This is a genomic window from Hydrogenophaga sp. GW456-12-10-14-TSB4, assembly GCF_059424305.1.
In genome coordinates this window covers 42,953-142,388 of sequence record NZ_JBWKZH010000007.1, presented here as the reverse complement: position 1 = coordinate 142,388, position 99,436 = coordinate 42,953, and the positions used below count along the sequence as shown (strand labels likewise).

General features: G+C 68.1%; 92 protein-coding genes and 2 riboswitches. Of the genes, 50 read left to right on the top strand and 42 right to left on the bottom strand.

The annotated features are described in order from the left end of the window. Positions 1-4 precede the first annotated feature (4 nt). Positions 5-571 (top strand): oligoribonuclease, encoded by a 567-nt coding sequence (gene orn, locus AC07ZS_RS06155; RefSeq protein ID WP_494797701.1) that lies wholly within the window; start codon positions 5-7, stop codon positions 569-571. A gap of 93 nt (positions 572-664) precedes the next feature. After that, positions 665-2,257: an inorganic phosphate transporter gene (locus tag AC07ZS_RS06150; protein WP_494797698.1), complete on the top strand. Its 1,593-nt coding sequence runs from the start codon at positions 665-667 to the stop codon at positions 2,255-2,257. Here the strand turns inward: AC07ZS_RS06150 and AC07ZS_RS06145 are convergent. Genes AC07ZS_RS06145 through AC07ZS_RS06115 form a run of 7 tightly spaced genes read right to left on the bottom strand, consistent with a single transcriptional unit; the run spans position 2,230 to position 8,402 of the window. Further along, positions 2,230-3,579 carry a four-carbon acid sugar kinase family protein gene (locus tag AC07ZS_RS06145; RefSeq protein ID WP_494797697.1) on the bottom strand — a complete coding sequence of 450 codons (1,350 nt, stop codon included), beginning with the start codon at positions 3,577-3,579 and terminating at the stop codon, positions 2,230-2,232. The two genes, AC07ZS_RS06150 and AC07ZS_RS06145, sit on opposite strands and share 28 nt — an antisense overlap. Further along, on the bottom strand, positions 3,576-4,853 hold the full coding sequence (locus tag AC07ZS_RS06140; RefSeq protein WP_494797696.1) for a ribulose-bisphosphate carboxylase large subunit family protein: 1,278 nt from the start codon (positions 4,851-4,853) through the stop codon (positions 3,576-3,578). Before AC07ZS_RS06140 ends, AC07ZS_RS06145 begins: the two co-directional genes overlap by 4 nt. 8 nt (positions 4,854-4,861) lie before the next feature. Beyond that, the gene (locus AC07ZS_RS06135; RefSeq protein ID WP_494797695.1) at positions 4,862-5,404 is read right to left on the bottom strand and encodes a VOC family protein; all 543 of its coding nucleotides are present in this window, start codon (positions 5,402-5,404) and stop codon (positions 4,862-4,864) included. Between the two features lie 47 nt (positions 5,405-5,451). Next, a complete protein-coding gene (locus AC07ZS_RS06130) occupies positions 5,452-6,246 on the bottom strand; it encodes a transporter substrate-binding domain-containing protein (protein WP_494797694.1) in 795 nt (264 codons plus the stop codon). 52 nt (positions 6,247-6,298) lie between these two features. After that, a complete protein-coding gene (locus tag AC07ZS_RS06125; RefSeq protein ID WP_494797693.1) occupies positions 6,299-7,027 on the bottom strand; it encodes an amino acid ABC transporter ATP-binding protein in 729 nt (242 codons plus the stop codon). A gap of 14 nt (positions 7,028-7,041) precedes the next feature. Then, positions 7,042-7,713, bottom strand: a complete 672-nt coding sequence (locus tag AC07ZS_RS06120) for an amino acid ABC transporter permease (RefSeq protein ID WP_494797692.1) — start codon at positions 7,711-7,713, stop codon at positions 7,042-7,044. Continuing rightward, on the bottom strand, positions 7,710-8,402 hold the full coding sequence (locus AC07ZS_RS06115; RefSeq protein ID WP_494797691.1) for an amino acid ABC transporter permease: 693 nt from the start codon (positions 8,400-8,402) through the stop codon (positions 7,710-7,712). The genes AC07ZS_RS06120 and AC07ZS_RS06115 overlap by 4 nt, the downstream gene beginning before the upstream one ends. 123 nt (positions 8,403-8,525) lie before the next feature. On the opposite strand from AC07ZS_RS06115, the gene AC07ZS_RS06110 reads away from it, so the two are divergent. Together AC07ZS_RS06110 and AC07ZS_RS06105 are read left to right on the top strand one after the other, a co-directional pair. Then, positions 8,526-9,554, top strand: coding sequence for a LacI family DNA-binding transcriptional regulator (locus tag AC07ZS_RS06110; protein WP_494797690.1), 1,029 nt, complete (start codon positions 8,526-8,528; stop codon positions 9,552-9,554). 292 nt (positions 9,555-9,846) lie between these two features. Beyond that, entirely contained in the window at positions 9,847-11,814 is a 1,968-nt protein-coding gene (locus AC07ZS_RS06105; protein WP_494797689.1) for a DEAD/DEAH box helicase, read from the top strand. Positions 11,815-11,862: 48 nt separating this feature from the next. Here the strand turns inward: AC07ZS_RS06105 and AC07ZS_RS06100 are convergent, their stop codons facing one another. From AC07ZS_RS06100 to AC07ZS_RS06055, 10 genes are all read right to left on the bottom strand, one after another. Further along, a complete protein-coding gene (locus tag AC07ZS_RS06100) occupies positions 11,863-12,840 on the bottom strand; it encodes a hypothetical protein (protein WP_494797688.1) in 978 nt (325 codons plus the stop codon). 99 nt (positions 12,841-12,939) lie between these two features. After that, positions 12,940-14,781 (bottom strand): allophanate hydrolase, encoded by a 1,842-nt coding sequence (atzF, locus tag AC07ZS_RS06095; RefSeq protein ID WP_494797687.1) that lies wholly within the window; start codon positions 14,779-14,781, stop codon positions 12,940-12,942. Between the two features lie 32 nt (positions 14,782-14,813). Continuing rightward, positions 14,814-18,341: a 5-oxoprolinase/urea amidolyase family protein gene (locus AC07ZS_RS06090; protein ID WP_494797686.1), complete on the bottom strand. Its 3,528-nt coding sequence runs from the start codon at positions 18,339-18,341 to the stop codon at positions 14,814-14,816. A gap of 85 nt (positions 18,342-18,426) precedes the next feature. After that, positions 18,427-19,092, bottom strand: coding sequence for an urea amidolyase associated protein UAAP2 (locus AC07ZS_RS06085; protein ID WP_494797685.1), 666 nt, complete (start codon positions 19,090-19,092; stop codon positions 18,427-18,429). 14 nt (positions 19,093-19,106) lie between these two features. Next, a complete protein-coding gene (locus AC07ZS_RS06080) occupies positions 19,107-19,901 on the bottom strand; it encodes an urea amidolyase associated protein UAAP1 (RefSeq protein WP_494797684.1) in 795 nt (264 codons plus the stop codon). 19 nt (positions 19,902-19,920) lie between these two features. Further along, positions 19,921-20,775: an ABC transporter ATP-binding protein gene (locus AC07ZS_RS06075; protein WP_494797683.1), complete on the bottom strand. Its 855-nt coding sequence runs from the start codon at positions 20,773-20,775 to the stop codon at positions 19,921-19,923. Positions 20,776-20,779: 4 nt separating this feature from the next. After that, positions 20,780-21,628 (bottom strand): ABC transporter permease, encoded by an 849-nt coding sequence (locus AC07ZS_RS06070; protein WP_494797682.1) that lies wholly within the window; start codon positions 21,626-21,628, stop codon positions 20,780-20,782. A 67-nt stretch (positions 21,629-21,695) separates the two neighbouring features. Further along, positions 21,696-21,828, bottom strand: a riboswitch (guanidine-I (ykkC/yxkD leader). A gap of 131 nt (positions 21,829-21,959) precedes the next feature. Further along, complete coding sequence (locus tag AC07ZS_RS06065; RefSeq protein ID WP_494797681.1) at positions 21,960-23,402, bottom strand: ankyrin repeat domain-containing protein; 1,443 nt, start codon at positions 23,400-23,402, stop codon at positions 21,960-21,962. Positions 23,403-23,478: 76 nt separating this feature from the next. After that, the gene (locus tag AC07ZS_RS06060; protein WP_494797680.1) at positions 23,479-26,067 is read right to left on the bottom strand and encodes a hypothetical protein; all 2,589 of its coding nucleotides are present in this window, start codon (positions 26,065-26,067) and stop codon (positions 23,479-23,481) included. A 110-nt stretch (positions 26,068-26,177) separates the two neighbouring features. Then, entirely contained in the window at positions 26,178-26,537 is a 360-nt protein-coding gene (locus AC07ZS_RS06055) for a hypothetical protein (protein WP_494797679.1), read from the bottom strand. A 309-nt stretch (positions 26,538-26,846) separates the two neighbouring features. Between AC07ZS_RS06055 and AC07ZS_RS06050 the strand changes: the two genes are divergently transcribed. Next, positions 26,847-27,275: an ankyrin repeat domain-containing protein gene (locus AC07ZS_RS06050; protein ID WP_494797678.1), complete on the top strand. Its 429-nt coding sequence runs from the start codon at positions 26,847-26,849 to the stop codon at positions 27,273-27,275. Between the two features lie 16 nt (positions 27,276-27,291). Here AC07ZS_RS06050 and AC07ZS_RS06045 read toward each other — a convergent pair whose 3' ends face one another. The 4 genes from AC07ZS_RS06045 to AC07ZS_RS06030 are packed head-to-tail and all read right to left on the bottom strand — an operon-like array spanning position 27,292 to position 31,780. Beyond that, positions 27,292-28,740, bottom strand: coding sequence for an NAD-dependent succinate-semialdehyde dehydrogenase (locus AC07ZS_RS06045; protein WP_494797677.1), 1,449 nt, complete (start codon positions 28,738-28,740; stop codon positions 27,292-27,294). A 23-nt stretch (positions 28,741-28,763) separates the two neighbouring features. After that, positions 28,764-29,792 carry a dihydrodipicolinate synthase family protein gene (locus AC07ZS_RS06040; RefSeq protein ID WP_494797676.1) on the bottom strand — a complete coding sequence of 343 codons (1,029 nt, stop codon included), beginning with the start codon at positions 29,790-29,792 and terminating at the stop codon, positions 28,764-28,766. A 24-nt stretch (positions 29,793-29,816) separates the two neighbouring features. After that, positions 29,817-30,797 carry an ornithine cyclodeaminase family protein gene (locus tag AC07ZS_RS06035; protein ID WP_494797675.1) on the bottom strand — a complete coding sequence of 327 codons (981 nt, stop codon included), beginning with the start codon at positions 30,795-30,797 and terminating at the stop codon, positions 29,817-29,819. Next, positions 30,794-31,780, bottom strand: coding sequence for a tripartite tricarboxylate transporter substrate binding protein (locus tag AC07ZS_RS06030; RefSeq protein ID WP_494797674.1), 987 nt, complete (start codon positions 31,778-31,780; stop codon positions 30,794-30,796). Before AC07ZS_RS06030 ends, AC07ZS_RS06035 begins: the two co-directional genes overlap by 4 nt. 174 nt (positions 31,781-31,954) lie before the next feature. Here AC07ZS_RS06030 and AC07ZS_RS06025 point away from each other — a divergent pair, with 174 nt between their 5' ends. Beyond that, positions 31,955-32,659 carry a FadR/GntR family transcriptional regulator gene (locus tag AC07ZS_RS06025; protein WP_291120630.1) on the top strand — a complete coding sequence of 235 codons (705 nt, stop codon included), beginning with the start codon at positions 31,955-31,957 and terminating at the stop codon, positions 32,657-32,659. An 18-nt stretch (positions 32,660-32,677) separates the two neighbouring features. On the opposite strand, the gene AC07ZS_RS06020 is transcribed toward AC07ZS_RS06025, so the two are convergent. Then, entirely contained in the window at positions 32,678-33,958 is a 1,281-nt protein-coding gene (locus tag AC07ZS_RS06020; protein WP_494797673.1) for a hypothetical protein, read from the bottom strand. 123 nt (positions 33,959-34,081) lie between these two features. Between AC07ZS_RS06020 and AC07ZS_RS06015 the strand changes: the two genes are divergently transcribed. Beyond that, the gene (locus tag AC07ZS_RS06015) at positions 34,082-35,338 is read left to right on the top strand and encodes an Hsp70 family protein (RefSeq protein ID WP_494797672.1); all 1,257 of its coding nucleotides are present in this window, start codon (positions 34,082-34,084) and stop codon (positions 35,336-35,338) included. On the opposite strand, the gene AC07ZS_RS06010 is transcribed toward AC07ZS_RS06015, so the two are convergent. The 13 genes from AC07ZS_RS06010 to AC07ZS_RS05950 form a co-directional block, all read right to left on the bottom strand. Further along, positions 35,339-36,121, bottom strand: coding sequence for an amino acid ABC transporter ATP-binding protein (locus AC07ZS_RS06010; RefSeq protein WP_494797671.1), 783 nt, complete (start codon positions 36,119-36,121; stop codon positions 35,339-35,341). A gap of 20 nt (positions 36,122-36,141) precedes the next feature. Then, the gene (locus tag AC07ZS_RS06005) at positions 36,142-36,798 is read right to left on the bottom strand and encodes an amino acid ABC transporter permease (RefSeq protein ID WP_494797670.1); all 657 of its coding nucleotides are present in this window, start codon (positions 36,796-36,798) and stop codon (positions 36,142-36,144) included. Next, on the bottom strand, positions 36,795-37,442 hold the full coding sequence (locus AC07ZS_RS06000; RefSeq protein WP_494797669.1) for an amino acid ABC transporter permease: 648 nt from the start codon (positions 37,440-37,442) through the stop codon (positions 36,795-36,797). Before AC07ZS_RS06000 ends, AC07ZS_RS06005 begins: the two co-directional genes overlap by 4 nt. 9 nt (positions 37,443-37,451) lie before the next feature. Next, a complete protein-coding gene (locus AC07ZS_RS05995; RefSeq protein WP_494797668.1) occupies positions 37,452-38,288 on the bottom strand; it encodes a transporter substrate-binding domain-containing protein in 837 nt (278 codons plus the stop codon). Positions 38,289-38,381: 93 nt separating this feature from the next. Further along, positions 38,382-39,131 carry a hypothetical protein gene (locus tag AC07ZS_RS05990; RefSeq protein ID WP_494797667.1) on the bottom strand — a complete coding sequence of 250 codons (750 nt, stop codon included), beginning with the start codon at positions 39,129-39,131 and terminating at the stop codon, positions 38,382-38,384. Between the two features lie 7 nt (positions 39,132-39,138). Beyond that, positions 39,139-39,762, bottom strand: coding sequence for a cysteine hydrolase family protein (locus AC07ZS_RS05985; protein ID WP_494797666.1), 624 nt, complete (start codon positions 39,760-39,762; stop codon positions 39,139-39,141). Further along, positions 39,759-40,538: a creatininase gene (locus AC07ZS_RS05980; RefSeq protein ID WP_494797665.1), complete on the bottom strand. Its 780-nt coding sequence runs from the start codon at positions 40,536-40,538 to the stop codon at positions 39,759-39,761. Before AC07ZS_RS05980 ends, AC07ZS_RS05985 begins: the two co-directional genes overlap by 4 nt. A 4-nt stretch (positions 40,539-40,542) precedes the next feature. Continuing rightward, positions 40,543-41,445 carry a DMT family transporter gene (locus tag AC07ZS_RS05975; protein ID WP_494797664.1) on the bottom strand — a complete coding sequence of 301 codons (903 nt, stop codon included), beginning with the start codon at positions 41,443-41,445 and terminating at the stop codon, positions 40,543-40,545. Next, entirely contained in the window at positions 41,442-42,191 is a 750-nt protein-coding gene (locus tag AC07ZS_RS05970; protein WP_494797663.1) for an SDR family NAD(P)-dependent oxidoreductase, read from the bottom strand. Before AC07ZS_RS05970 ends, AC07ZS_RS05975 begins: the two co-directional genes overlap by 4 nt. Beyond that, complete coding sequence (locus tag AC07ZS_RS05965) at positions 42,188-42,967, bottom strand: SDR family NAD(P)-dependent oxidoreductase (RefSeq protein WP_494797662.1); 780 nt, start codon at positions 42,965-42,967, stop codon at positions 42,188-42,190. Before AC07ZS_RS05965 ends, AC07ZS_RS05970 begins: the two co-directional genes overlap by 4 nt. Before the next feature lies 1 nt (position 42,968). Further along, positions 42,969-43,979, bottom strand: coding sequence for a fatty acid desaturase family protein (locus AC07ZS_RS05960; RefSeq protein WP_494797661.1), 1,011 nt, complete (start codon positions 43,977-43,979; stop codon positions 42,969-42,971). A 6-nt stretch (positions 43,980-43,985) separates the two neighbouring features. Then, positions 43,986-45,011: an ABC transporter substrate-binding protein gene (locus tag AC07ZS_RS05955; protein ID WP_494797660.1), complete on the bottom strand. Its 1,026-nt coding sequence runs from the start codon at positions 45,009-45,011 to the stop codon at positions 43,986-43,988. A 52-nt stretch (positions 45,012-45,063) separates the two neighbouring features. After that, positions 45,064-45,167: riboswitch (guanidine-I (ykkC/yxkD leader) on the bottom strand. Positions 45,168-45,340: 173 nt separating this feature from the next. Beyond that, complete coding sequence (locus tag AC07ZS_RS05950; protein WP_494797659.1) at positions 45,341-46,888, bottom strand: hypothetical protein; 1,548 nt, start codon at positions 46,886-46,888, stop codon at positions 45,341-45,343. A 144-nt stretch (positions 46,889-47,032) separates the two neighbouring features. On the opposite strand from AC07ZS_RS05950, the gene AC07ZS_RS05945 reads away from it, so the two are divergent. The 7 genes from AC07ZS_RS05945 to aqpZ all read left to right on the top strand — a co-directional run bounded on the left by AC07ZS_RS05945 (position 47,033) and on the right by aqpZ (position 57,076). Then, on the top strand, positions 47,033-47,752 hold the full coding sequence (locus AC07ZS_RS05945) for an endonuclease/exonuclease/phosphatase family protein (protein WP_494797658.1): 720 nt from the start codon (positions 47,033-47,035) through the stop codon (positions 47,750-47,752). After that, positions 47,749-48,957, top strand: a complete 1,209-nt coding sequence (gene clsB / locus AC07ZS_RS05940) for a cardiolipin synthase ClsB (RefSeq protein WP_494797657.1) — start codon at positions 47,749-47,751, stop codon at positions 48,955-48,957. The genes AC07ZS_RS05945 and clsB overlap by 4 nt, the downstream gene beginning before the upstream one ends. Beyond that, complete coding sequence (locus AC07ZS_RS05935) at positions 48,954-49,955, top strand: lysylphosphatidylglycerol synthase domain-containing protein (protein WP_494797656.1); 1,002 nt, start codon at positions 48,954-48,956, stop codon at positions 49,953-49,955. Before clsB ends, AC07ZS_RS05935 begins: the two co-directional genes overlap by 4 nt. Before the next feature lie 241 nt (positions 49,956-50,196). After that, complete coding sequence (locus AC07ZS_RS05930) at positions 50,197-51,534, top strand: efflux RND transporter periplasmic adaptor subunit (RefSeq protein WP_494797655.1); 1,338 nt, start codon at positions 50,197-50,199, stop codon at positions 51,532-51,534. A gap of 77 nt (positions 51,535-51,611) precedes the next feature. Then, complete coding sequence (locus AC07ZS_RS05925; RefSeq protein WP_494797654.1) at positions 51,612-54,794, top strand: efflux RND transporter permease subunit; 3,183 nt, start codon at positions 51,612-51,614, stop codon at positions 54,792-54,794. After that, complete coding sequence (locus AC07ZS_RS05920) at positions 54,794-56,242, top strand: efflux transporter outer membrane subunit (protein ID WP_494797653.1); 1,449 nt, start codon at positions 54,794-54,796, stop codon at positions 56,240-56,242. Before AC07ZS_RS05925 ends, AC07ZS_RS05920 begins: the two co-directional genes overlap by 1 nt. 126 nt (positions 56,243-56,368) lie before the next feature. After that, positions 56,369-57,076, top strand: coding sequence for an aquaporin Z (gene aqpZ, locus AC07ZS_RS05915; protein WP_494797652.1), 708 nt, complete (start codon positions 56,369-56,371; stop codon positions 57,074-57,076). Between the two features lie 13 nt (positions 57,077-57,089). On the opposite strand, the gene AC07ZS_RS05910 is transcribed toward aqpZ, so the two are convergent. Further along, positions 57,090-57,845: an SDR family oxidoreductase gene (locus tag AC07ZS_RS05910; RefSeq protein ID WP_494797651.1), complete on the bottom strand. Its 756-nt coding sequence runs from the start codon at positions 57,843-57,845 to the stop codon at positions 57,090-57,092. Between the two features lie 63 nt (positions 57,846-57,908). Beyond that, positions 57,909-59,123 carry an MFS transporter gene (locus tag AC07ZS_RS05905; RefSeq protein ID WP_494797650.1) on the bottom strand — a complete coding sequence of 405 codons (1,215 nt, stop codon included), beginning with the start codon at positions 59,121-59,123 and terminating at the stop codon, positions 57,909-57,911. A 70-nt stretch (positions 59,124-59,193) separates the two neighbouring features. On the opposite strand from AC07ZS_RS05905, the gene AC07ZS_RS05900 reads away from it, so the two are divergent. The 6 genes from AC07ZS_RS05900 (at position 59,194) to AC07ZS_RS05875 (ending at position 64,567) form a co-directional block, all read left to right on the top strand. Further along, entirely contained in the window at positions 59,194-60,009 is an 816-nt protein-coding gene (locus AC07ZS_RS05900; RefSeq protein WP_494797700.1) for an AraC family transcriptional regulator, read from the top strand. 269 nt (positions 60,010-60,278) lie between these two features. Then, complete coding sequence (locus AC07ZS_RS05895) at positions 60,279-60,743, top strand: NYN domain-containing protein (RefSeq protein WP_494797649.1); 465 nt, start codon at positions 60,279-60,281, stop codon at positions 60,741-60,743. A gap of 288 nt (positions 60,744-61,031) precedes the next feature. After that, positions 61,032-61,604 carry a hypothetical protein gene (locus tag AC07ZS_RS05890; protein ID WP_494797648.1) on the top strand — a complete coding sequence of 191 codons (573 nt, stop codon included), beginning with the start codon at positions 61,032-61,034 and terminating at the stop codon, positions 61,602-61,604. A 7-nt stretch (positions 61,605-61,611) separates the two neighbouring features. Further along, positions 61,612-62,838 carry a S1 family peptidase gene (locus tag AC07ZS_RS05885; RefSeq protein WP_494797647.1) on the top strand — a complete coding sequence of 409 codons (1,227 nt, stop codon included), beginning with the start codon at positions 61,612-61,614 and terminating at the stop codon, positions 62,836-62,838. Positions 62,839-62,923: 85 nt separating this feature from the next. Beyond that, complete coding sequence (locus AC07ZS_RS05880) at positions 62,924-63,682, top strand: NAD(P)H-dependent oxidoreductase (protein WP_494797646.1); 759 nt, start codon at positions 62,924-62,926, stop codon at positions 63,680-63,682. A 3-nt stretch (positions 63,683-63,685) separates the two neighbouring features. Beyond that, positions 63,686-64,567 (top strand): acyl-CoA thioesterase, encoded by an 882-nt coding sequence (locus tag AC07ZS_RS05875; RefSeq protein ID WP_494797645.1) that lies wholly within the window; start codon positions 63,686-63,688, stop codon positions 64,565-64,567. Positions 64,568-64,583: 16 nt separating this feature from the next. Here AC07ZS_RS05875 and AC07ZS_RS05870 read toward each other — a convergent pair whose 3' ends face one another. The 3 genes from AC07ZS_RS05870 to AC07ZS_RS05860 all read right to left on the bottom strand — a co-directional run bounded on the left by AC07ZS_RS05870 (position 64,584) and on the right by AC07ZS_RS05860 (position 65,646). Continuing rightward, positions 64,584-64,844 carry a BrnA antitoxin family protein gene (locus AC07ZS_RS05870; RefSeq protein ID WP_494797644.1) on the bottom strand — a complete coding sequence of 87 codons (261 nt, stop codon included), beginning with the start codon at positions 64,842-64,844 and terminating at the stop codon, positions 64,584-64,586. Then, positions 64,834-65,109 (bottom strand): BrnT family toxin, encoded by a 276-nt coding sequence (locus tag AC07ZS_RS05865; protein WP_494797643.1) that lies wholly within the window; start codon positions 65,107-65,109, stop codon positions 64,834-64,836. Before AC07ZS_RS05865 ends, AC07ZS_RS05870 begins: the two co-directional genes overlap by 11 nt. Before the next feature lie 216 nt (positions 65,110-65,325). Next, positions 65,326-65,646 carry a 2Fe-2S iron-sulfur cluster-binding protein gene (locus AC07ZS_RS05860; RefSeq protein ID WP_494797642.1) on the bottom strand — a complete coding sequence of 107 codons (321 nt, stop codon included), beginning with the start codon at positions 65,644-65,646 and terminating at the stop codon, positions 65,326-65,328. 128 nt (positions 65,647-65,774) lie between these two features. Here AC07ZS_RS05860 and AC07ZS_RS05855 point away from each other — a divergent pair, with 128 nt between their 5' ends. From AC07ZS_RS05855 to AC07ZS_RS05780, 16 genes are read left to right on the top strand one after another with little or no spacing between them, the layout of a single operon-like run. Further along, positions 65,775-67,067: an aromatic ring-hydroxylating oxygenase subunit alpha gene (locus tag AC07ZS_RS05855; RefSeq protein ID WP_494797641.1), complete on the top strand. Its 1,293-nt coding sequence runs from the start codon at positions 65,775-65,777 to the stop codon at positions 67,065-67,067. Next, on the top strand, positions 67,064-67,558 hold the full coding sequence (locus tag AC07ZS_RS05850; protein WP_494797640.1) for an aromatic-ring-hydroxylating dioxygenase subunit beta: 495 nt from the start codon (positions 67,064-67,066) through the stop codon (positions 67,556-67,558). The genes AC07ZS_RS05855 and AC07ZS_RS05850 overlap by 4 nt, the downstream gene beginning before the upstream one ends. Positions 67,559-67,580: 22 nt before the next feature. Beyond that, the gene (locus AC07ZS_RS05845) at positions 67,581-68,417 is read left to right on the top strand and encodes an enoyl-CoA hydratase/isomerase family protein (protein ID WP_494797639.1); all 837 of its coding nucleotides are present in this window, start codon (positions 67,581-67,583) and stop codon (positions 68,415-68,417) included. 2 nt (positions 68,418-68,419) lie between these two features. Next, a complete protein-coding gene (locus AC07ZS_RS05840) occupies positions 68,420-69,169 on the top strand; it encodes an SDR family NAD(P)-dependent oxidoreductase (protein WP_494797638.1) in 750 nt (249 codons plus the stop codon). Beyond that, positions 69,166-70,068: an alpha/beta hydrolase gene (locus AC07ZS_RS05835; RefSeq protein WP_494797637.1), complete on the top strand. Its 903-nt coding sequence runs from the start codon at positions 69,166-69,168 to the stop codon at positions 70,066-70,068. The genes AC07ZS_RS05840 and AC07ZS_RS05835 overlap by 4 nt, the downstream gene beginning before the upstream one ends. Further along, positions 70,065-71,543, top strand: coding sequence for a hydroxymethylglutaryl-CoA synthase family protein (locus tag AC07ZS_RS05830; protein WP_494797636.1), 1,479 nt, complete (start codon positions 70,065-70,067; stop codon positions 71,541-71,543). The genes AC07ZS_RS05835 and AC07ZS_RS05830 overlap by 4 nt, the downstream gene beginning before the upstream one ends. 3 nt (positions 71,544-71,546) lie before the next feature. Then, the gene (locus tag AC07ZS_RS05825) at positions 71,547-72,749 is read left to right on the top strand and encodes an acetyl-CoA acetyltransferase (RefSeq protein WP_494797635.1); all 1,203 of its coding nucleotides are present in this window, start codon (positions 71,547-71,549) and stop codon (positions 72,747-72,749) included. Positions 72,750-72,760: 11 nt separating this feature from the next. Beyond that, positions 72,761-73,540 (top strand): enoyl-CoA hydratase/isomerase family protein, encoded by a 780-nt coding sequence (locus tag AC07ZS_RS05820; RefSeq protein WP_494797634.1) that lies wholly within the window; start codon positions 72,761-72,763, stop codon positions 73,538-73,540. Beyond that, the gene (locus AC07ZS_RS05815) at positions 73,537-74,313 is read left to right on the top strand and encodes an enoyl-CoA hydratase-related protein (RefSeq protein WP_494797633.1); all 777 of its coding nucleotides are present in this window, start codon (positions 73,537-73,539) and stop codon (positions 74,311-74,313) included. The genes AC07ZS_RS05820 and AC07ZS_RS05815 overlap by 4 nt, the downstream gene beginning before the upstream one ends. 4 nt (positions 74,314-74,317) lie before the next feature. Beyond that, a complete protein-coding gene (locus tag AC07ZS_RS05810; protein WP_494797632.1) occupies positions 74,318-75,844 on the top strand; it encodes a 3-hydroxyacyl-CoA dehydrogenase in 1,527 nt (508 codons plus the stop codon). Next, positions 75,841-76,686: an HTD2 family dehydratase gene (locus AC07ZS_RS05805; protein ID WP_494797631.1), complete on the top strand. Its 846-nt coding sequence runs from the start codon at positions 75,841-75,843 to the stop codon at positions 76,684-76,686. The genes AC07ZS_RS05810 and AC07ZS_RS05805 overlap by 4 nt, the downstream gene beginning before the upstream one ends. 8 nt (positions 76,687-76,694) lie before the next feature. Then, positions 76,695-77,597, top strand: a complete 903-nt coding sequence (locus AC07ZS_RS05800) for an HpcH/HpaI aldolase/citrate lyase family protein (RefSeq protein ID WP_494797630.1) — start codon at positions 76,695-76,697, stop codon at positions 77,595-77,597. Then, positions 77,594-78,916, top strand: a complete 1,323-nt coding sequence (locus AC07ZS_RS05795) for a phytoene desaturase family protein (RefSeq protein WP_494797629.1) — start codon at positions 77,594-77,596, stop codon at positions 78,914-78,916. Before AC07ZS_RS05800 ends, AC07ZS_RS05795 begins: the two co-directional genes overlap by 4 nt. Next, on the top strand, positions 78,916-80,586 hold the full coding sequence (locus tag AC07ZS_RS05790; protein ID WP_494797628.1) for an acyl-CoA dehydrogenase family protein: 1,671 nt from the start codon (positions 78,916-78,918) through the stop codon (positions 80,584-80,586). The genes AC07ZS_RS05795 and AC07ZS_RS05790 overlap by 1 nt, the downstream gene beginning before the upstream one ends. After that, a complete protein-coding gene (locus AC07ZS_RS05785) occupies positions 80,583-81,794 on the top strand; it encodes a CoA transferase (RefSeq protein WP_494797627.1) in 1,212 nt (403 codons plus the stop codon). The genes AC07ZS_RS05790 and AC07ZS_RS05785 overlap by 4 nt, the downstream gene beginning before the upstream one ends. Before the next feature lie 54 nt (positions 81,795-81,848). After that, complete coding sequence (locus tag AC07ZS_RS05780; RefSeq protein ID WP_494797626.1) at positions 81,849-82,463, top strand: TetR/AcrR family transcriptional regulator; 615 nt, start codon at positions 81,849-81,851, stop codon at positions 82,461-82,463. On the opposite strand, the gene AC07ZS_RS05775 is transcribed toward AC07ZS_RS05780, so the two are convergent. Next, positions 82,420-83,364, bottom strand: a complete 945-nt coding sequence (locus tag AC07ZS_RS05775) for a DMT family transporter (RefSeq protein WP_494797625.1) — start codon at positions 83,362-83,364, stop codon at positions 82,420-82,422. The two genes, AC07ZS_RS05780 and AC07ZS_RS05775, sit on opposite strands and share 44 nt — an antisense overlap. 190 nt (positions 83,365-83,554) lie before the next feature. Here AC07ZS_RS05775 and AC07ZS_RS05770 point away from each other — a divergent pair, with 190 nt between their 5' ends. Genes AC07ZS_RS05770 through AC07ZS_RS05740 form a run of 7 tightly spaced genes read left to right on the top strand, consistent with a single transcriptional unit; the run spans position 83,555 to position 90,659 of the window. Continuing rightward, a complete protein-coding gene (locus tag AC07ZS_RS05770; RefSeq protein ID WP_494797624.1) occupies positions 83,555-84,589 on the top strand; it encodes a TRAP transporter substrate-binding protein in 1,035 nt (344 codons plus the stop codon). Between the two features lie 6 nt (positions 84,590-84,595). After that, positions 84,596-85,102 (top strand): TRAP transporter small permease, encoded by a 507-nt coding sequence (locus AC07ZS_RS05765; RefSeq protein WP_494797623.1) that lies wholly within the window; start codon positions 84,596-84,598, stop codon positions 85,100-85,102. After that, positions 85,102-86,406, top strand: a complete 1,305-nt coding sequence (locus AC07ZS_RS05760) for a TRAP transporter large permease (RefSeq protein ID WP_494797622.1) — start codon at positions 85,102-85,104, stop codon at positions 86,404-86,406. The genes AC07ZS_RS05765 and AC07ZS_RS05760 overlap by 1 nt, the downstream gene beginning before the upstream one ends. Positions 86,407-86,410: 4 nt before the next feature. Continuing rightward, the gene (locus AC07ZS_RS05755) at positions 86,411-87,448 is read left to right on the top strand and encodes a phosphotransferase family protein (protein ID WP_494797621.1); all 1,038 of its coding nucleotides are present in this window, start codon (positions 86,411-86,413) and stop codon (positions 87,446-87,448) included. Continuing rightward, positions 87,445-87,945 (top strand): hypothetical protein, encoded by a 501-nt coding sequence (locus AC07ZS_RS05750; RefSeq protein ID WP_494797620.1) that lies wholly within the window; start codon positions 87,445-87,447, stop codon positions 87,943-87,945. Before AC07ZS_RS05755 ends, AC07ZS_RS05750 begins: the two co-directional genes overlap by 4 nt. Further along, positions 87,942-89,072 carry an Rv3169 family protein gene (locus tag AC07ZS_RS05745; RefSeq protein WP_494797619.1) on the top strand — a complete coding sequence of 377 codons (1,131 nt, stop codon included), beginning with the start codon at positions 87,942-87,944 and terminating at the stop codon, positions 89,070-89,072. The genes AC07ZS_RS05750 and AC07ZS_RS05745 overlap by 4 nt, the downstream gene beginning before the upstream one ends. A gap of 33 nt (positions 89,073-89,105) precedes the next feature. After that, complete coding sequence (locus tag AC07ZS_RS05740; RefSeq protein ID WP_494797618.1) at positions 89,106-90,659, top strand: acyl-CoA synthetase; 1,554 nt, start codon at positions 89,106-89,108, stop codon at positions 90,657-90,659. Between the two features lie 15 nt (positions 90,660-90,674). Here AC07ZS_RS05740 and AC07ZS_RS05735 read toward each other — a convergent pair whose 3' ends face one another. Continuing rightward, a complete protein-coding gene (locus AC07ZS_RS05735) occupies positions 90,675-91,271 on the bottom strand; it encodes a TetR/AcrR family transcriptional regulator (protein ID WP_494797617.1) in 597 nt (198 codons plus the stop codon). A 115-nt stretch (positions 91,272-91,386) separates the two neighbouring features. Between AC07ZS_RS05735 and AC07ZS_RS05730 the strand changes: the two genes are divergently transcribed. The 7 genes from AC07ZS_RS05730 to AC07ZS_RS05700 all read left to right on the top strand — a co-directional run bounded on the left by AC07ZS_RS05730 (position 91,387) and on the right by AC07ZS_RS05700 (position 99,343). Next, the gene (locus AC07ZS_RS05730; RefSeq protein WP_494797616.1) at positions 91,387-92,640 is read left to right on the top strand and encodes an NAD(P)/FAD-dependent oxidoreductase; all 1,254 of its coding nucleotides are present in this window, start codon (positions 91,387-91,389) and stop codon (positions 92,638-92,640) included. A 116-nt stretch (positions 92,641-92,756) separates the two neighbouring features. Then, complete coding sequence (locus AC07ZS_RS05725) at positions 92,757-93,608, top strand: ABC transporter ATP-binding protein (RefSeq protein WP_494797615.1); 852 nt, start codon at positions 92,757-92,759, stop codon at positions 93,606-93,608. Then, complete coding sequence (locus AC07ZS_RS05720) at positions 93,605-94,384, top strand: ABC transporter ATP-binding protein (protein WP_494797614.1); 780 nt, start codon at positions 93,605-93,607, stop codon at positions 94,382-94,384. Before AC07ZS_RS05725 ends, AC07ZS_RS05720 begins: the two co-directional genes overlap by 4 nt. Further along, positions 94,377-96,239 (top strand): AMP-dependent synthetase/ligase, encoded by a 1,863-nt coding sequence (locus AC07ZS_RS05715; protein ID WP_494797613.1) that lies wholly within the window; start codon positions 94,377-94,379, stop codon positions 96,237-96,239. Before AC07ZS_RS05720 ends, AC07ZS_RS05715 begins: the two co-directional genes overlap by 8 nt. Then, positions 96,236-97,108, top strand: coding sequence for a branched-chain amino acid ABC transporter permease (locus AC07ZS_RS05710; RefSeq protein ID WP_494797612.1), 873 nt, complete (start codon positions 96,236-96,238; stop codon positions 97,106-97,108). The genes AC07ZS_RS05715 and AC07ZS_RS05710 overlap by 4 nt, the downstream gene beginning before the upstream one ends. Continuing rightward, entirely contained in the window at positions 97,108-98,154 is a 1,047-nt protein-coding gene (locus AC07ZS_RS05705) for a branched-chain amino acid ABC transporter permease (RefSeq protein WP_494797611.1), read from the top strand. Before AC07ZS_RS05710 ends, AC07ZS_RS05705 begins: the two co-directional genes overlap by 1 nt. Before the next feature lie 31 nt (positions 98,155-98,185). Then, complete coding sequence (locus AC07ZS_RS05700) at positions 98,186-99,343, top strand: ABC transporter substrate-binding protein (protein ID WP_494797610.1); 1,158 nt, start codon at positions 98,186-98,188, stop codon at positions 99,341-99,343. The last annotated feature ends 93 nt before the right edge of the window (positions 99,344-99,436 follow it).

Here is a 99,436-nt window from a genome sequence, read left to right as displayed (position 1 = left end):
GGCGATCAGCGCCGACGCCACCCCCACCCTGGCCAAGAGCGACCAGAACCTGGTCTGGATCGATTGCGAGATGAGCGGGCTTGACCCTGAAAAGGAACGCCTGCTGGAAATCGCGGTGGTCATCACCGGCCCGCAGCTCACGCCGCGCATCGAGGGGCCGGTCATCGTGGTGCACCAGAGCGACGCCGTGCTCAACGCCATGGACGCCTGGAACAAGGGCACGCACGGCCGCAGCGGCCTGATCGACAAGGTCAAGGCCAGCACGGTGAGCGAGGAAGAGGCCGAGGCCGCCCTGCTGGCCTTCATCGGCCAGTACGTGCCCAAGAACGGCTCGCCGATGTGCGGCAACACCATCAGCCAGGACCGCCGTTTCATGGTGAAGTACATGCCCAAGCTGGAGGCCTACTTCCACTACCGCTGCCTGGACGTGAGCACGCTCAAGGAACTGGCGCGCCGCTGGCGGCCCGAGGTGTACGAGTCGTTCAAGAAGCACCAGAAGCACACCGCGCTGGCCGACGTGCACGAGTCGATCGACGAACTCGAGCACTACCGCACCCATTTCCTGCGCTGAGCAGGGACCAGCGTTCTCCCTCCGGCGCGCCTGTGCGCCGGCGGGGTGGTGTGCGGTCACATGTCAAAATCGTGACGTTCACATGATATTCACATGACAAAAAAATCCCGTTCCCGCTTCATTTTGAAGCATCAGGAGGTGCTCCAGCTGGGCGCCGCGGTGTTCTTCCTGCTTCTGGTCGGGCTGTACGCCTCGCTCACCGGGGCATCCACCGCCGGGCTGGCGACATCGGCGGTGTGGCTGCTGATCGTGGCGGCGGCGGTGGGGGCCTACATGGCCATGAACATCGGCGCCAACGACGTGGCCAACAACATGGGCCCGGCCGTGGGCTCGGGCGCCATGACCATGGGCTGGGCCATCATCGTGGCCGCCGTCTTCGAGGCCCTGGGCGCCATCGTGGCCGGTGGTGACGTGGTCGGCACCATCAAGGGCGGCATCATCGATCCGAACGCCATCGCCGATCCGGCGCTGTTTGCCTGGGTGATGTTCTCCGCGCTGCTGGCCGGTGCGCTCTGGCTCAACCTGGCCACGGCGGTGGGGGCGCCGGTGTCCACCACGCACTCCATCATCGGCGCGGTGATGGGCGCCGGCATCGCCGCCGGCGGCTGGGGGCTGGTCAACTGGGAAACCATCGTCCAGATCGTGATCAGCTGGGTGATCTCGCCCCTGGCCGGCGGCGCGATGGCCGCCGCCTTCCTGTACATCATCAAGCGCAGCGTGACCTATCGCAGCGACATGATCGACGCCGCCAGCCGCGTGGTGCCGATCCTGATCGCCGCCATGGTCTGGGCCTACACCACCTACATGCTGCTCAAAGGCCTGGGGCAACTGGTGCAGGTTGGCGTGCTGACGGCCATGGCGGCTGGCGTGGTGATGGCCGTGCTGGTGTGGGCGCTGGTGCGCAAGCCCATCGCCACGCTGGCCCGGCGGCAGGAGAACAGCAAGAACGGCGTCAACCGCCTGTTCACCTGGCCGCTGGTGTGCTCGGCCGCGCTGCTGAGCTTCGCCCATGGTGCCAACGACGTGGCCAACGCCATCGGGCCGCTGGCCGCGATCTACGAAGCCGTGAAGGACGGCGCGATCGCCACCAAGGCCGGCACGCCCCTGTGGATCATGGTGCTGGGCGCGCTCGGCCTCGCGGTCGGCCTGGCGCTGTACGGTGCGCGACTGATCCGCACCGTGGGCAAGGAAATCACCGAACTGGACAACATGCGCGCCTACGCGATCGCCATGTCCGCCACGCTCACCGTGATCGTCGCTTCGCAGCTGGGCATGCCGGTGTCGACGACGCACATCTCCATCGGCGCGGTGTTCGGCGTCGGCTTCCTGCGCGAACTGCTCAAGGTGAACTACGCCAAGATGGAGCGCGTGGTGCGCTCCGGCCACCAGGGCGCTGACCGCGATGTGGTCGAGGCCTACCTGAGCCGTTTCGAGGCCGCCGAGGTGAGCGAGAAGAAGCGCATGCTGGCGGACATGAAGCGGCTGGCCAAGCAGCGGGAGCTGGCGCAACCCGAGGATGCCGTGTTCGCCAAGAAAGAACAGAAGGCGTTCAAGAAGGCCTACAAGAAGGAAATCGTCAAGCGCTCGGTGGTCATGCGCATCGTGGCCGCCTGGATCGTCACCGTGCCGGCCACCGCCGTGCTGGCCGCGTTGCTGTTCTACGTGGTGCGCATGGTGCTCGACTGAGCGCCGAGCCCCCACACCAATCGCTCGAATACATCGGCCGGGCCCATCTGCCCGCCCTTGAGCATGAGCTCCAGGCCGTCGAGCGCCCCGTCGTCGCTGCGCGCGCGGCTCAGCGTGACGCCCGGCGAGAGCACGCCCTGGCAGCCCAGGCCCCAGACCCCGAGCTTCTGCACCGCCAGGCTGGAGGTGTCGCCGCCGGCGATGCCGACGCGCCGCAGCGGCGCGCCCGAGGCGGCGCGCTCGCGCACCACGCGCGCCACCAGCTCGCCCGTGGCCAGGGCCACCGCGTGCGCGTCCAGGTCACCCTGCCGCTGACCGGCTTCGGTGTGCAGCAGCACGTGGCGGCCCTCGGCCAGCGCGGTAAGTGCCGCAGTGCAGCAGGCACTCGCGTGATCGGGGTCGCCCAGCAGCCGGCGCACATCCACCGGCACCTTCAGGTAAGAGCGCGCTGAAGCGACCTGCTCGGCCGTCTGCGGCGACAGGCTGCCGGCGAAGGCGAACACGGGGTCTTGCGCCGCCGGAGGTGGTGCCAGGGCTTCGGCGGGGGCATTCCAGTGCGCGGCCAGTGCCTGCACCACGCCGCTGGGTCCGACCGCGAGCAGCGGAGCGCGTTGCGCGTCGCGCCAGATGAGGCGACCGACGGCGGCCAGGTCGTGCGGGCCCGAGACGTCGAGCAGCACGGCATCGGGGCCGGTCGCGAGCAGGCTTTGCAGCGCGGCGTCCTGCTGCTCGGGCGGCCGGGTGTGCGTGGGGTAGTGCAGGGCGGCCACCCGCGCCAGGCCCTGGGCCTGCAGGTGAAGCCGCAGATCGGCCTCGCCCATGGGCGTCACCGGGTGCTGTCGCATGGTGGGATGGCGGTCGATGCGGTGGACCTCGCCGCCGGCGCCGCCGGCCGCGAAGAGCTGGCTGAAGCAGCAGTAGCGGCCGATGTTGGGCTGGCCGCCGACGATGGGCACCCAGTCGCTGCGGATGTGCCGGTTGAGCACGCGCACGGCTTCACCGATGCTGCCCACGTGGGGCGCGCTGTCGAAGGTGGAGCAGCATTTGTAGTGGACCACCGGCGAGCCCAGCTGGGCGAAGAAGCGGCCCACCGGTTCGAGTTCGACCGCCATGGCTTGCGGGGCCATCGCGCGCGCTGCACCGGCGATGCCGATCGCGTCCAGCGGGCCGGCCTGCCGCAGGCGCTGCGCGTTCGGCACGCCCAGGAACAGCAGGCTGCGCAGCCCCGCTTGCGCGGCGGTGGCCAGCGTGTCGGTTGCACCGGTGAAGTCGTCGCCGTACCAAGCGAGCCGGGGCGGGGGGCTCTCGGTGGCGGGGCTCACTTCGTCTTCGGTCCGAAGAAGGCCAGGGCGGCGGCGAGCTCGGGCGCGTCGCGCGCGCTGTCTGCCAGCGAGCGGCCCGCGCGCGCGGCGGCCCAGGCCTGGCGGATGCTCGACACGCCCGCCTCGGGGCCGCCCGGGTGGGCCAGGATGCCGCCGCCGGACATGAAGAGCAGGTCGTCGGTGCCGGTGGCGGTCCAGGTGGCGGGCACGGTGCCTGCCCACTGGCCGGAGGAAAAGGCCGGCATCACCGTGTCGTTGGCGCCTTCTGCCAGGGGCGTGAGGCAGTCGCGTGCGGACTCGGTCACCTCATCGTCGGGCTGCGAGAACTTGCCTTGCAGGCCGTGCACATGCATGTGGTCCACACCCGCAAGGCGCCAGAGCGTCTGGTAGGCCTGGAAGCCGATGCCCAGCAGTGGGTGGCGAGAGAGCGCGCCGAAACCGTTGCGGTGGCCGTGCAGGGTCAGCGGGGTGTGGCGGCGCAGGGTCTGCACGGCCGAGTAGCCGCACCAGTTCAGGCTGGCCATCACGCAGGAGCCGCCTTCGCGTTCCACCAGGTCGGCGTGGCGCCGCATGGCGTCGGTCTCGTCGGTGATGTTGAAGGCCACCATCACGTGTTTGCCGGTGCGCTGTTCGTGGGCGCGCACGGCCGCCATCACGGCGGGCACGCGCTCGGCCAGCGGGGCGTGGGCCGGGTCGGCGCACACCTCGTCGTCTTTGATGAAGTCCACACCCGCCGCGCACAGCCGCGCCACCAGTTCGGCCGTCTGTTCGGCCGAGAAGCCCACGTTGGGCTTGATGATGGTGCCCACCAAAGCGCCCGAGGGCACACCGGTGCGCGCACGCGTGCCGGCGATGCCCACCGGGGGCCGCTCGAAGCGCGCGCGGTAGGCCGCCGGCAACTGCAGCGACTCCAGGCGCAGGCCGGTGACCTCGCCCAGGTCGTACAGGTTGCCGCTGACGGTGGCCGCCAGCGTCGGCAGGTTGGCGCCGATGTTCGCGGTGGGGAAGGCGATGCGCACGCGGGCGCGGTGCCAGGGGCCGCCGCGTCCCTGGCGCTCCAGCCAGGCGTTGGGCAGGCTGGGCGCGTCGGCATCGGGCAGCCGATCGATGTGTTCCACGGTCGCGCGGGCGCGCTCGCGCAGGGCATCGGTCTCGCCCTGCACGCGGGTGAAGGTGCCGCAGGACTGTTCGCCCGCCATCACCTCGGCCACCTGGGCGGGCTCCAGCGGGGTTTCGATCAGGTAGGTCGCCTGCAGGCGTTCGGGGTGCGTCATGGGCGGGGTCAGATCTTGCTCAGGTCGGGGAAAGGGCGCACCGGGTCGGTGACGCCGTCCCAGGTCTTCGAGGACTCGCGGATCAGATCGAACATGCGGCCCTTGGGGCCGGCCACTTCGGACAGCTCGATCACCGTGCCCGGGTGGTACTCGGTGTCGAAGTAGATGAAGCGGCCGCGCTCGCCCACCTCGCCCTGCATCTTGGGCTTGAAGCCTTCGGCCAGCAGGCGCTGGAGGTCGGCGTCGTAGTCACTCGTCCAGTACGCCACGTGCTGCAGACCGGTGCGCCCGGCCTGCAGGAAGTCGCGGTACATGGACGGCACGTCGTTGCGCGTCTGGATCAGCTCCACCTGCACGAAGCCCGAGTTCGCGAGCGCCACCGAGTTGTGCGGCTCGTAGCCCTGGCCGTCGTACTCGTAGTTGCGGATCGGCACGCGCGGGTTGTAGTACCACGGGCCCACGCCCAGCGTGCGGCTCCAGTAGTCCATGGCGGCTTCGATGTCGTGCACGACATAGCCGAGCTGGCGGATTTCTCCGAAATGGCGACTCATTGTGGGATCTCTCTCAGGTGCGGATGCGGACGGAACAACGGCGAGCTTTACTTCGCGCCGTCGATGATTTCCTTGGGGATGGGCACGCCGGCGTGCTTGACGTGGATGTCGTTGAGCTTGCCGTTGGCGAGGTTGGTCTTGACCCAGCCGTTGACCCAGTTCATCAGGTCGGGCTGGTTCTTGCGCATGGCCACGGCCAGCTGGTAGGACTGCAGGATGAACTTCACCTCGAACTCGCGCGCCGGGGCGCGCTTGGCGATGGCGGCGATGATGGGCGGCGTGATCGCCACGATGTCGGTCTGGCCGCTGGCGGCGGCGGTGATCGAGGCGGCCTCGTCGTCGAAGCGGACCACCTTGGCCTGCGGTGCGCGCTCGGTGACGATCTTGTCCTGCGGGCCGCCGCGCGTGACCGCCACGGTCTTGCCCGCCAGGTCGTCGATGCCGGTGATCTTCAGGCCCTTGGGTGCGCCCACGGCGGCCTGGATGGCGCCGTAGGGAATCGAGAAGTCCACCGCCTTCTGGCGCTCGGGCGTGATCGACAGCGAGGAGATGATCAGGTCGGCCTTGTTCGACAGCAGGTTGGGGATGCGCGCGGAGTTCGTCGAGTTCACAATCTCCAGCTGCACGCCCAGGTCCTTGGCCAGCAGCTGGGCTGCCTCCACGTCGGATCCCGCCGGGTTCACCTTGTCGTCCACGTAGCCGTAGAACGGCGCGCTCAGGTCGATGGCGATGCGGATCTTGCCGGCCGCCTTGATCTCGGCCAGGTCGGCCAGGGCGGGCAGGCACAGCGCGCCCAGGGCGGCGGCGATCACGGTGCGGCGCAGGATGCGGGAAGCGGTCATGGTGTGTCTCCGTTGGTTGTCGAAAGGGAAGGAAAGAAGAAAGGGCGTTCGCTCACAGCCCATGTGAGAGGAATTCGCGCAGCTCCGGCGTTTGCGGATCGCGCAGCATGGTGCCGGGGCCGGTCTCCCAGACCTTGCCCTCGTGCATGTAGATGATGGAATCCGCCACGCGCGCGGCGAACTCCATTTCGTGCGTCACCAGCACCATGGTCATGCCGCCTTCGGCCAGCTGCTCGATCACGCGCAGCACCTCGCCGGTGAGCTGCGGATCGAGCGCGGAGGTGACCTCGTCGAACAGCATCACCTGCGGCTCCATGGCCAGCGAGCGCGCGATCGCCACGCGCTGCTGCTGCCCGCCCGAGAGCTGCTCGGGGTAGGCCTGGGCCTTCTCGGCCAGCCCCACCTGGCGCAGCGTGCGCTCGGCGATGGCGCGGGCGTCGGCGGCCGACAGGCCCTTGACCGCCTTGGGCGCCAGCGTGATGTTCTGCTCCACCGTCAGGTGCGGGAACAGGTTGTAGCTCTGGAACACGATGCCCACGTCCATGCGCAGGCGGCGCAGGTCGATGCCACCGTCGTGCACCGCGTGGCCGCACACCTGGATGCTGCCGCCGTCGATCACTTCGAGGCGGTTGATGCAGCGCAGCGCCGTGCTCTTGCCCGAGCCGCTCTTGCCGATGATGGCCGTGACCTGGCCCTTGGGAATGGCGAAGGACACGCCCTTGAGCACCTGGTTCGCGCCGAAGCGCTTGTGCACGTCCTTGAGTTCGACGACCGGGGTCATGGAGGGGGCTTCTTTCATGTCTCGCTGGGAATGCGGTTGCCGAAGTGCAGGCGCTGTTCGAGTCGGCGGCTCCAGACCGACAGCGGGAAGCACATGGCGAAATAGAGGGCCGCGATGATCAGGTAGATCAGGAACGGCTGGAAGATGGAGTTGTTGATCAGCTGGCCGGCGCGCACCAGCTCGACAAAACCGACGATGGAGGCCAGCGAGGTGTTCTTCACGATCTGCACCATGAAGCCCACGGTGGGCGGCGTGGCGATGCGCAGGGCCTGCGGCAGCACCACCAGGCGCATGCGCTGCGAGCGCGACAGAGCGAGGCACTCGGCCGCCTCCCACTGCGTGCGCGGCACCGACTCGATGCAGCCGCGCCAGATCTCGCCCAGGTAGGCGCTGACGTAGATCACCATGGCGATGCTGGCGGCCACCAGGCCCGGCAGCTCCAGGCCCATGATGCTCAGGCCGAAATAGCACACGAACAACACCACCAGCAGCGGGGTGCCCTGGATCAGCTGGATCCAGGCGATGGCCGCCCAGCGCACCGCCCTGACCGGGCTGATGCGGCACAGCGCCACCGCCCCGCCCACCAGGCCGCCGCCGATGAACGCGATCACCGACAGGCACACCGTCCACAGCACACCCACCCCCAGCAACTGCACGTGGTACAGGTTCAATCCGCCTTCGATCATCGGGATGCTCCACCGGCGCCCAGGCGGCGCTTGCGCGTGAACACGGCCTGGCCGAACAGCCACAGGCCGACGCGCATCAGCAGGGACAGCGCGAGGTACGCCACCGCGACCAGGATGTAGGCCTCGAACGGCCGGAAGGTTTCGGACTGCACGCGCGCGGCGATCGCCGTGAGCTCCTCGACCGAAATCTGCGAGGTGATGGAGGTCGCCAGCATCAGCAGCACGAACTGGCTGGTCAGCGCCGGGTACACCTTCTCCATCGCCGGGCGCAGGATCACGTGCCAGTAGACCTGCCGGCGCGTGAGGCCCAGGCACTCCGCCGCCTCCAGCTGGCCCTTGTGGATGGAGTCCATGCCGGCGCGCATGATCTCGCAGGAGTAGGCCGCCACGTTGATCACCAGCGAGACCAGCGCCGCCGTGAAGGCCGAGACCTTCCAGCCCAGGCTGGCCAGCCCGAAGAACACCAGGAACACCTGCACCAGCAGCGGCGTGTTGCGGATCACCTCCACATAGGCGCCGCACAGGCGCGACACCCAGCGCACCTGGCCGCGCCGGCCGATCGCGCACAGGGTGCCGATCACGAAGCCCAGCACCGTCGCGGGGAACGACAGCTGGATCGTCATCCAGGCACCTTCCAGGAACTGGGGCCAAGCCGCCAGCACGCTGGCGAACTCGAATTCGTACTGCAAGCTGTCTCCTGCTCTTATTTGATTGGATTTGATGCCTTGATGCATCAGAATATGGATCGATGTTATCTTTTGTCCTGCCCCTCTGCCAGTTTTGAAAATGATGTTTTTTGATTGAATTCCAGCATGTCCAAGGCCGCCCGCATTCCCGACATCGCCGAGCTGGCCGGCGTTTCCACGGCCACGGTGGACCGTGTGCTCAACCGCCGCCCCGGTGTGCGCCGCGCCACGGTCGAGCGCGTGATGAAGGCCGCCGAGCGGCTGCAGTACCTGCCCGATGCCGAGGTGCGCGCCGCCCTGCAGCCGCCGCCGATGCAACTGGTGTTCCTGCTGCCAGCCGGCAACAACCGCTTCCTGCGCATGCTGGGCGACACCATCGGCTATTCGCAGGAACACTGGACGCCCTACAACGTGCGCTGCCGCGTGGAGTTCGTCGAAGGCTTCAACCCCGAGGTGCTGGCCAAGGCCTTGCTGCGCCATGGCGCGCGCGCCGATGGCATCGCCTTCATGGCGCTGGAACACCCGCTGGTGCGCGACGCCGTCGATGCCCTGGCCGAGCGCGGCGTGCACACCGTCACCCTCATCTCCGACCTCTCCGGCGCGCGCCGCGCGGCCTACGTGGGCCTGGACAACCGCGCCGCCGGGCGCACGGCGGCCTACCTCATCGCGCGCTTCATCGGCGACCGCCCGGCGCAGGTGGCCATGATCGCGGGCAGCCTGAGCTACCGCGCGCACGAAGAACGCGAGATGGGCTTCCTCTACCTGTTCAAGGAGTCCTTTCCGCGCATCGAGGTCGTGGGCCTGCGCGAAGGCCACGACGACGCCGGGCGCAACCATGCCCTCACGCGCACGCTGCTCGACCAGTACCCCGACCTCGCGGGCATCTACAACATCGGCGGCGCCTCCGACGGCGTGGGTCGGGCGCTGAAGGAAACCGGCCGCGACCAGAAGGTGGTGTTCATCGGCCACGGCCTCTCGCCCGACACCCGGGCCCTGCTGATCGACGGCACCATGGACGCCGTCATCAGCCAGAGCCCGCAGGGCGCCATGCTCACCTGCGTGCGCATCTTCGCCAACCTGCGCGACGGGCGCGACGCGCTCACCGGCGTCGAGACGGTGCGCGGCCAGATCATCTTTCGAGAAAACCTGCCCTGAACATCAGGGGTTGGGGTTTTCCCGAATCCATGCCATAATCAGCGGCTTCGCAGGCAACTGCGATGATTTGTGCATCTGCCTCACACACCAGGCCCCCCGCATCCGCAGGATGGGGCCTTCGCTCCCGGTGTCACGTTTCTCCTTGTGACCCATGGCGCGTCGATCGTTTGATGGTTGATGTTTTGTAACCACGAACGGATCCGACGCCTCCCGGAGCTGCCGCCTTTGCAAGGCCGGCCGACCCTTCAGCGTTTGCATTCGATCAATTGCGCACTTTGGCGCATGGACGAACATGAGCGACTCTTTTGAAGCCCGCGGCGAATTCACGCCCGAAATCCTCTCTGCCGACACCGAGGCAGACGTTTCCACCACCACCACCACCGTCGAGGCCACCGAGCCCGTCGAGCCCGCAGGCCCCAACGGCTTCGAGCTGCTGGGCCTGGCTCCCGAGCTGGTGCAGGCCTGTGCCGACCTCGGCTACGTGCAGCCCACCACGGTGCAGAACAATGTGATCCCCAAGGCCATGCTGGCCGAAGGCGAGCAGCGTTTTGCCGACATGATGGTCTCCAGCCAGACCGGCAGCGGCAAGACCGCCGCCTTCCTGCTGCCCGTGCTGCACACCCTGCTGCAGCAACGCGCCGCCGCCGACGCCCAGGAACGTGCCGACCGCGAACGCGCCGTGGCCGAAGCCCTGGCCCGCGGCGAAGCGCCGCCCAAGGCGCCCAAGCGCAAGGACCCCACCAGCCCGCGCAACTTCAAGGCCGCCACCCCCGGCGCCCTGATCCTGTGCCCCACGCGCGAACTCGCGCAGCAGGTGGCGCATGACGCCATCGACCTCGTGCGCCACTGCCGCGGCCTGCGCATCGCCAACGTGGTGGGCGGCATGCCTTACCAGTTGCAGATCGCCCGCCTGCAGAACGCCGACCTCGTGGTCGCCACGCCCGGCCGCCTGCTCGACCTGCAGCGCTCGCAGCAGCTCAAGCTCGACCAGGTGCAGTTCCTCGTGGTCGACGAAGCCGACCGCATGCTCGACCTGGGTTTCTCCGATGACCTCGCCGAAGTCAACGAACTCACCAGCCAGCGCCGCCAGACCATGATGTTCAGCGCGACCTTCGCGCCGCGCATCCAGCAGCTCGCCATGCGCGTGATGCACGAGAACGGCAAGCATGTGCAGAAGGTGCAGATCGACACCCCGCAGGAGCAGCACGCCAACATCAAGCAGGTGCTGTTCTGGGCCGACCACGCCGACCACAAGCGCAAGCTGCTCGACCACTGGCTGCGCGACACCACCATCAACCAGGCCGTGGTGTTCTGCAGCACGCAGATCGAATGCGACGGCCTCGCCAACGACCTGCAGCAGGCCGGCTTTGCCGCCGTCGCGCTGCACGGCGCGCTGAACCAGGGCATGCGCAACCGCCGCCTGATGGCGCTGCGCGCCGGCCAGGTGCAGATCCTGGTGGCCACCGACGTCGCCGCGCGCGGCATCGACGTGCCCACCATCACCCACGTCTTCAACTTCGGCCTGCCGATGAAGGCCGAGGACTACACGCACCGCATCGGCCGCACCGGCCGTGCCGGCCGCGACGGCCTGGCCGTGACCTTCGCCGAGTTCCGCGACCGCCGCAAGATCGGCGACATCGAGGCCTACACGCGCCAGCGCATCAACGTCGAGACCGTGCCCGGCCTGGAGCCGCGCCAGCGCGCGCCGCAACCCGAGTTCGGCGGCCGTGGTCGCCCGGGCGCAGGCCGTGGTGATCGCTTCGGTGGTGGTGGCGATCGCAACTATGCCGACCGCAGCAACTTCAACGCCCGTGGCCCCGCACCGCGCGGCCCGCGTTTCGAGGGTCGTCCGGAAGGCCGTCCTGAAGGCCGCTTCGACGCGCCGCGTCCCGACCACAGCCGTCCTGGCGCGCGCTTCGACCCGCGCTTCGAAGGTCGCGCCGAGCCGCAGCCGCGCCAAGAGAACCGCTTCGACAACCGGGGTGAAAACCGCTTCGAGAACCGCGGCGATCAAGGCGGCTACCGCAACGACACCCGCCCGGCCAGCCGCGGTTTCGGTGACCGTGGTGCCGCGCCTGCGCGCACCGGCGGCAAGCCCGGCGGCTTCTCCAGCTTCGGCCGCAGCGACAAGGGCGGTGAATCGCGCGGTGGCTTTAGCGACCGTGGCAACGCCGAGCGCGGTGCCATGCGTGGCGACTTCGCCCCGCGCCGCAACGAAGGCGGCCCTGCCCGCCCGATGGCGCGCCGCGCACCGCGCTGAGCCAGCCAGCCCATGAAAAAGCCAGACCTCGGTCTGGCTTTTTTGTTTTCAGTTCGTTGTGATGGCCGCGTTGAGAATGCCTCGCGTGAGGCCCGCCATGCGACCTCTTTCATGCTGCACGACCAGCTGGTTGGCCTGCGACTGGGGTATCGACTTCATGAGCTGCACTGTTTTCTTCGCCACATCCGGATGGCGTGCCAGGTACTCGCCAAACTCGGCGGGCGGTTCAGTGATCATGGCCGTGGACGCCAGGGCAAGGAGCGCAAGGTAGGACTCCGGCGATTTCGCCTGCTCGATCTTGTCGATCAAGCGGGCCGTGTTCGTGGCGAGCTCACCGACCAGTCGGTTCCCCAAGCCAGAAAGCGCCATCTGAGCCTTCTCGGCTGCCCACACGGCGGGCTGGGTCAGCTTTCCCTGATCGAGGATGTATGCCATGACCGATTCTGTTTTTGGGTCATCGTCTTTCATGGCATTTATCAGGTGTCCCACTTGCAGGATGTTTTTATCAAGTGCTGCAACCAGCTCATATTCGCTCGATTCGAGTGCCCTGATGGCCAGTTGGTGTTGGGTGCTGTCGACATCGCTTTGCAGTTTTTCCAGCCAGTGCGCGTCGTTCTGATCGATCCAGTTGCTGATGTAGCGGGCGCCTTTGAAGGAGTAGGCTGAAGCCGCAAACGACACCACCGACACGAGGCTGTCGTTGATCGCATCCTGCTTGAAGTCGGCTTTCCATATCGAATCCTGGTCCAGGAGTATGAATTCCTGGAAATTGCCGGCAGCCCCAATGGCCGCAAAAAAACCACCGGTGCATCCCGCTGCGCCCACGGCATTCAGCGCCACCGAGGCCATCCGTCCCAGTCCGTGCAACACCGAACTTGGCAGGCGCGAACTCACAAAATCGTCCCTCGCCTGGAGAGCCGTGGTGGCTTGACGCTCCAGCTCGTGCAGAGGGATTTCCCGCCGGTCGGTGAGCTCAAGCAATTCGATGTGAAGAAAAGTGGGGCGATCGTTGCAGATGGCGTTCATTTGACAAGGTTCTGACGTTGGAGCGCCGCGATACCGTTCGCGACTTGCCCGAAGCGAGCTAAGTGCCCCACGCGCCAGAATGGTTCGGTTCGGAGCTCTTCAGCGCGGGGCCCCCGCCGCCAGCCACGCACGCCACCCCCCGAAATGCGTGATGTCCGTGGCACCCGCGATGCCCGAGCCTTCGCAGATGAAGCCCGGCACTTCGCTGCCGTCGGCCAGCTTCACCTTGCCGATGCCCAGCGGCGCGGGAATGCCGGCCACGAAACTGCCGAAGAGGGCGGTGGGCACCTCCCACACCTCCAGTTCAATCGCCGCGCCGCCTTCGGCCACGCGCACCATGCCGGGCCGTTGCACCGGCCCGCCCGCCAGCGCGTGCAACTGGTACTCGGCGGCGGACGGTGGGCTGCAGAGCAGGCGTGCACCGCGTGACGTGAGCTGGTGGTTCAGCGGCAGGCCCGCGAGGTGCGCACCGCACACCGCCACGCGCACCGTGCCCGCGCCGGCCGCGCCCACTTCACCGCCGGGCAGGCCGGCGCTGGCGGGCGTGGCCGACACGTCGGTGCCCGTCGCGCCCAGCGTGCCACCCAGCGCGCGGTGAAAGCGGTCGGCCAGGCGCAGCAGCGCCAGGTCCTTGTGCGCGGGAGCGCCCAGCGTCACGCCCCAGGGCAGGCCTTTCGCATCGCCGCTGGCGAGCACACCGGCCGGCACCGCCACCGCGCACTGGTCGAGCAGGTTCACGAAGTTGGTGTAGCGGCCCAGGTTCGCATTGAGGCGGATCGGGTCGGCCTGCATTTCTTCGATGCGGTAGATCGTGCCGGCGGTGGGCGTGAGCAGGCAGTCCACCTCGTTCCACACCCGGTCGCACACGCGGCGCAGCGCCTTGAGCCGGTAGGCCCCCGCGAAGGCCTCCGAGGCGGTCTTGCCGCGCCCGCCTTCGATGATGCTGCGCACCGGCGGGAACACCGCCTCGGGTTGTGTGTCGATGAAGCCCTGGATGGCCACATAGCGCTCCGCCACCCAGGGGCCTTCGTAGAGCAGCTTCGCCACGTCCAGGAAGGGCGTGAGGTCGATGGTGACAGCCGTGCCGCCGAGCGATTCCAGGCGCTTCACCGCGTCGGCGAACAGCGCAGCCGCCGCTCCGTTGCCGAAGAAGTCCAGGTCCTCGTCGCGCGGCACGCCGAAGCGGAACGGCCCGGCGGAAAAGTCCACGCCCAGCGGCTGGGCAGGGCGGCTGTAGGCATCGGTGTCGTCGAACGCCGCCGCCACGCCCAGCACGGCCTGCGCATCGGCGACCGTGAGCGCGAGGATGGAGGGCGTCTCCACCGAGCGGCAGGCTGGCAGCACGCCCGATGCCGAGAGCAGGCCCAGCGTGGGCTTGAGGCCGATCAGCCCGTTGAACGCCGCGGGCACGCGGCCCGAGCCGGCGGTGTCGGTGCCCAGCGCGAAGCTCACATACCCTTTGGCCACCACCACCCCCGAACCCGAGCTGGAGCCGCCCGAGATGAAGGCGGGGTTGTGCGCGTTGCGGCACGCCCCATAGGGCGAGCGCGTGCCGTTCAGGCCGGTGGCGAACTGGTCCAGGTTGGTCTTGCCCACCGGCACCGCGCCGGCCGCGAGCAACTGGCGCACCACGAAAGCGCTGTCGGCCGGCGTGTGCGCGAACTCGGGGCAGGCGGCGGTGGTGGGGATGTGCGCGAGGTCGATGTTGTCCTTGATCGCGAAAGGCACGCCGAACAGCGGCAGGCTGGCCGGGTCCACGCCGTCCAGGCGGGCCAGGTAAGGCTCGACCTCGGCCGCGCTCAGCAGGCGGATGTAGGCGTGGTGCGTGTCGGCCGCGCTGCGGCGCAAGGCTTCGGCGATCACCTCGCGCACGTTGGCGGTGCCTTCGCGGTAGGCGGCTTGCAGGCTGGCGAGGTCAAAAGACAGTTGGGTCAGGGACATGGCAGAAGACTCCTTGGATTTTTTGGAAAGGCTCAGACAGCGGCTTCGTCGATCAGCACCAGCACGTTCTGCCCCGCAGCCACCGAGCCGCCTTGCGCGCACATGAGGCTGTGCACCGTGGCGTTGGCGGGCGCGAGCAGGTTGAATTCCATCTTCATGGACTCGATGACCAGCAGCACGTCGCCGGCCTGCACCTGCTGGCCCACGCTCACCGCCACCTTCCACACGTTGCCCGGCACGCTGGTGGCCAGGGCGCGGCCCCCCTCGGGCAGGTCGATCTCGGCCTCCACGCCGGCGGCCGACACGTCGGCCTCGCTGGCATAGTCCACCTGACCGGCGGCGGCCCAGCGCTCGCGCTCGGCCTCGAAAGCGGCCTGCTGCCGGGTCTTGAACGCGCTGATCGCTTCGCCGTTCTCGGCCAGGAAGCGGCGGTAGTCTTTCAGGCTGAACGTGCCGTCTTCGGTGCGCAGCGCGTAACCGCCGTGCGGGAAGCGTGCGCGGATGTCCTTCAGCGCGTCCTCGCTCACTGGCTCGAAGCGGATCTGGTCGAAGAAGCGCAGCAGCCAGGGCTGCTCGAACGGCGTGCCCGGCGTGCCATGCCGCCAGCGGTTCCACATCTGCAGCGTGCGGCCCACGAACTGGTAGCCGCCGGGGCCTTCCATGCCGTACACGCAAAGGTAGGCGCCGCCGATGCCCACGGCGTTCTCCGGCGTCCAGGTGCGCGCGGGGTTGTACTTGGTGGTCACCAGCCGGTGGCGCGGGTCCAGCGGCGTGGCCACCGGCGCGCCCAGGTACACGTCGCCCAGGCCCAGCACCAGGTAGCGCGCGTCGAACACGACCTGGAACACGTCTTCGATCGAGTCCAGCCCGTTGATGCGGCGGATGAACTCGATGTTGCTCGGGCACCAGGGTGCGTCCGGCCGCACCGACTGCATGTATTTCTCGATCGCCAGTTTCGTCTGCGGGTCGTCCCACGAGAGCGGCAGCACGACGGTGCGCGAGGGCACCACCATCTCGTCCACCGGCGGCAGCGCGTCGTCCACCTCGGCGATCACGCGCAGCAGTTGCTCGCGCGGCAGGCGCGTGGGGTCGAAGTGAACCTGCAGCGAGCGGATGCCCGGGGTGAGGTCGATCACGCCGCCCAGGTGCTTGCGCTTGAGGCCTTCGAGCAGGGCCTGCACGCGCATGCGCAACTCCAGGTCCAGCGTGAGCGGGCCGAACTCGATCAGCACATAGCGGTCGCCCGCCTGCCGCACCACGCGGCGCGGGCGCTCGCCCTCGGCCGCGCGGTCGTCCAGGATGGGGCTCGCCGGTGAGCCCGCGCGCCGGTGAAAGTGCACGGTGTCACCGGGCCGCAATTGGCCCAGCTTCCACAGCTCATCGTGCAGCACCACGGCCGGGCAGACGAAGCCGCCCAGGCTCGGGCCGTCGGGCCCGAGGATCACCGGCATGTCGCCGGTGAAGTCGATCGCGCCGATCGCGTAGGCGTTGTCGTGGATGTTCGACGGGTGCAGCCCGGCCTCGCCGCCGTCGCTGCGCGCCCACTGGGGCTTCGGGCCGATCAGGCGCACGCCGGTGCGGCTGCTGTTGTGGTGCACCTTCCAGTCGGTGCCGAAGAACATCGCGATGTCTTCCGGCGTGAAGAAGTCCGGCGCGCCGTGCGGGCCGTAGAGCACGTCGATGTCCCAGTGGTTCGTGTACTCGGGCGCGTAGACGTAGTCGCTCATGGTCTGCGCCTCGACTGAAGCCGGTGCGTCCGCCAGGTGCAGCACGTCGCCCGTGCGCAGGTGCCGCCCCGCGTGCCCGCCGAACTGGCCCAGCGTGAAGGTGCTGCGGCTGCCCAGGTACAGCGGCACGTCCAGCCCGCCGGCCACGGCCAGGGCCAGGCGCACACCGGTTTCGCAGCGGCCCACGGCCAGCGTGGCACCGGCCGGCACGGCCAGGGCCTGCCACATGGCCACCGGCTGGCCATTGAGGGTGAGCTTCGCGGGTGCGCCCGTCACCGCCACCACGGTCGCCACGTTGAAGCGCAGCGTGGGCCCGGCCAGCGTGATCTCCAGCGCCGCCGCATCGCTCGCATTGCCCACCAGCTGGTTGGCCATGCGGTGCGCGTGGGTGTCCATCGGCCCGCTCGGCGGCACGCCCACGGCCCAGTAGCCCTGGCGGCCCGGCGAGTCCTGCACCGAGGTCTGCACGCCGGGCTCCAGCACGTCGATGGTGCGCGGCTTGAAGTCGAAGGTGGCGAGAAACCGCGTCACCTGCCGGCCTTCGCGGAACACCGGGTCGCGCACCACCTGGCGCAGGTAGCCCAGGTTGGTCTCGATGCCGGCCAGGCGCGTGGCGTCCAGCGCGTCTTCCAGCTGCAGCAGGGCCTGCTCGCGCGTGTCGGCGGTCACGATCAGCTTGGCCAGCATCGGGTCGTACCAGGCCGGTACCTCGGTGCCGCGCTCGACCCAGCTGTCCACCCGCGCGCGCGGCGGGAAGACGACGTCGGTCAACAAGCCCGCGCTGGGCTGGAAGTTCTTCGCCGGGTCTTCCGCGTACAGCCGCACCTGGATGGACGCGCCCCGCGGCACCGGCTGCAGCGTGGCCAGCGGCGGCAGGTCGCCGGCCGCGAGCTGCAGCATCCAGGCCACCAGGTCCACGCCGCACACCTGCTCGGTCACACCGTGCTCCACCTGCAGGCGCGTGTTCACCTCCAGGAAGTAGAAGGCACCGCTCGCTGCGTCGTACACGAACTCCACCGTGCCGGCGGAGCGGTAGTTCACCGCCTGCGCCAGCCGCACGGCGGTGGCGTGCAGCTCGGTGCGCTGCGCGTCGCTCAGGCCCGGCGCCGGGGTTTCCTCGATCACCTTCTGGTTGCGCCGCTGCACCGAGCAGTCGCGCTCGCCCAGCGCGATCACGCCGCCCGCGCCGTCGCCGAACACCTGCACCTCGATGTGCCGCGCCTGCTCCACGTACTTCTCCAGGAACAGGCCTGCGTCCTTGAAGTTCGCCTGCGCCAGCCGCCCCACGGACTCGAACGCGTCGCGCAGTTCGGTGTCGTTCCACACCAGCCGCATGCCGATGCCGCCGCCGCCCGCCGTGCTCTTGAGCATCACCGGGTAGCCGATGCGCGCGGCCTCGGCCGTGGCCTGCGCCAGATCGAGCAGCAGACCCGAGCCCGGCAGCAGCGGCACGCCGCGCGCCTGCGCCAGATCGCGCGCCGTGTGCTTCAGGCCGAAGGCGCGCATCTGCTGTGGCGCCGGGCCGATGAAGGCGATGCCCGCCGCCTCGCAGGCCTCGGCGAAGGCCGGGTTCTCCGACAGGAAGCCGTAGCCCGGGTGGATGGCCTGTGCGCCGCAGTCCTTGGCGATCTGCAGGATGCGGTCGGCGCGCAGGTAGCTCTCGGCCGCCGGCGCCGGGCCCAGCAGGTGGGCCTCGTCGGCCTCGCGCACGTGGCGGGCCTGGGCGTCGGCTTCGGAATACACGGCCACGCTGCGCACGCCCAGCGTTTTCAGGGTGCGGATGATGCGGCAGGCAATCGCGCCGCGGTTGGCAATCAGGACCTTGCTGAACATGGGGGAGTCTCCGGAGGCAGGCCGTCCTGCAAAGCTGTCTTGGCGCCCCGGGCCGTCCCGGGGCGATGGGGTTCAGAAGGTGGGCTCAGTCCCAGACGAGCAGCTGGATCGGCGTCGGGTTGTAGGCGTTGCAGGGGTTATTGAGCTGCGGGCAGTTGCTGATCAGCACCCACAGGTCCATCTCGGCGCGCATCTCCACGTACTTGCCGGGGCCGGACACGCCGTCCTCGAAACTCAGCGCGCCCTCGGCCGTCACCGGCACGTTCATGAAGAAGTTGATGTTGGGCACCAGGTCGCGCTTGCCCAGGCCCACGTCGGCGTGCTGCAGGGCGATCAGGTAGTTGTCGCGGCAGCTGTGCATGTACTTCTTCTGCAGCGCGTAGCGCACCGTGTTGCTCTCGGCCGCGCAGGCGCCGCCCAGCGTGTCGTGCCGGCCGCAGGTGTCGGCCACGATGGTGAGCATGGGGTTGCCGTCGTTGCTGCGGATCACCGAGCCGGTGGTGAGGTAGATGCCGCCCTGGCGCTGCATGGTGTCGGTGGCGCTGTAGTGCTCGGCCGGGTCGTGCCGGTTGTAGAACAGCACGTCGGCGGCCTGGTTGCCCTCCAGGTCCACGATGCGCAGCGTCTGCCCGTGCTTCACCTCGAACAGGATGGGCTCGCCCGCCGGGTGGCGCTGGTTGAGCACGGCGTGCGCGGGGTCGAGCGCGCTTTCCTGCAGGCGGATGGCGGTGGCGGTGGCGGTGGTCGTCATGGTGTTCGTCTCCCTCACAGGTACAGCAGGTCGGTGTTGTGCAGGGCGCGCGCGTTTTCGGGGCGGAAGGCGCGGCACACGTCGTCGGCCGGTGCGGCGCCGCAGCGCCAGGCCACCAGGCCGACCTTCTTCGGCGCGTAGGCCGGTGCGGGGTCCAGCCCGTGGGGGGCGGTGCTGATGGCCGCGATCACGTCCATGTCGAAGCGCAGCTCCACGAAGTCGCCGGCCTTCGCGTGGTCCGGCACAAAGGCAAAGCGGCCCTGCGCGTCCACGCCCACCTTGCTGAACAGGTTCACCGGCGCGATCAGGTCGCGCTTGGAGAGGCCGTGCTTGCCGATCTCGATCAGCAACCCGTCCTTGCCCGAGCGGTGCATGGCGTTGCGGTGGGTTTCATAGCGCTTCTCGCCGTACTTCTGCTGCATCAGCTCGCTGTCCAGCAGCGCGCCCAGCGGGTCGTGCCAGCCCAGGCTGTCGGCCGTGAAGCTGGCCATGCTGCGGCCCATGTCGCTCATCAGCACATGGCCGCGCGTGTAGTGCGCCGTGTGCTGGGCCTTGAGCGAGTCCGGCATGTTGTAGCGCTCCAGCTTTTCCTGTGCGCTGTAGAGCACCAGGCTCACGTTCGCGCCGGCTTCCAGTGCCACGAAGCGGATCGCGCTGCCGCGCGGCAGGCGCCAGCCCCAGTGGCTGCCGCCGGGCACGATCTCGCTCCACATCACCCGGTGGGTGTCCACGCCCGCGAGCGCGGGGGCGGGAAAGCCTTGCCAGAACGCGGGGGCGTCCACCGGGGTGTCGTTGAGGGTGTGGTTCATCTGAGGGTCTCCCATCGGTTCAGGCGGTGTGGCCGGTCATGCGCTGGAGCTGTTCCAGGTCGGTCTTCATGCCGGAGGTCTCGCGGATGCGGTCCAGGATGTCGCGCTTCAGGCGCACGAACTCGGGCGCGTGCTTCAGGTCCTGCGTGCGCTGCTCGCCGAAGGGCACCTCGTAGATCGTGTCGATGCGCCCCGGGCGCGGCGCCATCAGCACCACGCGATCGCCCAGGTACAGCGCCTCTTCCACGTCGTGCGTCACAAAGACGATGGTGGCTTTCTCCAGCTTGTGCACGTAGCGGATCAGGTCGTGCATCACCTCGCGCGTCTGTGCGTCCAGCGCGCCGAAGGGTTCGTCCATCAGCACGATGTCGGGCCGCCCCATCAGGGCGCGCGCAATCGCCACGCGCTGCTGCATGCCGCCCGAGAGCTGGTTGGGCCAGGCGTGGCCCATGGTTTCCAGGCCCATCAGGCGCAGCAGCGCGTCGGCCCGGCCGTCGGCCGCCTCCACGTCCGACGAAGTGCGGCCCTCGGTGTGCGCGGCCAGCTGGCGGCAGAACTTGATGTTCTGGCACACCGTCATCCAGGGGTAGAGGCTGTAGTGCTGGAACACCATGGCGCGGTCGATGCCCGGGCCGTCCACCGCCTGGCCGTCCACCAGCAGCTCGCCGCTGCTCTGCACTTCGAGCCCGCCGATGGTGCGCAGCAGGGTGGACTTGCCGCAACCCGAGGCGCCCACGAAGGTGACAAACTCGTTGGCGCGGATGTCGAGGTTGATGTTTTCGAGCGCGTTCACCGGTGCGCCGTCGAAGCGCTTGAACACGTCGCGGATCGCGATCTTGGGCACAGGGTGGGTGTGGGGGTGTGGGGTGCTCATCGCATCAGCCCTTCAAGTACAGCCAGGGGAAGGCGCGGCGGTGCGCCAGGCGGAAGAGCTGGTCCGTCACCAGACCGATGAGGCCGATGACGATGATCCCGGCGAAGATCGTGTCCGTCTGCAGGAAGCGCTGGGCGCGCAGGATCGCGTAGCCCAGGCCCGAATTGGCGGCCACCAGCTCCGCCACCACCAGGTAGGTCCAGGCCCAGCCCATGGTGATGCGCAGCGTGTCCAGCAGGGCCGGCTTGGCGCTGGGGAAGATCACCTTCTCGATCAGCTCCGAGCGGTTCGCACCCATGGTCTGGGCCGCCTCCACCTGCGCGGCCGGCACGCGGCGCACGTCCTCGGCCACCATCAGCACCATCTGGAAGAAGGTGCCGATGAAGATGATGGCGATCTTGGAGCCCTCGCCGATGCCCACCCACAGCATCACCAGCGGGATGAAGGCCACCGCTGGCATGTAGCGGATGAAGTCCGTCAGCGGTTCCAGCAGCGCCTGTACCGCGCGGTAGGAGCCGATGAACAGGCCCAGCGGCAACGCGATCACGGCCGAGAGCAGAAAGCCCGTGACCACGCGGTAGACGCTGATGCCCATGTCGTCGAGCAGGCCGGTCTCGGTCAGCCAGGTCCAGGCCTTGGCGAGCACCTGCAGCGGGGCGGGGAGGAACACCGGGTCCAGCCCGCCGAAGGCCGCGAGCAGCGCCCAGAGCACCAAAGGGGTGAACAGGCCGATGAGCGCAAGCACCCAATAGGTGCGCCGGGCGATGGGCGCGCGCACCGTCCACAGGCCGGTGGTGCGGCGGCGCCGGGGCGGCGGCGCGCTGATGTCGATGACAGGCGGCGAAGAAGACATGCGGGCTCCTGAACGGGGGACGAAAAGCGGAGAGGCGCCGTGCTCGCGCTTCACAGCGCGCAGCAGCGTCTCCCGGGCTTTTGTCCCTCCGTGGAGCCACACGATCGTGGCCGACCGCTCTCGGACCAGACGGCGCCGCGTGTCTGTCTCTTCAGTTGGTGGTCAACTGCGCGGCGCCCGGAACCCTAGCGGTCTTCAAGGCTGGCGTGTGCAGGGCACAGCGCCTCTCTGGTTCTGGGTGTTAGCAACTGCCGTGCCAGAGCTGGTGGTCCGAACCCTGCAGAGTCCCACTGTCCGTCAAAGCCGTTCGTCATCATCCGGGACCTGACACCTATGCGTCTTTGGACGCGAACAACTTCATGACTTTCTCCTGCAACGCGGGAAACTCTTCTCTCAACGGCAGGGTGGCCACTTCGGATTCATGCTCCTGGTAGGGGGCTTTGCCGAACTTGAATTTATCGAGCAGGGACTCCACGAGCTTGCGGGCCGTGTCGTAGGGGAACGTGAGAAAGTCGCTGGGCAGATGCCCCGCCAGACTGGGCTTTTCGACGGCGCCCCTTTTGATCAAGGCGTCCACCACCTCAACATCGGCACGCATGCAGGCGATATGCAGTGGCGTCCAGAGGTTCGACACTTCGGGGGCATTGACATCGATGTCCTCTCGCGCAAGCAAAGCGCGAATGATGTCCTTTTGAGTACGGTCCGAATCCCTCCGACCAATATTCACAGATACGTGGCCCCATCCTTTCGCGATGGCGAGGGTCAAAGCCGTGTTCCCGAAAGAAGGCGCGTATTTGTTCACCTCAACACTCAAGCTGAATCGAATCGCTTCCTTCACGTTGGTGTTGGAGACATGCACGGTGAGTCCGGTCCCATCGGGCACCCGGAGCAAGCTGGTCATTTTTGGCGGCCCGAGCCAAAAGGGAAGTTCGCTGGGTTCGTCCATGGCCAGGCGACTGGTTTCACACAAGCTGCGGCCGGTCTGTTTCATGGCCTGCACCAGCTGGGCACAGTCCTGTGACACCTGCTGTGCAACTTTGCGCATGATTCCCCGTTGCTCTTCGTTCGGATTGGGCAGCTTCCAGCACACAGCCAGGCGCCGTTCCATCTCCTTCTCCGATGGAATGGAGTCGGGGTTTGAGCTGGAGATATCCGGGGTGAAGAAGTATTCGGGGGCGATGTTGCTGCCACGTTCCAGCGAGCTTCGCAGATCCAGGTGCTGAGGTACCGTGCTGTTGACGATGAGCTTCTCGACTGGTAGGCAAGGTGCAACAGGAAGCACCTTTTTCTGCTGGATGTTCCAGGCGTCTGTCGTGGCTTTCTGTGCTTCGGATGCGTCGGGGTGGTGCAGGGCGACCAGTTGGAGCAAGCGGGGATGGTCGAGTTCACGCGCGCCCTTGAGCAGAACTTCCAGCAGCCTGTCGTATTTCCTGTCCAGCGCAATGGTCAGCAGCTTGGAAAACTCCATGATCCGCGCGTCTTCCTTTCTGTTCACGAAGGTGAAGCGCTGTTCGGAAGAAAGATGCTCGGACCAGATGTCCATGGCCAGTTGTTGATGTTCGTTGGCCTCAAAGTAGACCTCGCCAACAAGGCCCGCCATCGTGGCGTCGGGGTCGCGCCGAATTGCATGGAGCAGTTGATTGATCTCGTGATCCCGCTGGTGTGTCAACGCCTCCTGCAAGGCGGTCAGGCGTTCCTGCTTGGAGGGTGACGGAATGTCATGCGCTATCGACTCGGGGGTAGGAGAGGTAGATGGGGATATGAGAGCGTTCATGTGAAATCCTGAGAGACTTGGTGCGTTGTGCATCCATCAGGGAACACCTGTCTCTCATGGGTTCATCTGCGCGATGTCAGCGTCGATGCCTCGGCGGTGTTTGTTGTTTCAGATGCTCGAAAACGGGCTCCAATTTCGCGAGTTGCACGGGGGCGATCTGCTCTGGATAGCGCTCGGCAACGTCTTGCAGCGCGAAATAGACGGCACATCGGTCGACGTCGGACATCCGGGACATGTCGCTGTAGATGGCCTCAAAGAGATCCAGTGGCATGGCAATCGCCTCACGTCCGTGCGGCCACACCTTGCCGATGCATTGGTCAGCAAGACCCGTGATCAGCTCGGCTTTCATGGGGGATTGGCGGCACAGCTCACCCAGCGCAAGCAGGTGCTTGCTCACCCCTTGAGCATCACTGAAGGAGCAGAGGTGCAGCAAGGCGCGCAAGGGTCGTGTTTGTTGCTCTGCTGGCAATTGACCGATGGCCTGAATGAAGAATTCAATGTCTTGCGACAGGTCTGTCGCTGCAAACTGCCGATGGAGCAACGTCCATTGTTGCTTGATCAGCACCACGAGAAGTTCGGGATGGTTGCTTTCGGGAAACTGCTGCAGGTGTGATCTCACCGCTTGTGCCGAGTGATCCCCGCCCGCCAGTGCGATCAGTGTTCTGGGTTCCACGCACCGGGACCGGTCCAGTGGCACGTCCCCCGCGATGTCGAGCGACCCCAGTGCCGTGTCCAAAGCCAGCCGTGAGAGGCCCTTGAATTTTTGTGCCGATTCCTCCGCCTCCTTGACCATTCTCGACACGGCCGATAGAAAGCCGCTGCCCTGTGAAAACACCTCATTTAGACGGCGGATGCCTTTGTTCAACGCAAGCCTCAGCGCGTACTCGAGTTGCTGATCCTCCGTTTTCCGACACACCTCCAACATCGCTGCGCAGTTGTCATAGAGCTCCTGGTCGCTGGCCCAGGTGTGCTCCAGGGTCTCGGCCAGAGCGAGGAGCGCAGGCTTTTGCAAATCGCCCGGTGTCCAGGTTGAAATGAAGTTCAACAGAATCTTGAACCCTTTGGCGCTGTGATAAATCTTCTTGGCAATGAAATCGGGCAGCAACGCCAAGGCGAGAAACTCAGGTCCTGTCCCCTTCGTTTTTTTCATCAGGGATAGCAGCACTTCAACCTGCTCTTCGCTGTGGAGATTGATGGAGGGAAAGCAGTCGCTCAGGGCCGGCAGCAGGGTCGACTTCCAGTGCTCATTGTCGGATTCGAGTACGTCCTTCAACACGTCGCCGACCCGACCGTCGCGTCCCCATGGCATGCGCAGCAGCGCCGTCATGAGGGGTTTCTGCCATTCCTGATCGAGATTCATCGCGCTTTGCCACAGCGCCCGGAACTGATCGGGATCGAGGGGCTCAATGGTGTGTTCGCGCCAAGGCCCCATGTTCACAGGCTCGAGAAGCCGCCAATCGGGGAACATCGGGTGCGCTTTGAACGCCCGACGGATGAACACCGGTTCACTCTGTTGGGAGGCCATCAGCGCGGCCAGGGGTTGGGCGCGGAGATACGCCGGTTGAAGGGCATTGACGCAGGACAGCAGGGTGGCCCGCACCTGGCCTCGGTGTATCGCCGGCATGAAGAAGAGGTGCTTGGCCAGCTGGGTGAGTGCTTCCACCTTGGTTTCAGGGCATTCGGACTGCTCGACGCGCCGAAGAAATTCCAGGCTTCTGGCATGGCACTCGTTCTCTGGCAGCGCATGAAATGCCGGAAAGTCCTTCATGAGCCCGGCCGCCTCGAACCTGGGGCGTGCCATGGCCGTCCTCCGGATGTCCCGGCTCACGAGGCCCAGTCGGGCCATGGACTGGGCATCGAGGTAGCGAAACAGGCTGCTGTTGTTGTCGGCGACATACGCCAGAAGCCGGGCTCGCTTGCCGCCGAGAAAGGCCTCGCGCTCAGGGGCATTCAATGTCTCTGACCATCGATCGATTTCCCCGATGGAGCTTCCGGTGGCACGGTGGTACTGCCGTCCCACCGCTGCGCAAAGCTCGGCCTGCCCGCTTGCTTGCGCCAGGTGGACGGCAATGTGCGGATGCCGCTGCGAGAGGGTTTCCCGCAGGGTGGGCAGGCGATCCACGAAGCGCAGCGCCAGATCGGTCGGCAGTGTGACCACCCAGTCGACCATGACCTGTCTTTGAGGCTCGTTCGCATGGAAGAATTGCCCCGCCACGACGTCCACCAGCCTGGCGCTTTGGCTTTTGCCGATCCATGCGAGCACACGGGGGAGGTAGGAAGCATTGGCCGACTGAAGCGTGTTCTTCAGCAGCTCATGGAGTTTGTGCTCTCTGGCGGTCTGCTTTGTTTGTAGTTGCGTCTTGATGGGGTGCCATTGGGCGTTGAATTCGTCCAACTGCTCGTGAGACAACATCCGGGTCCAGTTGACGATGGCCTGTCGCTGTCCAACGCTTGCCTGGATCAGATGCCGACCCACAATGCCGATCATGCGAGGGTTGCTGTCTTGAAGGGCGCCTTGCAGAAGGATGTCCAGTGCCCCGTTGTGCTGCTGCTTCAAGCATTCGGAGAGCAAATCGGAAAATTGGTTTTCCCGATCGGTCGGTTGGGATTCGCCATTTTCAGGCGCGCGCGCAGGTGGTGGCGACGGGATGCCGATGGTGTTCATGTTTCAAGACCGGCCCCGGGGGGCCCGAATAAAACAAAGTCAGTGCTTTTACCTGGGCAAGAGTTCGGCAGCCCGTTGCCACCGGGACGCAGATCCTGTGCCGAATGCGCTCAAGGAACAGGCGGTTCCATTGCCTCCTCCACCTGCGCCTGCAGCGCCGCGAGGGTGTCCGTCAGCCGGTCGATGAACAGCCGCAGCTCGTGGTTGGCCGCGTACAGCAGGGCGCAGGCTTCCTGCTGTTGTGCGACCGGGATGCCGGCGGTGTCGCGCATGCGATGAAGCCCGGCGGGCATGAGGATGCGCTCGGTGCGCTGGTAGAGCGGTATCAGCCGGCGCAACTGGCCGATCTGGGTCGATGCCCGCTTGGTGAGATCACGAACCCGGCGCGACGAGTTGGCGGAAAAGGTGAGCGAAGTGGAGCGGCGTTGCGGCGCGCGCACATCGATGGGTGATTTGGCTTTGGTGACCATGTCGGCCTCCCTGCAGTGTGTTTCACACACCGCCGCCCCGCCTCTTGTGGAGGTGGGGCGGCGGCCCGAACAGGTAGGCGTACCGTCTTCCGTTTGCACTTCGTCGGCGAGCCTTGCGGCTCCCCGTTCGGGCCGCCAAAACTTGGAGGCACGAACATGCAAGCCGCAGTGCGACTGCGGTGGAAGCGTTACGGCTTGCGTCGCAACGGAAGACAGGACGCCTATCCCGATCGCGCTGTTTTTGCGCGACCGGGGCAGTATAGCCACGTACACTCGCACACCCACCATCACCCGGCAGCGGTACCAGCGATGAGCGATTGGAAAACCCAGCAGATGATCAAGGCCTCCGGCTGGCCGCTTGCGCCCGAGTTGCTGGCCGCGCCCGACGCCGATTTCAACGCGCGGCTGGAGGGCGGCCTGGTGCCTTTGCACTGGGCCTGCTCGGAGGGCAAGGCCGGGCTGGTGAAGCACATGCTGGAGCGCGGCGCCGATGTGCTGGACGCAGCGGACGGCAAAGTGAGTGTGGCGGGGCGCACGCCGCTGTACATGGCCATTCACTCGGGCAACTTCCAGACCGTGATGCTGGTGATCGATCGGCTCAAGGCGCTGGGCGCACCGCCACCCGATGAAGCCTTGAGGCATCGCCTGACGACCACCTTCAGCCGCGGCCACGCGGACGCGAAGAACCGCTTGCAGCAGACCTTGAAGGATTGGGACCGGTTGGCGAAGAAGGTGTAGTCGGCCGCGCCCGTCGCTACCAGGTGACGGCGATGTACTTCGTCTCCATGTACTCGTGCATGCCCTCGGCTGCCCCTTCGCGGCCCAGGCCGCTCTGCTTCACGCCGCCGAACGGTGCGGCCGGGTCGGAGACCAGGCCCCGGTTCACCGCCACCATGCCGAACTCCAGGCGCTCGGCGATCTTGAGGCCTTGCGCCAGGTCGGCGCTGTAGAGGTAGGCGGTGAGGCCGTACTCGGTGTCGTTGGCGTGTTTCACCATGGCTTCCATGCCGCCCTTGACGCGCACGATGGGCGCGACCGGGCCGAACACTTCTTCCTTGAGGATGCGCGCGTCCAGCGGCACGTCGCCCAGCACCGTGGGTTCGTAGAAGTGGCCCGGGCCGGGCACTTTCTTGCCGCCGCAGAGGACCTTGGCGCCGCGTGAAACGGCGTCCTGCACGAGCTCGTCCACCTTCTTGCGGGTGGGCTCGTCCACCAGGCTGCCGACCTGGTGGTTTTCGTCCAGCCCGTGGCCGATGCGCAGGGCCTGCATGCGCTTGACGAACTCGGCGGTGAAGGCGTCGCAGACCGCATCGCCCGCGTAGAAGCGGTTGGCGGCGGTGCAGGCTTCGCCCATGTTGCGCATCTTGGCGATCATGGCGCCGTCCACCGCGTCTTTCACGTTGGCACCGTCGAGCACCAGGAAGGGCGCGTTGCCGCCGAGTTCCATGGGGGTCTTGAGCACCTGGTCGGCGGCGGCCTTGAGGAGCTTCTGCCCGACCTCGGTGGAGCCGGTGAACGAGACCAGGCGCACGCGCGGGTCGTGCAGCCACATGTCCACCAGCGCGCCCGACTTCGTGGTGGGCACGATGTTGACCACGCCCTTGGGCACGCCGGCCTCGGCCAGCAGGTCGGCCAGCGCGAGCATGCTCAGCGGCGTCATGCCGGCGGGTTTCACCAGCACGGTGCAGCCGGCGGCGAGCGCGGGCGCAATCTTGCGTGTGCCCATGGCCGCGGGGAAGTTCCAGGGCGTCACCAGCACCACCACGCCGATGGGCTGGTGCTGCACCAGGATGCGGTAGCCGCCGGCGGGTGCATGGCTCACGCTGCCCAGGTTGCGGCAGGCTTCTTCCGAATACCAGCGGAAGAACTCGGCCGCGTAGCGCACCTCGGCGCGGCTGTCGGCCAGGGGCTTGCCGTTTTCCAGGGTGATGATCCTGGCCAGCGGCTCCAGGCGTTCGATCATCAGCGCATGCACCTTGCGCAGCACCTCGGCGCGGGTGCGCGGGGGCGTGGCGCTCCAGTCGGGCAGGGCGGTGGCGGCGGCGTTCACCGCGGCCTGGCCGTCGTCCAGGCCGCCGTCGGCCACCTGGGCAATCACCTCGCCGGTGGCGGGGTCCGTCACATCAAAGCTTTTGCCGGTGCCGGCGGGCCGCCATGCGCCGTCGATGTAGAGCTGCGTGGGGCAGGGGGGAAGCTGGTGCATGCGCGTCTCCTGGAAAGGGCCGGTCAGCTCACCGTGGCCACGGGGTGGCGGCCGGTGAAGAAGTCGCCGTTGGGCAGGTCCGTCGGCGTGATGCCCGATTTGACCAGAGCCTGGCGCAAACTGTTCATGGTGCCTTCGTTGATGCGCATGGTGGGCTGGCGCAGCGGGCCGCCGTTGAAGCCGTTGAGCCAGCCTTCGTATTTCCACAGCATGCGGTTGAGGAACTGTGCCTGGGCCGAATAGGCATTGGCGGCGGCGCGGGCTTTGCGCGCCGGGTTGATCTGCCAGTACAGCGCGGTGGCCTCGTCGTATTTGTGCTCCTGCATCAGCTTGAAGATGCGCGGGATCATGCCGCCGTAGTACTCGGTGTCGCTGGTGCCGATGAACTGGATGGGCACGAGCTGGCCGAGCGCGAGCGCGAACTGCTCCAGCGGCATGGTGACCACCACTTCCTTGCTGAACAGGCGGTAGGCCTCCACCCAGCCCATGATGCTGGGCATGCCGCCTTCGGCCTTGAGGGCACAGATGTTGGGGCAGTCATCGAGCAGGCGGCGGATGAGGGCGGCGTCGATGTCGGAGGGGTGAACGCGGTCGAAGCCCCAGTGCGGCACCTGGAACAGCATCACCCCCAGGCTGGTGGCGTCGCAGAAGGCCTTGGTGTAGTCGTAAATGTCCTGCGAGGTGGCGGCGTAGAAGTTGGCCGGGTACGAGAGCAGGATGAGCGCGGCGCCCTGGCGCTCGGCGATCTTCGCGGCTTCGATGTTTTCCTCCAGCGTGTTGAAGCTGGCGTGGTGGATGAGCTGCAGCCGGCCCTGGGCCTCGTCGTTCGACCACTGGAAGAACTGTTCGTACTCGGCCAGGCTCATCGCCACTTCGGAGACCAGCAGCGTCCCCGAGAAACCGAGCTCGATTTCGTGGCGGATGTCGTGCCGGATGCCTTGTTCGTTCAAGCCCTTGAGGTCGGCCGTGAACGAGGGGATGACCACGTTGGCCACGCCCTTGAGGTGTGCGTGGGCCCATTCGCGTGCTTCGTGTCTTTTGTAGAGTGCCATGTTGGTGTTGGTCCTGGTGGTGGATTACTGTTTGTAGGAAAACTGGATGGGGAGCGTCACGGCCAGGCCGGCGGCGATGGCCCGTTCGTAGATGAGTTCGGCGGCCACGATGTCCTGCAGCGCGGAGCCGACGGACTTGAACATCGGCAGCAGCCCCATGTGCGCGATTTCGCCGCGCACCAGGGCGTTGAGCGAATGCATCTTGTGATCGAAGGCGATGCCCGCCGCGGTGGCGGCGCGCATGTCGCCGGACTCGTGGGCCACCTCGTCGGGCATGTCGCTCACGATGAGGTCGCAGCGCTCGATCACGCTCACGTCGATCTCGCGCTGCACCGGCAGCGTGGAGCCCACCGAGACGAGCAGCATGCCGGGCCGCAGCGCATCGGCGTGCAGGATGGGCGATTCGTCGTGCGAGCGCGCGGCGGCAATCGCCACGCTGGCACCGTCCAGCGCTTCGGCCGGCGTGGCAGCGGTGTCGCAGCGGATGCCGAGCGCGGCAGAAAAATCGCTCGCGAATTTCTCGCGGTTGGCGGGCGTGGGGCTGTACACGCGCAGGCTGTCCACCGGGCGCAGCGAGGCCATGGCCTGCACGTGCGAGCGCGCTTCGGCCCCGCTGCCCAGCACCCCCAGGCGCATCGGCCCCGGTGGGGCGAGTGCGTCCACGAACAGTGCGGAGGTGGCGGCGGTGCGGAAGGCGGTGATCTTGTTCGCGTCGATCAGCGCGCGGATTTCACCCGTGTCCTGCTCAGCCAGCGAGATGAGGTAGTTCATGCCCTTGTTGCGGCCGCGGCCGAACACCTTGGCGCCCATGAAGCGTTGGCCCGGCGGCACAGCGGCCAGGGCGCGCAGCGAGGCGTCGGGCCCCTTGGCGAAGGTGCGCGGCGGGCTGGTGCGATCGTCGTAGGGCTGGGCGTAGGCCGCGCGCAGCGCGGGGATGAGCGCGTCCCAGGTCATGAGCCGCTCAATGGCTTCCGTGCCGATGAACACCGGGTTCGTGGGGGTCATCGGGCCTTCCCTTGGGCTTCGCTCTGGGCAATGCGCCGCGTGATGACAGCGATGGACTTCACGTAGCCCGACCAGAAATTGGCGAACTCATTGCCCGCCACGTACTTCACCGCGCCCCCGGTCTGCGCGACCATCTGCCTGAACTCGGCGTCCTGCGCGGCGGCCTCAACGGCCTGGCGCAGCTTGCGCTCCACCGCCTCGGGCGTGCCGGCGGGGATGAACACCGCCGTGCCGGCCACGGTGTCGAAGTTGACGCCCTGGTCTTTCATGCGCGGCAGGCCGGCGGGTTCGGTCCAGGGCTCGTCGCCGGCCGTGGCGAGGTAGCGCAGGCGGCCGGCCTTCACTTGAGTGGCGGTGAGCGCGCGCGAGAGCAGGGCGAAATCCACCTCGCCCGCGATCAGTGCGTTGAGCAGTGGCCCGCCGCCCTGGTAGGGGATGTGGCGCGCGTCGATGCCGGCGGTGTCCACGAAGGCTTCGGAGCGCACGTGCACTTCGCCAAAGAAGCCGGTGGAGCCGAAGGTGAGGGCGTTGGGCCTGGCCTTGGCGGCGGCAATCAGCTCGCGAAAGCTCTTGTACGGGCTGGCCTCGGGCACCACCATCGCCACCGGCTCGGCGCTGAGCAGCGCCACGGGCGTGAGCTGGTCGAGCGTGAAGGGCGGTTTCTGCTTGTTGACCACGGCCTGTTCGGGCAGGCTGGCCACGCTCAGCAGCGAGAGCAGCAGGTGGTAGCCGTCGGCGGGTGCGTTGGCCACCTGGCTCACGCCGATGGCACCACCCGCGCCGGCCTTGTTCACCACCAGCACCGTCTGCTTGAGCGCGCGCTGCAGCGCGGGCTGCAGCGCGCGCGCCATGTTGTCCGCGGTGCCACCGGGCGGGAAGGGCACGATGAGGTTGATGGGCCGGTCGGGGTATTCCGCCTGGGCAGGGGCTATCGCCACGAGCGATGCGGCCGCAAGGATGGCCGCCAGAACCTGGGTCTTCATGCTGCTGGTCTCCTGGTTTTTGGGGAAAGGAATCCGCCAATTGGTTTAAATTGGTTTGTCATGATCTGCTTTGGTTCAACTTTATGGCAGGTCGGTTGCCTTAAAGATCGGGGATTACCCGGTGTTTTGAGGCCATTGGTCTAAACCAATTGAGTCCAATCTAGAATGCGCGGCATGACGAACACCGCTTCATTGCAGATCAAGACGGACTCCATGGAGTCCCTGCGCATGGAACTGCTCAAGGGCCTGCAGAGTGGCAGCTGGCCGCCCGGCAGCCGCCTGCCCACCGAGCGCGACCTGTGCGCCACCTTCGGCGTGAGCCGCTCGGGGCTGCGGCGCGTGCTGGCCGAGTTGCGCGAGCAGGGACTGATCACGCAGAAGGTGGGCAGCGGAACCTATGTGGCGGAGAAACCCGGCAAGGCCGAGGTCGGGGCGGGGCGTTTTCTGGCTGTGCCCTCAGTGAGCCCAGCCGAGCTGATGGAGGCACGGCTGCTGCTGGAGCCGATGCTGGTGGACCTCATCGTGAACAACGCCACCACGGCGGATTTCGATCGGCTGGAGGACTGTTGCGCGCGGGCCGAGGCGGCGCAGACGCTGGAAGAATTCGAGAAGCTCGACAGCGCCTTGCACGAGCAACTCGCGCTGGCCACACAGAACGCGCTGTTCATCAGCGTGTTCCGTCTGATGGCCGAGATTCGGGACAGCGGCGAGTGGGGCTTTCTGAAAGAAAAGGTGCTGACGGCCGAGCGGCGCGCCGTGCTGCAGAAGGAGCACCGCCAGATCGTGGCCGCGCTGCGCCAGCGCGACGTGGACACGGCACGCCGCGCGATCTTTGACCACCTGGCACAGGCGCGGCTGAATCTGCTCTGGCGCATCTGACGGCGCCCTTCTCACGGGTCAGCGCTGCTCGTTTGGCAGCAGCGTGAGGAGTGTGGCTCTTTGGTCGGGCTGCAGCTTTTCGATGACTGCTCGTGTCTTTTTCACCAACTTCGCCGTGCTTCCAGGACCCGCATGGCCTGAATCACAGTACGTGCTCAGCAAGTGCGTCCAGCTGCGCAAGTCTCGGTCAGGCAACCCCTCAACGTCGATCGACTGGAATAGTTCGAGCAGCTTGTTACCCGCCCTTGAATACATTGGGGAATTTGTCGTGGCCCGGACAGTGGCCTCCAGAGGGGCGAAGCGCCATTCCGGTTGTGGGAGCTGCCCAATGGCGTCCAACATGCTCGAGTGCCGTAGGTGAGGGCAATAATTCCACGCAAATTTCCAGGATGCAAGACTGGGTGCCAGTGCCGTCAATGGCGTGACCTGAAATTCAGGTCCCAGGGTGACGATGGTGTTCATCAACATCTTGAACTCTGAGATACCCACTTCCGGCCGTGCATCGACGGCCCGGGCAAGGCCCTCCAGAGCGAGCATCCGCTGGTGAGGGTCGGACAAAGCCTGGGTGTCCGAGAGCAATTGCCAGAACACTTTGGAGCGGACTTCCCCAGAAAGCTGGTGAAGCTGCGAAGCCTGGATGGCGATCCACCTGCCGGTCTTGTTGAGGTAGTGCCCCACGTGTTTGCTGGTCAGCTGGAGGCGGAGAAAGGTCTTGTCGTCCACGAAATCCGATACGTGTCGATGGATGGCGTTGAGCTTGTGCAACTCACCCAAGCCCTTCAAATACGCTCCACGCTGTGTACAGGAGAGCTCTTTCTGCCAGTTGTCCATCAGCGCTTTCTGTTGATCAGATGCGTGGGCGCGTTGCCTGCCGATCTCTTCGAAGTAGCGCCCGCTCTTGCCCGCGTAGAGGGTGCCGTAAAGAAGGTCTTCCAACGGGCCGTTGCGTTGCGTTTGCAACAGCTTGCGAAAGAGGTCGGCATGGTCGACGAACTCGCGTTCCTCGCAGACGTCGAGCCGTTGCTCAAGGGACAGTGTGTCCAGCCAGTGGTCGATGATGTCCCTGTGTTCTGGGCTGGCCCGGCTGTATTGCTGCCCCACCGCCAGGATCATCCGGGGATCGCTGTCGCTGCGAGCGCCCTCAAGCAGCACCCCAAGGGCGCCGTCGTGCTGTTGTTCCAGGGCTTGGCTCAGCAGTTGGGAGAACTGCTCCCGTCTGTCCGGCCGATGCGATCCGTCGTTGAGGAAGTCCGGTGAGACGAAAGCGGATGTGGTGGGAGTGCAGGTGACGTGGTTCATATTGGTCGGGATGGTGTGATGAAGATAGCCAAGTGGTCCATCGAGGCAGATGGTTCGTTTGCATAAGAAGAATCGACACGGTGGCAGAATCGCGCCTCTTCATCGGCAGCCTTCTTTTCCTTCATGCACTTTCATTCACCCGGCACGCTGGGCATCGACTTCGGCACGTCCAACTCCGCCGTCTCCTGGGCCGAACCCAATGGCCTCTCACGGCTGCTGCCGATGGAAGGCGCGGCCACGAACCTGCCCACGGCGGTGTTCTTCAACGCCGAGGACCGCCTCACGCACTTCGGCCGCGATGCGGTGGCGCAGTACCTTGCCGGCACCGAGGGGCGCCTGCTGCGCTCGCTCAAAAGCCTGCTGGGCAGCCCGCTGCTGAATGAATCCACGGCGGTGAACCACCAGCAGGTGAGCTTCCAGCAGATCGTGGAGATCTTCCTGGCCGAGCTGCGAGAGCGCGCGGCCCGCACGCTGGGCCATGCACCCACGCGCGTGGTGATGGGCAGGCCCGTGCATTTCGTGGACGACGACTCCGCGCGCGACGCGCAGGCCCAGCAGTCGCTGCACGAGGCGGCGCTGGCGGTGGGCTTCGAGGCCGTGTCGTTCCAGTTCGAGCCCATCGCTGCCGCACTGGACCACGAGCGCCGCCTCACGCGCGAAAGCCTCGTGCTGGTGGTGGACGTGGGCGGGGGCACATCGGACTTCACCGTGGTGCGCCTGGGCCCACAGCGCATGGCCCAGGCCGACCGCAGCAGCGACGTGCTGGCCACGTCAGGCGTGCACATTGGCGGCACGGACTTTGACCAGCGTTTGAGCCTGGAGCGCGTGATGCCGCTGCTGGGCTACCGGCACCATGGGCCGCAGGGGCGCGAGGTGCCCAACCGCGTGTTCATGGACTTGTCCACCTGGCACCTGATCCAGTGGCTGTACCTGCCGCGCGCGATCAGCCAGGCGCAGGGGCTGCGCGTGAACTACACCGACGTGCAGCTGCACCAGCGCCTGATGCGGGTGCTGCAGCAGCGCGACGGGCACCGCATCGCGCACGAGGTGGAACAGGCCAAGATTCGCTGCTCGCAGCAGGACGCGCCGACCACGGTGGATCTCTCGGGTGTGGAGCCCGGGTTGGAGGCCGGGCTCGCCCCTGGCGACATGGCCGCGCACCTGGACGCGCTGCTGGCGCGCGCGGTGCAGTGCGCGCGCGAGTGCGTGCAGCGCGCCGGGCTGGGCGATGCCTCGCTGGACGCGATCTACCTCACCGGTGGTTCGTCGGCTCTGCGGCCTTTCCAGCTCGCGCTGCAGGCGGAGTTTCCTGGCGTGCCGCTGGTGGAGGGTGATCTGTTCGGCGGCGTGGCGTCGGGGCTGGTCTACTCGCGGGGGTGATCAGGCCGCCGCAGTCCGCCCTTCGGCGTAGCGCTGCAGAAACTGCCGGCCGCGCTCGGTGGCAGGCGCCGAGAAGAACTGCTCGGGCGTGCCGGTCTCGACCACCACGCCCCGGTCCATGAAGACCACGCGGTTCGCGGCTTCGCGGGCGAAGGCCATTTCATGGGTCACCACCACCATGGTCATGCCCTCGCGCGCCAGGTCGCGCATGACGGCGAGCACCTCGCCCACCAGCTCGGGGTCGAGCGCGCTGGTGGGCTCGTCGAACAGCATCAGCGCGGGTTTCATGGCCAGGGCGCGCGCAATGCCCACGCGCTGCTTCTGGCCGCCAGAGAGGCGGGCGGGGAACACATCTCGCTTGTCGTGCAGGCCCACGCGGCGCAGCAGCGCTTCGGCCTCGGCGCGCACCTCGTCTTTGGGCCTTCGCTGCACATGCACCGGCGCTTCCATCACGTTCTGCAGCACGGTGAGGTGCGGCCACAGCGCGAATTGCTGGAACACCATGCCGATGCGGGTGCGCACCTGCGCGAGCTGCCGGTCGTTCATCACCACGCCGCCGGAGGTGATCCCGATGGGCTGGCTGTCCAGCAGCACGCGACCGCCGTCGGGCCGTTCGAGCCAGTTGATGCAGCGCAGCAGCGTGGACTTGCCGGAGCCGGACGGGCCGAGCAGGCACACGGTTTCGCCGCGCTGCACGTTGAAGGAAATGTCTTCCAGCACGCGCAGGCTGCCGAAGCTCTTGTTGAGCGAGACGACGCTGAGAAGGGGGATGAGCGTGGGCATGGTCGGTTCCGGAAAGCCACTCAACGGCGCGCCTCGGCCAGGCGCCCGACGGCGCAGACGCCGGCTTCCACCACCAGGCACAGCGCCCAGTACAGCAGCACGGCGGTGACGAAGGCCGCAAAAGGGATGAAGTGCCGCGACTGGATGGAGTTCACCGCGTTCGTGAGTTCGGGCAGCGTGATGATGGTGAGGAAGGCGCTGTCCTTGATGATCTGGATCACCTGGTTGCCCAGCACCGGTGCGCTGGACAGGGCCAGCGGCGGCAGCACGACCCGCCGGAACAGGCCGAAGCCGCTGTAGCCGAACGCGAGGCCCGCCTCGATGGGCGCGCGCGGCTGCGCGGCCCAGGCTGCGCGCAGGATCTCCGCCATGTAGGCCGCGTGGTAGACGGTGAGCGCCAGCAGGCCGGCGCTCCAGGCATCGAACTGCAGCCCGAGCGAGGGCAGGCCGTAGTAGACGATGTAGGCGAACAGCAGGAAGGGTGTGCAGCGCGCCGCGTCCACGAACACTTTGGCGGGCGCGGCCAGTGCCTTCTTCGGGCTCATGAGCAGCATGGAGAGCAGGGCGCCCAGCGCCAGGCCGGCCAGTGCGGCCAGCAGCGAGAGCAGCACGGTGTTGCCCAGGCCGGAGAACAGCAGCCCGCGCTCGGACCACACGGTGGCGAAGTCGGCCATCATGCGGCAGCCTCACGGCGCGCCATGAGGCGCTCCACCCAGCGCTGCGCGCTCACCAGCGCGAAGACGATGGGCACATAGATGGCCAGGGCCACCAGGAAAGGCGGCAGCGGCTCGTAGGTCTGCGCGCCGATGCGCACGGCCGCGCGCGTGATGTCCACCACGCCCACCACGGCCAGCACAGGGGTGAGCTTGATCAGCAGCGACATCTCGTTGATGAGACCGGGCAACGCCGTGCGCGCGATCTGCGGCAGCACGATGCGCCGAAAGCGCAGCGCGCGCCCCATGCCGACCGACTGCGCGGCTTCGATCTGGTCTTTGGGCAGGTCCAGCAGCGCGGCGCGCCACACCTCGCAGTTGAACGCGGCGGTGTTGAGCGTGAGCGCCAGCAGGCCGGCCGTGACCGGCCCCAGCGAGATCCCGGCGCTGGGCAGGGCGAAGAACAGCAGCAGCACCAGCGTGACCAGCGGCGTGGCCCGCAGCAGGCTCACGTACACCGCCACCGCCGGGTTGAGCAGCGGCACCTTGCCCCAGCGCAACAGCGCCAGGCCCAGCCCCAGCGGCAGGCCCAGCGCGATGCCGGCGACCGACAGCAGCAGCGTGGTCAGCGCGCCGTGGAAGATCGTCAGGACATCGGCCAGGCTCATGCGCGGCGATCAGTTTTCCGGCGTGTAGCTGGCGGGCAGGTTGAAGGACTCGCCGAACCACTTCTTCTGCAGGGCGGGCATCACACCGTTGGCCTTTTGCGCGGCGATGAAGTCGTTCATGAACTTCTGCAGCTCGGTATTGCCCTTCTTCATGGCCCAGGCGGGGTAGGCCTTGCCCGATACCGGCTGACCCAGCTCGAACACGCCGGGCTTCTCGCTCACCAGCGCCTTGAGGTTGATGACGGTGTTGATGACGTAGTCGGTGCGTTTGAGCGCGAGGTCCTGGTAGGCCTCGGGGTAGGATGCGTATTCCACGACCTTGCCGATCTTGCCGCCGTCCTTGGCCAGCATGGCCTGCAGCTCGGGAAGGCGGCTGAGGAAGGCGCTGCCGGTCTGCACGCCCACGGTCTTGCCGTTGAGGTCCTTGATGGACTTGATGCTGCTGTCGTCCTTGCGCTTGACGTAGTAGTGCGTGGCGTCGGCGATGGGGCTGCTGAAGTCCAGCGACTGCGTGCGCTCCTTCGTCATCAGGATGGCGCTGATGGCGATGTCGTACTTGCCGGTGGCGACGCCCGCCAGGATGCCGGGCCAGGGCAGGATCTCCTGGCGGATCTCGAACGGTGCGTACTTGCGCAGCGCATCGACCATCTCGTGGTTGAAGCCGGTGGGCTTGCCGTCCTTGATGAATTCAAACGGTTTGAAGTCGTCCTCGGTGACGACGACCAGGTAGCCGCGCTTCTTGATTTCATCGAGGTTGGCGGCCTGTGCCGTGCCGGCCCACAGGGCAAGCGGGAGCAGCAGGGCGGCCAGCGCGGCGCGGCGGTTGAACGGGGTGGTGGATGGCATGGTGGAACTCCTGGTGGGTGTTGATCGCATCGCTTTCAGCGCAAGTTGCATGCCCGCAAGCGCGCACACCTGCGGTGCGCGGGGGGCCGCATCTCAGTCGGGTGCGTGCCACTCGAGCACGCGCCAGATCGACCGCAGCCCTTCGCTTTTCACGGTCGCCTGTGTGTCGTTCGCGCGGGCCAGCGTGCAAGGCCTGGCGCTGCCTTCGAGGGCGGGCTGCGTGGCGCGTTCGATCGCCCACGCGCCGTCGCGCCACGTGCCGAACGCGATCTCGAAGTCCAGCAGCGCGTCGGCACCGGCCGCGTGGCGCTGCACCACCTGGGCCAGGGTGTCGTCGGGCGCGGTGCCGGCGGGCCAGGGCACGGCGCGTGGCCGCAGGTGCATGAGGTACTGGCCGCTCACGAGCAGGCGTTCGGCCGTGGGCTCGCCTGCGGCATCCAGCGCGGCGAGCGCGATGCGTTGGCCGGTGGAGCCGGGCAGGCGTTCCCACACTTCGAGGTAGGTGCCGTGGATGCCGGTCTCGATCACGCGATCCGGCGTCTCGAACACCATGTGGCCCGCATCGGGCGTGCTGCGCGGAGGCTGGAAGTCGATCGTCCTTTGCCAGGTGCAGACCTCGGGCAACGCCGGGTCGGGGCGGGTGATGGCGGTGGTGCCGGCAAAGCCCTGTTGCTGCGCGCGGCCGGCGGGGGTGCTTCGATCGGCGCCGGCGGGCACGCGCAGGTCGCCGTGCCACAGACCGGTCTGGAGCCAGTGCACCCAGCTGGTGGTGTCGCGGCCCTCGGGCGTTTCAAGCAACGTGCGTTGCCACACGCCGTGGTAGCGGTCGGGGATGGAGATCATGGTGGCTTCAGGCACCGAGTTCGGCCACCACCTCGGCGGTGCTGCGCACGCGGCCGAAGATACCGCCTTCCACGTCGATCATGGCCAGCGCGGGCGCCTGCAGCGCGGGGTGGCTGGCGGCCGTGGCGTCGCCCACGGTGGTGCAGGTGAAGCCTCGGTCCACCGCCTCGCGCAAGGTGGAGTGCACGCAGACCTCGGTGGTCACGCCGCAGAGGATGAGCCGGTCCACTTCCTGTGCGTCGAGCAGTTGCGCGAGGCGCGTCTGGTGGAAGGCGCCGTAGCCAGGCTTGTCGATCACGAACTCGCCGGCGGCGGGTTTGAGGGCGTCCACGAAGTCGTGGCCTTGTTCGCCGCGCACCAGCAACCGGCCCAGCGGCCCCTGGCTGCCGATGGCCGCGCCGGCGGCGGTGCTGCGCGCGAGCTTGGCGGGTGGGCAGTCGCTCAGGTCGGGCAGGTGGCCTTCGCGCGTGTGCACCACCACCAGGCCCTTGGCGCGCGCGGCGGTCAGCAGCTGCTGGATGCGGGCAATGGGTTCGCGCAGGCGCTGCACGTCCATGCCGGCGGTGTCGGCGTAGCCGCCGGGGCTGCAGAAGTCGCGCTGCATGTCGATCACGATGAGCGCCGTGGTCATGCGGCGGGTCTCTCGAAACCGGTGCGCACGGCCTCGGCCATGCGGCGCGCCACCTCGTCGGCCAGCAGTTTGCCTTTCACCGCGTCCGAGCCTTTGGCGGACGAGAGCACGCCGGAGGCGGGCACCCAGTCGGTGCGCGGCGGGTACATCTCGTAGGGCGGGAAGTCGGCTGGCCCGTCGTCGGGCAGCAGGTCCATGCGCACGAGGTTGGGATGGTAGTGCAGCATCATGGAGGTCTCCAGCACGGCGGCGTGTTCGAGCGCGAAGCCGGGGAAGCCGTCGGGGAACACGTCGCCCAGGGTCTCGGGCGTCATGAAGTCCCAGTACTCCAGGCGCATCACCTGCAGCTTCGCGCCGGGGCCGAGGTCGCGCAGGCCGAGGTCGATGCCTTCGATCAGGAACCACTGGTTCTCGTAGTGGCCGTTGACGATCACGAGTTTCGTGAGGCCGTGGCGCGCGAACTCGCGCACCGCATCGCGCACCTGACCGATGAGGGTGGCGGCGTCCACGCTGGTGGTGCCGCAGAAGTGCTGGCCGCCGCCGCACTTGGGCTGGGATTTGTAGCCGTAGGAGAGCGTGGGCGCCACCAGGCCGCCGACCAGCGCGGCGGTGTCCGCGGCGACGGCGCTGGAGAGCAGGCCGTCGGTGCCCAGGGGCAGGTGCGGGCCGTGCTGTTCGAGCGCGCCCACGGGCAGCAGCACGGGCGGCTGGTCTTTTTGTACGCGGGCCTGGTAGTCCAGCCACGAAAGCTGGTTCATCCACACGGTGTCGGTCATCGGGTCATCCTCCTGTCGGGGCGGGTTGGGGTCGGGGTTCGGTCGTCCGGTTGTCCAGGGCTTCCACCAGCGCGGCCACGGCAATGAGCGTGCCGCCGGCCCAGCCCATGGGCGTGAGGGTTTCGCCGCCGAACCACAGCGCGGTGAGCACGGCCACCACGAGTTCGGCCAACAGGATCACGCCGGCCCGGCTGCTTTCCAGGTGGGTCACACCGAATTGCCAGGTGGCCGTGGCCAGCAGCAGCCAGACGAAGCCGTAGGCCAGCACCGCGAGCCACACGCCGGCGGACAGGGCGGGCAGGCCGTGGCCCACTGAGGCGGTGACCGCCAGCGAGATGGCGCCGCAGCCGACGAAGACCGCGAAGGTCTTGCTCTGCAGGGGCACGCCCTGCGCGGCGCGGGCGAGGAGGTTGTTGCCCGCGAAGGCCAGGCCGGCGGAGAGCGCGAGCCCATCGGACAGCGAGAGCGACCAGTCCACCGCGCCCGGGCCGCCCAGCACCAGCCACAGGCCCACGATGGCCGCGCCCACGGCGGCCCAGCGCGTGGGCGGGATGCGCTCCTTCAGGAACAGCCAGCCGCCCAACACCGACCACACGGGCGAGAGGTAGAACAGGAACATCACGCGCACCACGTCGCCCACCATGAGGGCGTTGACGAAGGAGGTGTTGGCCCAGCCGCCCACCAGCGCGAGCGCCAGCAGCCAGACCCCGTGCGCGCGCCAGGCCGCGCGCTCGCGCCAGATGAAGACCAGCGCGCACAAGCCCACCGCGCCGTACGAGACGAGCGAGACCACCGGCCCGCTCAGGCCCTGCGCGATGAACCACTTCAGCGGCATCCAGGACAGGCCCCAGAGCGAGGCCGAGAACAGCAGCACGCCGGTGGCGAGGCGGTCGGAAACCACCCTCATGGCATCACCGATCCGCCGTTGGGTCCCAGCACCTGGCCGCAGTAGAAGCGCGAGAGGTCGCTGGCGAGGAAGAGCGCGGTGGCCGCGATCTCCTCGGGCTCGGCCACGCGGTGCTGTGGGATCGCCAGCTCCTTCTCGATCCACTCGGGGCTCATGTTCTCCAGCGAGACCATGGCGGTGTTCACCGGGCCGGGGGCGATGGCGTTGACGCGGATGCCGCGCGGCGCGAACTCGCGCGCCAGCGAGCGGGTGAGCCCGATCACGCCGGCCTTGGCCGCGCAGTAGGGCGCGTACAACTCCCGGCCCAGGATGCCGAGGTCGGACGCGAGGTTGACGATGACGCCGCTGCCGCGCGCCACCATGCCCGGCAGCACGGCGCGCGAGGTGAGGAAGACCGATTTGAGATCGACGCCGAGCATCCGGTCCCAGTCGGCTTCGGTGGTGTCGAGGAAAGGTTTCTCCTGGATGATGCCGGCGTTGTTGACCAGGATGTGGACTTCGCCCGCTTCGGCCGCGAGGCGCTGCACCGCGTCGGCGCGGCTGACGTCGGCGTCGATCGCGAAGGCCTCGCCGCCCTCGCGCTGGATCGTCTGCACCACGGCCTGCGCGGCCTCGGCCTGCCCCAGGTGGTTGACCACCACGCGCGCGCCGGCCTGCGCGAACAGGATCGCGATGGCGCGACCGATGCCGGTGGCCGCGCCGGTGACCAGCGCGGTCCTGCCTTGAAGGGAAAGCGCGTGCTTCATGCCATCACCTCGCCGTGGCTGGCCACCAGGCACTGCCCGGTGAGCGGAGCCGCGCCGTCGCTGGCGAGGAAGAGGAACACGCCGGCGAGGTCGTCGGGCGTGAGCATCACGGGCCGGGCCTGTTTCGAGAGGATCTCGCGCTCCACCTCGGCTTCGCTGCGGCCCTGTTCCTGCGCCATGGCGGTGAGCGAGCGCAGCGCGGCGGCCGTGCGCACCCAGCCGGGGCAGACCGCGTTGACGCGGATGCCGCGCGGGCCGAGTTCCAGCGCGAGCGAGCGCGTGAGGCCGACCACCGCGTGTTTGCTCGCCGCGTAGGCCGAGAAACCGGCCACGCCGATGCGGCCCCAGATCGAGCTCTGGTTGATCACGCTCGCGCCGCGCGGCAGCACCGGCAGCAGGGCCTGCGTGAGCCGCACCATGGAGCCGACGTTGTTGTCCAGCAGGCCGGACCAGCGCGCCATGGCTTCGGGCGATCGGTCGGCCAGCGGTGTGGGGTATTCGGTGCCGGCGTTGTTCACCAGCACATCGAGCGTGCCCCAGCGCTCGCGCACCTGCTGGGCAATGCGCGCGATCTGCGCGGGGTCGGCCAGGTCGCACACGGCGGCGGTGGCGTCGAGCTCGGCGCTGAGCACGGGCAGGGAGGTGTCGGCCCGGTCGAGCAGCATCAGCCGCGCGCCCTGCGCGGCGAAGGCCCGCGCCAGCGCGCTGCCGATGCCGCCGGCCGCGCCGGTGACGAGCACGGTCTTGCCTTCCAGGCCGTAGCGGACAGCGGCCATGTCAAACAGCCGTCAGGAACGACACACCGACGGCGCCCAGGAAGCCATCGGCACGGCCCGGCGTGCCCGGGGGCTGCACCGCGCCGTAGTTGCTGGCCAGCACGCGCCTGACGCGGTTGATGTGGAAGCTGCGCAGCAGCTCGCGCACCGTGACCACCTGCGCATAGTCGGCCGGGTACAGCTCGCGGTGGAAAGCCGGCAGGCGGTACCAGGGGGCGGTGGGGCGCTCGTGGTGCGCGTTGTGGAAACCGAAGTTGAGCCACACCAGGTTGAGCCACTTGGCGTCCAGGCTCACCACGTCGCTGAAGGTGTTGGCCTGCTCGTAGACGCGGTCGCGCACCTTGTCCTTGGGAATGGGCGTGTCGTCGAGGATGGGGTAGGCGTCGTAGGTGTGCTGGAAGCAGTCGGCAAAGCGCAGCACGGTGACGAAGATCAGGTAAGCCAGCGCGTAAAGCACCAGCGCCTTGAGCGACCACCAGCCCAGCGCCACCCAGGCGGCAATGCGCACCAGCGCGATGCCGATCACGCGGCCGCGCGCGGCTTTCTTCTTCTCACCCATGAAGGGCATGGCGATCACGAAGCCGCGCATGACGAACTCCACCGCCGGGACGTAGGCCCATTCCAGCGCCAGCACGGTGCGGCGGATGACGGGGTGGGCGCGCAGGAAGGCCTGGGCGTCGAAGGTGATCACATCGGCGCGCTCGACGTGGTGCCGCATGTGCTTGCGGCGCAGGTCGGCGAAGCTGGCGAAGCAGCTGCCGTTGATCCAGCTCATGAGCGTGCCCCAGCGCTCGTTGGCCTGTGGCGTCTTGAAGATCGCGTAGTGCGCGAACTCGTGGATGAAGTAGGCCGACCACACCAGGGTCTGCGCCACCAGCAGCACGCCCAGCGCGTTGAGCCAGCCGTTGGCCTGGCCGAGCAGGACGATGCCTGCGGGCCAGCCCAGCAGCGTGAAGGCGAGGGCGGCCACGTTGGGCCACACGCCGTCCTCATAGCGGAACACCGATGTCATGGCGGCTTACTTCGCGACCATGGCCTTGACGAGGCCGGCGTCGAACGTGGCTTCGGTGGCGGGGATCGTGGTGATCTGGCCCTTGGCCTTGAGCAGCTGGGCGATGATGTCGCCGCTGGCGTAGTACGAGGTGGTTTCCTTCGCGGGCAGGAAGGCCTTGGGCATCTCGGCCAGCGGGATGTTGTAGACGCCGGTGAGCTGTTCCTTCACCTCGGCGGCGGACACGCCCATGAACTTGCCGATGATCTTGTGCGCCTCGGCCGGCTTGGCCTTCATGTAGGCCATGCCGTCGAGGTAGGCCTTCATGATGCCGGTGATCTCGGCCGGCTTGGCCTTGATGACCTTGTCGTCGAACACCAGCACGTCGGCGATCAGGCCGGGCGCGTTCTTCGAGGAGAACACCACCTTGAACTTCTTGCCGCCACCCTGGCCGAGGATCTGCGACAGGCTGGGCTCGTAGGTCACGCCGATGGGCAACTGGCCCGAGGCCATGGCGGCCGGCACGGCTTCAGGCGTCATGCTCACCGGGGTGATGTCCTTCTCGCTCAGGTTCACCGTCTTGAGCGCGTAGGAGAGCAGGAAGTCGCTCGGCGAGAGCGGGTTGTAGCCGATCTTCTTGCCTTTGAAATCAGCCACCTTGGTGATGCTGCCGTCGGCCACGATGGCGTCGCCGCCGTTGGAGTAATCGATCGGCATCACCACCTTCATGTTGCGGCCCGCCGCCACCTGGCCCACCACCTGGTCGTAGGTCAGCATGCCGCCGTCCACCGCGCCCGAGGCGATGGCCGCCGGGATCAGCGCCGGGTCGTTGAAGACCTGCAGCGAGACCTTGAGGTTGTATTTCTTGTAGAGGTCCAGGGCTTCGGCCACATAGAACGGGCCGTAGCCGATCCACACCACGGTGGCGATCTTCATGGGGGCGGGTGCCTGCGCGAACGCGCCGGCGGCGGCCAGCGACAGGGCCAGGCCCAGGGCGGGCTTGAGGAAGTGGTTGCGCCGGGAGGGGGATGCAGGGAGGGCGGTGCTGTTCATCAGAGGACTCCATGGGTTGGTGGGACGCGCAGGAAGAACCGATCTGTGATCGTTCTCCCGGGCTTTTGTCCCTCCGTGGAGCCTGCGATGAGGCCGGCACACTCTCGGACCAGACACCACGCACCCTGCGTGGTCGGAACCCTAGTGCACCTGAGTGCCGAGCTGTCTCGGGGCGGACCCCAGATCGCTCTTCTTGCGGTGTCTGTGTGAGCAGAAAGCGTGCCAGCGGTTTCCGGGGACTTTGTCGCTGGCCATGCACCAAAAGAAGGGTGAGCCGCTGCCACCGGGTGCGCTCAGGTGCGCCGGGGTGCCCTGGCTTGGTGCGGTGACTAGATGCCCCGTTCGTTGCTGAGCAACTGACCCATTTCCGCGCGCGATTCAGATGGCAGCAGGTGCAGTTGCTCTTCCAGGGTCTGCAAGGCCCTCTGCCGTTGTGGGGATGCTTCCAGCGCCACGGCGAATTTCAGCAAGTTCTTGAATGCCTCTGCGATCGCGTCTTTCGGCACCACCCCAAGGGCCCGTACCCATCGATCGAAGTCCGATGGTTTCAGCACGCCCTCATTCAGCGACAGCTGGATGTGCCATGCCTTGCGAAATCGGCCCGAAATTTCATGGGGTGGCAACGCTTTCAGGGTCTTCAACCACTGCGCCAACAGGGCTGCCCGCTGTGAACGAGATGGCACGCTTTGAATCTCCCTGAGCAAGCCATCGCAGGGTTTCAAGGCGGCATCGCCCCAGACGAGAGGATGAGCCGCGTACGCGATCAGCCTGCTCAAATGGTCGGTCTGTTGCTCGTTCAGTTTGCGCGTGTCTTTCAGTGCTGCGTCAAAGCGGATCCCTCGAAACCCTGAAAAGGCAATCATCCTGGCCTCGATTCTCAGCAGCGTGGCCTCCATGTCGGATGGCTTGCGGGACTTGATGTCGGCGAAGATGGCATACACGTTGGCGTCAATGTCACGTTTTACGCTCTGCCTTTCGTAGTTCTTTCCGTAGGTATGGCTTGCCGCCGCGTCCAACCAGGCCAGCAGGAGTTTGGTGCACTGCTCTGTCGGGGTGAGTTTCAGGATGTGACCGTGCACCATGTTCAGCACGAACCAGCTGTCGCGCTCCGACAAGACTCCTTTGGTCTGCAGGGGCAGGCGAATGTGATCGCGAGGGGTGTTGTTCTCCAACACCGCTCGGGTGAGTAGATACACCAGGGCGGTCAATGGCAGCACTTGCCCATGCGGCTCCATCAAAGAAATTTGCTTCAAAACCGAAAGGATCCTGAGGCCCCGCAGGTTTTTGGGTATTTCGGGTAGTTTGGGAATGGTCGAAATCAATCTCAGCCAGGCCCGGATCTGGAGCCTCCCGGGGGGCAGGGCCGAGATCTGCGTGACCAGGCCGTCGAACACCTTCAGGTCTTGCTTTGGGTCAGATCCTTTGATCAGAGAGGCCTTCCGCAACAGCGTCGTGGCGTCTTCGAGTTCTTTGGTCTGAACCGGATTGAACTTGTGCAGGATGTTCCGAACGCTGTGGCTGGTGTCATACAGGTTCTTGAAATCATTGAACTCAAGGTAGGGCGGGAGCAGCCGGGTGGTCTCCATCAGCACACGGCGGTGGTTTCTTCCTCGTTCAAAGGCACGGTTCTGCTGGGTGTTCAGGGTTTCGCACCATTTCTGGATCGCATCGCTCTGATCTTCATTGGCATCGGCGAATTTCCAACCGACCTGTTCGATGTCGACGACATGGAGGCTGTCCCCAAGCTCCTGGAGCAGTTGGTTCAGCTCGGTGGCGTCGGGGTGCTGAAACGACTGATCGAGCCGCAGGGCGACAGGCCGATGCTGGGGCACTTCGAGGAAAGGGGTGTTGCGGAGGTCTGAAGGCAGGTGGATCATGGGATGAAGTGGGTTGTGATGGCCCGCACTGAGTCGCGATCGGTGCCATCGAGTTCACTCCCCCGAGCGGACGGCCTGTGTGCCTGCGCGTGAATGCGCGTTTGTCTGACAGAGCGGGGGTCGCTGCCTTGCCTAGCATGGGCCATGCAGGTACTCACCGTGAACATCCACAAGGGCTACGACGTTTTCAACACCCGCTCCGTGCTGCACGGGTTGCGCGATGCCGTGCGGGCCATGGGCAGCGACATCGTCTTTCTGCAGGAAGTGAAGGGCGGCAGCGGGCGGAGCGCCGCGCAATACGAGTTCCTGGCCGACGAGATCTGGCCGCAGCATGCCTATGGCCGCAACGCCGTGGCCGAGGGGCTGGACCACGGCAATGCCGTGATGTCGCGCTTTCCGGTGCTGCACAACGAGAACCACGACCTCTCCATCCACGGCTTCGAGCCGCGCGGCATGCTGCACTGCGTGCTGGACGTGCCGGGCCTGGGGCAGGACATGCACGTGATGTGCGCGCACCTGGGCTTGCGCGAATCGCACCGGCGCGAGCAGCTGGGCATGATCTGCGACATCGTGAGCCGCTACGTGCCGCCCGATTCGCCGCTGGTGGTGGCGGGCGACTTCAACGACTGGCGCCTTCGCGCCGACGAGTTGCTGGCGCCCAGCGGCCTGCGTGAGGTGTTTCGCCAGGCGCACGGCCACCACGCGCGCAGCTTCCCTGCCGGCTTTCCCCTGCTGCGGCTGGACCGCATCTACGTGCGCGGCGTGGCGCGCGCCTTGCCGGTGCCCATGCCGCGCCGTCCCTGGGCCCGCCTGTCTGATCACGCACCGCTGGCCGCCGACATCCATCTGGAGGTCACACCATGAATTCCCATTGGGTGCCCGGCAACCGCATCACGCTGCTGGAGAACGGCGAGGGCTACTACCCGCGTGTGTTCGAGGCGATCGCCGCCGCTGAAAAAGAGGTGCTGCTGGAGACCTTCATCCTGTTCGACGACAAGGTGGGCCGCCAGTTGCACGAGGCCCTGCTGAAGGCCGCGCAGCGTGGCGCCCAGGTGCATGTGCTGATGGACGGCTGGGGTTCGCCCGACCTGCCGGCCTCGTTCACGCAACCGCTGCTGGAAGCCGGCGTGCATTTGCGCGCCTTCGAGCCTGCGCAGTGGGTGCTGGGTGCGCGCGTGAACCTGCTGCGCCGCATGCACAACAAGATCGTGGTGGTGGACGGCAAGGTGGCGTTTGTCGGTGGCATCAATTACTCGATCGACCACCTGATGGAGTTCGGCGACTTGTCCAAGCAGGACTACGCGGTGGAGGTCGAGGGGCCCCTGGTGGGGCAGATCCAGGCCTTCTGCCGCGCCAACGTCGAAGCCCCACAGCCGGCGCGCGGCCAGTGGCTGCGTCGCTGGCGCGCAGGCCTTCGCCGCAAGGGCCTGGGGGCCGTGACCGGCGACGGGGCGCTGGCCGCCTTTGTCACGCGCGACAACAACGAACACCGCAGCGACATCGAGCGCCACTACCGCGCCGCCATCCGCAGCGCGCGGCAGCGCATCCTGATCGCCAACGCCTACTTCTTCCCCGGCTACCGTTTTCTGCGCGACCTGCGCCGCGCCGCGCGCCGGGGGGTGCAGGTGGATCTGTTCCTTCAGGGGCGCCCCGACATGCAGTGGGTCAAGCGGGCCAGCGAGCTGCTGTACCGGCACCTCATGCGCGCCGGGGTGAACATCTACGAATACAACGAGCGCCCGCTGCACGGCAAGGTGGCCGTGGTGGACGACATCTGGGCCACCGTGGGGTCGAGCAACCTGGACCCCACCAGCCTGAGCCTGAACCTGGAGGCCAATGTGGTGGTGCGCGACGAGGCCTTCGCGCGCCACCTGCGCGGGCGCATCGACGAGCTGCTGCAAACCTGCTGCCAGCGTGTGGAGCTGCCCACGCCGGGTCGGCTGCAGTCGGCCTGGATCGCGGTGCGCAGCCTGGTGGTGTTCCACGCGCTGCGGCGTTTCCCCGACTGGACGCGCAAGACCTCGGCCCGCGAGCCGCGCGTGGTCGCCATGACCGTGGACCCCTCATGAGTCCCGCCCGGCAGCAGGCCTGGCGCTGGACGAAGCGCGTGGCGCCCTGGGCCCTGGCCGCGCTGGTGCTGGCCCTGGTGGCGCAGCAGGCGCGGGCGGTGGACTGGTCGCAGGTGTGGGTATCGCTGCGGCAGTTGCCGCCGTGGCGGCTGGCCCTGGCGGTCGGCCTCGCGGCGCTGAGCTGCACGGTCTACGCCGGCTTCGACCTGGTGGGGCGCCATCTCACGCGCCACGGGCTGCCGGTGCCGCGCACGCTGGGCGCCGCCGCCATCAGCTACGCCTTCAACCTCAACTTCGGCGCGCTGGTGGGCGGTTTAGCGATGCGGCTGCGCCTGTACACGCGCTGGGGCGTGGCCGCGGCCACGGTGGCCAAGGTGATCGCGCTGAGCATGACGACGAACTGGCTGGGTTACCTGTGGGTGGCCGGCGGCGTGCTGCTGTGGTCGCCGCCGGTTCTGCCGGCCGGGTGGGCCCCGGGCGACGCCGTGTTGCGCAGCCTCGGCGCGGCGATGGTGGGGCTGGCGCTGGCCTACCTGGTGCTGTGCGCGGTGTCGCGCCGCCGCACGCTGCGGTGGCGCCACCACGAGCTGGCGCTGCCGGGCGGCCGCCTGGCGCTGGTGCAGGCGCTCGCGGGCGGTGCGAACTGGGTGCTGATGGGCGGCATCGTGTGGCTGCTGTTCGCCGGGCGGGTGGATTTCGCCACGGTGCTCGGCGCGCTGCTGATGGCCGCCGTGGCCGGTGTGGTCACGCACGTCCCGGCGGGCCTGGGGGTGCTGGAGGCGGTGTTCGTGGCCACGCTCAGCGGCGCGCTGCCCACGGCCGAGGTGCTGGCGGTGGTGCTGGCCTACCGCGCGGCCTACTACCTGCTGCCGCTGGCCCTGGCGCTGCCGGCCTACGCCTGGAGCGAGGCGGCGGCAAGGCGCGGCGGCGGCAAGCGCCGCCAGGGCGTCGAGAAGGCTTCGCGCCCGGCCCTTCGGCGCAGCGGCCGACCGACCTGACGGCCTGAGCGGTCGCCGGGAACCGGGGCCGCCGTTCCAGATCAGACCCTGACACCCCATCGGGGCGCGCACCGTCCTGGGGCGGGCCGGCCGGGATGCGGTTTTTCTCGGAACCTGGCTTTTTTGGAGGCCCCTCGGTGCGTTTACATTCCAGACATGTTTGCATGCGCACAATGGCAGGTTGCCGAAGCAACTGCCGTCGTCTCGCCGCATTCCCACCCCACAGCCCGTCCTGACTTCCATGCCATTGACCTCTGCCGCATCCGATGAGCCACGCCGGGTGCCCCCCGCCGCCCTGTCCGCCGCCGCTTCTTCCGCCGCCCGACAGCGACCCGGTGGGCGGCATTGGGCCTGGGCCCTGGCGGGCGTGGCGGTGCTGGCCCTGGCGGCCTGCGGCGACAAGAAGGCCCCCGCCGCCGCGCCCCCGGTGCCCCCGGTCGGCTACCTGACGGTGGTGCTGCAGACCCAGGGCCTGCACACCGAGCTGGCCGGCCGCACCCGGGCCTCGCAGAGCGCGGAAGTGCGCCCCCAGGTCTCGGGCATCCTCCAGAAGCGGCTGTTCACCGAGGGCTCGGTGGTCAAGGCCGGGCAGCCGCTGTACCAGATCGACGCCCGCACGCTGGAAGCCACCGTCAAGAGCGCCGAGGCGGCCCTGGCCAAGTCGCGCGCCTCCGCGCAGACCGCCCGCACCAACGCCGAGCGCAACGCCGAGCTGGTGAAGATCGACGCCATCAGCCGTCAGGTGTTCGACGAAAGCCAGGCCCAGGTCGCCCAGTCGGCCGCCGACGTGGCCGTGGCCCAGGCCGCACTGGAAAACGCCCGCATCAACCTGCAGTACAGCCGCATCGTGGCCCCCATCAGCGGCCAGACCGACCTCTCCGTGGTGCTGCCCGGCTCGCTGGTCACCGCCAACCAGGCCCAGGCGCTGACCACCATCAGCCAGCTCGATCCCATCTACGTGGACATCACCCAGTCCAGTTCCGAACTGCTGGAGCTGCGGCGCCAGTGGCAGGCCGGCACCTTCGGCAAGGTCGAGGCCGGTGGCGCCCCGGTGCGCCTGGCGCTGGAAGACGGCAGCCGCTACCCGCACGCGGGCAAGCTGCAATTCACCGGCGCCACCGTGAGCCAGACCACCGGCGCCATCACCCTGCGCGCGGTGTTTCCCAACCCCGACCGCCTGCTGATGCCCGGCATGTACGTGCGGGCGCGCCTGTCCACCGGCGAGGCCAGCGAAGCCATCGTGCTGCCCCAGCAGGCGGTGCAGCGCGACCCGGCGGGCAAGCCCAGCGTGCAGCTCATCAACGCCGAGGACAAGATCGAGAAGCGCCCGATCCGCCTGGGCCAGGCCCTGGGCACCCAGTGGCTGGTGCTCGAAGGCCTGAAGGCCGGCGACCGCGTGATGGTCGACGGTTTCCAGAAGGCCCGCGTGGGCCAGACCGTCAAGCCCCTGGCGATGCGCCTGGACGGCAACCGCGTGGTGGAAGACAAGCCCGCGGCCCCCGCCGGCCAGGGCGGTGCGGCCGGGCAGGGCGGCCAGACCGGCGCGGCGCCGGCGGCCTCCGCGCCCCCCAAGCCCTGAGCGCGCCCCGCAGGCCAGCCCCACCCGGGTGAGCCTGGCCCCTTTCGAGCAAACCGGACACCACACGCTGCTGCACCATGGCCCATTTCTTCATCCACCGTCCCGTCTTCGCCTGGGTGCTGTCCATCGTGGTCATGCTCGCGGGGTTCATGTCGATCTTCACCCTGCCGCTGGAGCAGTACCCCGACATCGCGCCGCCGCGCGTCTCGATCAACACCATCTACACCGGTGCGTCGGCCGAAACCGTGGCCGATTCGGTCACCCAGGTGATCGAGCAGCAGCTCAAGGGCATCGACAACGTGCTCTACATGAGCTCGACCAGCGACTCCGCCGGCCGTTCGCGCACCCAGCTCACCTTCGCACCGGGCACCGACATCGACGTGGCCCAGGTGCAGGTGCAGAACAAGCTGCAGACCGCCATGAACCGGCTGCCCGAGGCCGTGAAGAGCCGGGGCGTGTTCGTGAACAAGGGCGGTCAGGACAACCTGATGACCTACGTCTTCACCTCGCCCGACCCCACGGTCACGCAGGTGGCGATCGGCGACTACATCACCAGCAACGTGGTCGACGTGATCTCGCGCATCGACGGCGTGGGCGACGTGAGCGTGTTCGGCACCAGCTACGCCATGCGCATCTGGATGGACCCGGGCAAGCTGGAGCAGTACGCCCTCATGCCCTCGGACATCGTCTCGGCGCTGAACTCGCAGAACGCCCAGGTCTCCGCCGGCCAGCTCGGCGCCTTGCCGGCGGTCAAGGACCAGATGCTCAACGCCACCATCACGGCGCGCACCAAGCTCAAGACGGTCGATGAATTCCGGGGCATCGTGCTCAAGGCCGCCGCCGACGGCTCGCTCGTCACCGTGGGCGACGTGGCCCGCGTGGAACTCGACGCCGACAACCTGACGGTGAAGTCCCGCCTGAACAACCAGCCCGGCGCCGGTCTGGGCATCGTGCTGGCCGACGGCGCCAACGCCATGGCCGTGGCCAACGCTGTCAACGCCAAGATGGCCGAGCTCGCGCCTTTCTTCCCCGACGGCATCACCGGCGTCATCAGCTCCGACACCACGCCCTACGTGCGCGCCTCCATCAAGGAAGTGGCCGTGACCCTGGCCGAGGCCATGGTGCTGGTGGTGATCGTGATGTTCATCTTCCTGCAGAACCTGCGCGCCACGCTGATCCCCGCGATCGCCGTGCCGGTGGTGCTGCTGGGCACCTTCGGCGTGCTCTCGGTGCTGGGCTATTCCATCAACATGCTCACCATGTTCGCCATGGTGCTGGCCATCGGCCTGCTGGTGGACGACGCGATCGTGGTGGTGGAGAACGTCGAGCGGGTGATGCACCAGGAGGGCCTGCCCGCGAAAGAGGCCACCATCAAGTCCATGGCCGAGATCACGCCCGCGCTGGTGGGCATCGGCCTCACGCTGTCGGCGGTGTTCATTCCCATGGCCTTCTTCTCGGGCTCGGTGGGCGTGATCTACCGGCAGTTCTCGATCGCCATCGTCTCGGCCATGGCGTTCTCGGTGCTGGTGGCGCTCTCGCTCACGCCGGCCCTGTGCGCCACCATCCTCAAACCCACCGAGCACCTGCACGAAGGCGCACCCGCCCGCAAGGGCCTGCTGGGCTGGGTGGACCGCTTCTTCCGCTGGTTCAACGCCGGCTTCGACCGCAACTCCGGGCGCTACCAGGGCGCCGTGCGCCAGCTGCTGCTGCGCAGCAAGCGCGTGATGCTGCTGTTCGTGATGGTCGTCGGCGGCGTGGTGTTCCTGTTCCAGAAGCTGCCCACCTCCTTCCTGCCGGTGGAAGACCAGGGCTTCATCACCGCCAGCGTGACGCTGCCCGCGGGCTCGTCGGACGCGCAGCTCGAAGTCGTGCTGCAGGACATCACCCGCTACTTCAACGCCCAGCCCGACGTGCTGCGCGTCAACTCGCTGGCGGGCAACAGCGGCAACCAGAGCTCGGGCACGATCTTCGTGCGCCTCAAGCCCTGGGACGAGCGCCCCAACCCCGAGCAGAGCGCCGAGGCCATTTCGCGCAAGGCCACGCGCGACCTCTCGCGCATCCGCGCCGCGCGCATCTTCGTCTCCATGCCGCCGGCCGTGCGTGGCCTGGGCTCGGACGCCGGCGTGAACTTCATGCTCAAGGACATCAACGGCCTGGGCAATGACGCGCTGCGCGCCGCCAAGGACCGCGTGGTCGAACTCGCCGGCCAGCACCCGGAGCTCACCAACATGCGCACGACGGACTTCGACGTCACCTCCGAGCTCAAGGTGGTGATCGACGACCGCAAGGCCGCCGCGCTGGGCCTGTCCACCAGCGACATCAACAACGTGCTCTCCAGCGCGGTGGGCGGCTCCTACGTCAACGACTTCGTGCACAACGGCCGCGTCAAGCGCGTCTACGTGCAGGGCGACGCACCCTACCGCATGCTGCCGCAGGACATCGGCAAATGGACGGTGCGCAACCGCAGCGGCGAGATGGTGCCGCTTGCGGCCTTCACCACCACCACCTGGACCAGCAGCGCACCCCAGCTGCTGCGCTACAACGGCTCGCCGGCCATGGAGATGATCGCCAACACCGCGCCCGGCGTGAGCTCGGGCGCCGCGATGCGCGCGGTCGAGGACATCATGGCCCAGATGCCGGTGGGCATCGGCTACGAGTGGACGGGTGCGTCCCTGCAGGAGCGCCAGTCCGGCGCGCAGGCGCCGCTGCTGTACGCCATCTCCATCCTGTTCGTGTTCCTCTGCCTGGCCGCGCTGTACGAAAGCTGGAGCGTGCCGTTCTCGGTCATCCTGGCCGTGCCGCTGGGCATCGTCGGCGCCTTGCTCGCCACGTATTTCCGGGGCATGTCCAACGATGTGTACTTCCAGGTCGGCCTGCTGACCACGGTGGGGCTGGCGTCCAAGAACGCCATCCTGATCGTGGAGTTCGCGGTGCAGCTGCAGGACCAGGGTCGCAGCATCTTCGACGCCACGCTGGAAGCGGTGCGCCGGCGGCTGCGCCCCATCCTGATGACCTCACTGGCTTTCGGCTTCGGCGTGCTGCCGCTCGCCCTCGGCACCGGCCCGGGCGCCGCCAGCCGCCAGGCCATCGGCACCGCCGTGCTCGGCGGCACCGTGCTGTCCACCGCGCTGGGCCTGTTCTTCGTGCCGGTGTTCTTCCTGCTGGTGCGCAGCTGGGTCCAGCGCCGCCGCTCGAAAGACACCCCCGCGCCCGTGGCCCCCCTGGCCACGCCGTCGCTGTCGCATCAAGGAGAAGCGTGATGCTCCGGACGAAACCCCTGACCCCGATGACGGCCCTGGCCGCCGCCGCGCTCGCGCTGCTGGCTGGCTGCGCCCAGGTGCCCCCCGCCAAGCCCGATGTGCAAGGCGTCGTCGCCCCCACGCTGGGGCAGCCGCTGGCTGTCCTGGACGCCGGCGCGGACGCCGTGCAGACCTCGCAGCGCCTGGCCTGGGTGCAGCACCCGGGCCTGCGCCAGTCGATCGCGCAGGCGCTCACCCACAACCGCGACCTGCGTGTGGCCCTGTCCAACATCGAGCGCGCGCGGGCGCAGTACGGCATCACCAGCGCCGCCCAGCTGCCCACCGTGGCCGCCACCGCCCAGGGCAGCCGCAGCCGCACGGCGGCCGGCCTGTCCAGCAACGGTGTTTCCACCACCTCGACGCAGTACACCGCGCAGCTCGCCATCACCAGCTTCGAGCTCGACTTCTGGGGCCGCGTGCGCAACCTCAACGAGGCGGCGCTGCAGCAGTTCCTGCAGTCGGAGGAAAACCAGCGCAACGTGCGCATCACCCTGGTGGCCGATGTCACCAACGCCTGGCTCAACCTGGCCGCCGACGAAGCCCGCCTGACCCTGGCGCGCGACACCCTGGCCGGCCGCGAAAAGGCCTACCAGCTCACCGAGCGCATCCACCAGCTGGGCGGCACCTCGGGCCTGGTGCTGGCGCAGAACCGCGTCACGGTGGAAACCGCGCGCGGCGACGTGGCCGCCTTCACGGCCCAGGTCGCCAAGGACCGCAACGCCCTCGAAGCCCTGGTGGGCAGTGGCCTGCGCCGCGAATGGCTGCCCACCGCCGAGACCCTGCGCGCCGCGCCGGCGGCGGCGCCCGCCGCGCTGATGGTGCTGCCGGCCGAGCTGCCCTCGTCCCTGCTGCTGGAGCGCCCGGACGTGCGCGCCTCCGAATACAACCTGCAGGCTCTATCGGCCAACGTGGCGGCGGCGCGTGCGGCGCTGTTCCCCACCATCAGCCTGAGCACCAGCATCGGCACCGGCAGCCGCGAGCTCGACAACCTGTTCGGCAGCGGCAACAACACCTGGAGCTTCGTGCCGCAGATCCGCTGGCCGATCTTCGACGGCGGCGCGGCGCGCGCCTCGGTCGACGTGGCGCAGGCCAACCGCGACATCGCGGTGGCCCAGTACGAGAAGGCCATCCAGACCGCATTCCGCGAAGCCTCCGATGCGCTGGCCGAACGCGCGCAGTGGGAGGCCCGCCTGGCGGCCCAGCAGGCCGTGGTGGACGCCAACGCGCGTGCCTTCGAGCTCTCCGAGGCGCGCTTCACCTCGGGCGTGGACAACTACCTCACCGTGCTCGACGCACAGCGCAGCCTGTACGCCGCGCAGCAGGCCCTGATCGCCCTGCGGCAGTCCGAGCAGGCCAACCGCGTGGCGCTGTGGAAGGTGCTGGGCGGTAACCTGACGCCGGCGTCCTGAGGCCGGCCGGCGGGCTGAACGGGGCCTGCCTTGGCCCCGCCCGTGTGTCAAATCATTGTTAATCCTCTTGCGCACAAGGGCCCGCCCGCTTATCTTCCCAAGGCTCTGGACTTGCCTGGAAACCGCATGACACACAGCAACGCGAAAAAATGGTCCGCCGAATTCCTCGGTACGTTCTGGCTCACCTTCGGTGGCTGCGGCAGCGCGGTGCTGGCGGCGGCTTTCCCGGAACTGGGCATCGGCTTCACCGGCGTCTCATTGGCCTTCGGGCTGACCGTGCTGACCGGTGCCTACGCCTTCGGGCCCATCTCCGGCGGCCACTTCAACCCCGCCGTGTCGGTGGGGCTGGCGCTGGGCGGGCGCTTTCGCGCGGCCGAACTGCCCGGCTATGTGATCGCCCAGGTGCTGGGCGCGGTGGCCGCGGCCGGCGTGCTCTACCTCATCGCCACCGGCAAGCCCGGTTTCGAGGTCGGCGGCTTCGCGACCAATGGCTACGGTGAACACTCGCCCGGCCGCTACAGCCTGACGGCGGCGCTGCTGATCGAGGTGGTGCTGACGGCGGTGTTCCTGCTCGTCATCCTCGGCGCCACCGCCAAGCGCGCGGCGGCCGGCTTCGGCGGGCTGGCGATCGGGCTCTGCCTGACGCTGATCCACCTGATCTCCATCCCCGTGACCAACACCTCGGTCAACCCGGCGCGCAGCACGGGCCCGGCGCTGTTCGGCCCGTCCATCGCGCTGGATCAGCTCTGGCTGTTCTGGCTGGCGCCCCTGGTCGGCGCCGCCATCGGCGCGCTGATCTGGCGCGCCCTACTGGCCGACAGCGACGAAAGCTGAACCCCGACGGCGGTCAGCCCCGGCCCACGAAGGGCATCTGGCTGGCCATCACCGTCATGTTCAGCACGTTGGTGGACAGCGGCAGGCCCGCCATGTAGCGCACCGCTTCGGCCACGTGGGCCACGTCCATCATGGGCTCGGTGGCCATGGTGCCGTTGGCCTGGCGCACACCCTGCGTCATGCGCGCCGAGAGCTCGGTGAGCGCGTTGCCGATGTCGATCTGGCTGCACACGATGTTGTAGGGCCGGCCGTCCAGGGCGATGGTCTTGGTCAGGCCCAGCACCGCGTGCTTGCTCGCGGTGTAGGGGCAACTGAAGGGGCGGGGCGCGTGGGCCGAGATCGAGCCGTTGTTGATGATGCGACCGCCCTGCGGGTTCTGCCGGCGCATCAGGCCGAAGGCGGCGCGCGCGCACAGGAAGACGCCGGTCACGTTGGTGTCGATCACGTCCTTCCAGCGCTCGACCGGCAGCTCGTCCATGGGCACCGCCGGGGCGTTCACGCCGGCGTTGTTGAACAGCACGTCGAGCCGACCGAAGCGTTTTTCGATCTGATCGAACAGGGCCTGCACGCTGTGCTCGTCCCGCACGTCGGCGGGGAGGGCGATCGCGTTGGGCCCGCCCGCCTCGGCCACGGCGGCCAGCGGCTCGGGGCGCCGGCCGGTGAGCACGACGTGGTAGCCGTCCTTCAGCAAACCGAGCGCCACGGCGCGGCCGATGCCGCTGCCCGCGCCCGTGACCAGGGCGATCTTGGGGGATGTCTCTGAGGCCATGCGATTCCTTGTGGTGGATGAAGCGACGATGGCCATGGTAAACGGCGCGCAGCCGCTCCCGTCTTACCGATCGCCATGGCCCAGGGGCGCGGGCGTCGAAGGCAGCTGGCTCACGATCAGCAGCGTGATCATCGAGGTGGCCGCCATCACGCCGAGCAGGGCGGTGAAACCGGCCTGCTTGACCACCGGGCCGATCAGCCATACCGCCAGCGAACTCGCGCCCAGCGAGACCGCCAGCCGCATGCCCGAGACGCGGGAGCGCAGGCTGTCGTCGACGAAGCGCACGATCATCGCGTCGGTGAACGGAATGGCGCCGAAGATGGTCGCCATGAAGAGGAACTGCACGGCGTAGAAAGCCCAGCCGTCCAGCACCATCGACAAGCCCAGCAGCACGGCCTGCGCCGCGATGATGCCCACGTACAGCGACTTGAGCGCCACCCGGTCGATCAGATGGCCGACCAGCAACTGCGTGAAGGACGCCGCTGCGTAGATCGCGGCCAGCAGCATGCCGATCTGCGCGGGGTCACGAAGAATGGCCTGCAGGCGGTCGCTCAGCAGCTCGTAGTTGCTGTTGGTCGAGAAGTTGAACAACAGGCTGCCGCTGGTGGCGGCGATGGTCATCACCAGGAACAGCCTGGCCATGGACACGCCGGCCGGCGCCTCGGTGGTGGACTTCTTCTTCGCCGGTGCCGCCTGCTCGCGTGTGGCGAGCAGGGCGAAGGCCACGCCGAACAGCAGGCACACCACGCCCGGCACCGCGAACGCCATGCGCCAGCCGAAGTACTTCACCAGAAAGCCGGTGGCGACCGCTGCCACCGCCACGCCCAGGTTGCCCACCAGGCCGTTGATGCCGATCGTCCAGCCCGGGCGGGGCGCGCCCTGCACCAGCATCGGGATGCCCACCGGGTGGTAGATGGACGCGAAGCAGCCCAGCAGCGCGAGCGCCAGCGCCATCTGCAGCGGCGTCTGCGTCGCGCTTACCAGCAGGGCCGCAGCGCCCATGCCGAAGAAGAACACCAGCATCATCCGGCGGCGGCCCCACTGGTCGCCCAGCTTGCCCGAGGGCAGCGAGCCCACGCCGAAGAAAAAGAAGGCCGCCACGCTGTAGGGCATCAGGTCCTCCCAGCGGGCCACGCCGAACTCGTGCGCGATCGTCGTCACGGCGGTCGCAAAAATCAGCAGGAACATGTGGTCGATCGCGTGGCCGATGTTCAGCAGCCACTGCGTGGCCATGGAGTTGCGGATCGGGTGGACGGCGAGGGGAGGGTGTGTCTGCATACGGGAATGAAGGGAAGGGCCTGTCAGAATTGTGGTGGAGGCGGCAACGCCTGTCTCACGCCGAATGACCATCAACCATCTCAAAAGCGACATGGCCATCTCCCCCCGGCCGCCGGCCCTTGCCGAGGTGCTCGACGCGATCGACGCGCAGCGCTCACCCATCTTCGCGCGCTCCACCGACTACCCCGCCGGCTGGCACATCGAGCCCCACGCGCACGCCAAGCACCAGCTGATCTACGCCGTGCGCGGCGTCATGGTGGTGCAGGCCGAGGCGGGGCAATGGGTGGTGCCGCCCACCCGCGCGATCTGGATGCAGAGGGGCATGACGCACGAGATCCGCTGCGTGGGCGAGGTGCACATGCGCAGCCTCATGGTGGCGCCGAACGCCGCGCCCCGGCTGATGGACCGGACGCAGGCCGTCGCCATCTCGCCCTTGCTGCGCGAGCTGATCCGCGCCGCCATGGAGGTGCCGCAACCCTATGTGAGCGGCACGCGCGACGGCCGGCTGATGCGCCTCATCCTCGACGAACTGCGTGCCCTGCCGGTGCTGCCCCTGTACCTGCAGATGCCCACCGACCCGAGGCTGCTCCAGATCGCCGCGGTGCTGCAGCGGCGGCTGGACGACCCGTCCACCATGGCCGACTGGGCGCGGCGCCTGGCCATCGACGTGAAGACCATCCAGCGGCTCTTCATCAAGGACACCGGCATGACCTTCGCCCAGTGGCGACAACAGGCGCGGCTGTTGCGCGCGCTGGAGCGGCTGGCCACTGGCGAGAAGGTCATCGACGTGGCGCTGGCGCTCGGCTACGAGAGCCCCAGCGCCTTCGCGGCCATGTTCCGCAAGCACTTCGGGCAGACCCCGAGCCAGTTTTTCGCAACCCTCTAGACGGTGCGTGGTGCTCGCCTATACTGCGCGGGTTGTACAACTAAAGTACGACCGGAAGTGGCATTCCGTGGGTTGACCTCCAAGAGAAGCTGTGGCGTTTACGCTGCGGCTTCTCTGTTTGTCTGTGTCGCTTTATGGTGGCCCGGACGGGGAGCCGCAAGGCTCACCGATGTTGAGGTCAACCCCGGTATGCCACACCCGTTCGGGCCACCGCCACCCTTATCCAGGGTGGTGGCTGGTTGGCTTTTGACACCAAGGAGAGCTTTCTCATGCCAATTCACACATTCCCGCCCGTGCTCGGGCCCCGTCTGGCCGTGCTCATCGATGCCGAGAACCTGAGCGGTGCGCACGCGCCGAAGCTGATGGCGCTGGTCAGGCAGATGGGGCGGCCGATCATCCGCCGCGCCTACGGCGACTGGACGACCTCGCAGCTCGACCTGTGGAAGCAGCACCTTCACCCGCTGGCCATCCGCCCGTACCAGCAGTTCCGCGACCGGCGCTGCAAGAACGCGTCCGGCGCGGCGCTGATCATGGACGCCATGGACATGCTGTACCAGCGCCGCGTGGACGCCTTCTGCATTGTCTCGTCCGACAGCACTTTCACCGGCCTGGCCGCGCGAATCCAGGAAAGGAACGTGCCTGTGTACGGCTTCGGGCAGCGCGACACGGCCCAGGCCTTCAAGGCAGCGTGTGACGAGTTCACCTGCCTGGACGGGGTGGAGCAGGGAGGCTGAAGCGCACTCACCTTGTGCCGAACGAAAAACGGAAGCTTGCAGCTTTGACGCGCACGAGATTGCCGGATTGCATCTCGACCTCGAATGCTTCCGGCGCAGCTCGTTGCGCATTTATCGATGCCGATGGACCCCGGGGCTGTTCGATCGGTGCATCCAGTGATTGCTTGGAACGCCTTGCTGCAAAAGTGCCGCGCCGCCGGCCATGGGGTAAATACCCATGCGCACACCGCCAAGGGGTCGTAACACCACGGTTACATTTGGGCTCACGATGCCATTTGAGGGAGCCTGATGTTTCTGCGAACCGTGATCCTCGTCGCCTGCGTGGCGGGTACGGGTTGTGCCTCCGTGATGAACGAGAGCACCCATCCCATGACGATCGAGACCAAGACGGCCACCGGTCAGCTGGTGGCCGGTGCCGATTGCAAGCTGACCAACGACCGCACCAGCGCCTCGGTCAAGTCGGGGTCGACCACTTCCATACGCCGGTCGAGCGAAGACCTGGACATTGTGTGCCAGCACCCCGAGTACCAGGTGGCCAGCGCCAGGGCCGTTTCGCGGGCCAACGCGGGCATGTTCGGCAACATCATCCTCGGCGGCGGCATTGGTGCGGTCATCGACCACAACCAGGGAACGGCCTACACCTACCCCACCTGGGTGCAACTCGTGTACGGCAAGTCGCTCGTGTTTGACCGGCGCGACCAGAAGGAAGACCAGCCGACACCTGGCTCCGACACCGGCCTCGCCCCCGCACCGGCCACCGGCTCGGCACCCTCGGTGGTGGCGCCCGCCATACGGCCGCCGCAGGCCGGCACCCGCACGAGCATGGACGACTTGCGCGGCCTCCTGCCACCCCAGCCCTGAACACACCATGCAGAAGCATTCCTTGACGGTCCTCGGGCTGGCACTCATCTCGACCGCCGCGGTGGCCCAGCCAACGCTCACACCCGAAAGCTTGTTCGAGCAGGTGTCGCCCAGTGTCTGGGCGGTGCGCACGCTGGACGGCACCGGCCGCGCGTTGAGCCAGGGCAGCGCCGTGGTCATCGCTCCCGGGCGCCTGATCACCAACTGCGGTTTGCTGGCGCGCGCCAGCACGGTGTCGGTGTCGCGCGAGAACATCAGCTACAGCGCCACGCTGGAGTTCCCCGATCCTGAGCGCGACCTGTGCCAACTCAAGGTTGCCAATTTCAATGCACCGTCCGTGCGGGTGGCGTCCTCCGAATCTTGGCGCGTGGGTGCTCGCGTGTATGCCATGGGCAGCCCACGTGGGCTGGAGACCACGATCAGCGACGGCATGCTCTCGGGCATCCGGCGCAACGAGCGCTCGGACCTCGAAGCCCTGCAAATCACGGTGCCCCTCTCACCAGGATCCATCGGGGGTGGCCTGTTCGATGCACAAGGTCACCTGATCGGGATCACGACGCTCCTGAACAAGGAGGGACAGACCCTGAATGCCGCCGTGCCAGCGACGTGGATCGCCGATGTCCCTGCGCGCGCGCAGGCCGCCGTCGCTGCGTACAACGAACGAAGCAAGCAGCCACCGCCCAAGGCAGCGCCCACGGGTGACCGCGTCTTTGAGTATGCGTTGAAGGACCGGTTCACCGGCAACACGCAGCGCGTGGTCTACCGGCTGGACCGCGTCGATGGCGACACCCGGATCTTCAACCAAGGCAACCGGGTGGAGCGCGCCAACGGCGAAGTGACCACGTCGGGCAGCCCCATTGGCGGCGAGTTCGATCTGGTCATGCCGCCCGGTGGCTGGGTTCACAAGGCGCACGAGTCCAGCTCGGCCCGGGAGTTGCGCTACGAACCTCAGTTGCCCGACAGGCGAATCCGGATGCAGTTGACCGCGCGCACGTTTGAAACGTCGATTCTGCGGGTGGGCGCTCGCGAGCTGACCGTCGTTCGCGTGAACTTCAAGGGTTACACGCAACGCGGCCGCACGGAACCGTCGGTCTCGGCGCCCTATGAGGCCAATGCCTGGTACGCCCCCGAACTTGGCCGCGTCGTGCGCTTCGATGCCAAAAGCCGCGGCCAGGGCGGAGGCGCGATCATGGTGGACGAGTCCCTCGAACTGGTCAGCATCCGCGCGGAGTAAGCCTCATCGTTGCGCCGACAGAAGATTAAAACAATCCGACGCGTCGGGTTATTATGTGAGGCCATACCCACCCGAAAGGCCTCGCATGAATGTGCTCATCGTCTATGCCCATCCCGAACCGCGTTCCTTCGGCAAGGCCTTGCTGGACCGGTCGGTGCAGACCCTGCAATCGTGCGGCCACGAGGTGGTGGTGTCCGACCTGTACGCCATGGACTTCCAGCCCGTGGCCACGGGCGAGGACTTCACCGAGCGGCGTTTCCCCGACGCCTTGCAGTACGACCGCGAGCAGAAGCAGTCTTCACAGCGGCGCACCTTCACGCCCGACATCCAGACCGAGATCGACAAGCTGCTGGCCTGCGACCTGCTGATCCTGCAGTTCCCGCTGTGGTGGTTCTCGGTGCCCGCGATCATGAAAGGCTGGATCGACCGCGTGTTCGTCAACGGCACGGTGTACGGCGCGGGCGGCATGCGCTTCGACAACGGCGGCCTCAAGGGCCGCAAGGCGATGCTGGCGTTCACCACCGGCTGCTTCCCCGACATGATGGAACCCGACGGCCTGCTGGGCCAGCGCGACGTGATCCTCTGGCACTTGCAGCATGGCACCTTCGGCTACGGCGGCCTGCAGGTGCTGCAGCCCTTCGTGGGCTTCTCGATCCAGTACACCGACGAGGCCCAGCGCAAGGCCTACCTCGACGCCTACGAGGCGCGCCTGCGCGGCATCGAGCACGAGGAGGTGATGCCTTCGCATCCCCTGGCCGACTTCGGCGCCGACTGGCGGCTCAAGCCCGAGGTCTCGCCGCGCACGGCCGGCCACCGCCGCATCTGCACGCCCACGGAAGGTTGACGCATGGCCCAGGCGACCTGGAACGATCTCGACATTGAAGCGCTGCTGACGCTGGACCCTTTGGGCGAGGGCCGCTGGCGCAGCCGCCAGGGCGACGCCAACCTCAACGGCCGTTCGTACGGCGGCCAGTTGCTCGGGCAGGCCCTGATGGCGGCCCTGATGGAGGTGCCGGCCGACCGCGAGGCGACCATGATGCAGTTCCTTTTCCTGCAGGGTGCGATGCCCGACGAACCGCTGGACTTCGCCGTGTCGGCACTGCAGGAGGGCAAGCGCTTCAGTTCGCGCCATGTGCGTGGCGTGCAGGGCAACGGCCGCACCGTGCTGGACGCGCAGGTCACCTGCGCGCTGCCGCTCGACGCCCCGACACACGCCAGCCCGAGCACCGCGCCTCCGGGCGAGCGGCCTGAGGACCTGGCGCAGTTGCACGAGGTGGATCCGGTGTTGATCACCGACCTCGCGCGGCTCGGCGGCTACTCGCAGAACCGCAAGCCCAGCATCGATTTCCGCATTCCCGATCCGTCGCGCCAGCTCTCGCAAAGCCTCATGAACGGCCGCTTCCGCTTCTGGATGCGCGCGATCAAGCCCTTGCCCGACGACGCACGCCTGCAGGCCGCCGCCTTTGCCTACCTGTCGGACTGGTGGCTCAACTTCTGCTCGCTGGGCCTGCACCTGCGCGACCTGAACGGCCGCCCGCTCTACATCTCCAGCCTGAACCACGCGCTGTGGCTGCACCGCCCCGTGCGCGCCGACCAGTGGCTGCACGTGGACTGCAGCAGCCCTTGTGCGCAAGCGGGGCGCGGCCTGTCCATCGGCGCGGTGCACGACCTGCAGGGACAACAGCTGGCGACGATGACGCAGGAGTGCCTGATGGCCTACGCGGGCTAGCCGTCGCAGGACGTCGTCACCTGCGGGCGTGTTGGGCGACGTAGTCCTTGAGCACACCGTCCATGCGGGCCTGCCATCCGGCGCCGGTGCTGCGGAAGTAGTCGAGAACTTCGGGGCTGTAACGCACGGACACCAGCACTTTGGTGACCATGGCTTTGGGGCGTCCCCCCTTGTTGATCGTGGCGCGCTCCAGCATCTCGTCGGTCAGCTCGGGCAGCTCCTCGTACTCGGAGGCATGCAATCGGTGGGCGTCCACCTTCTTCAGATCAGATTTCAAGGAGCGGGCCGATGCGGTCTTTTTCGCGGTCATTGGCTTTCCTCATGCTGAAGATGTGGCGATCCGCGCCACGCGGGGTGTAGCCCACCACCACCATGCGGTCGGCCAGCAGGCCGTAGCAAATGATGCGGGTTTCGCCATAGTCCTTGCGCGTGTCTTCCACTTCAAGTGTGCTGCCCTCGAACACGAGGGTGGCATCGGAAAAGTCCAGTCCGCGCTCCTGAAGGGTTCGGTCTCTCTTGGCCGCATCGAAGGTGACATGCATGTTATCGTAGCTACAAAAACCTGCCTTTGCAAGTCGCAGCTGTCGCCGGAATCAGGGGCCTGGTGGGTCCCGCGTCAGGCGCGCGGCGTCGGTACCGCAGCGAACTCTTCGCCGAGGCGGCGCGGGTCACGCGCCGTTGCGCGGTCTACGAGGGGTGAAGGGCAGGATTCCCCCACCCGTATTCACGGGAGAGGCGGTGGAACCGTCTTCCTGCGTTCACACCTGCTCGGCCGGCAGGTGCACCACGATCCCGTCGAGCGCGGGGCTCATGCGCAACTGGCAGCACAGCCGGCTGGTCTCGCGCGGTTCGGGCACGCCTTCGAGCATGAAGGCCTCGGTTTCGGAAACGGGCGGCAGGTGCGGTGCCCATTCGCTGCCGATGTAGCCGTGGCAGGTGGCGCAGCTGCACGAGCCGCCGCAGTCGCCCAGGATGCCGGGCACGCCGTTGTCCACCGCGATCTGCATCAGGCTGCGCTGGTTGGGGGCGTCGATGCGGCGGGCGGTGCCGTCGTGTTCGATGAAAGTGACGATGGGCATGAGAGCGAATTCCTTTTCTGGTGGCCGGTGAGCAACGGGTTGACATAGTCCGTCTCGTCGGACTATTATTGCACCATCAGAAACGGACAACAAGCCCGATTCGCCCCCGACACCACGGAGATGACACCTTGAGCAACTGCGCCCATGTGATTCCCATTGCACCCGCTGCGGCGGGCCCGGCCATTCGCTGGGACGACCTCGTCCGCGAAGACCACGTGCACGGCTCCCTCTACACCGACCCCACGATCTACCAGGCCGAGCTGCAGAAGATCTGGTACCGCACCTGGGTCTATGTGGGCCACGAGAGCGAGGTGCCCAACGCCAACGACTACGTGATGAAGTCGATCGGCCCCGAGCCCATCCTCATGACGCGCGACAAGTCCGGCCAGATCAACTTGCTGCACAACCGCTGCCCCCACCGCGGCAACCGGGTCTGCATGACGGAGAAGGGCAACGCCCGCTCCTTCACCTGCCCGTACCACGGCTGGACCTTCGGCAACGACGGCGCGCTGCGCGGTTACCCCTTCCCCTCGGGCTACGAGGGCGCGGACCGCTCCCAGCTCGGCCTGGGCAAGGTGGCGCGCGTCGCGTCCCACCGGGGCTTCGTGTTCGGTTCGTTTGCGGAAGAGGGTGAGTCGCTGCTGGAGCACCTGGGCGCGGCCGCCGGTGCGATCGACGCGCTGTGCATGAACTCGCCCGAGGGCGAGGTCGAGGTCACCGCCGGTTACCTCAAGCACAAGGTCAAGGCCAACTGGAAGTTCCTGGTCGAGAACGAGACCGACGGCTACCACCCCTCGTTCGTGCACGCCTCCATCTTCGAGGTGGCGCAGAGCGGCATCGGCACGCTGTACGACAGCGACTCCACCGCCGTCTCGCGCGACTTCGGCAAGGGCCACACCGAGAACGACCTGCGGCCCGAGTTCCGCAAGCGCGATGTGCCCATGGGCTGGTTCGGCACCACGGCCGACAAGCTGCCGGCCTATGTGGCGCAGATGGAAACCGCCTATGGCAAGGACAAGGCGCGCGAAATCATGATCGACGGCACGCCGCACATCATGATCTTCCCCAACCTGTTCATCGCGGAGATCCAGCTCTTCGTGCTGCAGCCGCTGTCGGTGGACCACACGGTGCAGCACGTCACCGCCATCCAGTTCAAAGGCGCACCCGACATCAACCGCCGCCTGCGCCAGCAGACCATGGGCTCGGTGGGGCCGGCCGGCTTCCTGCTGGCCGACGACGCCGCCATGTACGAGCGCACGCAGCTCGGCGTGCAGTCCAGCAACCCCGAGTGGCTCTACCTGGGCCGGGGCCGCCACCGCGAGCGCCTGGACGAGAACGGCTACCGCATCAGCGACAACACCGACGAAACCCCTTCGCGTGGCATCTGGCGCCACTACAAATCCATGATGGAGGCTGCATGAGTTCAGTGCTCGATGCGCGTTCCCTGCTCGACGAGGTCACGCAGTTCATCTACCGCGAAGCGCGCTACCAGGACGACCACGCCTACGACGAGTGGGAAGCCCTGTGGACCGACGACGGCGTCTACTGGATCCCGGCCAACGGCGAGGGCGGCGACCCGGAAAAGGAAATGTCCATCATCTACGACAACCGCTCGCGCATCGCGCTGCGCATCCGCCAGTTCCACACCGGCAAGCGCTACAGCCAGACGCCGCAGTCGCGCCTGCGCCGCGTGGTCTCGAACGTGGAGATCCTGAAGAACGAAGGCGAGGAACTGCTGGTCACCTCCAACGCCATGGTGTTCGAGTCCTCGCCGTCCCGGGGCGACACCCTCTGGGCCTCGCGCAACGAGTACACCCTGCGCCGCGAGGGCGAGGCCCTGCGCATGGCGCGCAAGAAAGTGGTGCTGGTCAACAACGAGACCGCGCTGTACTCGATGGCCTTCCTCATCTAGAGCCCGATCAGGAGACAAACCCATGGCACCACAAGACAAGAAAACGCCAACCCCCGACGTGCTGATCGGCGAAGGCCCGGCGCTGCTGGCGCTGCACGTCGACGGCGTGGCCCACATCCGCCTGAACCGGCCCGAGGCCGCCAACGGCCTGGACATGGCCATGCTCAAGGGCCTGCACGAGGTGATGACGGCGGTGCACGGTGACGGCCGCGTGCGCGCCGTGCTGATCACCGGCGAGGGCAAGAACTTCTGCGCCGGTGGCGACGTGCACACCTTCCTCTCCAAGGGCGAGGCGCTGCCGGATTACATCCGCATGGCCACGTCCTACCTGCAGATCGTGGCCTCCATGATGATGCGGCTCAACGCGCCGGTGGTCAGCGCGGTGCACGGCTTCGCGGCCGGCGGCGGCGGCATGGGCCTGGTGTGCTCGTCCGACTTCGTGGTGGCCGGCGCCTCGGCGAAGTTCCTGGCCGGCGCCACGCGCGTGGCCATGGTGCCCGACGCGGGTGTCTCGGTCACGCTCACCCAGCTGGTCGGGCTGCGCAAGGCGATGGAGATCCTGATGCTCAACCCGGTGATCACCGCGCCGCAGGCCCTGGCCATGGGCCTGATCACCCGCGTGGTGGACGACGAACAACTGGAGAGCGAAGCCTTCGCGCTGGCGCGCCAGCTTGCCGCCGGTGCGCCGGCCGCGCTCGCAGGCACCAAGCGCCTGCTGTGGAACGGCCTGGGTTCCGGCGTGGACGCCTGCATGCCCGAAGAGAACCGCATGCAGGCCCATCTCTCCGGCATGGCCGACGCCCGCGAGGGCCTGGCCGCCGTGATCGAGAAGCGCGCCCCCACTTTCACGGGGCGCTGATCATGGCGAACGCCCCAGCCACGCCCCTTGCGGGCCGCAAAGCCTTCGTCACCGGCGGTGCCAAGGGCATTGGCGCGGCCATCGCGCGCCGCCTGGCCGCCGACGGCGCGATGGTGACCATCGCCGACCTGGACATCGACGCCGCGCAGGCGCTGGCCGACAGCATCTGGGCGCACGCCGTGCGGCTCGATGTGACCGACCTCGCGCAGGTCGCCGCCGTGCTGGAAGCCCATGGGCCGGTCGACATCCTGGTGAACAACGCCGGGGTGGACCAGCACGCCTTCTTCACGAAGACGACGCCGGCGGACTGGCGCCGCCTGATCGCGATCAACCTCGAGTCGGTGTTCGCCACCACGCACGCCGCCTTGCCCGGCATGCAGGCCGCAGGTCATGGCCGGATCATCAACATCGCCTCCGAAGCGGGCCGGCTGGGCTCGCGCGGCGGGGCGGTGTACGCCGCCGCCAAGGGCGGTGTGATCGCCTTCACGCGCTCCATCGCGCGCGAGAACGGCAGCAAGGGCATCACCGCCAACGTGATCGCGCCCGGCCCGATCGACACGCCTTTGCTGCGCCAGGCGGTGGCGCAGGGTGGCGACAAGCTGCTGGGTGCCATGACCGGCGCCACGCTGGCCGGCAGGCTGGGCACGCCCGAGGAAGTGGCCGCTGCCGTGGCCTTCCTGGCTTCAGCGGAGGCGGGCTTCATCACCGGCGAAGTGCTCGGCGTGTCCGGTGGCATGGGGTGTGGGGCATGAACAAAGCGGTCGATGAAGTGATCGAGCGCGTGCGCCGCGTCTACGGCAGCTGGAAGCGCGACACCACCGTGGCGCAGATGCGCCAGGACTGGGACACGCTGTTCGGCGGGGTGCCGGTGGACGCGGCCCTCGAAGACGTGGACGCCGGCGGCGTGAAGGCCCAGTGGGTCAGCGCGCCGGGCGTGGACGCGCAGCGCGCGGTGCTCTACTTCCATGGCGGCGGTTTCCAGGTCGGCTCGCTGGTCTCGCACCGCGAGCTGATGGCCCAGCTCTCCGCCGCCGCGCAATGCCGCGTGCTCGGTGTGGACTACCGCCTCGCCCCCGAACACCGTTACCCGGCCGCGCTGGACGACGCGTCGGCGGCGTGGCAATGGCTGATCGGCCAGGGCTTCGAGGCCCGGCACATCGCGCTCGCGGGTGATTCCGCCGGGGGCGGCCTGGCGCTGAGCCTGCTGCTGCGCTTGCGCGACGCCGGCCAGCCGCTGCCGGCCGCCGCCGTGCTCATGTCCGCGTGGACCGACCTCACGGCCTCGGGCGCGAGCTACGGCACGCGCGCCGACAGCGACCCGATCCACCAGCGCCCGATGATCGTGGCCATGGCCCGCAACTACCTGGGCAAGGAAGGCAACCCGGCCGACCCGCAGGTCTCGCCGCTGTTCGCCGACCTCAAGGGCCTGCCGCCGCTGCTCGCCCAGGTGGGCGACCGCGAGACCGTGCTCGACGACTCGCGCGACTTCGTGGCGCGCGCCAAGGAGGCTGGTGTGGACGCCACCCTGCAGGTGTGGGACCACATGATCCACGTGTTCCAGCAATTCCCCGCGCAGCTGCCCGAAGCGCGCGCGGCCATCCAGGACCTGGGCCGCTTCCTGCGGCAACACCTCGAAAGAAAGAAGACATGACAGCAGGCATCACCGGATACGGCAGCTACATTCCCCGGCTGCGGCTGAGCCGCCAGGCCGTGGCCCAGGCCAACGCCTGGTACGCACCGCAGTTCGCGGGCCGCAAGGGCACGCGTTCCATGACCAACTGGGACGAGGACAGCATCACCATGGCGGTGGCCGCCGCGCGCGACTGCCTGGGCGCGGGCGACGACCGCGGCCACATCGACAGCGTGCAGCTGGTCTCCAGCACGCTGCCCTTCGCCGAGCGGCTCAACGCTGGCGTGGTCTGCGAGGCGCTCACGCTGAACGAGGGCGTGGAGGCGCTGGACATGGGCGGCTCGCCCAGCGCCGCGCTCAGCGCGCTGACCGCCGCGCTCGACCGCGTGAACGCCCGCGGCGGCCACGCGCTGGTGATCGCCTCCGACCACCGCAAGACGCGCGCGGCCAGCTCGCAGGAACTCGACTACGGCGACGGCGCCGCCGCGATCACCATCGGCCGCGAGAACGTGATCGCCGAGGTGCTGGGCGGTGCCGCGCTCACGGTCGACTTCGTGGACCACTTCCGCATGGCCGGCGAAGACATCGACTACCACTGGGAAGAGCGCTGGGTGCGCGACGAAGGCATCGGCAAGCTGGGGCCGCGCGCCATCGCCGGCGCACTGCAGAAGGCCGGTGTGGACGCTGCTGCGGTGGACCACTTCATCTTCCCCACCACCTTCGCCAAGATGGACGCGCAACTGGCCAAGGCCTGCGGCATCCGCGCCGAGGCGGTGGCCGACTCGCTGGCCGCCACCGTGGGCGAAACCGGCACGCCGCACGCGCTGCTCATGCTCGCCGCCGTGCTGGAGCGCGCACAGCCGGGCCAGCACATCCTGCTGGCGCAGTTCGGCGCGGGGGCGCAGGCCGTCGTGCTGCGCGTGACGCCGGCCATCGCGGCCTTTCGCCCGGCGCGCGGCGTCTCGGGCTGGCTCGCGCGCGGCGTGGAAGAAAAGAACTACACCAAGTTCCTCTCGTTCCGCGAGCAACTGCGCCTGGAGCGCGGCATGCGCGGCGAGCAGGACCGCAAGACCGCGCTGAGCACCGCCTACCGCCACCGCGCCGCCATCCTGGGCCTGGTGGCCGGGCGCTGCGAGCTCACCGGCTCGGTGCACTTTCCGCCTTCGCGCATTTCCTACGACCAGGGCAAGCCGCTGCAGGACACGCAGAAACCCCACAAGCTCGCCGAGCGCCGGGGCCAGGTGCTGAGCTGGTCGGCCGAGTCGCTCTCGTTCCACCGCGCGCCGCCGCACCAGTACGGCCAGGTCGATTTCGAGGGCGGCGGCCGCATCCTCATGGAGTTCACCGACGTGGCCAAGGGCGACGTGGCCTCGGGCACCGAGGTCGAGATGAGCTTCCGCATCAAGGACATCGACGAGCTGCGCGGCTTCACGCGCTATTTCTGGAAGGCCACGCCCGTGGCCTCTGCCGCCGACACTACCGCATCCAAGGAGTAAGCCATGCCCATCGGCATCAAGGACAAAGTCGCCATTCTCGGCATGGGTTGCAGCAAGTTCGGCGAGCGCTGGGACGCCAGCCCCGAAGACCTCATGGTCGAGGCCTACAACGAGGCCATGGCCGACGCCGGCATCGCGCCCGAGCAGCTCGACGCCGCCTGGTACTCCACCCACATGGACGACGTGGGCACCGGCCGCGGCGGCACGCCCATGGGCATCGCGCTGCGCCTGCCCAACATCGGTGTGACGCGGGTCGAGAACTTCTGCGCCGGCGGCTCCGAAGCGATCCGCGCGGCGGTGTACGCCGTGGCCGCGGGCGCCTGCGACATTGCCATCGCGCTCGGCGTGGAAAAGCTCAAGGACACCGGTTACGGCGGTCTGCCGGTCTCGGCCGTGGGCACCTACATCCCGCAGTGGTACCCCAACGCCGTGGCCCCGGCCAACTTCGCGCAGCTGGCCTCGGCCTACCAGCGCAAGCACAACGTGGACCCGGCGCTGCTCAAGCGCGCCATCGCGCGCGTCTCGATCAAGAGCCACGCCAACGGCGCGAAGAACCCCAAGGCGCACTTCCGCCAGGCCGTGACCGAAGAGCAGGTGCTCAAGGCGCCCATCATCGCGGAGCCGCTGGGCCTGTACGACTGTGCGGGCGTGTCCGACGGTGCGGCGGCGGTCATCGTCACGACGCCGGAGATCGCGCGCTCGCTGGGCAAGCGCGACCTGGTCACCTTCAAGGCGCTGCAGGTCGCGGTGTCCAACGGCTGGGAGATGCATTCCAACGAGTGGGACGGCAGCTATGTGCACACCGCGCGCGTCGCCGCGCGCAAGGCCTACGCCGAAGCCGGCATCACGAACCCTGAAAAGGAAGTGAGCATGACCGAGGTGCACGACTGCTTCTCGATCACCGAACTCGTGACCATGGAAGACCTGGGCCTGTCGGGCGAAGGCGAAGCGGTGCGCGATTTCCTGGACGGCAAGTTCGACGCCGACGGCGCGATCCCCTGCCAGATCGACGGCGGCCTCAAGTGCTTCGGCCACCCCATCGGCGCCAGCGGCATCCGCATGCTCTACGAGATGTACCTGCAACTGCAGGGCCGCGCCGGCCCGCGCCAGCTGAAGGACCCGAAGATCGGCCTCACCCACAACCTGGGCGGCCAGCCCTCGCAGAACGTGTGCTCGGTCTCCATCGTCGGCCGCGAGGGCGTGTGATGAGCGCGGTCGTGTTGGTGGATCGCCCCGCGCCGCACGTGGCGCGGCTGCTGATCAACCGCCCCGACAAGCGCAACGCCATCGACTTCGATGTGCGCCAGCAGCTCACCGAGGCGCTGGCCTCGCTGCTGGGCGATGCCTCTGTGCGCGCCATCGTTTTCGGCGGCGTGCAGGGCGTGTTCTCCGCCGGCGGCGACGTGCCCAGCATGGTGGGCCTCACGGAAGCGCAGGCGCGCGAGCGCATGCGGCACATCCACCGCCTGTGCCAGCTCATCGCCGAGGCCGGCGTGCCGGTGGTCAGCGCCATCGAAGGCATCGGCGCGGGCGCGGCCGTGGGCCTGGCCCTGATGGGCGACCGCATCGTGGTCGGCGAGGGCACGAAGATCCTGTTTCCGTTCCTCAAGCTTGGCCTGGTGCCCGACTGGGGCCAGCTGCTCACGCTGCCCCGGCGCGTGGGCCTGCCAGCGGCGCGGCGCATCCTGACCGAGGGTGTGCCGGTCAGCGGCACGGAAGCCCACCGCATCGGCCTGGCCGACACGCTGGTGGCCGACGCCCAGGTGATGGCCACCGCCGTCGCCCAGGCCGCCGAGTTGGCCCTGCTGCCGCGCGACGCCTTCGCGCGCATGAAGGCGCGGCTGAACCACCCCTCGGCCACGCTGGCCGAGGAGCTGTCGCGCGAGGAAAACGACCAGGCCGTCTGTCTGCTCGGTGACGATTTCGTCGAAGGGCACGACGCCTATGTGAACAAGCGCGCCGCCGATTTCGTGGCGCGACCGGGAGTGAAACGATGAGCCAGGAAGAAGCCGTGCTGTTGCGCCGCGAGGGCGCCGTGGGCACCGTGGTGCTCAACCGGCCGGAGAAGCGCAACGCGCTCGACCTGACGATGCGCGCCGCGATCGCACAGGCGGTGCGAACTCTCGACGCCGACGACAGCGTGCGCGCGATCGTGATCACCGGCGGTGAAGGCGTGTTCGCCGCCGGCGCCGACCTGAACCTGCTGGTGGACAAGGGCGCGCAGGACGTGGCCGAGATCGACCTGGGCCAGTACTGGGCGCCGGTGGCCGGCTGCGGCAAACCCACCATCGCCGCGGTGAGCGGCTTCGCGCTGGGCGCGGGCTGCGAGCTGGCCATGATGTGCGATTTCATCGTCGCTGACGCCAGCGCGCGCTTCGGCCAGCCCGAGCTGGCCGTGGGCATCATGCCCGGCGCGGGCGGCACGCAGCGCCTGGTGCGCACGCTGGGCAAGCAGGTGGCCTCGCTCATGCTGCTGACCGGCGAGATGATCACTGGCGAACGCGCCTTTGCGCTGGGCCTGGTGGCCGACCTGGCCGCCGACGGCAAAGCGCTGGAGCGCGCCGTCGAGCTGGCGCGCAAGGCCGCGCGCATGCCGCCCAAGGCCGTGAAGGCCACGCGCCATGTGCTGCGCCAGGGCGCAGACCTGCCGCTGGACGCCGCGCTCTCGCTGGAGAACCGCGAGTTCCTGCTGCTGTTCGACACCGCCGACAAGACCGAAGGCATGCGCGCCTTCCTCGACAAACGCAAACCCGAATTCAAGGGTCGATGACCACATGACTTCCAACAACGTGAAACCGCTCACCCTGGGCGTCGTGGGTGCCGGCGCCATGGGGCGCGGCATCGTCCAGCTGTTCGCGCAGGCGGGCCACCGCGTGCGCTGTTTCGACGCGGCCCCCGGTGCCGCTGCCAAGGCCGTGGAGTTCGCGCTCGGCATGATCGGGCGCGGCGTGGAAAAAGGCCGGCTCAGCGCCGAGGCCTTCGAGGCGATCCGCGCGAGCGTTTCGCCCTGCGACGACATGGCCGGGCTCGCCGGTTGCGACGTGGTGATCGAAGCCATCGTGGAAGACCTGGCCGTCAAGCGCCAGCTGTTCGGCGCGCTGGAAGACGTGGTGGCCGAGACCACCGTGCTGGCGAGCAACACCTCGTCGCTCACTGTGGCCGACATTGCTGCCGCCTGCCGCCACCCGGCGCGCGTGGCCGGTCTGCACTTCTTCAACCCGGTGCCGCTGATGAAGGTGGCCGAGGTGATTGCCGCGCTGCGCACGTCGCCGCAGACCGTGCAGACCCTGAGCGAGCTGGTGAGCGGCGCCGGCCACCGCGCGGTGGTCACGGCCGACCAGCCCGGTTTCCTCGTGAACCACGCGGGGCGCGGGCTCTACACCGAAGGCCTGCGCCTGCTCGAAGAGCAGGCCGCCTCGCCCGCCGACGTGGACGACGTGTTGCGCGAAGGCGTGGGTTTTCGCATGGGCCCGTTCGAGCTGCTGGACCTCACCGGCCTGGACGTGTCGAGCAAGGTCATGGCCTCGATCTACGAGCAGTTCCAGCACGAGCCGCGCTTTCGGCCCTCGTCGCTGGTGGCGCCGCGCGTGGCCGCCGGCCTGTTCGGCCGCAAGACGGGGGAGGGCTGGTACCGATACGACGGCGACGCGCGCCGCGCCGCGCCCGCGCGCGCCGTGCCGGCACCGCGCGCCGGGGTGGCGGTGTGGGTCGATCCGCAGGCCAGCGGCCGTGCCGAACTCGCTGCCCTGCTGAGCGGCGCGGGCGCGCGGCTCACCGACGATGCCGCGCAGGCCGAGGTCTGCGTCGTGCAGCCCTGGGGCGGTGACGCCAGCCACGCGGCCGCCGCGCTGGGCCTGGACGCCGCGCGCACCGTCGCCGTCGACCCCATGGTGCCGCTGGCCCTGCGCCGCACGCTCATGCTCACCGCGCTCACCTCGGCCGCCGCGCGCGACGCCGCCTGGGGCCTGCTGGCGGCCGACGGCGTGCCAGTCACCGTCATCAACGACAGCCCGGGCTTCATCGCCCAGCGCGTGCTCGCCACCATCGTCAACATCGCGGCGCAGATCGCGCAGCGCGGCATCGCCAGCGTGGCCGATATCGAGGACGCCGTGAAACTCGGTCTGGGTTACCCGCACGGCCCGCTGGCCTGGGGCGACCGCATCGGCGGTGCGCGCATCCTGCAGATCCTGCGGACGATGCAGGCCGAGACCGGCGACCCGCGCTACCGGCCCAGCCCCTGGCTGGTGCGGCGCGTGGCCTTGGGCGTGCCCCTGCTCACGCCGGAGGCAGAGCGCGCATGAATATCGATATTCACCACCTGCGCGAATGGGTCGGCCGCGAGCAAGTGGCCGAGCAGACGCTGGAGCCCTTTCCCGCCGTCGCCTTGAGCGGCCTGCTGGACCGTGCCGCGCCGCCGGTGGTGGGCGAGGCGCTGCCGCTGCCCTGGCACTGGCTGTACTTCCTGGAGACGCCCGCGCGCGCCGCCACCGGTGTCGATGGCCACCCGCAGCGCGGCGGCTTCCTGCCGCCGGTGCCGCTGCCGCGCCGCATGTGGGCCGCGGGCTCGCTGCAATGCGAGACACCGCTGCGCCTGGGCGCGCCCGCGCGCAAGACCTCCACCGTGCGCAGCGTGGACCTGAAGGAAGGCCGCAGCGGCCCGCTGGTCTTCGTCACGGTGGACCACCTGCTGGAGCAGGACGGCCGCGTGTGCCTGCGCGAAGAGCAGAACATCGTCTACCGCGAAGCGCCCACCGGGCCCGCGCCGCTGCCGGCGGGCGAGAAGGCCACGAAAGCCGCGCAATGGTCGGCCGTGCTGAAGCCCGACCCCGCGCTGCTGTTCCGTTTCTCCGCGCTCACCTACAACGGCCACCGCATCCACTACGACCGCGACTACGCGGTGCGCGAGGAGTTCTACCCCGCGCTGGTGGTGCACGGCCCGCTGCTGGCCACCGCGCTGCTGGACCTGCTGGCACGCGGCCGGCCCGGCGTGCCGGTGCGCACCTTCTCGTTTCGCGCACTGCGCCCCGCGTTCGACACCGACACGCTGCAGCTCTGTGCCGCCGCCGAAGGCGACACGGTCGATCTCTGGACGCAGGACGCGCATGGCCAGGTGGGCATGACGGCCCGCGCCACGCTGGGTTGAGGCTCGCCATGCGCAATCACCCGATCTGGCGTTCCATGCTGTTCGTGCCGGCGCACGTGCCGCGCTTTGTCGAGCGGGCCCACGCGCGCGGCGCCGACGCCTGCGTGCTCGACCTCGAAGACAGCGTGCCGCTGGCGCAGAAGGCGCTGGCGCGCGACGCCGTGCCGCAGGCCGCCGCCGCCATCGCGGCCCACCGCACACCGGTGCTGGTGCGCGTGAACCAGCCCTGGGACATCGCTGCCCTCGACATCGACGCCGCCGTCGGCCCTGCCGTGAGCGCGCTGGTGCTGCCCAAGGTGAACGACGCCGCCACCGTGCGCCAGGTGGCGCGGCGCATCGACGGCCTGGAGGCACAGCGTGGCCTGCCCGCCGGGCACACCCGGCTGATCGCGCTGATCGAGGACGTGCAGGCCCTGCCCGAACTCGACGCCATCGCGCGCAGCACGCCGCGCATGCTGGGCATGATGCTCGGCCCCGAAGATTTTTCCGCCTCCGCCGGCATGGCGCCGGTGCGCGAGGCGCTGATGCTGCCCAACCAGCTGGTGCTGTTCGCCTGCCGGCGCGCCGGCATCCTGCCCTTCGGTTTTCCCGGCTCCATTGCCGACTACGGCGACGCCGAAGCCTTCGCGCAGACCATCCGCCTGGCGCGCCAGCTCGGTTTTGTCGGTGGCCTGTGCATCCACCCCACGCAGGTGGCGGTGATGAACGCCGGTTTCTCGCCTTCGACGGAAGACATCGAACACGCGCGCGGTGCCATCGAGGCCTTCGAGGCCGCCGAGCGCGAAGGCCGCGGCGCGGCCGAGTACCGCTCGAAGATGGTCGATCTGCCCGTGGTGGTGCGTGCGCGGGAAACCCTGCGCCGCGCCGCTGCACCTGCCCCCCTTTCCACCCAACAGGAGACACACCCATGAACACCCACTCCACCGTGTACGACGCGGTCGTGATCGGCGCCGGCGCCGGCGGCCTGAGCGCGGCAGCGCGCCTCGTGGCAGCCGGCCGCAAAGTGCTGGTCGTCGAAAGCCTGGGCCGCGTCGGCGGCCGCGCATCGAGCGAACAGATCGACGGCTTCACCGTCAACATCGGCGCCATCGCCATCGAACGCGGCGGCGTCTTCGAGGAAACCTTCGGTCTGCTCAACGTGCCGCTGGACATCCGCGAGCCCAGCCCGGCCACGGTGTTCCTGATCGACGGCAAGGTCATCAACGTCGCCAAGGGCGGCTGGGGCATGCTGCTGGGCACCTTCACCAAGCAGGCCGCCAAGATCGGCACCAAGTTCGCCGACGCGCGCGCGGGCGACCTGCCCGAGGCCAAGATGAGCACCAAGGAGTGGCTCAGCCAGTACACCAAGAACGAGACCGTGCACGCGATCTTCCGCAACCTGTGCGCTGCCATCTTCGCCGCCAACGACGACGAGGTGCCCGCGCGCGCCTTCCTGACCTACTTCGCGGTCAAGGGCGCGTTCAAGCGCTTCGGCTTCTGCCCGCGCGGCACCGTGGGCCTGTGGAACGACCTGGCCGACGGCATCCGCAAGGCCGGCGGCGAGATCTGGCTCGACGCGCCGGTGACCCAGCTGCACACGCAGGACGGCCTGGCCAGCGGTGTGACCGTGATGAAGGACGGCGTGGCCACGCGCATCCAGGCGCGCACCGTGATCAGCAACATCGGCCCGCGCGCCACGGTGGACCTGCCCGGCGGCGAAGCCTTCGGCGGCGACTACATCCGGCTCGCGCACACCGCGCCCAAGCCCTCGGCCAACATCGTCATCAACTTCGCCACGCAGCAGCGCCTGGTGGACGTGCCCGGCCTGGTCACTTTCGGCAAGACGCGCCGCCTGTGCAACATGGGCGAGCTCACCGCCACCTGCCCCGAGCTCGCGCCGGCCGGCTGGTACCAGTACGTGGCCTATGCCGTGCCGCGCCCGGCCATCGGCGACTTCGACGAGAAGACCGAGATCGAAGCCTCGCTGCAGGACCTGCGCGACGAGTTTCCCGGCTTCGCGCAGGCCAAGATGCTCTCGGTGCGCGTGATGCGCGACGGCTGGCCGGCCCAGCGCTCCTGCGCCGGCTTCGACATGCCACAGGCCACGCCGCTGGCCAACCTCTGGCACGTGGGTGACGCGGTGAAGGACTACGGCGACGGCGGCACCCAGGCCTGCGCCTACACCGGCCGCGAGGCCGCGCGCCAGGCCGAGGCCCACCTCGACGGCGCCCGCGTGGCGGCGGCGGCGTGATGGCCGGCGTGGGACTGCAACCCTCGGTGGACCAGGCGCGCGCGCTGCTGGCGCGGCTGCGCCCGCTGTTCGAGCACGGCGTGGCCGCGCTCGCCAAGGCCTGCGCCCCGGGCGGCAAGCTCGACGGCGCCAAGCTGGACGAGCAACAGGTCGCGACCTTCGAGATCGCCTGGGCCAGCGCCGACCTGCTGGCCGCCGAGACCGCGCTGGCGCGGCTCGACGGCGATGCGCTGCAGTCGCAGCTGGCCCTGATCTTCGCGGTGGACGCCATCGCCGCGCTGTTGCCGCGCCTGGAGGCGCTCTACATCGAGCTGGGCCTGCCGCTCGCACCCTTGCAGCAACTGGGCGCCGACGCCGACTGGGCCGCGCTGCGCGGGGTGGCCTGTGGCGCGCAGGCGCTCACGGCGGCCGGCCGTGCCCTGGTGGCCGCCAGCGACGCGGTGGAGCTGGGCAGCGTGGCGCTGCAAGACCCGGTGGTGATGGCGCAGGACGCGTTCCGCCGCTTCGCCGCCGACGTGGTGTCGCCCCAGGCCGAGCACATCCACCGGCACGACGAGACCGTGCCCGAATCGCTGCTGCAGCCCATGCGCGACATGGGCGTGTTCGGTCTCTCCATTCCCGAATCGCACGGTGGCACCGGGCCCGACGATGGCGAGGACGCGACCATGATGGTGGTCGTCACCGAGGCCTTGTCCGAGGCCTCGCTGGCCGCCGCAGGCAGCCTGATCACGCGGCCCGAGATCCTGAGCCGCGCGCTCATCAGCGGCGGCACCGACGAACAGAAGGCCACCTGGCTGCCGCGCATCGCGGCGGGCGACCCGCTGTGCGCCATCGCCATCACCGAGCCCGACTACGGATCGGACGTGGCGAGCCTGGCGCTCAAGGGCACGCGCACCGAGGGCGGCTGGCTGCTCAACGGTGCCAAGACCTGGTGCACCTTCGCCGGCAAGGCCGGCCTGCTGATGGTGGTCACGCGCACCGACCCCGACCGCTCCGCCGGTTACCGGGGCCTGAGCGTGCTGCTGGTGGAAAAGCCGTCCTACGACGGCCACGCCTTCGACTTCCAGCAGCCCGGTGGCGGGCGGCTGGCCGGCAAGGCCATCCCCACCATCGGCTACCGGGGCATGCACTCGTTCGACCTGGCCTTCGACAACTTCTTCGTGCCCGACGCCAACGTGATCGGCGGCGCGGGCGGCCTGGGCAAGGGCTTCTACTTCACCATGGCCGGCATGGTGGGCGGGCGCATGCAGACCTCGGCGCGCGCCTGCGGCGTGATGCGCGCGGCGCTGCGCGCCTCGATGCGCTACACGGCGGATCGCAAGGTGTTCGGTGCGCCGCTGCAGGACTACGCGCTCACCCTGGCCAAGCTCGCGCGCATGGCCGCGCGCCTGGCGGCCTGCCGCACGCTGGCCTACGCCATCGCCGAGCAGCTCAATGCCGGCGGTGGCCGCATGGAGGCCAGCCTGGTCAAGCTGCTGGCCTGCCGATCGGCCGAGATGGTCACGCGCGAAGCGCTGCAGCTGCACGGCGGCATGGGTTACGCTGAAGAAAGCGCCGTGAGCCGCTACTTCGTGGACGCGCGCGTGCTCTCGATCTTCGAGGGTGCGGAGGAAACGCTGGCGCTCAAGGTCATCGGCCGCAGCCTGTTGGAAGACGCACTCAAACCATGAACACCATCCTCTCCGGCATGCGGGTGATCGAAGCCGCCGCCTTCGTCGCCGCGCCCCTGGGCGGCATGACGCTGGCGCAGATGGGCGCCGACGTGATCCGAATCGACACCCTGGGCGGCGGGCTGGACTACAAGCGCTGGCCGGTGACCCGGGACGACGTGAGCCTGTTCTGGTGCGGCCTCAACAAGTCCAAGCGCTCGGTTGCGCTGGACCTGAGTCAGCCGGAGGCGCGCGAGCTCGCGATGGCGCTGATCACCGCGCCGGGCGAGGACGCGGGCATCCTGCTCACCAACTTCCCGCCGCGCGGCTGGCTGGACCACGACAAGCTCAAGGAGAAGCGCGCCGACCTGATCCAGCTCACCGTGCAGGGCGATCGGCACGGCGGTTCGGCGGTGGACTACACCATCAACTCGCGCGTGGGCATCCCCTACATCACGGGCGACGAGCGCGGCGCGGCCACGAACGAGGCCGTCAACCACGTGCTGCCGGCCTGGGACCTCGTCACCGGCCAGATGGCCGCCGTGGGCCTGCTGGCCGCCGAGCGCCACCGCCTCAAGACCGGCCAGGGCCAGCATGTGAAGCTGCCGCTGGAAGATGTGGCCCTTGCGGCGGTGAGCCACCTGGGTCTGATCGCCGAAGCCCAGCTTGGCCAGCAACGCGAGCGCCACGGCAACGAGCTGTTTGGCGCCTTCGGCCGCGACTTCCGCACGGCGGACGGCGAGCGCCTGATCGTCGTCGGCCTGACCCTGAAGCAATGGCAGGCCATCTGCGAGGCCATGGGTTTGACCGAGGCGGTGAAGGCGCTGGGCGACCGCCTGGGCCTGAACCTCGATCTGGAGGGCCACCGCTTCCAGGCGCGCAAGGAACTCGGTGCGCTGGTGGAGGCCTGGATGTTGCGCCACAACTTCGCGCAGGTTGCCGAGGCGCTGACGAAGCAGGGCGCGTGCTGGGGCAAGTACCAGACCCTCACGCAGCTGGTGACGCAGGACGAAGCCTGCTCGCCGGCCAACCCGCTGTTTCGCACCATCGACCAGCCCGGGGTCGGGGCGCACCTGGCGGCCGGTCTGCCGCTGAACTTCTCGGCCGTGGAGCGCATCCCGGCGGCGGTGGCGCCCACCCTGGGGCAGCACACGGGCGAGGTGCTGTCCGAACTCCTGGGGGTCACGCAGGCCCAGTACGGCGGGCTTCGCGAAAGAGGTGTGGTTTAGGGTGGGCAGGTCCTTGGGTCAGAATAGCCAGCTCGAAAACTTGAGCTGAACACCATGGCCCGATCGCTTGCCAGCAACCACGACGACAAACGCCAGCGGATCCTCGACGTCGCCGCCGCGCTGTTTGCCAACACGAGCTACGAGAGCGCCCGGCTGATCGACATCGCGGCGGCCTGCAACGTGTCCAAGTCCGCGCTGTACCACTACTTTCCGAGCAAGGAAGTGCTGCTGCACGAGATCATCACCGAGCACATCATGAGCTCGGTGGCCGAGCTGGAGGCGATCGCGCACGGCCCGGGCACGAGCCGCGAACGGCTGACCCTGCTGGTGCGGGCGATGGTGAGAACGGCGGCGGAAAAACGCCACGAGCACATGGTGCTGACCAACGACCTCAAGTTCCTGCCGCCGCTGCAGCAGCAGGAAATCAAGCTGGCGCAGGCCAAGGCGCTGGACTTCGTGGTCGAGCTGCTCGACGACATCAACCCGCACCTCATGCGGCGGCGGCGCGAGGGCGCGTCTTATGCGTTGTTCCTTTATGGCTCGATGATCTCCACGGCGACCTGGTACCGGCGCGGGGGCGGCATGACGCCGAACGAGCTGGCCGACCGCCTGACCGAGGTGTACCTCAAGGGGTTTGATGGCGGGGAGCATCCGCCGGGTTACAGCTGAACTGCGTGACCGCCACCCCCACGCCGGCCATCACGGCGCCGGCGATCTTCAGGCCGCTGAAGGACTCGCCCAGCGCCATCCACGAAATCACGCCCGCCACCGGCGGCAACAGGTAGAGCAGCGGCGCGGTGCGCGAGACGCCCAGGTGGTCGTTGAGCCAGCCCCAGGCCAGCCAGCCCGCGAAGGACGCGACCGCCAGCGACCACAGCAGGCCCCACCAGAGGGCGGCGGGCAGCTCGGCCCAGGGCACCTGCAGGGCCTGCGGTGCGTTGATCAGCAGCATCGGCGCCATGGCCAGCAGCGTGGTGTAGGCCATCACCAGCGTGACGCCGTGGCGGCTGAACAGCCGCGACGCGGCCACGGTGTGGGCCGAGAACAGCAGCGCCGCGAACAGCAGCAGCAGGTCGCCCAGGCCCTGCGTGCGCATGAGCGCGAACTTGTCCGACAGGAACACCAGCACGCCCGCCATGGCCAGCGCCACACCGCCGACCTGCAGGCGGGTGAAGCGCTGGCCGTGCAGCACGCGCACCAGCAGCAGGGTGAACATGGGGCCGAGCGCGGAGATGAGAGCACTGGAAAACGCCGTGGACAGGTGAATCGCCTGCGTCATCACGTTCACATGCGCCACGTGGCCCAGCGCGGCCAGGCCCATCAGGCCGACCCAGTCGCCGCGTTCCAGCCGGGGCCAGCGCCACCCATAGCGCCACAGCAACAGGGCGATCGCGCAGGCCGGCGTGACGAGGTAGCGCATGAAGACCAGGGCCGCCGGCCCGATCTCGGCCATCACCGCTTTCTGCACGCTGTAGTTGCTGCCCCACAGCAGCATCAGGCCCAGCGCGACGGCCAGGGCCAGCCCCTGGCGCGGGGTGGGAGAGGGGAGCGGATGGGCGGGTGGTGGCATCTTTAAAACCGTCTCATTGGTCTGTTTTGATATTGTGTGTATGGCATGTGCTTGGCTTGATTTCCAGGGTGATCAGGGAAATCCCTAGGGATTTTTTTGATGATCTTGTTTGTTAAACCGTCCCGTCGGTCTATTATATGGCCTGCCAGTCGTTGGTCGTTCTCACCTCAGCTCAACCCAGGAGACAAGCATGCGCATTTCCCTTTCCAGGCTCGCCGCGGCCTTTGTTTTGGCCGGTGCCTTCGCCGCCGCCAGCGCCCCCGCGCTGGCGCAGACCACGGTTCTCAAGTACTCCAACTGGCTGCCGCCGGGGCAGGCGATGCGCATGGAGGTGGTGGAGCCCTGGATCGCCGAGGTCGAGAAGGCCACGCAGGGCCGCGTGAAGATCGACACCGCACCCAAGGTGGTGGGCACGCTGCCGGCTCAGTTCGATGTGGCGCGCGACGGTCAGGCCGATCTGGTGATCTTCATCCCCGGCTACACGCCCAACCGCTTCGACCTGCTCGAGGTGCTGCAGCTGCCGTTCGTGAGCGACAACCCCGAGGTGTATGCGCCGCTGGCCGACCGCTTCTACCGCAAGCACCTGGCCTCGTACAACGAGTTCAAGGGCGTTCACCCGCTCTCGGTCTACGTGGTCTCGCCCGGCCAGATCTTCAATTCCAAGCGCCCGTTGCGCAGCGTGGCCGATTTCAAGGGCCTGAAGATGCGCAGCCCGCAGACCAGCGCCACGCAGGCGCTCTCGCTGCTGGGCGCGGTGCCGATCTCCAAGCCGGTGAGCGAAACCTACGAGCTGCTGTCCTCCGGCGTGATCGACGGCACCTTCATGCCGCCCGAGTCGATCCCCGCCTTCAAGCTGACCGAGCTCGTGCCCTACGCCACCATCGTGCCGGGCGCGGTCTACAACACCGTGCTGGTGCTGGGCATCAACGAGGACAAGTGGAAGTCGCTGCGCGCCGAAGACCGCGAGGCGATCAGCCGCATCTCGGGCGACGTGTTCGCGCGCAACATCGGCCGTGCCTACGCCAACGGCGACAAGGCCGCCTTCGAGATCATGCGCAAGGCTGGCAAGCCCGCCGAAGTGTTCCCGCCGGCGGCGCTGGCGGAGATGAAGCAGGTGCTGCTGCCGATCGAGCGCGACTGGATCGAGAAGGCGAAGAAGAAGGGCATGGCCGATCCGCAGAAGGTGCTGGATCAGCTGCGCGCCGACATTGCCGCCGCCAAGTAAGCCGCCATGACCGCAAAAGCCCCCGACGGACGCATCACCCGTGTCCTGGAAGCGATCGGCGCGGTTGCCCTGCTGATCCTGATGGTCACTGTCTTCATCGACGTGCTGGGCCGCAACCTGTTCAACACGCCGTTGCCCTGGGGCACGGAGCTGCTGGAGATGGTGCTGGCGCTGATGATTTTCGCGATCTACCCCTTGCTGGCACTCGGTTTCGGTCACATCACCGTGGACCTGATCCAGCTCCCCGCGCGGCTGCAGACGTTGCAGCGCGTGCTAGGCAGCGCGATCGGCGCCGGCGTGTTCGCGCTGATCGCCTGGTGCATGGTCCGCCAGGCGATGCGCGCCGCGAGCTACGGCGAGGCCACGCCCCTGCTGGCCGTGCCCTTGTCCTGGGTGCTGGGCGGTATCGGTGTCATGGCGGCGATCAGCGCCCTGGCTTTCCTGGCGGCCGCCGTGCGGTCGATCCGCCATCCCGGCACGCCCGCCGCGCCGCACGCCACCGAGGTGATCTGATGCTGGCTGCCTGCCTGGGTTTTCTCGTGGCGTTCGCCTTCATCCTGTTCCAGGTGCCGATCGCCACCGCATTGGCCTTCGCCGGTTTCGGCGGCTACGTGCTGCTCAACGGCCTCACACCGGCGCTGAGCATGGTGGCCACCGTCACCAAGGACAGCACGCTGGTGTACTCGCTGATCGTGCTGCCGCTGTTCGTGCTGATGGGCAACCTCGTGGCCGGTGCCGGCATCTCGGGCGACCTGTTCCGCGCGGCGCAGGCCTTCATCGGCAAGCGCCGGGGCGGTCTGGCCATGGCCACCGTGGTGGCCTGCGGTGGCTTCGGCGCCATCTGCGGCTCCAGCGTGGCCACGGCGGCGACCATGGGCAAGGTGGCCATCCCATCGATGCGCAAACTCGGTTACGGCGATTCGCTCTCGTCGGCCGCGGTTGCCGCGGGCGGCACGCTGGGTATCCTGATCCCGCCCAGCGTGATCATGGTGGTGTACGGCGTGGCCACGCAGACGCACATCGGCATGCTGTTCGCGGCCGGCATCGTGCCCGGCCTGATCGCCATCGGCGGCTACATGGCGGCGGTGAAGTGGTCGGTCTGGCGCAAGCCCGAACTCGCGCCCCTGGCCGAGGACAACGAACAGGTCAACAAGCTGGCGCTGCTGCGCGCGCTGTGGCCGGTGGCGCTGATCTTCGGCGTGGTCATGGGCGGCATCTACGGCGGCTTCTTCACCTCGGTCGAAGCCTCGGGCATCGGCGCGGCGGCGGCCCTGGTGTTCGCGCTGACACACCATTCGCTCAAGCTCAAGGACATCTACGCCATCCTGGTGGACACCGCGCGCACCTCCGCCATGATGTTCGCCATCGTGCTGGGCGCCGCGCTGTTCGGCGAGTTCGTGAACCTCACGGGGGTGCACGAGGGCCTGCTGCAGGTGGTGAAGGCCAGCGGCCTGCCGCCGTTCGGGATCATCCTGCTGATGATCGTGCTCTACATCCTGCTGGGCACGGTGCTGGAGAGCCTGTCGATGATCCTGCTGACGGTGCCGATCTTCTTCCCGATCATCCTGGCCCTGGGCTACGACCCGGTGTGGTTCGGCATCTTGGTGGTGATGGTGGTGGAGATCGGCCTGATCACCCCGCCCATCGGCGTGAACCTGTTCGTGATCCGCTCGGTCATGCCCGACATCCCCATGATGACCGTGGTGCGCGGGGTGATTCCCTTCATCGTCGCCGACGTGCTGCGCATCCTGCTCATCGCCGCCGTGCCAGCGCTCTCCCTCTGGTTGCCCAACCTGCTGTTCAAGGCAGCCGCCTGATACCGTGAACCCTGTCTTTGATCCTGCGGCGCCCGAACTGCCGGCGCGCCTTCAGTCGTGGCTGTCCGGGCGCTGGGGCAAGCCGGTCCAGGTGAGCGGGCTCAGCCGCTTTCCGGCCGGCATGTCCTGGGTGACCCTGGGCTTCACCGCCGCCTCGCCCGGCGAGGCGCCGCTGGCGCTCATCCTGCGCGTGGGCGACCCGGGCGGCCTGTTCTCGCCGTACAGCGCGCGGCCCGAGTACGAGGCGCTGGCCGCGCTGGCCAGCGTGCCCGGCCTGCCCATTCCCAAGGCCTACGAGCACAGCGACGACCCGGCCATCCTCGGCGCACCTTTCGTCATCACGCAGCGCGTGGCCGGCGACACGCCCACGCCCTGGCGCGGCGCGGACGAACGCGGCGAGGCGGCCAACCAGTCGCTCGGCCACGACTTCGCCGACGCGCTCGGCGCCATCCATGCCTTCGACTGGACGGCCACCCCGCTGGCGGCCTGGGCGCAGGAGGGCCCGATCACGCCGCAGACCACCGCGCTGCACGAGACGCGCTACTGGGCCCGCCACGCCCAGCTGGGTGCCGGCCCCACGCCGCCGCAGATGCACTACGCCATGCGCTGGCTGGAGGCCAACGCGCCCGAGGCCGAGCGCATCACCATCGTGCACGGCGACTACCGGGTGGGCAACTTCCTGCAGCAGGACGGCCGCATCACCGCCATCCTCGACTGGGAGCTGGTGCACCTGGGTGACCCGCACGCCGACCTGGCCTGGGCCGGCCTGCGCACCTTCGCGGCCGGCACCACGCGCATCGGTGGGCTGATCGAGCGCGAGGTGTTCTACCAGCGCTGGCAGGCGAAGACGGGTTTGCAGGTGCAGCCCGAGGTGGTGCGTTACTACGAGGTGCAGGTGCAGTTCAAGATGGCCGCCATGCTGATGGGCGCCATGATCCGCGTGCAGACCGGCCGCTCGCGCGACGTGCGCATGGCCGCGATGGGCTTCCAGCTCACCTCCACGCTGATGGAACTCAACAAGCTGATCGCGGAGGCCGCATGAACCAGTCGCTGGACGCCCTGATGGGCAGCATCGGCCGCGCGCTGCGCGAGGAGATCCTGCCGGAGCTGCAGAGCGACCACGCGCGCTCGCAACTGGCCGGCGTGCTGGACGTGCTCGGCAAGGTCCAGCACATGGTGGTGTGGTCGCCTGATGTGGTGCGCGAGCAGCTGGACCTGCTGGAGGACTGTCTGGCGCAAGCCGTGGCCCGCATCGCCGCCGCAGGCGAGACGGCGCCAGCGGGCCTCGTGCCCGCCGCGCCGCGGCCCAGCGCCACGCAGGCCGACCTGCGGCGGGCGCTGGCAGACGCCGAGCGCCGCTTCGCGCGGCTCACCGACTGGCTGTTTGCCTCGCCCGGCGAGCGGGCCGAGCTGCACGAACTGTTGCGCACGGCGCTGCGGAACACGCTCAAGGCGCAGCGGCGCCTGGTGCCGAGCGCCGATTTTTCAGCCATGACCGCGCCGAGCCAGCCGGCCGACGCCCAAGGAGTTTTCAAATGATGTCTGCCCAGGACGACCTGATCGGCCACCAGGCCCCCGCCCCCTTCGCGCAGCGCGCCGGCAACGGCGACCCTCGCTTCACCGAGCGCTACTGGTACACGCTGCACCCCGTCACCGGCACGGTGGACGGCGTGCCCATGATCCTCGACATCGGCATGGGCTACTACCCCAACAAGGGCGTGATGGACGTGTTCGCCGGCATCACCGTGGGCCGCCGGCAGCACAACTTCCGCGCCTCGCGCGCCCTGGGTGGCACGCCGCTGGAAGCCGGCGCGGGGCCGCTGCGCATCGAGGTGGTGGAGGGCATGAAGCGGCACCGCCTCACGCTCACCGACAACGCCTCGGGCTTGAGCTTCGCGCTGGACTTCGAGGCCAGCTTTCCCGCCGCGCAGGAGAAACAGAACTTCCGCGAGCGCAAGGGCGTGGTCGAAGAGGACATGGTGCGCATCTCGCAGTTCGGCCGCTGGCGCGGCTGGTTTGCCCTCGGTGGGCAACGCCACGAAGTGACGCCGCAGACCTGGTGGGGCCAGCGCGACCATTCCTGGGGCATCCGCTCCGAGATGCGCACCGACGAGGCCGCGCCCCCGGTGCAGCAGCACAGCGGCTTCTTCTGGACCTGGTCGATGTTCCAGTTCAAGGACCTGGGCTTTTCCATCTTCCTCAAGGAGCGCGAGCCCGGAAAACCGCATTACCTGTCGGCCACCGAGTTCGTGCGCGGCACCGACGGCCAGGTGGCCCACCGCGAAGCCACCGCCGTCGCGCACGAACTCGAATGGGTCGACGACCCGCTGGGCCAGACCATCGCGGGGGGCAGCTTTACTTTGCAGTTCGCCGAAGGCCCGCCGCGCACCGTGCGCATGGAAGGGCTGGAAGCCCGCTTCTACCTGAAGGGCGGCCTGTACGGCGGCTTCCAGGGCTGGAACCACGGCGACCACAAGGGCGACTACCACGCCGAGCACGACGTCTGGGACCTGGACGACGCGGCCACGCGCGCCCGGGCCCGCACCCTGGGCGACCACGTGGTGCGCGCCATCTGCGACGGCCGCACCGGCATCGGCATCAGCGAATACGGCGTGGCGCAAGGCTATGCTCGCTACCCCGGACCGCAGCAGCACCCCGCGCTCTGACGCCAGAAAAAGACCCACAGGAGATTGCCCATCATGCAGATGACCCAGGCCCTTGCGCGCGCCGTGCAGACCCGACGCCAGCACACCGCCACGATTTTCGCGGGCCGACAACGCACCTGGGCCCAGGTGGGCGAGCGCGTGCCACGCGCCGCCGCCGCGTTGCGCGCGCTGGGCCTCCAGCCCGGCGACCGGCTGGGCATCCTCGCGATGAACAGCGACAACTACATCGAGATCTTCTTCGCCGCCGCCTGGGCCAACCTGGTGCTGGTGCCGCTGAACACGCGCTGGGCCGTGCCCGAGAACATCTACACGCTGGACGACGCGCAGTGCCAGGCGCTGATCGTGGACGACGCCTTCGTGCCCCAGGTGCCGCAGCTGCTGGCCGGGCATGCGATGGCGCACGTGATCCATGCCGGGGAGGGCGCCACGCCCGAGGGCATGCGGGGCTACGAAGCGCTGATCGCCGGCACCGCCCCGATGGCCGACGAATGCGGCCGGGACGACGAGCTCTGCGGCATCTACTACACCGGCGGCACCACCGGCCACCCCAAGGGCGTGATGCTCTCGCACAAGAATTTCATCTCGGCCTCGGTGAACTGGATCGCCACGCTGCACTTCAGCGAAGACACGGTCTACATGCACTCGGCCGGCCTGTTTCACCTGGCGGGCTGCTCGCCCGCCATCGCGCTCACGCTGGCCGGCGGCACCCACGTGTGCCTGCCCAAGTTCGACGCCGTGCTGGCCTTCGAGGCCATCCAGACGCACCAGGTGAACTACTGTCTGTTCGTGCCGACCATGGTGAACATGATGATCAACCACCCGGCTTTCCCGCAGTACGACCTCAGCAGCGTGCGCTACTGCGAGTACGGCGCCTCGCCCATGCCGGTGCCGGTGCTGGCCGCCGCCATGGAGAAGCTGCCCACGTGGGAGTTCATCCAGGGCTACGGCATGACGGAGTCGGCCGCGCTCACCGTGAGCCTGCCCTGGCGCTACCACTTCGACCAGCCCGACCTGCCCAGCAAGCGCCTGGCCGCCGGCCGCGCCGCCTACGGCGTGGACGTGCGCATCGTGGACGAAGAGGGCAACGAAGTGCCGCGCGGCACCCACGGCGAGATCGCGGTGCGCGGCGCGCAGGTCATGATCGGCTACTGGCGCAAGCCCGAGGCCACCGCGGCCGCGCTGCGCAACGGCTGGCTGCACACCGGCGACGCGGCCTACATGGACGAAGACGGTTTCGTCTACATCGTCGACCGCGTGAAGGACATGATCATCAGCGGCGGCGAAAACATCTACTCGCGCGAGGTCGAGAACGCGGTGCACGCGCACCCGGCGGTGCGCGACTGCGCCGTGATCGGCATCCCCAATGCGGAGTGGGGCGAGTCGGTGCACGCGGTGGTGGTGCTGAAAGAGGGGCAGAGCGCCAGCGCGAAAGACATCATCGACCACTGCCGCACCCTGATCGCGGGTTACAAGGTGCCGCGCTCGGTGGATTTCAGCGAGGCGCTGCCGCTCTCGGGCGCCGGCAAGATCATGAAGAACGTGCTGCGCGAGCCGTTCTGGCGCGGCAAGAGCAAGTCGGTGAACTGAACCGAAGGGGCGGCCTCAGCCGCCCTGGCGAAAACCGTCGAGGAACAGGGCCGAGATGCGCTCGGCCAGCTCGGCGGGCGTGATCGGGCCGTTCTTCTCGTACCAGGTGAAGGTCCAGATCACCATGCCGAACAGCAGCAGGGCATAGGGCGAGTTCACTTCGGCGCGCGCCATGCGCCCGGGGTTGATCTCGCGCAACAGGCCCACCATCAGCTGCATGAGTTCCTGTTCCAGCTGGCGCACGTCCTCGCGCTGCACCGGGGGCAGGAACTTGATGTCGTTCATCAGCACCAGGTGGTGGTTGCGCGACTTCGCCCCCTCCTGCACGAACGAACCCACGAAGCGCTGGAAGCGCTCCGCCGCCGGCAGGGGCTCGCGCACGATGGCCGAGAGCTCCTCCACCTGCCCGGTGATGTGCTCCTTCACGATCGCGTAGAGCAGGTCTTCCTTGCTGGCGAAGTAGTGGTACAGGTGCGACTTCGACGCGCCGCAGGCCGCGGCCACGTCGCTCATGGTCGCGCCGTCGAAGCCCTTCTGCGCGATCAGCGCGACCGCGCTGTCCAGGATGACCTGCTTCTTCAGCTCGTAGTCGTTGGCCCGGACCCGCGTCATCACGAAATTCCCCCTGATGGCTTGTTGACTTGTTGCATGTCCTGCGTTTCCCTTTTATATTAGACCGACTAGACGGACTATAAGTCCAATGCTCACCAACGCGATTAGGGAAAGCATGGATAACACAGAGACATTGATCGTCATCGGCGCGGGACATGCCGGTGTCGAATTGGCCTTCGCGGCGCGGCAGCAGGGCTGGGCCGGGCCCATCGTGCTGCTGGGCGAAGAGCCCCACCTGCCGTATCACCGGCCACCGCTCTCGAAGGCCTTTCTGTGCGGCACGGCCGACGCGGCCTCGCTCGCGCTGCGCCAGGCCACGGCTTTTGACACCGCGGCCATCACGCTGCGGCTGGGCACGAAGGTGCGCGCCATCGACCGCGCCGCGCACCAGGTGCTGCTGGCCGACGGCAGCGCGCTGGCCTACACCAAGCTCGCGCTGTGCACCGGCGGCCGGGCGCGCGCGCTCGACGTGCCCGGCATGGAAGGCCCGCCGCCGCCCAACCTGTTCAGTCTGCGCACGCAGGCCGACGCGCTGGCGATCGCCGGGGCGGTGCGCGAAGGCGCGCGCGTGGTCATCATCGGCGCGGGCTACGTGGGCCTGGAGGTCGCGGCCTCGGCGCGCAAGCTCGGCGCGAGCGTGACGGTGCTCGAATCGCAAGCGCGCGTGCTCGCGCGGGTGACCGGCGCCACGCTCTCCAGCTTCTACGAATCGGTGCACCGTGAAGCCGGCGTGGACCTGCGCACCAATGCCTCGGTGCGCGCGATCGAACGCGATGCCACGGGCGCGGTGAGCGCCGTGCTCTGCGGCGATGGCGAACGCCTGCCGGCGGACGTGGTGATCGTGGGCATCGGCATGCTCGCCGACACCGCGCTGGCCGAAGCAGCCGGCCTGCGGGTGGAGGGCGGCATCGTGGTGGACGAGCACTCGGTCACCTCGGACCCCGACATCGTCGCGGCCGGCGACTGCACGGTGCACGACAGCGCGCTGTACGGCCGGCGCGTGCGCCTGGAGTCGGTGCCCAACGCGCTCGAACAGGCGCGCGCCGCCGCCGGCTGGCTGTGCGCCAAGCCGCGGCCCAACCACGCGGTGCCGTGGTTCTGGTCCGACCAGTACGACCTCAAGCTGCAGATGACCGGCCTGGCCGACGGGCACGACACCTGCGTGGTGCGCGGCTCCTTCGTGGACCACAGCTTCTGCGCTTTCTACCTGCGCGCGGGCCGCCTGATCGCGGTCGATGCCGTCAACCGGCCGGCCGATTTCATGCTGGCCAAAAAGGCCGTGGCTGCCGGCATGCAGGCCGATCCGCAAGCCCTGGCCGACACCGGCCTTCCCCTCAAAGACCTTCTGGCGGTTGTCGCCGCTGCCTAGGGTTTTTCCTAGGCCGCGCCGATGCCCCTGCCAACATAATCGCGCCAATCAAAGACCGACGCGACGGACTAATATTAAAACCACGCTTCTCAGAATCCTCTAGACCACACAGCCCCATGTCCCTTCCTCCCACCGCCGCCGCTCCCCCGACCGGGTCGGCGACCGCCCAGGCCTCCGTGCTGGCGGTTCACAACATCCAGATCGTCTATGGCGGCGCCATCGAGGCGGTGCGCGACGTCTCGCTCGAAGTGCAGGCCGGCCAGATCGTGGCACTGCTCGGTTCCAACGGCGCCGGCAAGTCGACCGTGCTCAAGGCCATTTCGGCCGTGCTCGATGCCGAGGACGGCGAGATCGAGAAGGGCTCGATCCAGCTGTTCGGCCAGCACATCGAAAAAGCCGCCGCGCCCGAGATCGTGCGCCGGGGCCTGGTGCAGGTGCCCGAAGGCCGGCGCCTGTTCGCCACGCTCACGGTGGAAGAGAACCTGCTGGTGGGCGCGCACCTGCAGAGCCGCCAGGTGCTGGACGAGGAGCGCGAGAACGTGTTCCGCCTGTTCCCGCGCCTGCTGGAAAAACGCAGTGTGGTCGCGGGCTACCTCTCGGGCGGCGAGCAGCAGATGGTGGCCATCGGGCGCGCGCTCATGAGCAGGCCCAAGGTGCTTGCGCTCGACGAACCCTCGCTGGGCCTGGCGCCGCTGATCGTCTCCGAGATCTTCTCGGCCATCGAGACGCTGCGCGACAAAAACGGCCTGACCATCCTGCTGGTGGAGCAGAACGCCACCCGCGCGCTGGCGATTGCCGACTACGCCTACATCATGGAAAACGGCCGCGTGGTGCTCGACGGCACCAGCGAGGCCCTGCGCCGCAACGCCGACGTGCGCGAGTTCTACCTCGGCCTGAGCGCGGCCCAGGGCCGCACCAGCATGCGCGATGTCAAACACTACAAGCGCCGCAAGAGGTGGCTGTCATGAGCAATCCAATCCTGGACGTGCGCGGCGCGACGAAAAAATTCGGCGGCGTCACCGCGGTCAACAACGTGAGCCTGCGCGTGATGCCGGGCGAGATCGTCAGCCTGATCGGCCCCAACGGCGCGGGCAAGACCACCACCTTCAACCTGATCAGCGGTGTGCTCGGCCTGAGCGCGGGCCAGGTCTTCTTCCAGGGCCAGGACACGGCGCGCCTGCGCTCATCGGAGTACGCGCGCGCCGGCATCGGCCGCACCTTCCAGAACCTGGCGCTGTTCAAGCACGGCACGGTGGTGGAGAACCTGCTCACCGGCCGCCACGTGCACTTCAACTACACGGTGCTGGAGTCGCTGATGTTCTGGGGCCGGCCCCGCCGCGAGGAAATCGCGGCACGGCGCAAGGTTGAGGAAATCATCGAGTTCCTGGAGATCGAGGAACTGCGCGACAAGCCGGTCTCGCAACTGGCCTACGGCCAGCAAAAGCGCGTGGAGCTCGGGCGGGCACTGGCCTGCGAGCCGCGCCTGCTGCTGCTGGATGAGATCGTCGCGGGCATGAACCGCGAGGAGAAAGAGGACATCGCGCGTTTCACGCTCGACATCCGGGACGAATTTGGTGTGGCGGTGCTGATGATCGAACACGACATGCAGGTGGTGATGGACCTGTCGGACCGCGTCTACGTGCTGGACTTCGGCATGCTGATCGCAGAAGGCACACCGGCCGAGGTGGCCGCCAACCCGGCGGTGCTGCAGGCCTACCTGGGCGGGGAGGCGGCGCATGCTTGACCACCACCGGCTCATTCGGGGCGAGGCCACCATGCCCGGCCTGCTGCGCCTGCAGGCGCAGGAGCGCGGCGCCCAGGTGGCGCTGCGCGAGAAGATCCACGGCATCTGGCAGGGCCGCACCTGGCTCGAGTACTACCAGACCGCGCGCCGCGTGGCGCATGGCCTCACCAAACTCGGCCTGCAGCGCGGCGACCGCATCGTCATCGCGGGCGAGGACGTGCCCGAGTGGTTCTACGCCGACCTGGGCGCGCAGATGATCGGCGTGCAAGTGGTGGGCATCTACCCCACCAACCCCTGGGCCGAGGTGCAGTACATCGCCGGCCACTGCCAGGCCAAGCTGGCGGTGACGGGCGACCAGGAGCAGACCGACAAGGTGCTCGACGCGATGCGCGAAGGCCCCGGCCTGCCGCACCTGGAGCACATCTTCTGCGTCGACATGAAAGGCCTGCGCCGCTACGAGCCCGGCCGCCCGCACGCCTTCCAGCACCTGCTGGATCTGGGCGACCAGCTGGTGGCCGAAGACCCGCTGGCCGAACAGCGGCTGGACGGCCAGATCGACGCGCTCGTGCCCGACGACGTCAACATCCTGGTCTACACCTCCGGCACCACCGGCCCGCCCAAGGGCGCGATGCTCACGCACCGCAACTTTGTCTACGGTGCCTACGCCTACATGGTGGCGCGCCAGATGACGGGCAAGCCCTTCGAGTCGGTCTGCTACCTGCCGCTGTGCCATGTGGCCGAGCGCACCTACTCCACGGTGCAGCACCTGATCTCGGGCGGCACCATCAACTTCGCGGAGTCGATCGACACCGTGGCCACCAACATCCGCGAGATCGGTCCCACCTTCTTCCTGGGCGTGCCGCGCATCTGGGAAAAGCTGCAGCAGGGCTTCGAGTTCCGCATGAAGGACAGCGGGCGTGCGCAGCGCTGGCTCTACCGCCTGGGCATGAAGCGCGGGCGTGCGCTGTCGGACCGGCGCGCCGAACACGGCCACCTCAAGAGCCTGGGCGACCGGCTCGAGTTCGGCTTCTGGTACCTGCTGCTGTTTCGCAACATGCAGCGCCACATGGGCCTGAACCGCACGCACACCCGCATGTGCGGTGGTGCCTCGGTGTCGCCCGAGACGCTCAAGTTCTTCGACATCATCGGCCTGCCGGTGGGGCAGGGCTACGGTCTCACCGAGGCCGGTGGCCTGGCCTTCGTGCAGGTGCCCGGGCGGCCCTTCATCCGGGGCAGCTGCGGCCCGGCCATGGAGGGTGTCGAATGGCGCGTCGAAGCCGACGGTGAAGTCTTCGTGCGGTCGCCCGGTGTGTTCACCGGCTACCTGTTCGACGACAAGGGCACGAAGGACATCCTCTCGGCCGACGGCTGGATCGCCACCGGCGACATCGTCGAGAAACACGGTGAGGGCGAGATCGTGGTCGTGGACCGCAAGAAGGCCATCATCATCACCAGCGGCGGCAAGAACATCGCGCCCTCGGAGATCGAGAACGCGATCAAGGACAGCCCCTTTGTGCGCGAAGCCATCGTGGTCGGCGAGGGCAAGAAGTTCCTTGGCGGTCTGGTGCAGATCGACTTCGACACCGTGGGCCGCTGGGCCGCCGAGCGCGACCTGCAGTACACGACCTACAAGTCGCTCACCCTGCTGCCCGAGGTCATCGAGCTGGTGCAGGGCGTGGTCGACGAGGTCAACTCGCGCTTCGCCCGGGTGGAGAACGTGCGCAAGTTCGTGCTGCTGGAAAAGGAGCTCGACCACGACGACGGCGAGCTCACCGCGACGCAGAAGGTGCGCCGCGGCCTCATCAACAAGAAGTTCGCACGCGAGCTCGACATCATCTATGGGAGCGCGCCATGAACTACTTCGTTGAACTGCTTGTCTCCGGCCTCGCGGTCGGGGCGATCTACGGCCTCGTGGCCATGGGCTTCGCGGTGATCTACAAGGCCACCGGCATCGTCAACTTCGCCCAGGGCGAGGTGGGCATGCTCAGCGCCTACATCACCTGGTCGCTGGCGACCACGCTGGGCACCGGCAGCCTGGCCACGGTGGTGCTGGCCATTGCGGTCGGCGCGGTGCTGGGCCTGCTGTGCGAGCGCCTGATCATGCGGCCCATGCTGGGTGAGCCGGTGCTCTCGGTGGTGCTGGTCACGGTCGGTCTGGCGGTGGTGCTGCGTTCCATCGTCACCATCGTCTGGGGCGCTTCGCCGCACAAGTTCGAGGTGGCGGGCGCGGACGACATCGTCAGCCTGGGCGGTATCGGCCTGCGCGTGAGCCAGCTCGGTGTGCTCGGGGCCCTGCTGCTGGCGGTGGCCGGCTTCTGGTACTTCCTGGGCCACAGCCGCTTTGGCGTGGCGATGCGCGCCGTGGCCGCCGACGAGAAGACGGCGCGCCTGATGGGCGTGTCCACCGCCCGCGTGCAGGCCGTGGCCTGGGCCTCGGCCTCCGGGCTGGCGGGCCTGGCCGGTGCACTGTTCGCGGTGATCTACGGCCTCACGCCCACGATCTACGAACTCGGCCTCAAGGCCTTCCCGGCCACCGTGCTGGGCGGCTTCGACTCGGTGCTGGGCTCGGGCGTGAGCGGCCTGATCATCGGCGTGCTCGAAAACATGACGGGTGGCTACCTGTCGAGTTCTCTCAAGGAAATCGCGGGCTTCATGCTGATCCTCGTGGTGCTCATGGTGCGGCCCTTCGGGCTGTTTGGCGAAAAACGGATCGAGAGGGTCTGATGCGAAGCGGATATTTCAAGGAGCACTACAGCGGGCTGGTCGTCCTGACGGACTCGCCCGTGGTGAAGGCGTGGGTCGCGGTTCTGATGGTGGCGCTGGTGGCGGCCCCCTTCCTGCTCGGCAACTTCGCGCTCTCGCACGTGACCATCATCCTGTTCACCCTCATCGGGGTGCTGGGGCTGACGGTCCTCACCGGGTTCGCGGGCCTGATCTCGCTCGGCCACGTCGGCTTCCTGATGCTGGGGGCGTACTCGTACGCCATCGGCGTCACGCGCCTGGGCCTGCCGCCCGAGCTGGCGCTGCTGGCCGCGGCCGTGGTGCCGGCCTTCTTCGGCCTGCTGGTGGGCCTGCCTTCGCTGCGCCTGCACGGCCTGTACCTGGCGATCACCACGCTCGCCTTCAGCCACATCGTGGCCACCGCCATCCTCGCGGGCGGCAAGTTCACCGGCGCGGGGCGCGGCATCATGGTGATGCGGCCGACGATGTTCGGCTTCGACCTCTCCAGCGACCGCGCCTTCTACTGGTTCTGCCTCGTCATGTGCACGCTGGCCGTGCTGGTCACGCTCAACCTGCGCCGCTCGGTGCTGGGCCGGGCCCTGGTGGCGCTGCGCGACAACGACATCGCCGCGCGCACCATGGGCATCAACCTGGTGCGCTACAAGCTGCTGGCCTTCCTGATCAGCGCCGCGCTCACCGGCGTGGCCGGCGCCATCATGGGCATGTACTTGAGCATCGTCAGCGTCGAGGCCTTCCCCTTCCTGCTCTCCATCGAGGCGCTGGCCATCATCATCGTCGGCGGCCTGGGCTCGGTGCTGGGGGCGGTGCTGGGCACGGTCTTCATCGTCACGCTGCCCGAGGTGTTCAGCTCGCTGGTGCATCTGCTCGGCGGTCGCCTGCAGGACGTGATGACCACCAGCGCGCACGAGGTCAAGAGCGTGCTCTACGGCCTGGCCATCATCGGCTTCCTGCGTTTCGACCCGCGCGGCCTGCGCGGCATCTGGCACGACTTCCGGCACACCTGGGTCTATTGGCCCTTGCGTTACTGACCCGATTCACCCCCCACCCCAAGGAGACAACATGAAACTGAAAATGACCCGCCTCGCCACCCTGGGCCTGCTGGCCGCCGGCACCTGCCTGAGCGCTGCCGCGCAACAGGGCGTGACCGACACCGAGATCGTGCTCGGCGACATCCTGCCCCTGACCGGCCCGCCCGCGCTGCTGGGCGTGGCCCACAACCTGGGCGTGAAGGCGGCCATCGCCGAAGCCAACGCCGCCGGTGGCATCAACGGCCGCAAGCTGCGCCTGATCTCCGAAGACGACGGCTACGTGCCCTCGCGCACCATCCAGGGTGTGCGCAAGCTGATCAACAGCGACAAGGTGTTCGCGCTGACCTCCGTTTCCGGCACGGCCCAGGCCCAGGCCGCGATGCCGCTGATCCAGCAGGCCGGCCTGCCGGCGATGGCGCCCATCACCACCTACGAAGGCCTTTACAAGCCGACCATCAAGAACGTGTTCGCCGTCGGTTACGACATGTCCAACGCGGTGGAAGAGCTCGCCGCCCGCATGGCCGACCGCTACCCCGGCAAGAAGTGGGCCCTGATCTCGCAGGACGACGACTACGGCGAGAACGTGCGCGACGGTTTCGAGCGCGCGACCAAGGCCAAGAAGCTGCAGGTGGTGTCCACCCAGATCTACAAGAAGGGCCAGACCGACTTCTCTTCCGAGATCCTGAAAGTCAAGCAGTCCGGTGCCGAGATCCTGCTGGCCGGTGGTGTGCTGGGTGAGAACGTGACGATGGTGAAGGAGCTGGAGCGCATCAACCACAAGATCCCGGTGGGCGTGACCTACGTGTCGCGCGTGCCGGCGAGCGCCAAGCTGATGGGGGCGGCGGCCGAGAACGTGTACACGGTGGACTACGTGTACCTGGAGAGCTCGCCGCAGGGCAAGGCCTTCACCGACAAGATCAGCAAGCACCTGAGCCCGGAGGAAATGGGCCGCGTGAACCGCTACACCTACACCGGCTACTCCGCCACGCGCGCGCTGTTCGATGCCATGGGCCGTTGCGGCAAGGCGCTGACCTGGGATTGCACGAACGCCGAGCTGGCCAAGGTGAACAACCTGGACACCGGGGCCATGACGCCCATCGGTTTCACGGCGACCAACCATCTGGCTGCGCCCAAGCTCTTCCTGTTGAAGGCCGATCCGGCGGCTTCTACCTACAAGGCTGTCGAGTAATTTTTCTCGCCTGCTTTGGCTCGGGGCCGCTGGTGCGGGTGACCGTTCTCCGGCGCCTGCTCGCGGGCGCCCACCCGGGCATGCGCCCACCCC

Coding starts and splice junctions, on each gene's coding strand:
- AC07ZS_RS06150 (WP_494797698.1), top strand. CDS start 665: ATGACAAAAAAATCCCGTTCCCGCTTCATTTTGAAGCATCAGGAGGTG.
- AC07ZS_RS06140 (WP_494797696.1), bottom strand. CDS start 4,853: ATGACGCACCCCGAACGCCTGCAGGCGACCTACCTGATCGAAACCCCG.
- AC07ZS_RS06135 (WP_494797695.1), bottom strand. CDS start 5,404: ATGAGTCGCCATTTCGGAGAAATCCGCCAGCTCGGCTATGTCGTGCAC.
- AC07ZS_RS06130 (WP_494797694.1), bottom strand. CDS start 6,246: ATGACCGCTTCCCGCATCCTGCGCCGCACCGTGATCGCCGCCGCCCTG.
- AC07ZS_RS06125 (WP_494797693.1), bottom strand. CDS start 7,027: ATGACCCCGGTCGTCGAACTCAAGGACGTGCACAAGCGCTTCGGCGCG.
- AC07ZS_RS06120 (WP_494797692.1), bottom strand. CDS start 7,713: ATGATCGAAGGCGGATTGAACCTGTACCACGTGCAGTTGCTGGGGGTG.
- AC07ZS_RS06110 (WP_494797690.1), top strand. CDS start 8,526: ATGTCCAAGGCCGCCCGCATTCCCGACATCGCCGAGCTGGCCGGCGTT.
- AC07ZS_RS06105 (WP_494797689.1), top strand. CDS start 9,847: ATGAGCGACTCTTTTGAAGCCCGCGGCGAATTCACGCCCGAAATCCTC.
- AC07ZS_RS06100 (WP_494797688.1), bottom strand. CDS start 12,840: ATGAACGCCATCTGCAACGATCGCCCCACTTTTCTTCACATCGAATTG.
- atzF (WP_494797687.1), bottom strand. CDS start 14,781: ATGTCCCTGACCCAACTGTCTTTTGACCTCGCCAGCCTGCAAGCCGCC.
- AC07ZS_RS06090 (WP_494797686.1), bottom strand. CDS start 18,341: ATGTTCAGCAAGGTCCTGATTGCCAACCGCGGCGCGATTGCCTGCCGC.
- AC07ZS_RS06085 (WP_494797685.1), bottom strand. CDS start 19,092: ATGACGACCACCGCCACCGCCACCGCCATCCGCCTGCAGGAAAGCGCG.
- AC07ZS_RS06080 (WP_494797684.1), bottom strand. CDS start 19,901: ATGAACCACACCCTCAACGACACCCCGGTGGACGCCCCCGCGTTCTGG.
- AC07ZS_RS06075 (WP_494797683.1), bottom strand. CDS start 20,775: ATGAGCACCCCACACCCCCACACCCACCCTGTGCCCAAGATCGCGATC.
- AC07ZS_RS06070 (WP_494797682.1), bottom strand. CDS start 21,628: ATGTCTTCTTCGCCGCCTGTCATCGACATCAGCGCGCCGCCGCCCCGG.
- AC07ZS_RS06065 (WP_494797681.1), bottom strand. CDS start 23,402: ATGAACGCTCTCATATCCCCATCTACCTCTCCTACCCCCGAGTCGATA.
- AC07ZS_RS06060 (WP_494797680.1), bottom strand. CDS start 26,067: ATGAACACCATCGGCATCCCGTCGCCACCACCTGCGCGCGCGCCTGAA.
- AC07ZS_RS06055 (WP_494797679.1), bottom strand. CDS start 26,537: ATGGTCACCAAAGCCAAATCACCCATCGATGTGCGCGCGCCGCAACGC.
- AC07ZS_RS06050 (WP_494797678.1), top strand. CDS start 26,847: ATGAGCGATTGGAAAACCCAGCAGATGATCAAGGCCTCCGGCTGGCCG.
- AC07ZS_RS06045 (WP_494797677.1), bottom strand. CDS start 28,740: ATGCACCAGCTTCCCCCCTGCCCCACGCAGCTCTACATCGACGGCGCA.
- AC07ZS_RS06040 (WP_494797676.1), bottom strand. CDS start 29,792: ATGGCACTCTACAAAAGACACGAAGCACGCGAATGGGCCCACGCACAC.
- AC07ZS_RS06035 (WP_494797675.1), bottom strand. CDS start 30,797: ATGACCCCCACGAACCCGGTGTTCATCGGCACGGAAGCCATTGAGCGG.
- AC07ZS_RS06030 (WP_494797674.1), bottom strand. CDS start 31,780: ATGAAGACCCAGGTTCTGGCGGCCATCCTTGCGGCCGCATCGCTCGTG.
- AC07ZS_RS06025 (WP_291120630.1), top strand. CDS start 31,955: ATGACGAACACCGCTTCATTGCAGATCAAGACGGACTCCATGGAGTCC.
- AC07ZS_RS06020 (WP_494797673.1), bottom strand. CDS start 33,958: ATGAACCACGTCACCTGCACTCCCACCACATCCGCTTTCGTCTCACCG.
- AC07ZS_RS06015 (WP_494797672.1), top strand. CDS start 34,082: ATGCACTTTCATTCACCCGGCACGCTGGGCATCGACTTCGGCACGTCC.
- AC07ZS_RS06010 (WP_494797671.1), bottom strand. CDS start 36,121: ATGCCCACGCTCATCCCCCTTCTCAGCGTCGTCTCGCTCAACAAGAGC.
- AC07ZS_RS06005 (WP_494797670.1), bottom strand. CDS start 36,798: ATGATGGCCGACTTCGCCACCGTGTGGTCCGAGCGCGGGCTGCTGTTC.
- AC07ZS_RS06000 (WP_494797669.1), bottom strand. CDS start 37,442: ATGAGCCTGGCCGATGTCCTGACGATCTTCCACGGCGCGCTGACCACG.
- AC07ZS_RS05995 (WP_494797668.1), bottom strand. CDS start 38,288: ATGCCATCCACCACCCCGTTCAACCGCCGCGCCGCGCTGGCCGCCCTG.
- AC07ZS_RS05990 (WP_494797667.1), bottom strand. CDS start 39,131: ATGATCTCCATCCCCGACCGCTACCACGGCGTGTGGCAACGCACGTTG.
- AC07ZS_RS05985 (WP_494797666.1), bottom strand. CDS start 39,762: ATGACCACGGCGCTCATCGTGATCGACATGCAGCGCGACTTCTGCAGC.
- AC07ZS_RS05980 (WP_494797665.1), bottom strand. CDS start 40,538: ATGACCGACACCGTGTGGATGAACCAGCTTTCGTGGCTGGACTACCAG.
- AC07ZS_RS05975 (WP_494797664.1), bottom strand. CDS start 41,445: ATGAGGGTGGTTTCCGACCGCCTCGCCACCGGCGTGCTGCTGTTCTCG.
- AC07ZS_RS05970 (WP_494797663.1), bottom strand. CDS start 42,191: ATGAAGCACGCGCTTTCCCTTCAAGGCAGGACCGCGCTGGTCACCGGC.
- AC07ZS_RS05965 (WP_494797662.1), bottom strand. CDS start 42,967: ATGGCCGCTGTCCGCTACGGCCTGGAAGGCAAGACCGTGCTCGTCACC.
- AC07ZS_RS05960 (WP_494797661.1), bottom strand. CDS start 43,979: ATGACATCGGTGTTCCGCTATGAGGACGGCGTGTGGCCCAACGTGGCC.
- AC07ZS_RS05955 (WP_494797660.1), bottom strand. CDS start 45,011: ATGAACAGCACCGCCCTCCCTGCATCCCCCTCCCGGCGCAACCACTTC.
- AC07ZS_RS05950 (WP_494797659.1), bottom strand. CDS start 46,888: ATGATCCACCTGCCTTCAGACCTCCGCAACACCCCTTTCCTCGAAGTG.
- AC07ZS_RS05945 (WP_494797658.1), top strand. CDS start 47,033: ATGCAGGTACTCACCGTGAACATCCACAAGGGCTACGACGTTTTCAAC.
- clsB (WP_494797657.1), top strand. CDS start 47,749: ATGAATTCCCATTGGGTGCCCGGCAACCGCATCACGCTGCTGGAGAAC.
- AC07ZS_RS05935 (WP_494797656.1), top strand. CDS start 48,954: ATGAGTCCCGCCCGGCAGCAGGCCTGGCGCTGGACGAAGCGCGTGGCG.
- AC07ZS_RS05930 (WP_494797655.1), top strand. CDS start 50,197: ATGCCATTGACCTCTGCCGCATCCGATGAGCCACGCCGGGTGCCCCCC.
- AC07ZS_RS05925 (WP_494797654.1), top strand. CDS start 51,612: ATGGCCCATTTCTTCATCCACCGTCCCGTCTTCGCCTGGGTGCTGTCC.
- AC07ZS_RS05920 (WP_494797653.1), top strand. CDS start 54,794: ATGCTCCGGACGAAACCCCTGACCCCGATGACGGCCCTGGCCGCCGCC.
- aqpZ (WP_494797652.1), top strand. CDS start 56,369: ATGACACACAGCAACGCGAAAAAATGGTCCGCCGAATTCCTCGGTACG.
- AC07ZS_RS05910 (WP_494797651.1), bottom strand. CDS start 57,845: ATGGCCTCAGAGACATCCCCCAAGATCGCCCTGGTCACGGGCGCGGGC.
- AC07ZS_RS05905 (WP_494797650.1), bottom strand. CDS start 59,123: ATGCAGACACACCCTCCCCTCGCCGTCCACCCGATCCGCAACTCCATG.
- AC07ZS_RS05895 (WP_494797649.1), top strand. CDS start 60,279: ATGCCAATTCACACATTCCCGCCCGTGCTCGGGCCCCGTCTGGCCGTG.
- AC07ZS_RS05890 (WP_494797648.1), top strand. CDS start 61,032: ATGTTTCTGCGAACCGTGATCCTCGTCGCCTGCGTGGCGGGTACGGGT.
- AC07ZS_RS05885 (WP_494797647.1), top strand. CDS start 61,612: ATGCAGAAGCATTCCTTGACGGTCCTCGGGCTGGCACTCATCTCGACC.
- AC07ZS_RS05880 (WP_494797646.1), top strand. CDS start 62,924: ATGAATGTGCTCATCGTCTATGCCCATCCCGAACCGCGTTCCTTCGGC.
- AC07ZS_RS05875 (WP_494797645.1), top strand. CDS start 63,686: ATGGCCCAGGCGACCTGGAACGATCTCGACATTGAAGCGCTGCTGACG.
- AC07ZS_RS05865 (WP_494797643.1), bottom strand. CDS start 65,109: ATGCATGTCACCTTCGATGCGGCCAAGAGAGACCGAACCCTTCAGGAG.
- AC07ZS_RS05860 (WP_494797642.1), bottom strand. CDS start 65,646: ATGCCCATCGTCACTTTCATCGAACACGACGGCACCGCCCGCCGCATC.
- AC07ZS_RS05850 (WP_494797640.1), top strand. CDS start 67,064: ATGAGTTCAGTGCTCGATGCGCGTTCCCTGCTCGACGAGGTCACGCAG.
- AC07ZS_RS05845 (WP_494797639.1), top strand. CDS start 67,581: ATGGCACCACAAGACAAGAAAACGCCAACCCCCGACGTGCTGATCGGC.
- AC07ZS_RS05840 (WP_494797638.1), top strand. CDS start 68,420: ATGGCGAACGCCCCAGCCACGCCCCTTGCGGGCCGCAAAGCCTTCGTC.
- AC07ZS_RS05835 (WP_494797637.1), top strand. CDS start 69,166: ATGAACAAAGCGGTCGATGAAGTGATCGAGCGCGTGCGCCGCGTCTAC.
- AC07ZS_RS05830 (WP_494797636.1), top strand. CDS start 70,065: ATGACAGCAGGCATCACCGGATACGGCAGCTACATTCCCCGGCTGCGG.
- AC07ZS_RS05825 (WP_494797635.1), top strand. CDS start 71,547: ATGCCCATCGGCATCAAGGACAAAGTCGCCATTCTCGGCATGGGTTGC.
- AC07ZS_RS05815 (WP_494797633.1), top strand. CDS start 73,537: ATGAGCCAGGAAGAAGCCGTGCTGTTGCGCCGCGAGGGCGCCGTGGGC.
- AC07ZS_RS05810 (WP_494797632.1), top strand. CDS start 74,318: ATGACTTCCAACAACGTGAAACCGCTCACCCTGGGCGTCGTGGGTGCC.
- AC07ZS_RS05805 (WP_494797631.1), top strand. CDS start 75,841: ATGAATATCGATATTCACCACCTGCGCGAATGGGTCGGCCGCGAGCAA.
- AC07ZS_RS05800 (WP_494797630.1), top strand. CDS start 76,695: ATGCGCAATCACCCGATCTGGCGTTCCATGCTGTTCGTGCCGGCGCAC.
- AC07ZS_RS05795 (WP_494797629.1), top strand. CDS start 77,594: ATGAACACCCACTCCACCGTGTACGACGCGGTCGTGATCGGCGCCGGC.
- AC07ZS_RS05790 (WP_494797628.1), top strand. CDS start 78,916: ATGGCCGGCGTGGGACTGCAACCCTCGGTGGACCAGGCGCGCGCGCTG.
- AC07ZS_RS05785 (WP_494797627.1), top strand. CDS start 80,583: ATGAACACCATCCTCTCCGGCATGCGGGTGATCGAAGCCGCCGCCTTC.
- AC07ZS_RS05780 (WP_494797626.1), top strand. CDS start 81,849: ATGGCCCGATCGCTTGCCAGCAACCACGACGACAAACGCCAGCGGATC.
- AC07ZS_RS05775 (WP_494797625.1), bottom strand. CDS start 83,364: ATGCCACCACCCGCCCATCCGCTCCCCTCTCCCACCCCGCGCCAGGGG.
- AC07ZS_RS05770 (WP_494797624.1), top strand. CDS start 83,555: ATGCGCATTTCCCTTTCCAGGCTCGCCGCGGCCTTTGTTTTGGCCGGT.
- AC07ZS_RS05765 (WP_494797623.1), top strand. CDS start 84,596: ATGACCGCAAAAGCCCCCGACGGACGCATCACCCGTGTCCTGGAAGCG.
- AC07ZS_RS05760 (WP_494797622.1), top strand. CDS start 85,102: ATGCTGGCTGCCTGCCTGGGTTTTCTCGTGGCGTTCGCCTTCATCCTG.
- AC07ZS_RS05750 (WP_494797620.1), top strand. CDS start 87,445: ATGAACCAGTCGCTGGACGCCCTGATGGGCAGCATCGGCCGCGCGCTG.
- AC07ZS_RS05745 (WP_494797619.1), top strand. CDS start 87,942: ATGATGTCTGCCCAGGACGACCTGATCGGCCACCAGGCCCCCGCCCCC.
- AC07ZS_RS05740 (WP_494797618.1), top strand. CDS start 89,106: ATGCAGATGACCCAGGCCCTTGCGCGCGCCGTGCAGACCCGACGCCAG.
- AC07ZS_RS05735 (WP_494797617.1), bottom strand. CDS start 91,271: ATGACGCGGGTCCGGGCCAACGACTACGAGCTGAAGAAGCAGGTCATC.
- AC07ZS_RS05730 (WP_494797616.1), top strand. CDS start 91,387: ATGGATAACACAGAGACATTGATCGTCATCGGCGCGGGACATGCCGGT.
- AC07ZS_RS05725 (WP_494797615.1), top strand. CDS start 92,757: ATGTCCCTTCCTCCCACCGCCGCCGCTCCCCCGACCGGGTCGGCGACC.
- AC07ZS_RS05720 (WP_494797614.1), top strand. CDS start 93,605: ATGAGCAATCCAATCCTGGACGTGCGCGGCGCGACGAAAAAATTCGGC.
- AC07ZS_RS05715 (WP_494797613.1), top strand. CDS start 94,377: ATGCTTGACCACCACCGGCTCATTCGGGGCGAGGCCACCATGCCCGGC.
- AC07ZS_RS05710 (WP_494797612.1), top strand. CDS start 96,236: ATGAACTACTTCGTTGAACTGCTTGTCTCCGGCCTCGCGGTCGGGGCG.
- AC07ZS_RS05705 (WP_494797611.1), top strand. CDS start 97,108: ATGCGAAGCGGATATTTCAAGGAGCACTACAGCGGGCTGGTCGTCCTG.
- AC07ZS_RS05700 (WP_494797610.1), top strand. CDS start 98,186: ATGAAACTGAAAATGACCCGCCTCGCCACCCTGGGCCTGCTGGCCGCC.